This is a genomic window from Dehalococcoidia bacterium, from assembly GCA_035528575.1.
In the GTDB taxonomy this organism is placed as follows: Bacteria; Chloroflexota; Dehalococcoidia; order E44-bin15; family E44-bin15; genus DATKYK01.
The window spans coordinates 1-81,688 of sequence record DATKYK010000029.1; the positions used below are offsets into that span (position 1 = coordinate 1).

Sequence of the window (81,688 nt, forward strand, 5' to 3'; positions counted from 1 at the left end):
ATGACCTTGTTGCCCCAGGCTGCATTATCCCTGAGGAGCACCCCCACGGCTCGACCGTTCTTTACGATTATTTCATCCACCGGGCAGCATGTGCGAAAAACTGCGCCATGGGCTATAGCGCAGCGGATGAGGGCATGGTAGTAGCCGTGTATGCCGCCCATGGGGACGACCCCCGTAGTGTAGAGCACGGAGGCTACCACGCTCTCGAAGGCGGGTATGCCCATACCTTCGAAATGGCCGGCAGCCCCTGACATCCAGGCTATGTATGCCTGGAATACCTTGAAGGGCTCGGTCTCCATATACTCGTCCATGAGGTCGAACATGTCCCATTCCAGCAGTTCCGGTGTCCATACCTGTGGCAGCCGCTCTTTGTAGACCTGCATGAAGGGGACGGTCTCGGCGTTTACCTCGACATACGATGGATGTGGCGGGCACCAGAAGGTTGCGCGCAGCAGCTCCTGGCAGAAGCCGCCGAGGACGCCACTCAGCGTGAGCCAGCCTTCAAAGTCCTTTCCACCGGCGAAAGAGACTCCATCTTTGCAGAGCAGGCCCAGCAGTGTACCAGTGGCGAATCCCTCTCCGCTTAGCTTCTGGGCTGACCAGTCCATGCGAGCGCCGTGCTTCCACAGATCCAGCTGCTCCCAGCCTGGTGCCGCTCCCCCGTATAGTCCCACGGCGTGCGGGGCGATGTGCACCCCGGCAATGAGGTCGGTATTCTCCTGCGCTCCGCCGCACTCCGGCCTCTCCTCCAGAACGCAGACGCTCAGCCCGCTCTTGGCCAGGTATGCTGCTGCTGTAGTGCCGTTGTGGCCGGCACCGATGATGACGACGTCGTACCTTTCTGCATCACTCATTTTTACCTCCTAATAACTATGGCCAGCGATAAAAGGCTGTCTCACATCACTTTTATGACTTTAATCGTAACAAAGAATCCCTAATTCTATACTGGACATAAGGAGAGATTAATACCTAGACGAATAGCGGGGTTTTATACCCTGGCTAGAGGATTATATGGCGACGCAGTGACAGAGCTACTGCCTCTGTACGGCTGGTAACACCAAGCTTGTGAAATATGCTGCTAACGTGGAACCTCACTGTGGAAGGGCTTACCATCAGCTGCTCGGCTATTTGGGGGTTGCTCTGCCCCTCTGCCATTAGTGTGAGAACCCTTTGCTCCCTCTCCGTCAGGAGGTATTCCTCTGCCATCGCTAAAACCGCGCGTTCAGCCCATGCCCCTTCCTCTCCGCTACGCCCGCTAATGTCGCGGTAGTCAATAACAACGCCCTTTATAGCGGGAACGTGGATAAGGTTCTTGGCGACAGCTTCAACTATGTGCCATGTACCGTCTTTGTGCCTCGCACGCAACTGTGCATACGCAGTAACACCAGGAGTCCGTACCAGTTTGGTGAGCCCATGGGCTGTTTTAGACATATCATCTGGGTGAAGAAGCGAAAGTGTATCCTTGCTAGCGAATTCTCCTGATTCATAGCCAAGGATCCGAGCGGCAGATGGGCTTTCATATACGACGTCTAAGTTACTGTCAAGTATCACGATGCCGTCCAGAGAATTCTCGAAAAGCGCTCGAAATGTTTCATTACATTCGCCAAGGCCCTCCTCGGAGGATGGGCGCTGGATTGTAAATGTTCTTTGCTCCATAATCTGTTGCTGCACCGTGTCTACTTTTTGTATGCTTGTCCCTTTGCCATCTTTAAGTGACCGTAACATCCTTATCATTTCGGGATCTACTTGTTTCCGCAAATCGGACGGCATCTTCTTTGCAAGACCGAATAGCTCATCCATGTCGGCACCGTTCGCACCAAGTACCTTGGCCAGGGCCAAGATGTTATTTTCCCTCGGTGGAGGCATGGCGCCCGTTTCAAGTTTACTCACATATGCGAAGCTAATCCCTGTCTTTTCTGCGAGTTCCCTTTGGGTCATGCTCTTGGCTTGCCTCAGTTCCCTTAGCCGTTGCCCAAATGTCATCACAAGGTCCTTTGTTAATGTATGATAAGCTTATATAATGTTGAGCTGATAGTCAAGTGCGATATCAGATAGACGATATGACAGGTCAATAGTCACTTTTACAACTTACCCACTATTGGTTTTATGAGCTCTGCAATTTCAAGCGAACATGCATATCTCTTGTGGTGACACCATGATCAGAAGTTATAGAGTCAGCGTTTCACCTCATGTAGGGGACGAGAAACTGGATATGGAAACTCTAAATTATAAGGGGAAAACCGATGAGGTAGCGTTTGTCCCTGGATCTGGTTTTTCCACGTCTCTTCTATAGTGACGATCCATCAACCTTGATTAAATAACCCCTGGTGGAGCGCCTGGGGCAAATCCTTTATGGCGGAGAGCACCTTCAGGTTTGTCAGCTCATTGTAAAGCGGGGTTATGGTAATCTTATTATTGGTGAACGCCCATATATCGGTGCCCTCCTCCGGCTGCCAAACCGGCGTTCCGCGCACGATCCAGTAGTAGTCCCTCTTACCATCATTCCCCGGCTGAATCTCATCGCTGTAGCTTCGCCGTCCCAGACGGGTAACCTCTATACCCTTGATCTGTTCAAGAGGCAGGTTGGGCAGGTTTATATTCAGGAAGGTCCCCGCGGGTAAATCCGCTATGAGTGGTGCCAGGACAACTGCCAGCCGGGACGCAGCATCAAAATGGACATCCTTTAATGCCCCTACCGATATGGCTACCGAGGTAATGCCCTTAAGGTATCCGTGGAGGGCAGCACCCACTGTCCCAGAGAGGAGAACATCGTCGCCGAGATTTGACCCCTCGTTTATGCCGGAAAACACCATGTCAATCTTTTTATCGAGCAGGTGGCCCAGGGCCAGGATGACACAATCGCCGGGGGTACCCTCCACTAGGTAGCTCTTTACATCCTTTATTGGGGATCGTATCTCCTTTACCCGTAGCGGATTGTGAAGCGTTACCGAGCTGCCTACGGCGCTCTGTTCCCTATCGGGGGCCACAATGCAAACCTCGCCAACCTCACGAAGCGCCCTGGCCAGATCCCACAGCCCCCTGGCCAGAAATCCGTCGTCATTTGTAACCAGTATTCTCAGTTTTCTCAAAATAAATCGACCTCTATTGGCCTTTACATTGGAATTTTTCAGTTACGCTAATTTCCTAACTACAACCGTAAACTTCAAAAAAACTCGCCTGATTTTCCCTGCAGGCATTATGCTCGATATACACTTCGCGCTACGGCACCGATCTCCGCCGGGCTAGAGGCGATGGTGGCCCCGGCGGCACGAAGCGCCTCGAACTTCTCCACTGCGGTACCCGAGCTGCCGGTGATGATCGCCCCAGCGTGCCCCATCCTCCTCCCCGGCGGCGCGGTGCTCCCTGAGACGAAGGCGACGACCGGCTTGGTCATCTCCCTTATGAATTCCGCCGCTTCCTGCTCCGCCGTGCCGCCGATCTCCCCGATAAGCACCACCAGCCCTGTTTCGCTATCCTGTTCGAACAGCCCCAGCACATCGATAAAGGTTGTGCCGATTAGGGGATCGCCACCCACTCCAATACAGGTGGATTGACCGATCCCCTGCTCTGTTAGCTGGGCCACCGCCTCATAGGTCAGGGTGCCGCTCCGGGAGACCACGCCCACGCTCCCGGCCATGTGAATATCACCTGGCATGAGCCCCACCTTTGACTTCCCCGGCGAGATAACCCCGGGGCAATTGGGTCCGATGAGACGTGTATATTTCCCCTTCAGATAGCCAAGAACGGTAACCATGTCCAGGGTAGGGATGCCGTCGGTAATGCATACCACCAGGGTTATGCCGGCATCTGCCGCCTCCAGGATGGCATCGGCAGCGAAGGCGGGGGGGACGAAGATCATGCTCGCATTTGCCCCGGTCTCCTTAACCGCACGCCCCACCTCATTGAAAACCGGCACCCCATCGAACGATGTCCCTCCCTTTCCCGGTGTAACCCCGGCAACGACCTTGGTGCCGTATGCCATACACCTTCTGGTATGAAAGCTTCCCTCACTACCAGTGATACCCTGAACCAGAAGTCTGGTATCCTCATCGACAAGAATGCTCATTCTAACCCCCTATGCCATTTAGACGAGAAACTGTATAGCAAAAAACCCCGAAGCCAGCGCAACGACGACGCAAATCGCGGCGCCAAATTCCTTCATTAACCTAAAATTCCTTATTTCATGAAGCAAGATACCCACACCCACGCCTGCCACGAGAAATGCCAGGCTGAGTAATATTTGAAAGCGAATCGTCAGGACTCCGCTTATAATGAAGTCGAGACCTTCAGCGAGCCCCCCGCTTACCTCAATACCGGCCAATCTAGCCCAGACCACAATTAACGATCCAGTGCAGACCAGGAGCAGTGCTATCCCGATAATCATAATCTTATCCCCATAACCATAGGCCTCCTATTTCCATCGACAATGATGCTCATTATAATCCCCCTTTCTCGCTCTGCCACAATTCAACCCGCCCCACCCCTTGCCACCACCACCTTCTCCGCAGCATCCCTCAGGTCCTTAGCCATGACTATTGGGAGGCCAGATTCGGCGAGGAGCTTCATCCCCTCCTCGACATTCGTCCCCCTCATCCTGACCACTATCGGCACCTTGATCTCCTTCTGTTTTGAGGCCTCAATCATACCACGCGCTACGATGTCACACCTGAGTATTCCGCCGAAGATATTGACCAGCGCCGCCTTGACCTTAGGGTCGGATAGCAGTAGGGTGAAGGCACTGGTAACCATCTCCTCGCTGGCTCCACCGCCTACATCGAGGAAGTTTGCCGGCTCACCCCCCACCTGCTTGATAATGTCCATGGTGGCCATGGCAAGTCCAGCGCCATTGACCATACACCCCACATCGCCATCGAGCCGTATATAGGAGAGGTTATGCTTTGCCGCCTCCAGGTCCAGCTCGTCCTCCTGAGCAGGGTCCCGAAGCTCGGCGTAATCGCGATGGCGAAACAGGGCGTTGTCATCGAGGTTAAGCTTGGCATCCAGCGCCAGCAGCCTGCCATCCGAGGTAACCACCAGCGGGTTAATCTCCGCCAGAGAGGCGTCCTGCTCCTTGAACATACGGAACAGGTTGCCGATAAGCTGTCCCATAGGCCTTACCTGCTCCGCCTCCAAATTTAAGCCAAAGGCAAGCCTCCGACCTAAAAAGGGCTGAAACCCGATCATGGGGTCGATATATACCTTGAGTATCTTCTCCGGGCTCCTGGCAGCCACCTCCTCGATGTCCATACCCCCCGCCTCGCTGGCCATGATCACCGGCAGGCCTTTCCCCGAATCGATGACGATACCGAGGTATAACTCCCGCTCAATTGTCCCCTCCTCCTCGACCAGCACCTTGTCTACGGGCACCCCGTCAGGAGATGTCTGATGGGTAACCAGCCTCATCCCGATTATCTGGCCCGCCAGTTTTTCCGCCTCATCGGGGGACTGCGCCGTCTTGATCCCACCACCCTTTCCCCGGCCGCCGGCATAGACCTGTGCCTTTATTACAACCGTCCCGCCGAGCTGGGCAGCGACCTTTTTGGCCTCCTCGGGGGTCGACGCAACGCCCCCTTTGGGCACGGGGATACCGTATTTGGCGAATAACTCCTTGGCCTGATACTCATGGATTTTCACTCTTTCACTCCTTTCGACGTGCCTTCGCCCCTAGCACCAATCGATTGGCTTTTCTCACACTAGTAAAAGGTTATCCTGCCTCAAGAACCACTTGATATATTAATCGATTGGAGCCTGCTCCCACACCCTTTAAATAGCGACAAAGCGGAGGGGGTGGGATTCGAACCCACGGTCCCGAAAATCGAGACTGCGGTTTTCAAGACCGCCACCATAGGCCTCTCGGTCACCCCTCCCTCTTTTCATACTACTCGATATGACCTTGTCGTCCTATGCGCTAGGCTCTTCTATTTGGTAGTCGGCTTCATAAATCATGGACAAAAGTATCTGGTGTAGCGAAAAGTTTAAAAATTTGGAGACCGGCTTTATAGACTACGGCTAACGATCCATTCGGACGTAACTTAATTTTCGAAGTACTATACATCCGCTACTTTATAACCTCAAACCGGGTATATGGGCGTAGAACCTCAGGTATCACTATGCTACCATCGGGCTGCTGATAGTTCTCCAGGAGGGCGATCAGCACGCGGGGCAGGGCCAGACCCGAGCCATTCAGGGTGTGCACAAACTGCGGCCTGGCACTACTCTGGGGGCGAAAGCGAATATTGGCGCGCCTCGCTTGAAAATCGCTACAGCTGGAGCAGGAGCTTACCTCCAACCACTCTCCACACCCAGGGGCCCAAACCTCGATATCGTATGACTTGTTGGCGGCAAAACCAAGGTCGCCGCTGCAAAGCTGTAGTACCCGATAGGGGATGCCCAACCGGCGGCATACCTCCTCAGCATCACCTACCATTTTCTCCAGCTCCCCATCCGATGAATCGGGCACGACAAATTTGTAAAGCTCCACCTTATCGAATTGATGCCCCCTTTTAATTCCCCTGGTATCCTTGCCCGCCGACATCTTCTCTCGGCGAAAGCAAGCGGTATAGGCTACATAATATAGAGGAAGGGTGCCCGGGGGGAGAATCTCATCGCGGTGAAGGTTGGTCAGCGGCACCTCAGCGGTGGGCACAAACCATAAATCGTCCTCCTCATCGTGGTAGAGGTTATCGGCGAACTTGGGAAGATTTCCCGACCCAACCATGCACTCTCGCTTTACCATAAAGGGGGGATACATCTCGGTATAGCCATGTTCCTGCACGTGCAGGTCGAGCATGAAGGAGATCAGGGCGCGCTGGAGGTGTGCCCCCAACCCTTTGAGCACATAGAAGCGGGTGCCCGAGATCTTCGACCCCCGCTCAAAGTCGATGATTCCCAATGATTCGCCCAGCTCCCAGTGGGGCTTGGGTGTAAAATCGAGTTTTCGAGCTTCCCCCCAGCTTCGCACCTCTATATTACCGCTTTCATCCTTACCTGTTGGAACGCTGGGGTGAGGAATGTTGGGCACGCGAAGGAGGAGGTCGTTAAGCTGCTCTTCGATCTCCCCCACCTGCTCGTCGAGGGACTTGATTCGATCCCCCATCTGGCGCATCTCCTCGATCAGTTGTGGAGGCCTCTCGCCTGTTTTGCCTATCTCTCGACTCACCTCGTTTCGCCGTGCCCTCAGTGCCTCCACCTCGGTAAGCAGGCTGCGGCGACGCTCATCAAAAGCGAGGATATCATCGATATCCTCGCTGGACTGACGCTTCCCCAGTGCCTCGCGAACCAGGGCAGGGTTTTCACGGATGAATTGCAGGCTCAGCATAACTGTTACTTATTACTTAGTACGTAACTGCGGGAAGAGGATAACATCTCTTATCGAATGCTGGTCGGTGAGCAGCATCACCAGCCGGTCGATGCCCATGCCCAGGCCTCCCGTGGGCGGCATGCCATTCTCCAGTGCCACCAGGAAATCCTCATCCACCCTCTCCGCCTCCTCATCGCCCAAAAGGGCGCGTAGTCTCTCCTGCTCCAGGAAGCGCTCCCGCTGCTCCACGGGGTCGTTGAGCTCGGTGAAGGCATTGGCGAGCTCCATCCCCCCGGCAAAGGCCTCAAACCGCTCCACCAACCGCTCACTCCCAAGCTTTCGCTTCGCCAGGGGCGATAGCTCAATGGGGTAGTCCATTACGAAGGTGGGCTGAATTAGACCTGGCTCCACGAAGGTGGAGATGAGCTTGTCGATGAGCTTGGCCCAGCTTGGTCTATCATCCACCTCTAATCCTTGATCTCGAATTGCGTTGCGCAGTGAGTGCTCATCAGCATGTTCCATAAAATCGATGCCACACCCTTCCTTAATGGCATCTTGCAGGGTGATGCGCCGCCAAGGAGGCGCGAAATCTATGCGACTTCCGGCGAAGCTGACCCTGGTCTTGCGCAAAACCCTCCTGGCAACATGGGAAACCATCTCCTCTGCCATCGCCATCACATCGTTATAGTCAGTATAGGCCTCATAGCTCTCAAGCATGGTAAATTCCGGGTTGTGCTTTATGGATATGCCCTCGTTGCGGAAGATGCGCCCAATCTCATACACCCTATCGAGGCCGCCCACGATGAGCCGCTTCAGGTAAAGCTCGGGGGCGATGCGCAGGTATAGGTCCTGGTCTAAAGCATGATGATGTGTAGTGAAGGGACGAGCCAGAGCGCCGCCCGCCACGGGATGGAGTACCGGCGTCTCCACCTCGATAAAACCACGCTTGTCGAGGAAGCGCCTTATGGCAGAAATAGCCCGGCTGCGCAACACAAATATCCGACCTACCTCTTCATTGGAGATGAGGTCGAGGTAGCGTTGCCTGTAGCGCTTCTCTACATCGGTAAGCCCGTGCCACTTCTCAGGCAGGGGATGGAGGGACTTGGCGAGCAGGGTGCAATCGGAAACCTTTAATGTTACCTCTCCAGCATGCGTTTTAAATGCATTGCCGCTTACCCCGATGATGTCTCCAACATCACACTGCTTTATTAGTTCATACTTATCCCCCAGGAGGTCGCTGCGGAAGTAGGCCTGGATGTTACCCGATGAGTCTCGGATGTCAATGAATGTGGCCTTGCCCATATCCCGGCAAGCCATTATTCGACCGGCGAGGCTCACCACCGAGTCATCGCCCCGCTCGAAGAGGGCGATGGCCTCCTTTGTGTTGTGGCTGCGATGGTAACGGTGGGGATAAGTATCGATTCCCTGCTGGCAAATTCTCTCTAGCTTTTCGCGGCGCTGCCTGGTTATATCATCGATGCGAGCCACTACTTAATCTCCAGGATCCTCAGCTTGAGCGGCCCTGCAGGTGCCTCCACCTCCGCCTCATCTCCCACTCTCTTGCCCAGCAATGCCTTACCCATCGGTGATTCGTTGGAAATCCTCCACTCGCCAGGTTTAGCCTCGGCACTACCCACAATGGTATAGTGTTCCTCACTGCCGTCCTGAAGTTGCACCCTCACCTCGTTCCCCACCTCCACGAAGTCCACATTGATGTCCTCGTGATGGATGATTTTGGCATTCCTGATGATCCTCTCAATCTCGAGGATCTTCCCCTCGACGAAGCCCTGCTCGTTCTTAGCCTCCTCATACTCCGGCGAGATAACAGAGCTGCGCAATTCCTTGGACTGCTGGATTTTTTCCGCCACATCCTGGCGTCGCACCGTACGCAGATACTCCAGCTCCTCCTCCAGCCTTGCCAGACCCTCCGGGGTGAGGAAATTCTCTTTATTAGACATCCTAACCTTCCTTCTACCGCTACTAAAAAAGACTGAAGGTCGACGACCCTCAGCCGTATATCTCTTTATTTTTTATATATTATACAAGCTATTGAAATATTTGTAAAGCCCCTTGACGGGAGTAGTATTCTCCATAGTATAATATTCCTTGAATAGGGGAAAGAAATCGGCTTCTATTGGGAATGCGCATTATTGCAGGCAAAGCGAAGGGACAATATATTAAATCGCCAAAAGGTATTTATATCCGCCCTACATCTGACTTAATAAGAGGGGCGCTCTTTTCCATTTTAGAATCTATGGACACTGACTGGTCTTCTGTGCTTGACCTTTATGCAGGCACTGGCTCCATGGGTCTCGAGGCGCTGAGCCGAGGTGCGGGGTGGGCCGATTTCGTTGAGCAAAATCCCAGGTGCTACGCTGTTATTAAGCATAATCTGGATCATGCCGGACTGAGCGCGCAAGCCCATGTATACCGCTTGAGCGCAATTAAGTCCATTTCCCTGCTCAAGAAGAAGTATGGTATAGTATTAATGGGACCACCCTACCGAGAACACGCCGTTATTGAAACCCTTGAGCAACTAGTAATTTCCCGCTTGGTCGGGGTTGGTTCAACCATTGCGGTAGAACACTCTTACCGTCTACCGCTGAGTTCAGTCTATGGAAATTTCCAGCTCGCTAAGGAACGCCGGCATGGCGATACCTGTATCTCAGTATATCAATAGGAGGGTTTATCTTGGCCATTGCTATTTATCCAGGAAGTTTTGACCCAGCAACTATGGGACACGTTGATATTGCGGAGCGAGCAGCAGCCCTATTCGAGCAACTGGTGGTGGCGGTCTACGATGACCCGCCGAAGCCCTTGCTGTTCACTGCCGCTGAAAGGGCGTCGTTGATGAAAAAGGCGCTGGCTCACGTTCCCAACATTCGGGTGGAACGCTACAACGGGCTTACTGTGGAGTTCGCTAGAAAGAGGAAAGCCGTTGCTATAGTGCGTGGCCTGAGAATGAGCTCAGACTTCGAAAGGGAATTCGAGATGGCCCTTATGAACAAGAAGCTCGCTCCGGATGTGGAACTGGTCTGCTTTATGACCAAGCTAGAGTTCGAATTTGTTAGCTCAAGCCTGCTTAAGGAGGCGGCCAAACTGGGGGGCGACATCGATGATCTGGTTCCGCCGCACGTGGCCACAGCCTTAAGAGAGAAACTTCTTAGGAGGTGATTAACCAAGAAGGGGAAGCGATATAAAAAATATCGACAATGAGGTATGAAATATAAGGAGGTATGACCGGTGGCCTATAAGATTACCGATGAGTGCATCAGTTGCGGTGCATGCGAGGCGGAATGTAAAAATGAGGCGATTAGTGAGGGCGAGACGACTTATGTAATAGACCCGGAAAAGTGCACCGAGTGTGTAGGAATCGCCGAAGAGTCGCGCTGTGCCGAGGTATGCCCGATCGACGATTGCTGTACCCCTGACCCAGAGCATAAAGAAACGAAGGAGCAGCTCCTGGCGAAGTGGCGCACGCTTCACCCGGGGGAGGAACCCGTCACGGGCACCTTTTAATGCTAGGCTAGTATTACCGTCGACCTACAACCAAGGTCTGAAAGCCGACCAGAGAATTTAACCACGGATTCTCAAAGTGGTAGAGGCTTGTTTCCTTAAACAGGGAAAGTAGCCTTAAATTTATCCTTTTCAATATGGGGAAGGAGATCCGGTCGAGGAAAAAAGCCTGGAACATATAGAACTGGCAGCCGAAGGCAAAGCCATCCCTCACTACCAGGTTGAGACCTGAGAGAGCCATCAGTCGGAAAAGCTCGAAGGTGGAGAGACTCCTTTCAGGGTAGAAGAGAAACCTCTGGCCCAACAGAAGCTTTGTCAGAGAGTGCAGAAAGGCGAACTTGTTGGGCACGGATATGATTACCAGACCCCCCGTTCGGCAAACCCGAGCGTGCTCCCGAATCATCTGCGCAGCTCGATCGATGGGGAAGTGCTCGATCACTCCCTCCGAGTAAACTACATCGAAGCTCTCATCCCTGAAGGGGAGCGAGAAACCATCGCCCTTCATCGCCTCCACCGTTACCCCGTGTTGTTGGGAGAAAAAGGAGAGCGAGGGGAAGGCGTCATCCTCAACCTCAACGCCCACACATTTGCAGTTCAGCTCCCTGGCTATTCGAGTAAGGATTCTGCCGCTGCCAAAGCCAACCTCAAGGACAAGCGACTCCCGAGGGATGTATTTGCGGAAGGTTTTATAGGCATATGGAAAATGCCAGGTGTCAGCTAAGAGCCACTCCGGAACATAAAGCCAAGAGGGCTTTATTGACATTATCTCCATCTAGTAGAGCCTGTTACACACGGTAAAAGCTTGAATAATTCCACCACTAGGCTGCCAAAATCGCCGTCATAGTGGTATGAATGCTATACTATTGGGCTTAGGCCAGGCTTCCCAATGGGCCTAATTCCCCACTATTATAATGAGAAGGTCGTTTTTATGCAGTAACCTTAGTAGTGGGTGAATCGGCACTGCCACCCTCTACTTCCGACCTACAGAAGCCAAAAAAGTAGCTCTACTGGAAGAATTCCCGCACGTCATCGCCGAAATCACCGGGAAGCAGGACAAGCACCGCAGGAAGCCAGTCTAGAAGCAGTTTGGCGATGCCCGAATCCTGAATGAAATTTGAGCCTAAATCGAACTTTACACTTGCTGCCAGTGCCGCTGCACAGAATAGGCCCCCCAGTGCCAGGCCGAATACGGCCCCACCAAGGCGGTCGACCCACCCCAGCAGTACCAACCTGATGAATCTCCTCAGGAAAGCAGCCAATATAACCGACACTATGAGTGTGCCGACAATGATGATGGCATAGCCAGCCCATCCGGCGTATTCGGTGTTCTCAATAGGCAGCCACCCGCCGACTGTGCCGTAGTAGTGACCAGCCAGGACAACGCCAATTATGAGCCCGATAAAAGGGAAGACCATGCTTATGAGTCCTCGCCATAGACCCATGAGTGTCGATAGCGCCAAAACGACTATGAGGACAATGTCGAACCAGTTCATAGACTTGCTCCTGCTGAGTTTACTAAAGCCATCCTAGAGCCTCCTCCAAGTCTCGCCATTCATTCTACCATATCTAGAATATCAAGATAAAGGACTGTACCCGTCCAGTACACTAGATACACATTACCGTTCGCCTATTGTGTTTGTCATCTCGAGGGAAGGTAAATCCACTACACTATACCAGGTATCAACTATCTATCTAAACGAGATCAGAGATTTTGGGGCCTTTACAAGCGGTAAGAAGCCTAATATAATAGTTATTGCAAGTGCTTCCCATTTGCAGTTATATCTGGAGGAGAAGGATCATGGTAGAAGTTCGGGAGCTAAAGGGGCAGAGGGTTACCAGCCAGCGGAAGCTACTTCTCGACCTGTTGCGCCACTCGGAAGGTCATCTAGATGCCGAGGAGCTTTACCGCCTGGCCAAGGAACGGGAACCTCATATCAGCCTTTCTACGGTCTATCGCACCCTCAACCTGTTCAAGGAGCTGGATCTGGTAGAGGAGCGGCACTTTGCCGAGGAACACCACCACTACGAGGTCAAACGGAAAAAGGAGCACCACCATTTAATCTGCCTGGGCTGCGGCAGGGTGGTCGACTTTGTGTCCCCCTTAACCAAGCAGATGAAGGAGGATGTGAGCCGGCAAAGCGGCTTCGAGATCCTCAACGCTTCGGTTTCTCTGGAGGGATACTGTGAGCGCTGCCGCCAGGAACAGAATTAACTAAACAATTCACTTCCTTGAAAGGGACTTTATGAACCAACATAGTCAAATAACGGTAAGTCAGATGAGGGCGGGGCAATCGGGGAGGGTGGTCCAGATACTGGAGGGGCATGGTCACCATAGGGATCGTGGGCATGGCCATGGCTTTGTCGATCGCCTCCATTCCCTGGGCATCAGACCGGGTATGCGGATAACCAAGGTAAGCGCGATGTTTATGCGGGGCCCCGTTACCCTCCAGGTAGGCCAAGCCCAGGTTGCGATAGGCTATGGCATGGCGGGTAAGATACTGGTTGAGGTGGAGGGAGAAAAGCTTTGAGTTCGTCTTGTCACCAGAGTGGGGGAGAAGACGGTCGGCCTACTGGACTAAAGAGAATACTCCTGATTGGTAATCCCAATGTAGGCAAGAGTGTATTCTTTTCCCGCATCACCGGGGTAAAGGTGATCGCCTCTAACTACCCCGGCACCACTGTGGGGTTTACCAAGGGCTCCATGAAGCTGGGTGAGGAGGAGGTTGAGGTTATAGATGTCCCCGGCACCTACACCCTGGAGCCCACCTCCAAGGCAGAGGAGGTGGCTTCCCAGATGCTCCAGGATGGAGACCTGGTGATAAATGTCGCCGATGCCACCAATCTGGAGCGCAATCTCTACCTAACCCAGGAGCTACTGGAGAGACAAATCCCCGTTATCGTGGCGTTAAATATATGGGATGATACCAAGCACAAGGGGATAAGCATCGACGTCGCCAAACTGGAGGAGCGCCTGGGGGTGCCGGTTCTCCCCACGGTGGCGGTAACCGGGCAGGGGATAAAGGAGCTGGTGGATCGTATCCCCGAAGCCATCTCTCCCGCGCTGCCCCAGCGTACCCATGATGAGAGGTGGGCCGCCGTCGGCGATATTATCGAGCATGTCCAGACCATAACCCATCACCATCATACCTGGCTTGAGCGCCTGCAGGATGCTTCGGTAAAACCCCGGACCGGTCTTCCCATCGCCGCTTTTACGCTCGTCGCCTCCTTTTTTGTGATTCGCTTTATCGGCGAGGGCCTGATCGGCTATGTTATGGAGCCCCTCTTTGATAAGTTATGGGCCCCGCTTATGATGAAACTGAGCGGTCTTTTGGGCTCGGGTTTCTGGCACGATATGCTCATCGGCAAGTTGTTCGACGGGGAGATAGACTTCTTCCAGTCCATGGGAGTCCTGACCACCGGCCTCTTTATCCCGCTCGGTGCTGTATTACCATACATTCTTGCCTTTTACCTGATATTGGGACTGCTCGAGGATGTGGGCTATCTCCCCAGGCTGGCGGTGCTCCTCGACAACCTCATGCACCGTGTGGGCCTGCACGGCTACGCCATCATCCCCACCATGCTGGGACTGGGATGCGCTGTACCGGCAATACTGTCCACCCGCATCCTCGAGAGTAAGAGGGAGCGATTCATCGCCGCCACGCTGATCTCCATTGCCCTACCCTGTGCTGCCTCCCAGGCGATGATCATTGGTCTGGTAGGGGCCGAGGGATGGCAGTATGTAGCGATGATTTATGGCACTTTGTTTTTAGTCTGGCTTATCCTGGGCCTCATCATTAACCGGGTAGCTAGGGGATTCAGCCCCGAGCTCCTCATCGAGATTCCCCCTTACCGCCGACCCTCCTGGCGAGCTGTATTTACCAAACTCTGGATGCGGGTCTATGGCTTCCTCCGCGAGGCGCTGCCCATAATTCTGATAGCTATATTTGCTATCGGCATTCTCTATAACCTCGGGGTCTTCGATGCCATCGCCAACTTTGCCGCCCCGGTGGTGAGCGGGCTTTTCGGGCTTCCTGAAGATAGCGTTGTCGCTATCGTGGTTGGCTTTTTGCGCAAGGATGTGGCTATCGGGCTGCTGGCCCCGCTGTCACTGAGCGCCACGCAACTGGTGGTGGGCTGCGTCGTGCTGACCATGTTCCTCCCCTGCATCGCTGCCTTCGTTGTCCTGGCCAGGGAGCTTGGCGTTAAGGGCTTGCTGGCTGCCATCGGAATAATGCTCGCCGCCACCGCAATTGTAGGCGGGCTTTTGAACCTGGTTTTATAGCGTGCTGGCTTAGGACGCTTGACTTTTCCTCCTGATGGCGGTTTGATTTATCAGTGTTTTCGCAACAGCCCCCAAGCGATGCCCGTAAGCTTTTATTTATCCATATTCTTGTCACGTGATAAAATGTCCAATCCACTTATACCTACGCTATATAGTTTGACATACAAATAACCGCAGAGTATTATTCTCTCACACCATGAACTACCTCGGCATTCTGAAAAGAGATGAGGGAATACAATGACACAACAAAAGTGCACTGATGCTAGCGATGTCGAATTTGCCCTTAAGAATCATTTCGAGAGTAAATATGGAAAGAAACTACTAAATGTTAAATTTAGAAGTGTGTATTATCAAGGAGGCTCTGTTAGAGATGTCTGGGAAGCTGATGGTGATATTATTCTCAAAGGATTTCTTTGGAGAAAAAAGCGTCAATCATTCCGATATCAAGTTGACCCAAAATCAGGCAAAATAATCGGATACCAAGAAGTAGGGCGATAGTGCTGAAATAATACAAATTAAGCTCAGCTAGGCGGATTTGGCAAATCAAATAATATTCCGACCCACTTTTTCAGCGAACTGACATATAATCTTGACATATATAACCTGGGGGGTTATAATGTATTATGCATTTTATTGAGTATTATACTGATAAAAGGGGGCGGCAACCGGTAGTTGAATGGCAAAACCGGCTTGATATAAGGAACGACCATATAATCGATAACAAGATTAAAAAGCTTATGGAGAATGGTCTTAAGGTTCTAGATACCAATATGTTTGATGTAATACAAGGCGATGATTCAGATTTTTATGAGTTGAAAGGAGGTCTAAATAAACAATGTAGGATTGCCATTTATCATGATAAAAGGAGAAATACCTTTATTCTTCTACATGGGTGGTTGAAGAAGAAAGGGCGAGATGAGCAAAATATAGAACAGGCTCGCACTATTCTACATAGGTATTTATCAACACAAGGAGAATAATATGATGGTTAGGACACCAATACAAGAAATAAAGGAGAAGCTGCTAGATTTTGAGTACAGAAAACGCTTTGGGGCTGCCGACGCAAAGAATGAGTTTGCGATTACTCTAGCGACGGTCCGTAGGGACTTGAATATGACCCAACAGGAGCTAGCAGATAGATGTGGTGCAACACAACCATATATCGCTAAGTTGGAAGGAGGGGAGGCAAACCCAACGCTGGGTACTATAGGTAATATGCTAGCAGTAATAGGTTGTCGCCTTGCAATGGATGCAAAGCCACTGCTGCAAGATGTACCAGCACCGCCGTCTACAATTACGGTCAGTCAAAGCAGCACTGTTGCTGACACAGGAACACTCCCATTGGATTGGGAATGTATTTACGAGGCAAATGGTTCTGGTGGCTATACTGCGCCGCTGACATCAGGCAGGTATCCAATAACCGCCGCTAAATCAGATTCCCCTGCTTTAGTGGGAGGATATAGATAATGAACGTATCTAAAGAAATGCAGGAACTATTCACCAATGAGATCGATTTTGTTATTGAGCGAATGAAAGGGACAAATAGTGCACCCGAGAAAATGTATTTCTTTAGTGGTACATATGCATGCGCCCTAAGGATTATTAATATCGAGTTTGATGCAGAACTAGCCTTTATTCATCACGTTCTACAAAGTGCACATCAAATGATAGATGCACGGATAACAAGACCACAGCAGGGGCAAGATAGACCTATTGGAATACCTGAGAAGTTGTTTGACAGACTTGAAGATGCTTTGAAGGAAATGTTAGCAAGGATAAAGAAGGGTGATGAGACGTATCCCGTGCTTCAGACAATCTTTAATCTAGCCTATAGCACAACGGGCAATGGCTATTATCTATACTTGAAGGGTTTGTTGCCTGTATAGCAATCTACCCTATCTGAAAACCTGCTATTTGAACATTCTTATCTCAACGACTATATCTTATGCATTACGGTTACAACTCCCTGTGCGGGCGACATTTCATCATTATCCCAACGGAGTCTTGTAATACTTAAAGCTATCACCAACGCTGACAGAGCGAGTATATCGCTGCACCATTTCCAGGCTTTCCCACCTGCCTAAGTCCCCCTATACTGCATAGATTGACAAATATCCTATTGACAATATAATGCAAGGGTGTGGTTTTGCATGGTTTAATTTGGTTGTTCATGGCTTCGTTAGGTAAAACAAAAGGGGGTTGAATGAAAGGGGAGAAGCGACAGGCTACAGCGGTCAGTCCGAAGGGTTATGTACACCTAACTCTTGAATTCTGCAAAGAAGGCAAGAGATGGACTGCCTGTTGTGAAGAACTTGGCACCGCTACTTTTGGTCGCTCACTTCCTGAAGCAGAGGAAAAGCTTAAGGAAGCTGTTCTACTTCATCTGAACGCTATTGAGGCTGTCGGTGAGCGGGAACGATTTTTTAAAGAAAATGGCATAATTCTTCATCAGACCAAACCCAAATCACTCACAATACATATAACTCCCAACCCAAATGTATTTATTCAAGCCCTTGTCCAGCCTATCCCTCAAAGTCCTTCCAAGGAGCGTGTCCCTGCCTGAGTATACCCAGATTCCTGCTATTTAAGGCAAGCAATTAATTAGATTGCTTAAGAAAGACGGCTGGGAAGCTCTCAGAAAAGCCAAGCATGGTATTGCTTTATCAAAATCCTTCGGTGACCGCAAACGAGTCACAGTCATTCCAGATAGTCGAGCATCACTCCCTGATGGCACTTTATCGGCAATACTTGGTGTCAAGCAAACAGGACTTGGTAGGGCTGAATTACTCAACTTGATTATTAAACGTGGGCTTTAACCCAAAGGCGGCTTATAGAACCTCAGGCTATCTTCAAAGCTGACAGGATAGGTATATCGCTTGCACCATCTCCAGGCTTTTCCACCTGCCGAAAAAGCCAACTACCTTCATAAAAGCCCCTTTTCAGCCCCATACTGGCAAAGCCGCCCTTTATAACGCTGTAACTACTTCATGAACACCTACGTAGAGCCATAGACGCCGCCCACCTGGCTACATTTTATCGGTTGTGTTGCTGTCCTGCATGTACCGGACGAGTAGGTTCTCTTGCATTTAGGTGGTTATGTTCCCCTTGATTGTGGTTGACATATTATCCTCATTACTATATTATCCTATATCATCAAACAAAAGGAGGGCTTTATGACTAGTGATGTAATAACCCCTGATATTGCCATACTTTGGGCAGCCACTGAATTAACTAAAGCATGGGTAGGTACTGGGAAAATAGACCCTAGCACAATTGTTAATACCTTTAATACAATCTATACTGGTATATCAAATACTGCAACGTTTACTCCTTTTTCTCAGTAAGGACGCCCGAAAAACTCTCTTGACAGAGCCATTGAATCTCATCAAGTTCTAGCCCTTTGCCTTTCAGAAGTAGAAAGATGTCTAATCTCTCTTGTATCGCTTCAGGTATTCTCACATCAGAATTATTATCCATTATTATAACCTCCTCTTTACTACACTAATTAATCCTTATACAGGAACTTAATCTTTACTTAGATACTCCACTAATCCTATCCATGTATTAAATGGCAACTTTAACCCAGCATATACCGCTGGTGTTTTACCCTTCAATGTCATATGTGGTCTTAGGAAGTTATAGTGAATGATAAAACCTTCAGAGATAGCTATGGCTGAATCTAATGTCTTTAATCCCCTAAAAACCTTCGTGCGCTCTTTGACGGTTCCCTGGAATCTCTCGATTATGTTAGTATTTACTTCTGCCGTAAGTCCCTTAGCCCTTATATGCTCACTATCAGCACCAAATACTCTCTCAATAGCATCTGGATACGCTGGCATACCATCCGAGACTATTTGCTTCGGTAGACCTATAACACGGTTGTACGCTTCAGACAATACCGCTACGGCAGACCGCATATCACGGCTTTTAGTTATATGTGTAGCTAGTAAAAAGCGACTTCTCGAATCTATAACGTCCCATAGCCAGAGTTTTCCCCCTGCTACAGAAATCATCGTCTCGTCGATGACCCACTGCCACGATGTTTTTACCTCTAGTTTATTCAGGATACGCTCAGACTTCTTAGAATACTTAATAATCCAACGCCACACTGTAGCAGGGTCAACAATGATTCCCTCAGTAGCGACAAGGTGTCTACTAATATCTGCCAGCGATAACCCATCATAGAATAAGCCTAGCGATTCGCCGATTGTCTCAGTAGTGAACCGCATTCCTTCGGGTGCTAGAGTACCAGCGAATTTACGCCCGCAAGCTTTGCATTTGTAATACTGAGTACCTGCCTTAAAGCCGTATTTCATGGTGCTGGGTGATTGGCAGAATTTACATTTCATTTAATATTCATTCTCCAATATTTACCAAATAACCTTACCTCACGAATCTTAATATCACTTACAGACCAATGATAATTTGGGCGTGGTTCAATTATCTCAACAACAATTAAATAAACAGGTTCTGGAGTATCAATTGTAAAAGATATATTATGTCTTAACCCAGAGCATTCCTGCTCCCATTCCTTTAAAATACCTGATGCCCCATTAAGTATTACCCTCCACTTCTTTGGATAATCTGGTGAATCCTTACCATGCATAAAAACAACTTTATCTATTACACGAGCTTTGCCATAATCCCAATACCTTATCTTTTTAAATACCTTTGAGGTAGCCTTTAAAATGTAATATATAATTTTGTTAGGACTTTTACGTATATCTAAAACGAAAGTATCACCTGTTTCTTGTTGTCTATGGGTTCTCCATTTAGTAGCTTCTTTGCCTTCAAGATAATCTGTACTATTAAGTAAATCAGCCCTCCAATGTGTCCTATCAGGCCATAATAACCTAGAAATAAATATCCACAAACCTATAACAACTGCAAAAGAGCTAGAAACAATAATAGTTATCATTCTAGGCGTCCCCGCTAACCCTTCGATTAGTGCGCTTATAACAACACCAGCAACACACATCTTGAGTATTGTCATTAACATATTTATATAATCTTCCCTGCCCTATAGGTATGAGTATACCAATCTTAAATAAAGAGGCAATTACTCCCGTTAAGAGGAGTATACCACCACTATAAAATTGCCTCAACCCCCTACGCAAGAGAACCGACGAGTATAAAAGCTTGACTTTTCCTCCTGATAGCTGTTAGATTTGTCCGTGTCTCGGTTCAAGCTCCTACAAAAGATGGCTCTACGATTCGCAACATCTTTTATTCCTCTAACAATTATAGCATTGCTGACGGTAAGCACCCTTTCCGCTGGAGCCGTGGATAATCTTTTGCAGAACCCAGGCTTCGAGTATGGACCTTCGGGCTGGTTAAGCTATGGTGGTGGCGCTCTCTCCGTAGTTGGGTCACCAGTCCACAGCGGAGATTTTGCCGCTGCCTTCGAAAGCGACACCGCAACAACAAAGTGGATTTATCAGGTCGTATCTGTATTGGGGGGAGAAAGCTATACCTTTTCTGGCTACGCCATAAAAAATGATCCTAATATTGAGACAATTTTCCTACGGATCTCCTGGTACCAGAGCCTAGATGGCTTCGGAACCGAGATGGCTCACCACGACTCCCTCACTGTTCTGATAGATGACGAGCCCCAATACCGTCTTTTAACTACTGATGAGCTTACCGCTCCAATAGATGCACATTCGGCACGAGTTAAAGCGATACTGGAGCCGGTCTCCGACGTGGCAGCAATTGCCTATTTTGACGATCTACGCTTCGAAGGGCCTCCGCCAGCTACTCCTACTCCCACGCCGACACCGACTCCTACTCCAACACCAACACCAACACCAACACCAACACCAACTCCTACACCCACACCCACTTCTACTCCTACTCCTACCCCAACTCCTACACCTATCCCTTCGCCAACGCCTACGCCCACACCAACCCCTACTCCCACGCCTACTCCTACGCCTAATCCCACTCCTACTCCTACTCCTACTCCAACACCAACCCACAACGGCACGATCGCCGATATTGGCGATGTGCTGATTAATGAGATCCAATACGATTCTCTGCAACCGGGTGTTGATGCTTCCTTCGAGTGGGTGGAGCTCTTTAACTGCACACAAGAGCCTGTTGAGCTTGAAGGATGGAGAATCAGCGATAACTATGGCAGCGACCCGGTTCCCTCACTACACCTGCCCCCTCAGGAATTCGCGGTAATCGCCGCCTCTCAGGACTTTTACACCAGCTTCCCTGACTTCACGGGCACCATAGCCTTCATAGACGATAGCCGTGTTGGCAACGGATTGAGCAATGACGGGGACTGCCTCATCCTTGAGGACAGTGCGGAAACTGTTATTGATGCTATGTCCTACGGCGATGATAACAGTATATTGCTGCCGCCATGCCTGGATGTGGCCGAAGGCCACTCCCTGGAGCGCCAACCCGCCGGCTTTGATACCGACCAGGCCAGCGACTTTACGGATAATTCAGAGCCCACCCCAGGCTACGGCCTTTCTCCCTCCACATCCTCACCCACACCCACCATGACACCAACGCCAACAGCGGGTCCCACCGCTACGCCCACTACTACACCGACAGCGACACCTACAACCTCACCTCCCAGCAGTCCCACCCCTGAGGGCACAACGCCGCCGCCTCAAGAATCCCCGGCTCTCTCTGGAATGGCGTTGCGCGCTATTCTCATTACAGCAGCATTAGCCTTCTTTGCCGTTGTTTTCTGGTTTGGAATGAGAAAGAGGAGAAAATAATTGCCTTGCACCCCTCTCTGGGATATAATTACGCACTAGGCCAATGCCGAAGCCATCGATAATCACCATAGATGGTTGAGATTTTAGATATGATGGAGGAAAGCTGATGCCCTGGTTTTATTATCTGGGGACAATGCTCATGAAGCTCCTGCTCTTCCTTCTGGCCCGCTGGCAGGTCAAAGGGAAGGAAAATATACCCGCCCGGGGACCCCTTATCGTGGTGGCCAATCACCTAAGCATCGCCGACCCCCCGCTGCTCTCGGCAAGCATTCATCGAAGGATCATCTTTATGGGCAAGGAGGAGGCATTTCACAATCCAGTCTTTGGCCCGCTAGCGCGCGGCTGGCGAGCCTTTCCAGTGCGCCGCGGCGTATTCGATAGGGTAGCACTCCGCCGTGCCGAGGGGGTATTAGCGGAGGGTCAGGTATTAGGGATGTTCCCTGAGGCGATGAGGAGCCAAAGAGCGCAACTGCAGCAGGGCTTGACAGGTACCGCCCTCATCGCCCTACGAAGTGGTGCCACTATACTCCCCGTGGGCATCATCGGGACGGAAAAAATTGAGGGGATAAGCGTTATCTTCCGCCATCCCGCCATAATCGTAAACATCGGTGAGCCCTTTAAACCTCCCTCCATAGATGGCAGGTTAACCAAGGCTCACCTAGCCGTGGCCACTGATCTTATAATGGGGCGGATTGCTGAGCTTCTCCCACAAAGCTATCGAGGGTATTATAAAGATGGAAAAGGCTGCTGAAAAATATATCGGGGTTAACTCTTTACATTCCATCCCCGACGATGCCTAAATACTATCTAATGATAATAGAGCAGCATGCCTGAAAGGAATCGAATCGTGAAACAAAAAGTGACACAAAAATTTGGTATCTATCTGAACACCAAAGAACTGAAAGTGGCTAGGATCAATTCCCCCCACTGGATCCCCTCCGAGCCGGATTGGGTATTCCTTACGCCAGAGGTTAATATGACCCTGCTCAAGATCCGCCAACTGGCTGAAGAGCAGAAGCTTGTGAGCCAGCCCGATAAGCTGGTCTGGATCTAGCATTTGTATCCGGGGATACTTGCTTGGCTAACAGATCTAGGTGTTATCTGGGTGTTCAAAAAAACCTTTATATGTTATAATATCGACCTAGCTAGCTCGAAAAAGTTATGAGGGCGTTTGATGGATAAGGAACGCAGGGTCGTCTGGTTTGAGGAAGTAGGAAAAGAGGACCTTCCCCAGGTCGGCGGGAAGGGGGCAAACCTGGGGGAGATGATCAGGGCCGGCATTCCCGTCCCCCCCGGCTTCATCGTTACCGCCCAAAGCTACTTTTACTTCCTCGAGAAATCAAGCCTCACCGATACAATTCGCAAGCTACTCTCCGATTTGGATCCCAACGACAGTGAAAAACTACAAAAGACCGCCTCAAGAATTATGAGGTTTCTCAATGCGGCCGTCATGCCCAAAGAGGTCGCCCGGAAAATCGCCCAATCCTACGGCAAGCTAGGTAGCGGCGCGGTTGCGGTGCGCTCCTCAGCCACCGCAGAGGACCTGCCAGAGGCATCCTTCGCCGGCCAGCAGCGCACCTTCCTAAACGTAACAGGGGAAAGTGATGTAGTCACCGCAGTGCAGGGCTGCTGGGCATCCCTCTTCGAGCCGCGAGCCATCTTCTACCGGGCCAATCAGGGCTTCGATCACTTCTCCGTCGGAATCGCGGTGCCGATACAACGGATGGTGCAGTCGGAGGCCTCGGGCGTTATGTTTACCATCGACCCAATCACCAACGATCGCAGCAAGATAGTCATTGAAGCGGTCTACGGTCTGGGGGAAGCTATCGTTTCCGGCGAGGTAACACCTGACCTATATGTGGTGGATAAAAAAGAGCTGGAGATAATCGATAAGAAAATCGCCCGGCAGGAATGGCAACTGGTGCGCAATGCTAAAGGAGGCAAAGACTTCGAGAATGCTAACATCAAAGTGGACATCCTCGAAGCGGAGCAAGCGAAGCAGAAATTTTCCGACGAGGATATCGTTGCCCTGGCGAAGATCGGCAAACGAATCGAAGACCACTACGACTTCCCCCAGGATATCGAATGGGCTAAAGAGGGGGAGGACTTGTTCATTGTTCAAACCCGCCCGGTGACCACCATAAGGGAGACCACTGAGCAAAAAGGGGAGACAGGAACAGTGGAGACGCTCTTGCTTTCCGGCTCACCAGCAAGCCCGGGTATGGCCTCCGGGCCAAGCCGGATAATCTACCGACCCTCTGAGATCGATAGGGTCTTGGAGGGCAATGTGCTGGTCGCCGAGATGACCACACCTGACTATGTGCCCGCAATGAAGCGGGCAGCGGCCATAGTAACCGATCGCGGTGGTAGAACCTGCCACGCCGCAATCGTAAGCAGGGAGCTAGGCCTCCCCTGCGTGGTGGGAACGGAGAATGCTACCAAGGTACTAAAACAGGAGCAAATCATCACCGTCGATGGCTCCACAGGGAATGTCTTTGATGGCCGGCTGGTCACGGAGAAGACCACTACTCCCACTTTCGAACCCAGGATTCGCGTTAGGACGAACACAAAGGTTTACGTTAATCTCGCCGAGCCGGAACTGGCGGAAAAGGTTGCGAGTCGCCACGTCAATGGCGTGGGGCTGCTTCGCGCCGAGTTCATAATCGCCCAGATCGGAGAACACCCCCGCCATATGATCAGCCAAGGGCGGGGGGAGGAGTTCGTGGAGCGGCTCACGGAGGGCGTTACTACGTTCGCAAAGGCATTCAAGCCCCGACCGGTAGTCTATCGAACTACCGACTTTAAGACCAATGAATATCGCAATCTCAAGGGCGGGGAGCAATACGAGGATATCGAAGAGAATCCCATGCTTGGCTACCGGGGGTGCTCCCGCTATGTGCAGGAAGCCGATCTCTTCAAGATGGAGATAGAGATGGTCAAGCGGGTGAGGGAAGATTATAAGAATCTATGGATAATGATCCCCTTTGTAAGAACAGTTAAAGAGATGGCTCATTTGATGAGCACATTGAAGGACGAGGGTCTTAGCTCCTCCAAGGACTTCAAGATTTGGATGATGGTTGAGGTGCCCTCCAATATCTTCCTTATCGACGAGTTCATCGATGTGGGCATCGATGGCATCTCCATCGGCTCAAACGACCTGACTCAGCTCATACTCGGGATAGATCGCGACAGCCCAAAGCTAGCAGATATATTCGATGAGCGAAATGAGGCGGTAATGCTGGCACTGAAGAAGGCGATAAAAGCCGCAGCCAGAAGAGGGATTACCGTTTCCATCTGCGGGCAGGCGCCCTCGGTCTACCCGGAGCTTACCGAGAAGCTGGTAAAATGGGGGATTACCTCTATCTCGGTAAGCCCTGATGCCATCGAGAGTACCAGGGAGATAATCGCCAAGGCTGAGGGGAGAATGGTCAGCCCCTCCCTGTGGAGACGGAAGGCCCGCAACCCCCACAAGCTTTACCAGCCGGCAAATACTAAAAGCGCCCCAAGAGAAAGGTAATACGGCTCATAAGTTGAGCAAGATCGACCGTATCATAGAGAAATACCGAGCGGATAAAAGCGCCTTGATCCAGATGCTTCTTGAGATCCAGCGGGAAAAACGCTGGCTTCCCCCCAAGGCTCTGGCGAGGGTGAGCCAGAGGTTAGGGATCCCCATTAACCAGATCTACCACATAGCTACCTTTTATAAGGCCTTCAGCCTGATCCCCCAAGGTCGTCACTCCGTCTCAGTATGCCTGGGTACCGCCTGCCACGTGCGCGGCGCCCCTCGCCTTCTGGACAGGGTGACAGATACGCTACACATTGAGCCAGGGGAGACCAGCCCGGACATGAAATTTACCCTGAGCACGGTAAACTGCCTCGGCTGCTGTGCCCTGGGACCGGTGATGGTAGTTGACGGTGAATACCTCGGCAATCCCTCCGCGAAAGAAATTAAAAGGGTCATCGCTAGCTGCAACTAGAAGGAACTATGATAAAACTGAAATCGGCTGCTGATCTAGCAGGCGTAAGGCAGCAGTTATTGTCCCAGAGAGACCCCAGCAAACCTTGTATTACTATTTGCTCAGGCACAGCTTGCCACGCCTATGCCAGCGAAAAGACCGCTACAGCATTTGTCAGTGAGATCGAAAGGAATGGCCTCAAAGGTAAGGTGGATATACGGCGCACCGGGTGCCACGGCTTTTGTGAGCGGGGGCCCATAGTCGTTATCTTCCCCGAGGAGATCTGCTATCTAGGAGTTAAGCCCGAAGATGTTCCTGAGATCGTCTCCACTACCCTCATGGAAAACAGGCTGGTCAATCGATTGCTATACGATGATAGCAACGGTGGGAAAATAGTACGCGAGGGAGAGATTCCATTTTATAAGCATCAGAGCCGGATTGTCTTTGGCAACAATCGGCTCATCGACCCCAAGAGCATCGAGGACTACATTGCCATAGGCGGCTATTCTGCCCTGTCAAAGGCGCTCTTCAAGATGAGCCCTGATGAGGTAGTTGAAACGGTAAAGCGGGCCAACCTCAGGGGCCGAGGCGGCGGCGGTTTCCCCGCCGGACTAAAGTGGGAGACTACCCGCAACGGCCCAGGGAAAGTAAAGTACGTAATCGTAAACGCCGATGAAGGTGACCCCGGCGCCTACATGGACCGCAGCCTGCTTGAGGGCAACCCCCACAGCGTGCTGGAGGGCCTGATCATCGGTGCCTATGCTATTGGCTCCCATGAGGGTTATATCTATGTGCGCCAGGAGTACCCGCTCGCCGTAGAGAATCTTTCCATTGCCCTCAGTCAGGCACGGGACTACGGTCTTCTGGGGAAAAACATCCTCGGCTCCGGCTTCAATTTTGATGTTACCATCCACCGCGGTGCCGGGGCCTTCGTTTCAGGTGAATCGAGTGCCTTGATGACCGCCATCGAGGGAAAAGTAGGGGAGCCGCGGCCAAAGTATGTTCGCACCGCGGTGAGCGGGATCAGGGAAAAACCGAGCAACCTGAACAACGTGGAGACCTGGGCTAATATACCTCTTATAATCAGCAGGGGTGCTGATTGGTTTGCCAGCATTGGCACCGCGGGTAGCAAGGGGACCAAGATTTTCTCCCTGGTGGGCAAGGTGAACAATACCGGACTGGTGGAAGTGCCCATGGGGATGACGCTCCGCGAGATCATATACGACATCGGGGGCGGCATTCGCTATGGAAAGAAATTCAAGGCAGTCCAGACCGGGGGACCCTCAGGGGGGTGCCTTCCCCAAAGCCTCCTTGATATACCGGTGGACTTCGATGAGCTTACCCGGGTAGGTTCGATGATGGGCTCCGGCGGCATGATTGTAATGGATGAGGATGATTGTATGGTGGATGTGGCCAGGTATTTCCTGAACTTCCTCGCCGAGGAGTCGTGTGGAAAGTGCATCCCCTGCCGTGAGGGGATAAGGCAAATGCTCAATATACTGAACAGGATTTGTGACGGAGAGGGCCGGATAGGGGATATCGAGCTTCTGGAGGAGCTATCCGAGGTGGTCCGGGATGCCTCCCTCTGCGCCCTGGGGCAAACCGCTCCCAACCCGGTGCTCAGCACCATCAGATACTTTAAGGATGAGTATGAAGCTCATATCAAGGAGAGGCGTTGCCCTGCCCGGGCATGTAAAGCGCTTATATCCTACTATGTCCAGCCGGAAAAATGCCAGGCCTGCCAGATCTGCCTCAGAGAATGCCCGGTGGGGGCGATAACCGGGGGCAAGAACCTGGTGCATGTTATCGACCAGGACAAGTGCACCAAATGCGGGACCTGCCTCGAGGTCTGCCCACCACGCTTCGGCGCCGTGGTGAAACTCTCCGGCGAGCCGGTTCCGGAAGCACCTCCCCAGGGGACCAAGGTGGAGCGCACCAAAGGGGCACGTAAATGAAAAAGGTCCTAAAAGTCAGTTTAACCATCAACGATAGAGAGATCAAGGCAAAAGAGGGAATGACCATCCTCGACGCAGCCCGCGATGCCGGGATCTATATCCCTACTCTTTGCTACCATGAGAAGCTGGCTCCTTACGGCGCCTGCCGCATTTGTACCGTTGAGGTATCCAAGGGCAAAAAAAACAGGCTGGTGACCTCCTGTGTCTATCCGGTGGAAGAGGGACTGGTGGTAAACACAGATTCACCCAGGGTTATCAAGCTGCGTAAAATGCTCCTGGAGCTGATGCTAGCCTCCTCTGCGGCGAAGACCATACAGGATTTGGCCCGCCAGTATGCTGTTACCCAGCCACGCTTCGAGGCAGAAAAGACCAACTGCATCCTCTGCGGTCTTTGTGTACGTTACTGCAACGAGATCAAGAGAGCTAACGCTATTGGATTTGTGGGGAGAGGCACCGAGCGCCGGGTGGTGTTCTACCCACAGATCGCTTCTACAGTATGTGCGAGTTGTCGAGAGTGCTTTAGCCTCTGTCCCACAGGTAAACTCCCCTCGGAAACCGACGGTGTCTGCTTCGATGACCTTACGCTCGAGGACTTCCTCAGCGCAAGACAAGCCACCGTTTAGAGAAGCGGAAAGGCAACGGTGAATCGCCCCTCAGCAAGCTGAGGAGAATCTGAAAGTTCCTCGAATATACGCAGTTAGAAGGAGTACTCCCCGTGGTTTTAATGTTCAATATATTTCCGCCAGTACTTGGGTACCCAGACCACTTGGCACTTAATGTCAGAAACGGCATGCTTTGTCCTTCCAATCCCAATGCCAATGTTATACACGAAAAGGCTTTAATTAGGAAAGCGCCACAAAGCCGCCCTGCGGCGAGCCGCTTTCCTCCCTCGAGCTTGCTTGCGAGTATCCATCCGGAGGTTCTATAAAAGTGTCGCCCCCTATTGATATTCGCCATTGGCTCGAGGAAAGGGAAGAAGGCCTTTCTCCTTACGCCGCAAAGAGCAGGTTGTCTCGAGGCAGGAAGCTTGATGAAGAGCCCTGTCCCATGCGTACCGCATTTCAGCGCGATCGCGACCGGATCATACACTGCAAGGCATTCCGCCGCCTGAAGCATAAAACGCAGGTATTCATCGCACCACTGGGCGATCACTACGTAACCAGGCTCACCCATACCCTTGAGGTATCCCAGATCGGCCGTTCCATCTCTCGTGCCCTGAACCTGAACGAGGATCTCACCGAGGCCATCGCCCTTGGTCACGACCTGGGCCATACCCCCTTCGGACATGAGGGCGAAGAGGTGCTCAATAATCTCTACCCCGGGGGATTCAGGCATAACGAGCAAAGCCTCAGGGTAGTGGACATACTGGAAAAGGATGGTCGAGGGCTCAACCTGACATGGGAAGTAAGGGAAGGAATCCTTAAACACGCCAAGACCGGGGCAGATATTCTGGGCGAAGAATGGGGATCAGTAGATACGCTTGAGGGTCAGGTATGTAAGATTGCGGACATCATCGCCTACATCAATCATGACATCGGCGATGCGGTGCGGGCAGGCATTCTCAGCGAGGATGACCTTCCTCATCAGGCTGTAGCCATTCTGGGGCACTCCCATTCCGAGAGGATCAATACCCTAGTCTCAGATGTTGTCAATTTCTCCTGGGCTGCAACGGGTGCCGATGGTGGAACGCCCTCAATCGGCATGGGCCAGGTGACTCAGGAAGCGGCAAATACCCTGCGCCAGTTTTTGTTTAAAAAGGTGTATAATATAGCTAGGGAGGAGGCTGAGCGGGCCAGGGAGGTGGTTCGTCTTTTATACCAGTATTTCACCGCTCACGATGAAGCCCTGCCTCAGGAATACAAGCTCGGCGACGATAGCGTGGAACGGAGGGTGGTAGACTATATCTCGGGGATGACCGATAATTACGCCCTGAGTATAGCGGAGCAGATTATTCATCCGCAGCATGAATAAAAAGCCGTATTTAACCAAACAGTGTTGAATGGTTTAAATAACAGAGCCGGACGAAATAATGGGCGTTATCGATGAGATAAAAGGCAGACTCGACATCGTGGATATAGTCTCGGATTATGCTACCCTGCAGAAGTCGGGGCGCAATTTTAAGGCGATATGCCCCTTTCACACCGAGAAAACCCCCTCTTTCTTTGTCTTCCCGGAGCGGGGGACCTGGCACTGCTTCGGCAGTTGCGGCACAGGCGGCGATATATTTTCCTTTATTATGAAACAGGAAGGCATCGACTTCGGCGCAGCGCTTCGAATCCTTGCTGAGCGGGCCGGGGTAACCCTGGTCTCAAAGCAAAAAGAGAGGGACGTGGACAAGGAGACGGAAAGGCTATACCTGATAAACGCGGCTGCAGCACAGTACTTTCATCATCTGCTGCTCAATGCCAAAGCCGCTGAGACAGCTCGACGCCATCTAAGCGAGCGAGGTATCTCCAAAGAGATTATCGATATCTTCGAGCTCGGCTTCAGCCCTAATAGCTGGGATGCACTATACCAGCACCTCAAGAGCAGAGGCTATGAGAGCGATACGATGGTGAGCGCAGGTTTGTCTATCGCCAAGGAGGGAGGGGGATTCCGCGACCTGTTTCGAAATCGCCTGATGATTCCCATCAGAAATGAGGATGGGAAGGTAGTTGGTTTTGGTGCCCGCGCCCTCGATAACACTACCCCTAAATATCTTAACTCCCCCCAGACAGCCATCTTCAACAAGAGCAGCCTCCTTTACGGGATCGACCGCGCCAAGGAAGCGATCAGGGAGCAGGGCCTGGCCATCATCGTGGAAGGATACATGGATGTGCTCACCGCCCATCAGCATAGCATAGCCAACGTGGTAGCCCCCATGGGCACCTCCCTTACCCATAAGCAGTTGGAGATAATCAAACGGTTGACCAGAAACCTCGCCCTGGCTCTCGATGCCGATGCTGCCGGCGAGCAGGCCACGCTCCGCGGGCTGGAGGTGGCAAGGCAAGCGTTCAGCGAGCGGGTCGACCGCAGAGAGAAGAGATGGCTGGAGGGAGACTCCAAGATGGAGGGGAAGGTGAAAGTCATCTTCATGCCACAGGGAAAGGACCCCGACGAGGTGATTCGGGAAAGCACGGAGGAGTGGCAGAGGATGGTCAGCGAGGCCTCGACGGTGATGGACTACTTTTTCAACGCAGTTATCTCCAAACTGGATATGAGCAGCGCGAGCGGAAAACTGGAAGCTAAGAACCAGCTCCTTCTCTTTATCTTGGAAACCGCAGATGAAGCTGAGAAGGATATCTATTTGAAAAGGCTCAGTGAACTGACGGGTATAGACGAAAAGACCCTCGTCGGCGAGGCAGCCCGGCTCAAACCCACCAAGCGAGAGAGAGCCAAAGCAGCGGTACCGCTTCCCTCCACCCAGGCCCCCAGCCACCCGCTGGATGAATACTGCCTCGCTCTCCTTTTGCAGCATCCGGGGCTGCGAGATCAGGGTATTGCGATCCCCCCACACTATTTCGAAGGAACGGAAAATCGCGAGCTCTTCCTCGCCTGGCTGAATAACACAGATGCGGAGAATATCCGCCATAGCCTCGATGTTAGCCTCCATAAGCATCTCGACACATTGATGGCCAGGGCGCTGCCCCCAGCAAGCGAGCGGGAGATGAAGACTGCCCTAGCCGACTGTACCCGCCGCCTGGGGGAGCAACAACTGAGGAGGCTCAAGGTACTGGAGGAGATGCTCCTTTCAGAGGCGGAGTCAGAGGGGGATAAGAATGTGATAAAAGAGCATGTGGAAACTCTACTGCAAAAGGCTCTAGAGCCAACGACCCAGTTAAAGGGCCTGTTTGAAAAAGCTAGGAGAGAACGAAAAGGGGTGCGGCAATGACCTTGGGAAATCACGAAGAGCTGGATAACCTGTTTAAACGGAAGCGGGACACCGAGCCTTCCGAGGGAGTCTCCAACCTGTCTGCAGAGCACGCCCTGGAGTCACTGGCAGATCTCTACGCCGCTTTCTCGGGCAGCTCTATATTGAGCAAGGAGGCGAAACCCCACGCCGCCTGGTCAGAGCAAGAGGTCGCCGAACCGGCGGTGGAGGAGGATGAACCAGGGCATGAGACCGAACCTGAGGCGCCGCTGCAAGAGAACGTGCTGGAATTTGAAGAGCAGGATGTCATGGATGACCCGGTACGAATGTATCTCCGTGAGATTGGCAACGTAGCCCTCCTGAATGCTAACGAAGAGAAGGTCTTGGCAAGCAAGATGGAGCAGGATAGACATATCAAAAATATCAAGAATGATTGGCTCGCCAGAAATGGCACCACTCCCTCAGCAACCGACGTCATGCTCACCATACTGGAGCAGCTATGCCAGTCAGCAACGCTCATCGATTCCGTGGAGAAAGAGCTTGACCTGACTCCCGCCGCCAGTCTGGCAGAGAGGATCTCAGACCCAAGGTTTCGTGCTGCCGTTGACAATGCAATTGACCCACAATTAATCGGCACAATCGCAGATAGAGTGAATGAAGAGCGAGCCACTATAGGGCGGGATATTATAGAGCTGTCGATAAATAGCAAACTCCTCCCGCCGGGTATATTGGAGGCTATAGAGGGCAAAACCGCCGCCGAGGTAAGCGCCAGCTTATCTGAGCCTGATTTCATTATGCAACTACAGTTCAAAGAAAAAGAGTTCGCAGCACACCTGAAGATGATCGCCCATGAAGCGGCCAGGGCGTCAAGTCACCTTACCGAGGCTAACCTTCGCCTCGTGGTCAGTGTGGCTAAAAAGTACATTGGTAGGGGGATGTCGCTCCTCGACCTGACTCAGGAGGGCAATATTGGGCTGATCAGGGCAGTAGAGAAGTTCGATTACCGAAAGGGCTACAAGTTCAGCACATACGCTACCTGGTGGATCAGGCAGGCGATTACCAGGTCCATTGCAGACCAAGCGCGCACCATCCGCATTCCCGTACATATGGTGGAGACCATTAATAAGCTGCTGCGAATTAGCCGCCGGCTGGTTCAGGAGCATGGACGAGAGCCCACCAGTGATGAGATCGGTAAGGGTATGGAGGTCACCCCGGAGAAGGTGAGGGAAATTATCAAGGTGTCCCAGGAGCCAGTATCCCTAGAGACCCCTATTGGTGAGGAGGAGAATAGCCACCTAGGCGATTTCATCGAGGATAGCAGCGCCCTACCACCCCCGGATGCGGCCTCACACCAGCTCCTTAAGGAGCAGATCGACGATGTGCTCTTTACTCTCAATGACCGGGAGCGCCGGGTGCTGCAACTGAGATTCGGGCTCGAGGATGGGCGGAGCCGCACCCTGGAGGAGGTGGGTCGCGAATTTGGGGTCACCAGAGAGCGCATTCGTCAGATAGAGGCCAAGGCACTGAGAAAGCTGCGTCACCCGAGCCGCTCCAAGAAGCTCAAGGATTACCTGGAATAAATTGAATAGAAATATCATAAGAACCTTATTCCTAACCTTGGGCGCTATCTCCTCCCTACTACTACTTATTGCCGGCATAGGGGGCTATTTTATCACCGGTCAGGCACCCATAGATAATTGGGGGAAATGGGTGAAGCCGACCGATGAAGCGGTCAGTAGGCTGGATGAGGAGATCGAAGCATTCGAGGATGAGATGGATGAAGCAGTTGTGGGAGAATATATCGCACTGGAGCTAACCGAGGAGGAGGCCACCTCCAAACTGGACCAGCTCGCCAGGGCTGGAAATCTTTCCATAGATATAGAATATCCCCAGATCTACTTCAGGGATGGGATGGTGCGGGCTTTTGCCATAGTTGAAATGGGTATCGATGTGCAAGTAGCTATTCAGGCTAACATAGGGGTTAATGGTGAGATGCCTGACATAACGATTGAGAGCCTCAACCTGGGTAGAATTCCGATCCCCAAGGCACTCATCAACAGTATGATGACTGCCATAGAGCGAGCATTGGAGGAACGGTGGGAGGATCTTCACTTGCTGCTACAGGAGGTCACTATCGAGCAAGGCGAGATAATGATCGTGCTGGCAAAAAATTAGCCTTCAACGGAGCAACGACTTCAGGCTTCCTCCCCGCGCCATCTGTTTCATGAGCTTTTGTGTCTGGCGGAACTGGTTCAGGAGTTGATTGATCTCATGAGGCGTGGTGCCACTGCCCCGGGCGATGCGACGCCTCCTGCTCCCGTCGATAATCTCCGGGCTGCGCCGCTCCTGGGGGGTCATTGACAGGATGACCGCCTCAATAACCTTTAGTCTCCCCTCATCTACCGCGTCAGGGGCACGGCGGGCGATGGAGGAGAGCCCCGGTATCATCTCCACCAGTTGGCTCAGAGACCCCATCTTCTGCATCTCGCGGAGCTGCCCCAGAAAGTCTTCCAGATCGAGGGTTGCATGGCGCACCTTTTTCTCCAGTTTCCGCGCCCGCTCCTGGTCGAAGGTCTTCTCAGCCCTTTCGACCAGGGTGAGCATGTCACCCATCCCCAGGATACGCGATGCCAAACGGTCAGGGTGGAATGTTTCCAGGGCATCCAGTTTCTCACCGGTTCCGATAAACTTTACCGCCACCCCGGTGACCGCCTTAATTGAGAGGGCCGCCCCGCCTCTAGCATCGCCATCCATCTTGGTGAGGATGAGCCCGCTAAGCCCCAATTTTGTATGGAATTCCTCAGCGGCGCGAACCGCGTCCTGGCCGGTCATCGCATCCACCACCAGAAGCACCTCATCAGGCTTGAGCTCCCGTTTGATCTCCACCACTTCCTTCATCATAGCCCCATCTATATGGAGACGTCCGCCGGTGTCGGCTATTACCCAGGTAGCGGCCAGCTCCTTAGCACGCTTCAGTGCTTGGGCGCATACAGATACCGGGTTCGCATCCGCCCTATAAACGGGGATCTCCAGCCCCTTGCCCAGTGTAACGAGCTGCTCTACGGCAGCGGGTCGGCGGAGGTCAGCGGCAACGAGCAGCGGGCGCTGTCCCGAACTCCTTAGGTGAAGCGCCAGCTTTGCCGCTGTCGTTGTTTTCCCCGAGCCCTGAAGCCCAACGAGCATCATTACCGTCGGGGGACGAGGGGCCTGCGCCAGGTGACTGGGGGCTCCCCCTAAAATGATGGTAAGCTCCTCATTTACTACCTTGATCACCTGCTGCGACGGGGTGAGGCTCTCCAGCACCTCGCTACCCAGGGAGCGCTCCCGCAATCTAGCGATAAAATCCTTTACCACCTTAAAGTTAACATCAGCCTCCAGAAGCGCCAGCCTTACCTCCCGGAGCGCATCATCGACATCCTTTTCGGTGAGCCGACCCTTGCTCCCCAGCCGTTTAAAAACGCTCCCCAGCCTCTCCGATAATACCTCGAACATAAGCCACCTCAGACCAGCATCATTCTAATTGGCGTTGCGCCATTAATCAAGCTATAAGCTCTTGGCTCGGTTATGCTAGAATAAAGACTGTAACTGGAATGGGGTTATTATCACCTTGCTCACCTTTCATAGTGGCGTTGGGGAAATCAGCGGTAAAATTGCCTCTCCCAATATGGGACACCCGAATTTTTCTATATTTTTGGAGCGAGCTTTGCCCTGAAAGTAAGCTTCTGTTAGGAATTATTACCGCCATCAACAAATATTCAGCCTGGCGATTTAACTGATCTGGATATAATGCTCAAAGTCACGGGATTTTAAAAGGTAGAGGTTTTAACGATTCATACCGATAAGCCCGGAGCATTCCGACCTGTAATAAAGGTCTAGATAGGCAGATAGAAGTTATCGCCGATAATACAATTCTTGTGACCAATCCGACCTTAGAGGAGGTAAAAGATGATCCCCATTAGAATTGCGCTGCGAAACTTCATGTGCTATCTAGAAGGGGAGCTCTCCTTCGAAGGGCTTCATGTGGCCTGCCTTTGCGGCGACAACGGCAATGGAAAGTCGGCGCTCCTCGATGCGATAACCTGGGCACTGTGGGGGAAGGCAAGGGCAAAAAGCGACGACGAGCTCATTTATTTAGGAAGGACAGAGATGGGGGTGGAGTTCGAGTTCGCTGTTATGCAAGAAGGACGGGAGCGATACCGAGTTCTGCGCAAGCGGTCAAAACCAAAGCTTCGGGGAGCAGGGAAGACCCTGCTGGAGCTTCAGCAAGCCACGGATCAAGGCTACAGGTCAATCAGCGGAAACAGTGTTCGGGAAACGCAGCGAGAGATCGAGAAAATCTTGCGCATGAATTACGATACCTTTATCAATAGTACCTTCCTGCTCCAGGGTCACGCCGATGAATTCACCAAGAAGGAACCTTATAGACGCAAGGAAATCCTAGCTGACATCCTGGGTCTTTCCCGATACGATGAGCTGGAGGATCGGTCAAAGAATTACGCCAGGCAAAAGGATAGAGCCAAAAGGGACCTAGAGATTGCCATCGATAATATCAACGCCGAGTTGGCGAACAAAGCGGAGTACCAGACTCAGCTCCGAGAGGTGGGCGAGGCAATAGCCGAAGTGGAGAAGGAGCGGTGTGAATGGGAGAAGAAGGTCAATGCCCTTACAAATCAGAAGAGCGAGCTGGATTGGAGAAAAAAGCAACAGGAGGAGATAGAGGGACGCATTAAACAGGCGGGGGAAACGGTAAGCTCTTTCGAGTATCGGGTTCGAGATCATCACCAGAGGGCAGAAAAGTACGAGAAGGTGATTGCGGGCCACGAGGAGGAGCTTGCTAAAGTTCGTGTTCACCTCGATGCGGTGGCCAAGCAGGAAAGCGTGTTGGTGGGGAGGAGGGGAGAGTATGAAAAAACCTCCAATTTAATCCACCATGTCACCTCCGCCAATGCCAGCTTAAAGGAAGAGATGAAGCAGCTCAGAGAGAAGCTCGACATGCTATCCCAAGAGGAGGCAACGTGCCCCTTATGTGGCACCGAACTGGGAGTTGAGGGAAGGAGGAAGATTATGGCAAGCTACGAGGATGAGGGGCGGCAGAAGAAAGAGCTCTTTCGCACCAACGAGGATGAAAAAAGGCGCTTGGAAACGGGGTTAAATGCCTTGAAGCGAGAGATAGGCGAACTGGAGAGGATGACAAGGGAGGGGCGGGCACAATGGGATCGAGGCGCAGAGACCCTGGAGAAAGAACACACCGAGGCGGAAAGCTCCCTACCCAAGGAGAAGGAAGCCCTGGCCATGGCAGAGGAAAACCTGAGGCGCTGGCGCTCCACACTCGATGCCGATACCCAGAGACGGGATTCCATTAATGCAGATCTTGCCATCCTCCCTGAGCTCGAAGACAGCCTGAGCAGTGCACAGCAGACCCACAATGAGCTAACCAGAAGGGAGGCGCAAGGTCGCCAGAAGCTGGGGGAGATCCAGGCGAATCTGGGACGCTTCTCTTCCCTGGAGCTAAGCAGAGGAGAGAAGAAGGCCGAGCGCGATAATGTGACCAGGGAAGAAAAGATATACGAAGAGCTGGCCGCCGCCTTTGGCAAGAAGGGGATTCAGGCGCTCATCATCGATACGGCGCTCCCCGAGATCGAGGAGGAGGCTAACCGGCTGCTTGCCCGGATGACCGATAACCGGATGAGTGTGAAGATCGAAACGCAGCGGGCTTACAAGACCAAGAAAGAAGAGTCGGTGGAAACCCTCGATATAAATATATCGGACGAACTGGGCATGCGACGCTATGAGATGTACAGCGGCGGTGAGGCATTTCGGATCGACTTCGCGCTGCGCATCGCTCTTTCAAAACTGCTGGCACGGCGCGCGGGAGCACCCCTGCCCACGCTGATCATCGATGAGGGATTTGGCTCCCAGGACTCCAGCGGCAGGGAGCGGCTGGTGGAGGCTATAAACTCGATTCAGGACGACTTTGAGAAGATTTTGGTCATAACGCACATCGAGGATTTAAGGGATGCCTTCGATGAGCGCATTGAGGTGACCAAGGGCACTGAGGGCTCGCTGCTCAAGGTGAGCTGAGGATTGACAACGGGGCATTTTACGCTTAATCTTATTTTTATACTGCTCTAAGGAGGTTTATATGGCAATCGATGTAACGGTCAAAAAAACAGAGCCGATAACAGTGGCCTTCGTCTCAAAGAAGGGGCCCTACAGCCTGATTAGCGAGACATTTGGTACGCTCTATCGCTGGATCGGGGAGAAGAGCTTTGTGCCCGCCGGAGCGCCAATTGGGGTCTATTTCAACGCCCCCGGGCAGGTTCCCGACGAGGAACTGTTATGGGAACTCCGCAGCCCCATAGCGGGGGATGTAGCCCCGAGTGGTCCTGACGAGCAAGGCCTTGGTGTCAAGAAAGTGGAAGGTACACAGGTGGCTTCCACCATGCATAAGGGGCCTCATGATCAGGTGGGGGCTACTTATGGCGCGCTTGCAGGATGGATCGCGGAGAACGGATACGAGATCGTGGGCCCTTCGGAGGAAGTCTACCTCAGCGACCCGGATAAGACTCCTCCAGAGGAGCTGCTTACCGAGGTCCGCTTCCCGGTGCGCAAGCGATAGAGGGCTGGGGCTTTGCGAAGTGCGCAACATTTGGGCCAGCGAAGTATAAATTAAACACGCCTTTATATCCAGTTGTAAGCGAAAAAATCATGGATCATTTTCCCCAAGAGGAACACCCTCTATTGTAACGTATGTTCCGGTTCCAATAGCTATAAGCTCTCCACTGGAAGCCGACACTCGCATCTCAGCTACAGAAATGCGCTTACCTGACTTAATTACCCATCCCTCAGCGTGAAGTTCGCTTTCTTTCACCGGATTCAATAGGTGAATCTTAAATTCGCTTGTAGCAATCCAAATACCTTCATTGTGAGCTGCCACCGCAAACCAACCGGCGGTGTCTAACATAGTTGCTATTACTCCTCCGTGGATACCCTTGGCTGCATGATCAAGATTTGGATTATATGGGAGATTTATATATGCATGTCCTTGCTCATCAAACGAAAGAGCCATACCGAACAGTCTTGCTATCGGCGCTGCGCGAAATAGTTCAATTAAATTCTGTTGCCAAGCGGCATTCATTTTCCCTCCTCATTATCGTGGTTTATCGATACAATTGCACATGATAGCCACACATGCGAACCCATAGATAGCTCCATACCCTTTACCACCCAAGCTCTGCAGACTAGCTTCGTGCGAAGCATTTAGGAAAGCGAAGGGAGGCGTAATCTGGTGTTCGCCTCCCAGTCTATTGTTGTAATGCCAATACCCCGTGTTTAACCTTATCGCTTTGCCGAATATTTCTCTGCCAAGTCACCGGCAATGGGCAGCTTGAAGCGCTCCCCCTGGTAGGCCTTCACCATTAGTATGATCCACATCACAAAGGCAAAGAGTCCCCCGAGCGACGTGAGCACCATGAATAGAAGACCGATGAAGGGGATCAACTCCAAGATGCCAAAAACGATCATAACCGCGGTTACGGCACCGAAGAAAATGATGGACTGCACAGCGTGAAAGCGGACATACTCATCCTTCTCCTCAATCAGGTAGAATATCAGCCCGGTTATCCAGCCCAGCACATACGACAGCAGTGCGGCCACGTTGGGGTCAAGTCCAGTACTTTTCTTATCCTGGCTAATTTTTCACCTCCTCCATCGATGTCATTACATCAATTTTACAAGCCTATCTCATCGGCAATCGCTTTCATCGCCTCAAGACCCAGGGCGATGAACTCCTCAAGCTCAAGGCCGAGCTCGCTGCACGTGGTGATCTGCTCCCGATTTGCCCCGGCAGCAAATCTCTTCTCGCCGAAGCGCCTCATAAGCGACCTGGTGGTGAGTCCCTCAAGTTTCTCATCCGGGCGCACCAGAGAAGCGGCAACGATGAGCCCGGTGAGAGGGTCAGCGCAGAAAAGGGCCTTTCCCAGCAGGGTTTCAGGGGAGATACCGTGAGCTTCATTGTGGCAGAATATGGCTTGCGCCATCTCCTCCGATGCGCCAAGCTCCCGGGCTATGTCCGCCCCCAGCTCGCTATGAGCAAGCATATCACCCTCGGTGAGCTCTACATCGATGTCATGGAGCAGTCCGGTAAGCCCCCACACCCCCTCATCCTGGCCAAATTTTCTGGCCATCGCCCTCATGATAGACTCGGTGGCCAGCATGTGGTAGATGAGGTTCCGATTTTCCACATTGGCCTCGATGGAGTCCAGGGCATCGTCTCTGGTGAGTCTCTCTACCTCCACTTTTCGCTCTACGCCTCTCTCTCTGTCAACACCCAATAAGTCATACTGCCGAATTTATCCAGCCTATTTCCCCCACCTGCCGCGGGAAATCCTTGAGAGCAAGCGATCCCAGGTGTTGCCCGAAAGGTTGCCAACCCGGATCATACGCAGTATTAGATTTATCGCTTCCGCCTTTTCAGCGCCGTAGGCCTCATCCAGCCTTCCAACTGCTTCAGGGTCAGGCCTGGCATCGGAATCGGCCCAGTGCTGGGCATAGAGCAATGCTATGGCCTCATCTTCAGGGCAATTGTCCATGCTACCGGTGAGAAGCCCGGCGATTTCCTCTTGCTCAACCCCGCTCCGCAGGGCTTCTCTGGTGTGAAGCCAGCAACAGTAGCGGCAACCATAGACAGAGGTAACCGAGAGCATAAGCCTTTCTCTGAAGGCACTGGGTATCCGCTTTTCCCTCATTACCCGTCTGACATTCCTTACGTTCTTTGTTAGAAAGGATATATCCACAAAAAATTCCCCGATGCCATATGTCCTCTTACTGAACTTACGGTTCGCTATCCATGAGCTAGGTTGTCCTGTGTCTCTGGCCACATCAGGCTTCCTCATGCTTGAACCGCTTCCAACCTGTCGGAGTGCTTCGCCAGCATCCCCTTCAGGTATTGCCCGGTTAAGGAGCCATCCTCTTGAGCCACCTCCTCCGGCGTTCCTGTGGCGATGACATATCCCCCGCGATCGCCCGCACCCGGGCCGAGGTCGATCAGGTAGTCTGCGTTCTTAATCATATCGAGGTGGTGCTCGATGAGGAGCACGGTATTACCCCAATCGACGAGGCGATGGAGCACCCTGAGCAATGCGGCGGCATCCTCGAAGGAGAGCCCTGTAGTCGGCTCATCGAGGATATATAGCGTCTTTCCCGTAGAGCGCTTGGAAAGCTCGGTGGCAAGCTTCACCCGTTGCGCCTCACCTCCAGAGAGGGTGGTTGCCGGCTGCCCCAGCTTGACGTATCCCAATCCAACATCCTTCAGTGTTTCCAGCTTGCTTTTCACCTTGGGAAAATGCTCAAATAGCGATAGCGCCTCCGCAACGCTCATCTCCAGGATCTCGGTAATGTTCTTTCCCTTGAACCGGATCTCCAGCGCCTCGCGATTATAGCGCTTCCCCTCGCAAACTTCGCAGGGTACGGTTACATCGGGCAAAAACTGCATCTCGATTTGGATATAGCCTCCACCGCGACAGGCCTCACACCTGCCACCCTTAACATTAAACGAAAAACGCCCCGGGGGATAGCCGCGCATTCGAGCCTCAGGCACGGTGGAGAATAGCTCACGAATCAGGGTGAAGGCACCAGTATAGGTTGCCGGGTTTGAGCGAGGGGTTCGCCCGATGGGCGACTGGTCGATATTCACCACCTTATCGATGTGCTCCAGCCCCTCGATGCCATCACACTCGCCAGGGCGGTCCTTGGCTTTGTAGAATATCTGGGCCAGCTTCTTATAGAGGATCTCGTCGATAAGGGTGCTCTTGCCCGAACCCGATACGCCAGTGATGCAAACGAACCTCCCCAGAGGGATAGTGACATCGATATCCTTGAGGTTATTCTGACGCGCCCCCCTAATCACCATTTCCTTCCCGGAGCCGGGGCGGCGCCTTTTAGGGAGTGAAATCTCCTTTCGCCCACTCAGGTAATCGCCAGTGCTGGAACCGTGACAGTCCATGATCTCAGCGATGGTTCCCGTGACAACGATCTCCCCCCCACGCTCACCGGCACCGGGGCCCATATCTATAATGTGGTCGGCGGCTCGCATCATCGCCTCATCGTGCTCCACCACCAGGATAGTATTACCCAGATCCCTCAACTTCTTCAGGGTCTCGATGAGGCAATAGTCATCAGCAGGATGGAGTCCCACCGTAGGCTCATCGCAAATATATAGTACCCCCATGAGTCCGCTGCCGATCTGGGTGGCAAGGCGAATTCGCTGCGCCTCTCCGCCTGAGAGGGTACTTGATGGACGATCGAGGTTGAGATAGTCCAGCCCCACATCTCTCAAGAAGCCGAGGCGAGCGTTAATCTCCTTGAGGATCTGGCGGCCGATGAGCAGTTCGCGCTCGCTGAGCAGCGCCTTCCCACTCCCATCGCCACTGAGCTGTCCCAGCCATGCCATCTCCTGCTCAATGGACATCGCGTTAACCTGAGCGATGTTTTTATCCCAGATTGTTACTGACAGGGACTCTGGCTTTAATCTCTGCCCCTGACATACGGGACAGGGGTGGATTGTCATAGAGCGCTCTATCTCGGCACGTATGTACTCGGACTCGGTTTCCCTGAAACGCCGTTCCAAATTTGGGATCACACCCTCAAACGGTATATCATACTGATAAGTTCGCCCTAGCTGAGTCTCATGCCTCAGTGTCACTCGCTGGCTGCCGCTGCCGTAGAGGATAATGTCAATCTGCTGCGGGGTGAGGTTCTTAACCCGCTCGTTAATCGAGAAGCCATACCTTCGGGCTATAGACTCCAGCATGCTGGCATACCATGGACTCATTGAGCCTGCCCGGGTCCAGGGCCGGATTGCCCCTTCAGCAATGGATAGCTCTCGATTGGGAAGGACCAGGTCGGGGTCGATCTCCATCTTTACCCCCAGCCCGGTGCAGACGGGACAGGCACCGTGGGGGCTATTGAAGCTGAATGTTCGGGGTTCGATCTCGCCCAGGTTTATACCGCATCGCATGCAGGCAAAGTGCTCCGAGAAGAGAAGTTCCTCCCCATCGATGACCTTAACCAGCACCACCCCACTCCCCAGCTTGAGCGAGGTCTCCACTGAGTCGGCGAGGCGACCTCTCTGCTCCGCACTCTCAATGACCAGCCTGTCTACCACTGCCTCAATACTATGCTGCCTGTATCTATCCAGGTCGAAATCCTCGGCGAGGTCATGGATGCTGCCATCGACCCTCACCCGCACATATCCTGCCTTTCGCATGTCCTCAAAGACCCCCTCATGCTCTCCCTTTCGGTCCTTGATCAACGGGGCCATGACCATGATCGCAGTCCCAGGGGGGAGCTCCAGAAGCGCATCGACGATCTGCTGAATCGTTTGCTGGGAGATCTCTTGTCCGCAATTGGGGCAGTGGGGGTGACCCACCCGGGCAAAGAGCAACCTTAGATAGTCATAGACCTCGGTCACCGTGCCCACTGTGGAACGGGGATTTCTCCCCGGCCCCTTCTGGTCGATGGAGATGGCCGGGCTGAGCCCCTCAATATAGTCCACATCTGGCTTCTCCATCCGACCGAGGAACTGGCGGGCATAAGCGGATAGGGATTCCACATAGCGGCGTTGCCCTTCGGCATAAATAGTATCAAAGGCTAGCGAGCTCTTACCAGAGCCTGAAACACCCGTGATTACCACCAGCCTGTCCCTGGGGATGGCGACATCGATATTTTTCAGGTTATGCTCTCTGGCACCTTTAACGATTATTGCATCCAGCGGCATGGCAACTGCCTCATTAGTAATGTATTTGGTAACTCTCCATTTTAGCACGGTAGAGAAAGCCAAACAAGTTATATTGCATTTGTAGAGCCACTGGTATATACTCATTTCTAAGGTTGACCTAGATTGGCGTTTCGGCGTCACGGCCCCGCGCCGGTGGTCTGGTGGTTTATTCAGGTAAAAGTAAACACCGGCAAACCGGGTCTTGAAGCTGTATCGACAAGAGTTAACCAGACAGTAAAGGAGGGAGGGTCGATATGGCTTTCCAGGACAAGACTCTGGTATGTCGCGATTGCGGCAAAGAATTCGTATTCACTGCTGGCGAGCAGGAATTCTACATGTCGCGCGGACTAGAGAGCGAACCCACTCGTTGCAAGGAGTGTCGCTTGGAGAAGCGACGAACTCGCTTTGGTGGAGCCCGTGAGATGCACTCTGCAATCTGTGCTACTTGCGGTCAGGAGTGCGAGGTTCCCTTTGAGCCCAGGGGTGATCGACCAGTGTACTGTAATGAATGCTTTGCCAAGAGTAAGAAGTAGCCGCTGATACTCCAACCGCTTGAAAGCCGAGATGCCCCATAAGCATACCTCGGCTTTTTTATCCTGGAGGGTACGATGAATGTTGGCACCTGCAAGGTTAGGCTTCGCCTGCCAGAGAACGGCTCCCTCAAAGGGAAGCGACAGGTTTCAAAGTCCATCATTGAACGTGTGAAGAATAGATACAACGTTTCTATAGCCGAGGTCGATGACCAAGACCTCTGGCAACTCCTCACCCTGGGGATAACCTGTGTCAGCACCAGCGGGCCTCATGCCAATGAGATCCTATCGAAGGTGGTGTATTTCATACAGCAGAGCAAGTTTGATATGGAAATGCTCGATTACGAGATAGAGATCATCCACGCCCCCTAAAATGGACACCCTAGCCTTTCTTGACCAGCTTAAAGAGCACCCCTCCTACAGGAATCAGATTGCCCATGTTGAGCAGATAGCCAGCCGCCAGCAAAGCTATGGCGAGCTGGCCGAACCTCTCCACCCCACGCTCCATAGCTACCTGGAAGCGGCGCACCTGCTCCCCCTTTATAGCCACCAGGCGCAGGCGATAAACGCCGCCCGCTCGGCGAAGAATGTCTTTATAGTCACCCCCGCGGCCAGCGGCAAGACCCTCTGCTACAACGTGCCGGTGCTGGATGCGGCACTTAACGACACGAGGAGTTGTGCTCTCTATCTCTTCCCCACCAAGGCGCTCTCACAGGATCAGCTCCGGGGCTTACGAGAGCTTTTCGCTCTGCCCCAACCTTCATCCCCCATTCTTGCCCTCCCCGGACTGGATTGTGCCATCTTCGATGGCGATACCCCGCCAGAGGAGCGGGGTGAGATCAAGCGGTCATCTCGGCTGGTGCTCACCAACCCCGATATGCTTCACCTGGGCATTCTACCCAACCACCAGTCCTGGTCAAGGTTTCTGCACCATCTTCGCTATGTGGTAGTAGATGAGGCCCATGTCTATAGGGGCATCTTTGGCTCCCATGTAGCCAACGTGCTGCGCCGGCTGAGGCGGCTCTCGGCCCTCTATGGGGCAAATCCCCAGTTTATCTGTTGCTCGGCCACCATCGCCAACCCAGGAGAGCATATCGAGCGTCTGGTGGACCTCCCCTTCGAGGTAATCGATAAGGATGGCTCCCCCTACGGAGGGAAGGATTTCGTCTTCTGGAATCCCCCGGTCATTGACCGTGCCAGGGCAACCAGGCGCAGCGCCAATACCGAGGCCACCCTGCTACTCACCGAGCTGGTGAGCGGGGGGTGGCGAACCATCACCTTCGCCCGAACACGTAAGCTCACCGAGCTCATCTACATCTATGCCAGGGAACAACTGGCCAAGGATAGAGCTGAGCTGGCCCAGAGAATAAAACCCTACCGGGCTGGCTACCTCCCGGAGGAGCGACGTCAGATTGAGCGCCAGCTCTTCGAGGGTGATCTTCTGGGAGTGGTGGCGACCACCGCCCTGGAGCTTGGGATCGATATTGGAAGCCTCGATGCCACCGTGCTCACCGGCTACCCGGGGAGCATTGCCAGCACCTGGCAGCAGGCGGGAAGGAGTGGACGGGGTGGGGAAAGGTCACTCAGCTTTCTCATCGCTCTGGACAACCCCCTGGACCAGTATTTCATGCGACATCCTGAGGCATTCTTCGGTAAGGGTTTCGAGTATGTCCTCATCAATCAGGCTAACCCCTATATACTGAAGCACCATCTCCTTTGCGCCGCCTGGGAGCGCCCCCTGGATGACAGAGATGGAGATATTTTCGGTACCAGCTTCGCCCGGGCAAGGGATGAGCTCATGGATGAGGGGCTACTCAGGAATCGCCAGAGGAGGTATTATCCCTCGCCCCGCCTCACCTACCCCGCCGAAGGGGTGAACATCCGTTCCGCATCCTCGGATCGCTATACCGTGGTCGATGTCTCTCAAGGCAACCGGGAGATGGAGACGGTAGAGGCGGCGGTGGCTTTTTTTCAGATTCACCCCGGCGCCATCTACCTTCACCAGGGGGAATCCTTCCTGGTTAGTGAGCTGGATATCCCATCGCGCACCGCATATGCCCGGCCCATAGATGCCGATTACTACACCCAGACAAAAGACACCACCGACCTCTCGATCTCCAAGGTGAATTTGGAAAAGGAGGCACTAGGGGTTAAGGTCCACCTAGGCGAGGTGACGGTGACCACGACAGTAGTGAGCTTTAGAAAGCGCAGGCAGTTCACCGAGGAAATTATCGGGGAGGAGCCACTGGATCTGCCATCACAGACCTTTCCCACCATCGCCCTCTGGTTCGATATCCCGAGCCATGTTATCCCCCAGCTTGCCACAGGGGGGCTCGATCTCGCCGGCGGTCTTCATGCTACTGAGCACGCAGCCATCGCACTCCTCCCCCTTTTCGCTCTGTGCGATAGAAACGACATCGGGGGCCTTTCCACGCCGGCCCACCCCGACACCGGGAATGCCCAGGTATTTATCTATGATGCCTACCCCGGCGGAATCGGCATCGCCGAGAAGGGCTTCGAACTGATCGAGCAGCTCTGGCAGGCAACGCTTAAGGCGATCTCTGAGTGCCCCTGCGAGAGCGGCTGTCCCAGTTGCATTCAATCGCCCAAGTGCGGCAATAACAACGAGCCCCTGGATAAGAGGGCAGCACAGCTCATCCTGGAAGCGCTGGTGAGGCGTAACACTCCAGTGCCGTAAACGCCTAAACACGCTCGTAAAAGAAAAGACTCAGGTTTCCACCGCGTATTAGTATTGATGAGGGTACAGGCTTACCTAGCTATGTAGACGATTAGAAGTCATCTGGTCGCGTTTATATATATGGGCGACACTCTATAGCTAGTATTATCACCTCACCCATACTACCCCGGAGATTACTTTGTCCCCTACACGTCGGGGTCCTCGCAACAACGATTCAACTGCCTGCATGCACACCACCTCTATGATTGTTTTGTAAACCGAAGCAGAAAAGCCGTACCACTTTTCGCCCCAAATCGGCATCGCAACGATAGCGCCAACTGTTTAGCGGCAATAATAAATAGTATACTGGACGAGTTCATCCTGTTTGCCATTGGCCCAGATTGTGGTAAAATTGGCGGGTAAGGTGGCTACAGATGAGTACGGTCGGTAAAAAGGACGAGAAGCTAAATATCGAGACCATAAAGTGGGGCAAGATCACCTGGCTCAACATCGAAAAGCCTACCAGGTCGGACATGGATTACCTTGCTAAGAACTACCTGTTTAACCCTTTTGACCTGGAGGACTGCCTCTCAAGGATCGAGCGTCCCAAGATAGATGAATATCAAAATTACCTTTTTCTAGTGCTTCACTTCCCGGTATTTAAAATGGAGGCGCGGGTGACCGCGCCCAGCCAGGTCTCCATCTTTATCGGCGAGGGCTTCGTGGTTACGGTTCACACCGGCGATCTCAAGCCTCTGGAGAAACTTTTTAATGATTGCCAGCAGAATGAACGGGCGCGGGAGGAGCACATGGCGCGCAGCTCGGGCTATCTCCTTTACCGCATCCTCGACCGGCTGGTGGACTACTGCTTTCCTATCACGAATAGGATTATCGTTAATGTGGAGGAGGCAGAGGACCATCTTTTCAGCGAGCCAGCCCGTGATACGGTTCGAGAGATCTCGATTCTCAGACGGGACATCATGGCCTATCGCCGCATTATTCGCCCCCAGCCCTCTATCCTTAAATCTCTGGAGGTTAGGGACTACCCCTTCCTCAGGGAGGACCTCGATGTTTACTTCGGTGACATCGGCGACCACATTGGCAAGATCTCCGAGACCTTGGATGAGTATAAGGAGGTGGTGGAGGGGCTAAGTGCCACCAGCGACTCCCTTTTCTCTCACCGCACCAATGAGGTAATGAAGATGCTCACTGTTCTAGGGACCATTCTCCTCCCCCTGCTAGTGATCTCAGGTCTCTATGGCATGAACGTCCCTTTACCCTTCGAGGATAGCTCCTTCGCATTTCTGTTCATAATTCTGGTAACGCTGTGTGTCTCCGGGAGTATGCTGGGCTATTTCCGCTACAGAAGATGGTTCTGATAAACGTTGCGACACCCCTATATGATGGTGAGTTTCGGTGGAAACTAGGTTCTCAGGGCGCTTCGTAGTTGTCGTCGCCATCTTCATTACCTGCCTCATCACTGCGAACATTATAGCCGTCAAGTTGATCCCCACCGGCATCGGCGGTGGTGCCCTACCCGCCGCCATCATAATCTTCCCCCTGAGCTATATCTTCGGCGACATCCTCACCGAGGTCTATGGCTACCGCACCGCCAGAAGGGTTATATGGCTAGGCTTTACCTGCAACCTGATTGCAGTCATCGCCATCTGGCTCGGAGGGTTACTACCACCAGCTTCAGAGTGGGAACACCAGACAGCTTATGAGACAATCCTGGGCTATGCGCCAAGGTTGCTTCTTGCCTCCTTCGCCGCCTACCTCATAGGGGAGTTCGCCAATTCTTTCATTCTGGCCAAGATGAAGATCGCAACCAGGGGGCGATGGCTATGGACCAGGACCATCGGCTCCACCATCGTCGGGCAGGGTCTGGATTCCGCAGTTTTCATCTCCATTGCCTTTGCCGGGACACTATCCTGGTGGCTTATTGGCACCACCATATTGACCCACTGGCTGGTGAAGACAGGATATGAAACGGTAGCCACTCCATTCACCTACGCGATAGTAAATTACCTGAAAAAGAAAGAGGGTATCGATACCTACGATTACGACACCAAGTTCAATCCTTTACGAGTTTCGGATTGAGCCCGTTCACCCGCGAGAAGCTACACAGATAACACATGGGGGATACTAATATGGAACTGGAGATACTTGGCGCTCACAACTGCGAGTCTAAGGAGGCGAGGCTCACCTCTCTACTTATCGATGGTACTATTGCCATCGACGTCGGCAGCCTCACTGCAAGCCTCTCAATCGAAGAGCAGAGAAGGGTAAGAGCGATCCTCATCACCCACCGCCACTTCGATCATATCAGGGACATGGCCACCTTCGGCATGAATGTCTACATGGCGGGTCCAATAAATATCTATGCCCTGGATAGCGTGCTCGCTGCGATTTCCACTCACATCTTAAACGACGTGCTCTATCCAGACTTCCAAAACAAACCATCCCCCCAGAAACCAGCCTTCAAATTCTGCCCCCTGGAGCCAAACAAGGAGGTGATTATCGAGGGATATGCTGTTTTGCCCCTCCCGGTGAACCATCCTGTCCCCACAATAGGCTATCAGGTCACTGCCCCAGATAAAAAGAGCATCTTTTACACAGCGGATACGGGAAGGAATCCCTCGTCCCTCTGGGAGGCGGTCTCGCCAGGGCTCCTTGTCACTGAGGTGAGCTTACCTAATAAGTACGAGCCTTTCGCACAGGAGACCGGGCATCTTACCCCGCGACTTTTGAAGCAGGAGCTTCTTGATTTCAAGAGGGTCAGGGGATACCTGCCTCCCGTCGTCACGATCCACCTGAGCCCCCACGTTGAGGCTGAGATCGAGGAAGAGGTGGCACAGGTTGCCAAAGAACTGGCAGCGGATATAACCCTGGGCAATGAGGGAATGAAGGTCTTTATCTAGCGAACCGGGCAAGAAGGACAAAAAGCCTCCGCAATATTTTAAAGGAGCGATATAGCTCAATTAGTTATATTTGGTGATAAAAAATAAAATGAGCGCGAGCTTTATTGTGGATACCAATGTAGGCAAACTGGCACGCTGGCTCAGGATGCTGGGCTATGACACCCTTTTCATCAACGAAATCGATGACGATGAGCTTATAGCCATCGGCCTAAAGGAGAAGAGGGTGCTACTCACCAGGGATACCCAGATCATGCTGCGGCGGGTGGTCACCAGCGGTCGGCTGAAGGCTATTCTCATCCAGAGCGATGACGTCAAGGAGCAATTGCGCCAGGTGGTGCGGATGATGAGGTTAGACCAGAAACGAAAATTCAGCCGCTGCGTGGAGTGCAACGAGCCGCTTGTCCCTAAAAGAAAGGATGAGGTACAACAACTGGTGCCCCCCTATGTCTTCAAGACACAGTCCAACTATTACCAGTGCCCCAGTTGCCAGAGGGTCTACTGGCGGGCCACTCACTGGCAGCGGATGAACCAGGAGCTGGAGGTGATCATGGGAGCGGAGTAATGAGGGAGCCGGCGCGCCAGTTCGCCGAGCGAGGGGTGGCAGAGATTAAGCGAACCGTCTTTCTGCTTCACCGCCCTTAGGAGCGTAACAATTGCTGGAAATGCTCTACCAAACGTTTCTACCGCCTTGCTAACACCTTAGGGTCTTCCGTATGTAGAGACTCCAGCTTTCTAGCCAGACGAACTCCTATTGGTCGAGAAGCCTCATCATTCTTGAACAAATAGTATTGCTTTTGCATTGACATATTGATTCCTTCTTCTTCCGTGAATAACACACCGCTTAGTTTCTGATAGCGCTTTGGGTCCGCCTCAATCTCTTGTCGGATATAGGTGAAGGCATCTCTCACGTCAATATGTCGTACTTGTATAGTGCTACTCCAATAAACTACTATATTTATTTCTCCATACGAAAAATGACTCAATTCGCCCCCAATTTTCGATATTATATCCTGTGCGCTATTAGATGCAACAAAACCTGCCTCCGATTTCTCCCAATTATCGTCTTCTTCATTCGGGCGTCTTCTTGTTACTTCAAAATAGACAGTCTGATGGTTGTAATCCGCTTTTACGTCTGGCCCCTTAGAGGAATATTCAATGTGGATTTGTGAAAATCCATTCCTGCTGAGAATGCGAGCGAATCGCCCCTCCTTCGTAATATCCAGGTACTCTTGTCGGGTAGCAACTCTTTCTGATAATATACGAACAAATGCATCTATGCCTTGGACACCACAGCTTTGAAGTTCCGTAACCAGTTCCTTTATACGTCTTATATCAAAATCTTCGTAGTCAGCTTGGACCATTTTAATAAACAACTTATTCATCATATGCCCCACGCCCTACGTAACTTGTAAGCGCTTTGGCAATGTTTAACCACACAAGGCCTCAGGCTTTGCCTTGCTTGAATTAGTACACCCTTTAGTGCTAACACGGTCAATTCGTGGAAGTAATCATGGCAGCGACAAAGCAGAAGATTTCAGCCACCGACAGCTGCAAGCAGGATCAAGAGTTCATCACCATCCTTCAACTCTGCATCAACGGAAGCCTGTCGTCTGTTGATGAAGAGACGAACGTGAGCGGCTACCTCGCCCTGCTTGGTGAACAGCCATCGCCTGAGTCCGGGAAATTGAGCCGTCAGGTTATTCAGGCAGTCAATGTTGTTATCTGCGGTAATCTCCACCACCTCTTGACCATCTGCGAATTGGCTCAGCAGCAACTGAAGCCTCACCGTGACGCTCATTTTTACCATTCCTTCAGAATCCGCACACGCTGCACTCAGGATTTCTGACCAGATCGACAACGGTAAACTCTATCGTCTCCCCGTTGAAATACAACATCTTGCCGGCAAGTAAGTCACCGAAGCCAGCAAGCAGTTTAAGCGCTTCCGTAACCTGTAAAGCGGCCATTAGAGCGGGCGCGACGCCGAAGGCCGGAACCGCCCCATCTTCTGCGGGAGCCTGCGGGAAGATGCAGGCAAAACACGGGGTCTTTCCGGGGATTATCGTGGTAATCTCGCCGAGCAGCCCGTTAATCCCGGCATGGATAAAGGGTATGCCAGCACCAACACACGCTGAGTTCAGAATAAACCTGGTCTCAAAATTGTCCATCCCATCTATCACCGCATGCGCTCCTTCGATGATGCCCCCCACATTGGAATGAGTGATCTTTTCAAAGATAGGGGTGACCTCCACCGAGGGGTTCAACTTGGCGAGCTTTCGCGCCGCTGAGAGCGTCTTCCTCTCACCTATATCCCCCTCCCAATGAAGAATTTGCCGGTTTAGATTGGAAAGCTCCACAAAGTCGCCGTCTACTATGGTTATGTGACCGATCCCGCCACAGGCCAAATACACGGAGGATGCGGTTCCCAGCCCACCAAGTCCCGCCACCACCACATGAGACCGCTTGAGTTTCCTCTGCCCCCTTTCGCCGAAGCCGGGGTATGAAATCTGGCGCCCGTATCTGATGAGATCGCTTTCAGTCAACATGAATCTTTTTCTCCGTTTCGTCATCGAGCCACCGGAGGTAATCTATATTTCCACCCACTATGGGTAAGGCTATGACCTCGGGTATCTCATAGCTATGATTCTCCTTTATCAACCCGATCAGCTCATCCAACAGCGCCTCCCTTGTCTTAACGATCAGCAGCACTTCATCGGCGGAATCCATCTTGCCATGCCACCAAAATATCGAATGCACCTCTGGCACGATGTTAACGCAGGCAGCCTTCCTCCCCTTAGCCAGGACATTGGCTATCTTCCACGCCTCCTCCGTGGTAGCTGCCATTATGAAAACGACCACGTAACCAGATTTTTCGCTTTGCACTTTCACTCCTACACATCAGTGGGGCTGGAGAGCTTCACCTGGCCCCATACTCCTATCCTGTCATCCTTAATGATCACCACCCCCCTCAGCCCCACAATGCCCCGGGCAAACGCTATACCATTGGGTATGTCACTCGCCTTTTTAACCGTATTGGCAGTAGCGGTAGCGGCAGCATCAGCCAGGGCAGTGGACGGTGAGAGCACGATAACCGCATCGGCCCGGCCTAAGCTGATAGAATGCCCCACTGTCCCCGAAGAGGTGCAAATCCCCAGAGGCGTCCCCTCAGGCTCAATCTCCAGGGCGAGCCCTCCCGAAAACGGTGAATCACCGGCATAAACCCCCACCGTCCTCCTCCTCTGTATGTGGAGGAAAATATCCCCCCCGTTCTCCACGATCACCTCCGGGGAGAGTTTCATTAACTCCCGGCCCACCCCCTCAGCAATGGCCCCGGCCACCGCCGCCATTGGACCTACCCCCGCCCTCTGTGCCGCCTCCGCCATCTCACGCACCATCTGAGGGGCATCCTCCGCCACAGGAATAGGCTCCATGGCAGTGAGGAAGTGGGGGTGAAGCTCGATGTATTGCTCCAGTGAGGTGCGGTATTCCACAATCGCCCTTAGCGCCTCCTCCCGGAGGTTTCTTTTCGCCCTGAGATAGAGGTCTGTTTCCTTCACCGCTACATGGAAGGAAGTTAGATCACCATCCCTGATCCAATTCCGGTAGGTCCTGGGCTGATCCACTAAAAATGAACCTCCATCGCCCTGGGTGGACAAGCCAGCACGCAAAGCTCGCAGGCGGTGCACTTTTCCTCATCGAAATTCACCATCCTGGTTTTAGGATCGATTGCCAGCGCCCCGGTGGGGCAAATAACCACACAGGCCCCACAATGAGTGCACCTGGCATCGTTGCGCATGATGTCCTGACCCAATGACTGAATCCCCACCCCCGCCTCCTGTAGATAGCGGATGCCCTTATCATAGTCGCCACGGTTCCCGGATAGCTCCAGCACCATAATCCCCTCCTCCTTTGGGGTCACCGACGCCTTCAGTATGTTGAGCACCAGGTCGTAGTCCCTGACCAACCGGTGGATTATCGGCTGGTCCACCATTCGAGACGGAAAGTGCAACACCACCCTTTTAGAAATAGTCATTTTTCAACCTCTCTTTACAGTCAAGTATCGCCTATAAAATATATCATCAACCTACTCGTGCTACTTCTTTTTTACACGGTTTGCGCTCAAGCTCCCTCTCATCCCGACAAAAAACTATTTGTGATAGCTCGGGCATAGAGAAAGTGTTAAGCCACCGCCTTCAATTGTATTTGCCACTTGTGGATGTCATCTTTGGCAAGCCTGAGGTATCGGGCGATGGTCCTGCAAGATGCTATAGTTATCCGCTTTTCCATATAGTTGACACCTATACAATACATCTCCACGGGTAACACTTTGTATCTAACTACTCCCCTATGGGCCGCTCCTTTAGAGGCTTGACGGTGATCCCCTCCTCAACACCGGGAAGCGGTGCTACCGGCTCGGTTAGCAGGAATTCCCCCCTCATCATCCAATCCTTGAGTATATTGGCGATCTCCACCGCCCTGGGGTAGCTCGAGAGCGATGCTGTGGGTACCTCCTTGCCCTGAAGCGATATCCTGCCGCTCCTGAGCTCGCCATAGCTAACCTCCCCGAGAATGTCAGGGCTCCGCTGCGGATAGGCGTCGCTGTAATCCACAATGGGGGCGAATATATCTTCTTCCTTTACCGCAGTGTAGCGCAGTATCTCCTCGGACAGGATGGGTATGGGGACGCCGATGCCCACGGTCAGGGTAGCACCGTAGCCAAGCATGCTAGTTCCCACCAGCCACCTGTGGTTCATTCGCTTCAGATCGCCGATCACCGCCAGCGTTCCCGCTCCTCTCCGGGGCACCCCGTCAGTGGAGCGCAGCGCATCAGGGCTATGCTGGGTACCATGCCAGGCGACATACCCCATGCCACCCCCCAGGAAAAGCCTCGTCCCGATACCAATAGTCTTATAGAACGGGTCGTTAAGCAGCGGGGAGAGTTGACCCGCTGAGCAGTAGTTGGCACTACCCAGTTTCGGCTTGAGCACCCCCATATATGTATAGATGGTCTTTTCTGAGAGATTCACCGCCACATTGTAGTTCTGGTAGGAGTTTCTCATGTTAAACAGAACCGCCTCATTGAGGTCTTTAATATTAATCCAGGTCTCCAGCCTTTTTCTGGGGTAGCAATCCGTGCCGTAGGCTGAGACCACCAGCCTCACATCCCTCCCAGCTACCAGTTCCTCAATGACATGCCCGCCGCCGTAATTAAAGGGGCCGGGGCGAACCCTGTTTCTGGGATCATCATCGGGGATGGCGGTCGCGCCCAGAAAAACGTCTACTGCGGCAACCCCGGTATAAACGGGAACATCATTGACGTAGGCTCTTCCGCCACCTACCTTTATCCTTGGCTTGGAGTGCCCCAGGTTGAAGTAGGCACTCGAGCCGCACATGGGACTGAAGGTGCCCGTGGTCACCACATCCACCTCCCTGGCAGCCTTCTCCACGCCTTTCTTCGCCACCAGACCGATGACCTCCTCGGCGGTTACCACTACCGCCTGGCCCTTGCCAATCTTTTCATTTATCTCCGCGATGGTCTTTGTCAATTCCCCCTCCTCTTTTGGTACTAACTAAAGCTGGAACCCATAACAGCCTCTTTAATCATCCGCGCGCCATCCCACGTTCGCCACCCCGCTTCTCAGGTTTCTCCTCATCCTTCTGAAGGCTGAGGGACTCCTCAATACGCCGCAGGCGCTCAGCCAGCCCGGACTGCTCAGCAATGATAAGCTTGAGTGCATCATTAACCGGGTCTGGCAATCTACCATGTTCCAGAGCCTCCGCTGGCCCCTCATCCCCCGTCACTGCACGCCCGGGAATCCCCACCACGGTTGCCCCAGGGGGCACGGACTGCACCACCACCGAGCCGGCGCCGACCCTCGCCCCATCCCCAATGGTAATTGCACCCAGTAATGTGGCCCCCGCTCCAACAACCACGTTGTTACCGAGGGTGGGGTGGCGTTTCCGCTTCTCATGGGTAGTTCCCCCCAGGACCACACCCTGATATAGCAGCACATCGTTGCCGATCTCCGAGGTCTCCCCGATGACCACGCCCATGCCATGGTCGATGAAGAACCTCCTGCCGATGGCGGCTCCGGGGTGAATCTCGATCCCGGTCCAGAAGCGACTTAATTGGGAGAGCAAGCGACCGGCGAGGCGGAGTCTATGCCGCCATAGGAAATGGGCGACCCGATGAAGCCATAAGGCATGTAGCCCTGGATAGCAGCAGATGACCTCCAGATAGCTTCTCGCCGCCGGGTCTTTATCAAGAACCGTCTTCAGGTCCTCCCCTAGTATACCTAAGGGATTAGGCAACTTCATTACCTCCAAAAAGTCCGGTGCTCAGATAGCGCTCCCCGCTATCGGGCAGGATCACTACGATAAGCCTGTCCTTGTTTTCCCTTCTTTTCGCCACCTCTATTGCAGCCCAGGTTGCCGCCCCCGACGAGATGCCCGCCAGTATCCCCTCCTCCCTGGCCAACCGCTCCGCCATCACCGCCGCATCTTCATCAGTGACCGCAATGATTTCATCAATGAGTGCCAAGTTAAGAACCTCAGGGACAAATCCTGCGCCGATGCCCTGAATCCGATGGGAGCCAGCCTTCCCCCCGGAGAGGACTGGCGAGCCCGCCGGCTCTACAGCAATGGCCCGAAAGCCCGGTTTTTTCTGCTTGATCACCTCGGCGGTCCCGGTGATCGTCCCGCCGGTACCCACGCCGGCAACAAGAATGTCCACCCGCCCCTCAGTATCCTTCCAGATCTCCTCGGCAGTGGTCTCGCGATGAACCCATGGGTTGGCGGGATTTCGGAACTGTTGGGGCATATAGGAATCGGGGATACTTTTCACCAGTCGCTCCGCTTCCCTGATCGCCCCGCTCATTCCCGCTGCTCCCGGCGTCAAGACCAACTCAGCCCCTAAGGCCTTGAGCAGCCTGCGGCGCTCCCGGGACATCGTGTCAGGCATGGTGAGGATCAATCGATAGCCCCTGGCGGCGCAGACAAAGGCCAGGGCGATCCCGGTATTGCCACTGGTGGGCTCGATGATAACAGTGCCCTCTTTGATCGCGCCTTCCCCTTCAGCGGCATTAATCATGGAGACACCGATCCTGTCCTTGATACTGCCGCAGGGGTTGAAAGCCTCCAGCTTGGCCACCACCTCTGCACCCAGCCCCTGGCTCACCCTGTTCAGCCTTACCAGAGGGGTATTCCCCACCAGCCCGGTAATACTGTTGGCAATCCCCGGCATTTATACTCCCACCGAATATGGATTATCATTTTAGCCCATATATCGTGTAGTAGCAACCCTACAAACAATAAAAAGAAAGGATACAATTCCAGCCCTGAGAATAACTATTGAATAATGGTTTAGTGGGTATTAATACAGGTTCAGTTTACGATACCTATACCACCATTTCCCCTGAGGAAGGACTTAAGATAGTCCACCATTAAGCCTTGGCCCGAATCCATAAGACCAGGTTTTAGCATTGCGCCCGAGCGAGACAGTGTCTTTCTCGCTGAGAATCGACCCACACGATAAATGCCTATAAAACCATCATAGTGCTGGCCAGGGTTAAAAAGACGTCGATTACAGTTACTATTCCAAAGTTCAGCAGGCTAATGAAATCCGTAGCTATCAGTCGAGCAGGAAAACCTCCGCATAGGTTGTAACTAACCTAGTCTGAAAGCGGTACTTTCCCTTTGCATTCAGGATAGCGGCTGCATACGTGGAATCTGCTACCGGCATTCGGGCCCTTTTTTGCTGTCATTACGACTGTGGCAGAGCCGCATTTTGGACACCTGATATCACCTGTCGTTACCGCAACTCGTTTGCGGTTGCGCAGACCATCGGCCAGGCTGTAAATCACCGGAATAACCACGAGGGTCAATAGTGTTGAAGTGAACAGACCACCGATCACTACCACGGCCAGCTCAGCAGCGATAATAGTGCCCTCTCCGACTCCAACAGCCAGTGGTACCATAGCTATCATTGTGGTTAACGCCGTCATCAGGATCGGTCGCAGCCTTGTTTGTCCGCCTTCAATCAGGGCATCGTAGGCGCTCATACCACTCTTCTGCAATTGTACCACCAAGGCAATGAGGACGATTGCGTTGGTGAGCACTATGCCCACGAGCATCAGTATACCCATCATTCCCGACATACCTAGGGTATAACCAGAAATCAGTAGACCCAAAATGGCGCCAATAGATGCCAGTGGCAGGCTGACCATGATAATAAGGGGATTCAGTATTGATCTCATTGAGATGACAAGTATCAGCAAGGCGATGAATATTGCGGCGATTATGGCGATGGCCATGCTGGAGAAGCCACTCGCCATCTCCTCAAATATCCCACCTATCTTTACATCTACGCCCTCAAGTCCGGGGGTAGCCAGTACCTCATCGATTGCCTCATTAACCTGGCTGTTAACTGCGCCCATATCCTTTTCATCAACGGTACCCGATATAGCGGCTGAGAACTGCAGATCATAGTGGCTGATATGGGTGGGACTCAGTGGCAGATCTACATCCGAGATATTACCCAAGGTTCCAAATACCGGAAAGCCCATCGGCAGCGCTTCTGTCAACGTTGTGGGATCATCGGCAAAATACAGCTCTCCGGAAATCCCCTTCAGCGTAATGCCATAGCTATCACTGTCTATGCTTACCATAACATCGTCAGAGCTAGTCCCCGATGTCAAGAGATACTTCTCTTTGTACGTTTCATTAATCTGCTCATCGCTCAGCCCCATGCCAATCATTTTGGATATATCTAGATCAATGACTAGTGTAGGCACAACCAAAGTGAGCTGGGTCTCGAGGTTCGATATACCCTCAATATCCAACAGCCTTTCATAAAGCAATTCAGCAGCCCGGTTTACCTCATCAGAGCTTTCTCCTACAACCGATAGATCGACACCAGCTGCGCCCATCATACCGGCGTCCGATTCCTCGCCAGTGAGAACCTTGACGAAATCGAATCCCACCCCCTCCCTTAAATCATCGAGGCCCTCATCTAGCGCAAGACGTTCCCTTTTCTCATCCGTATTCGGTTCTAGCATGATTGTGATCTCAGCGGTGTTGTCACCACCACCCTGCATTGTGCTTATGATGCCCATCAGCGATGATGACGTCCCTATAGTTGACCAGTAGTACTGCATGCCTTGAACCTGGTTATCGATTACTGACTCAACCTGTGCGACAACATCACTGGTGTCTTGGAGCTCAGTCCCGGGTAAAAGTTCAATCTCTACCATTAGCATAGGCATACCCATACTGGGTAAAAACGAAGTCCCGATCACAGGGATAAGCATAATACTGCCAATAAATAGAATGAAGGCGATTACCAGGGTGATGGCCCGGTGGCCCAGAGCCCACTTAAGCACAGAAACGTACCCTCTCTGATACCAGCTTTGACGTGGTTTGGTCTTCTCTTCGCCGACCCTATTTCTTTGTTTGCCAACGAACCACTTCGAGAAGGCGGGTACTACTATCAGCGCTACCAACAGTGAGGCTATCAATGCAAACGTTATTGTGAGAGCAAACGGAACGAAGAGCTCCCCCACGATGCCGCCAACAAAGGCCAGCGGCAGGAAAATGGCTACGGTAGCTAGAGTAGCGGATGTGATCGGGGCTGCTACCTCTCTCGAGCCGCCAATTGCAGCTGCTCGAAAGTCCTCCCCGGCCTTCATACGGCGATATATAACCTCCGTGACCACTATGCTGTTATCAATCAGACGACCAACAGCAATCGCCATAGCACTCAGGGTCAGGAGATTAATGGTAATGCCGGCAAAGTACATGACCAGAAAACCGATCAATACACTCACTGGAATAGACATTGCTGTCACAAGCGAAGCGCGGAAAGCCATCAAGAAGAGAAAGACAATAAATATTGCCAAAATGAAGCCAATAATCGCCATCAGTAGCAACTGGCTTACGCTATCCTCAATGAACTCCGATTGGTCTAAAAGTGGAACGACTGTGATATCCCCTTGCAGATCCGCCTCGATCTCACGTGACTTTTCCATTACCGCATTTGCTGTGTCGACGGTATTTGCATCACTCTCTTTCATCACGAAGATCGCCACACTCGGCTCTCCGTTCGTTTGCGTGATAGCCTTGTTCGGAGATGGCCCGGTTTCCACACTGGCTATGTCGTCTAGGACTACACCGTCCACACCCATAGGTGCATTCCTGATAGCATCCAGGGAATCAAATTGCCCATTCATTCTGAGCAACGCTACCATCTGATACAAAGAGACATTTGATGCCACTAGCTGTTGAGGATCGGGTGAGATGATAACCCTTTCCTTATCACCACCCTCAACTTCCACACTGAAGACTCCCTCAACTTGTGCAAAAAACGGAATAAATTGATCCTCTGCAATATTTTTCAGCTCGTACTGGGAATAGTTACCACTGAGGCTCAGGATCACCAGGGGCATCTGGCTGAGGTCGATAGGTATAATCTGGGGATTACCTTCTAACTGCCGGACTTCATCAGGAAGATCGAGACCATCAATGGCTTCCGCTATGGCACTGTTCGTGTCATCCATATTGGTGCCGTATTCAAAAGTCATAAATAGAACAGAAATTCCACTTGCCGACGTAGAGGATATGTGCTTTAGACCCCGCCCTTCAAATCGCTCCCAGATGACATCTTCAATGGGCACCGTCACTTCGCTCACAACCGCTTCTGGTAAAGCATCCGGATAAACTGTTATTGCACTGATAAAGGGGAATTCGATGTTGGGTATCAGCTCCGTCTTAAGCTGAAAAGTGCCCCAGATTGCGGCACCCGTTAATAGGACTGCTAATAAGATCGTTAACAGGCGGCTGCGTATACCTAGCTTAGTTAGATACCACATACTCTCTCCCTTCAGGTCTTGGACTAGAACCACCCTTGGTAGCTTTGGTCATTACTGTAGACCTTCTTAAGTGCATATATTTCCCCATCCGGCGATAGTAGTAGTAAACATAAATGCGCACATTATGTAGTTATCCTCTATCACGCGGAAACACTTCGCATGTGGGTGCATGCTGTTGAAACCTAGCGTTCCGTCTCTTGCAAGCCCCTAACCACTTTCTCCATGAGCATTAAAAACATAGTCTGTTCCTCGGCCGTCAGCTGGGAAAGCATTTGCCGGAAACGCTGTACCATATATCTCTCAGTAGTCTGGTAAAGCTCCCGTCCACCATCTGTGAGAGCTACCCGAACAACCCTCCTATCTTCCGGGTCGGGTAACCTCTGTGCGTACCCGTTATCCACAAACCAGTCGACCATCCGCGTTGCACTGCTGAACGGCACCGATAGTGCATGGCTTAATTCACTCATTGTCATGTTAGTTACCCGATAGAGATTGAAGCTTATACGACAGAAAAGGTTGTAGTTTATGAAGCGATGAGGTTTATCTCCGATATGTATCCCATCAAGCAGATATTGCAGTTTCTCAAGATCTTTGGGCAACATAGCATTGAACTTTATCTCTATCTGTAGCAAGTCCTGTACAAGACTAGCTATCCGGCCATCGTAAACCTGTTGCTGATAATCATCTGTCATTAAATTCCCCGTGAAATATTTCCATAATGGAATAATATTACGGTCCTGTTGAATTGTCAATCCCTGTTACCAGGAGTCTTATATTACCCTTTCTTGCGAAAAAGCCGAAAACAACATAAACTAATGATATCCAGTGGAGGTGGTCATATGCTAGAGGTGGAAGATTTAACCGTAGAGGTTGAGGGCAGGGAGGTAATTCATGACATTAGCCTCAATGTCGATGTTGGCGAGACCCTGGCTCTTTTCGGCCCTAATGGCAGCGGCAAGACCACATTGCTGATGGCGATTATGGGCTTCCCCCGCTACAAGGTAACCAGGGGACGCATCCTCTTCAATGGGGAGGATATTACCCATTTGCCGGTGGATGAGCGTTCCCGGATGGGTATCGGCATCCTCTTCCAGCGCCCTCCGGTGGTGCGCGGCGTGAAGATGAGGGATATGGTGCGGGCGTGCCTGGGCAGCAGGGAAGACGGTGCCGTTATCGAGCAGCTTGCCGAGCAGGCAAATATGGTAGAGCTCCTCGATCGAGATGTGAACTATGGGTTTTCCGGTGGCGAGATCAAGCGCTCGGAGCTACTACAGCTAATCGCCCAGAGCCCGGAATTCGTCCTGCTCGATGAGCCCGATTCCGGGGTCGACCTGGTGAACATCTCACTGGTCGGCGAGATGATCAACGAGCTTTTACAGAAGAACCGTATGCGCAGCAGAACCAGCTCCGGCCTGATCATTACCCACACCGGACACATCCTGGATTATGTCAATGCAGACCGGGCCTGTGTCCTGCTTAATGGCGGCATCTGGTGTCGCGGAAATCCGCAGGAGATTCTGACCAGCATAAAGAGTCATGGCTACGAAGGCTGTGCCGTATGTCAGAAATAAAACGCCCTCGAGAAACGGAGGAAAGAAAACACTCTCCCCCCGGGGATAGCATCGATCTAGATGCCTACTCCCAGGTAGCGGAGGAACATCCCTATCAAGAAGACCCCTCTCTCCTTCCGTCTCAAGACAAGGAGCGTATCCTGGGTTCGGGGGTGATGCTGGATGACCCGGCACAGCGCTCTGGTACCTTCCTCCAGATCGACCACTCGGTGGTTCACAGCAAAGCGGAGCAGGAAGGGCTGGAGCTCATGAGCACCGTTGCGGCGCTGGAGAAATACCCCTGGCTCCCGGATTACTGGTGGCAGGCAGTATCTCCCGGTGCCGATAAATTCACCGCCGAGGCGGAGCGCAACCAGCATCATGGCTATTTCATCCGCACGCTCCCCGGGGTAAAGGCCATACAGCCAGTCCAGGCCTGTCTTTATATCTCTCAGCATGGTCTGGCCCAGAACGTGCACAATGTCATTATCGCCGAGGAGGGCTCGGAGCTTCATATAATTACCGGCTGTGCCACCGCGAAGATGGAAAGGGAGGGCCTTCACATCGGGATTTCCGAGTTCTATGTGAAGAAAGGGGCCAAAATTACCTTCACCATGATCCACAACTGGGCGCCCAGGATGGCGGTGCGCCCCCGCAGCGGGATAATCGTTGAAGAGGGCGGCACATTCTTAAGCAACTACGTCTGTCTCAAGCCGGTACGCACCCTGCAGATGTACCCCAAGGCGCGATTAGTCGGGGAAAACGCCCTGATACGTTTCAACAGCGTTCTTGTTGCCGCTACGGGATCAACAATGGATGTCGGCTCCCGTGTCATCCTGGAGGCCAGGGGAAGCAGGGCGGAGATTGTATCGCGGGCGATCACCACCGGGGGGAGTATCATCGCCCGGGGTCACCTGGTAGGGCAGGTTCCCGATGTCAAGGGGCACCTGGAGTGCCGCGGCCTGATCCTATCGGAGGAGGGGGTAATTCACGCCATTCCCGAGCTTGAGGGATGGGTAGAAGGGGTAGACCTCTCTCACGAGGCAGCGGTGGGCAAGATTGCGGAGGAAGAGATAGAGTACCTCATGGCGCGGGGCCTCTCCCGGGACGAAGCTGTCGCGGTCATTATAAGGGGTTTCTTAAGCGTTGACATCGAGGGCTTACCGCCGGAGCTCAGCGCTCAAATGCAGCGCGCCATCGAGCTAAGCGAGCAGGAACTGCTATAACCTCAAGTAGTCATCAGTGTATTATTTCCGCGCATACGACTAAGCTAAAGATGGTATCTTAACTTGGACTTTGATTAATCATAGGCTATGACCATCAGATGGGCTTTCGCTGAAGATGCACACGCATTGGCTCGGGTCCATGTAGCCTCATGGCAAACGGCTTATCGTGGCATGATTCAAGAATTGGTGCTCAAGGATTTCACAATCGACAAATGGGAAGACCATTTTCAGAAGGCGATTACGGAAAAAACGGAAGAGATTGTGGTAACCGAAGAGCATGGTAATGTGCTCGGTTATACGATCATCGGGCCCAGTCGGGATGAAGACATAGGCAAAGAGAATTGTGGGGAGGTCTGGGGACTTTATATTTCACCAGATCATTGGAGGAAGGGTCTTGGCTCGCGACTTACGGAATGGGCTTTTAGTGAACTCCGATCCAGAGGTTACGACATAGTCACTTTGTGGGTCTTTCAAAGAAACGTAGCCGCAGTGAAGTTCTATGAGGCTATGGGTTTTGTCCTCGACGGCACCACCAAACATATAAGAGCCGATGCTCCATTGGCAGTTCGTTATCGCAAACGACTGAGTACCCGCTAAGAACTCGAGAGACCCCTTTCTCCTGTGGTAACTGCCCGTTATATAGCAGGGAGAGAAGTTTAAATAACACCGCCGTAAGATAAATCCCATTTGACCTGCCACCGTTTATGCTATATCCTAGTAATGACATGCCCAAGAAGCTCGAAAAAATGATTGTCGGTGTCGATCTAGGGGGCAGCAAGATAAATGCGATCCTGACGGACTACCGCGGCAACATTTTAAGAAAGGAGCTGAAGGACACCCTGGCCCAAGAGGGACCGGATGAGGTCATAACGCGGGTCATCGCGTGTATCAAGCAAGTAGCTTCCGGGGCGGACATAGCGAGCATAGGTATTGGTGCTGCCGGGGCCTGCGATGTAGCAACCGGCGTAATCACCCTCTCCCCGAACCTGCCAGGGTGGCATAACATCCCCTTAAAAGACATCCTCCAGCGAGAATTCGACCTTCCCGTCTACCTGGAAAATGATGCTACTGTCGCCGCATTAGGGGAGCACTACTTTGGCGGCGCAGTGGGCATCGCCAATCTGGTCTACTTGTGTGTAGGCACCGGGATCGGTGGTGGCATAATGATAGATGGTCAGCTATACCACGGCGCATCGGGCAGCGCCGGCGAGATCGGGCACATGACCATCGATATCAACGGCCCCCGTTGCAGCTGTGGCAACATAGGCTGCTGGGAGACCTTCGCATCCGGGACAGCCCTGGCCAGGGAGGCGGTGAAGCAGATCAAGGCCGGCGCCCAGACCAGTATATTGAATTTCGCCGATGGAGAGCTACAAAAGGTTAGCGCGCAACGCGTTTTTCTTGCGGCGCAGGAGGGCGACCCCCTGGCGAATGAATTGATATCGCAGACCGCCTATTATCTGGGGGTAGGGCTGGTTAATATCGTCAACATCTTCAACCCCCAGCTCATCCTCATCGGGGGTGGCCTATCTAGAATGGGTCGGCTGCTTCTCGAACCGGCCATAAAAGTGGTCAGGGATCGCGCCTATGAGCTGCCGGCTGCAGCAGTTCGTATTGAATTGGCCCGACTGGGGGCCGATGCCGAGGCCTTGGGGGGAGTGGCCCTGGTGCTACAATCAAGCTGAATCTAGGCTATGGCCCCCGATCCTAGCAATTCAGCGATATTTTCCCTGGTATAGCCCAGCCCCAGCATAATCTCATCGGTATGCTGGCCCGGCTTGGGGGCAACGCTTCTTACCTCTCCGGGGGTATCCGAAAGCTTGATGCCGATACCCACCTGCTTAACCCTACCCAGCGTTGGGTGTTCGATCTCCACCGCCATTTCGCGCTGAACCACCTGGGGGTCTTCGAAGACCTCATTAACGGATTTTACCGGGGCCACGCAGACGTCCTTTTGCCGCAGTAGCTCTACCCACTCATCCCTTGTCTTGGTGCGGAAGATCTTACGGAACTCGGCGCTAAGGTCATCCCACTTCGCCGTATCCCACTCGTAAGGAAGGAGGTCCTCACGACCAAGCAATTCACAGAGGTTAGCGTAGAACCATGGCTCCAGGGCAGCGATACTGACATACTTACCATCTTTGGTCTCGTAGACCCCATAAAATGGAGCGCCACCGATACTGAGTAGATCGCCACGTGTAGGTACCCTGCCGGTATCAAAATAGCCTGCAGCCTCTCCGTGCATAAGCGAAATGATGCCGTCTGTCATTGAGATGTCCACGTGCTGCCCCCTCCCGGTGCGCTCCCGGGCTATAAGTGCCAGCGTTATCCCCAGGGCTGCCTGCATGCTACCCCCCGAATAATCGCCGATCAGATTGAACATCATCACAGGAGGACCGCCACGGGGGCCGATCATGCTCTGGGCACCGGCCGTTGACATGTAGTTTATGTCATGCCCGGGAACCTGCGCATAGGGTCCATCCTGACCATAGCCGGTAATGGAACAGAGTATTATCCCTGGATTTATCTTGCTGATAGTATCGTAATCCGCACCCAGACGTTTCAACACCCCGGGTCGGAACTCCTCGACTACCACATCGGAATCCCTAACCAGTTTATAAAATACCTCGCGTGCCCCACCCATCTTCAGGTTCAAAACGATGCTGCGCTTGTTTCGCCCCTCGGCGTTAAATGCCCGCCTCCTTTCCTCCACCTCGGCTTCCATGGTTTCGATCACCTGGGAGGCGCGCCCGCCGCCGGCCTCGACCTTTATCACATCGGCCCCCATATCGGCAAGCAGCATGGTACAGTAGGGCCCCGGCCCCAGCCGGGTGAGGTCGATTATCTTAATCCCTTCCAGCGCCATTGTCATATTCATCCCTCCTAATTTTTAACCTAAATTTTCGAAAAGGAAGCTAGACTCATTAGCAGCGAGGCTAGCCCAGTATCTCACGCACCGCTGCCACTATCCGGGGCAGGGCATCCCCCGTCTTTTCCACGATGGCAAAATCGTCAATACTGGAGAAGTAGCTACCGGTGGCATTGACCTCTATCACCCTGGCGCCAGCCCTCTTGGCATAGCCGGGGAGAAGGGCGGCCGGGGTAACAACACCCGATGTACCCAGCGCTAGCATCACGTCGCAGGAACTGGCCGCTTGCTCCGCCCGTGGGAAATCCTGGACCGGCTCGCCGAAATGCACCACGTCGAAACGGGTAAGCCCGCCACACTGGCACCTAGGCATGAGCTGGGTAATATCTAAGCTCTCCTGCTTTTTAACCTCGTCAAGCTGTTTTACCATTGCGGGGAGATCCTCCCCCTTCTTCAGCTTGAAGGTCCGACCGCAGGTCAGGCATTTCAGCCGGTACATATTTCCGTGTACCTCTATGACTCTCGTGTTTCCCGCCTCACAGTGCAGATCGTCGATGTTCTGTGTGATGACAGTGCTGAGTATTCCCATCCGCTCCAGCTCGGCCAGGGCCAGATGGCCAGGATTGGGTCTGGCCCTCTCTAAAGTGTCGACCATCTCCTGAAGGAAAGCTCGACCCGCCTCGGTTATCTTTCCCAGTGTGGCGACACCATCGGTACCAAACGTGTCCGGGTCGTATCGGTCCCACAGCCCGCCGGGGTCTCTAAAGGTGGGAATCCCGCTCTCGGCGGAGATACCCGAACCGGTGAATGCCACCAGGTTACGCGCACTGGCGACAATGGATGTCACCTGGTGAAGCTGCTCTGTCATTTCAGCCCTCCTCAAATAAGCCTAACAGTTCCCGCTTGAGTGCCTCCATCCTCTGGCTGAACTGGGATTCAAGCTCCGTAGAAAGCATTGCCCAGGCTTCGCTGGACTTCAGGTTAATCGCCCCCACCGCAGTTCCCGCGATCCTCAATCGATGAAGCAGCTCCCTTTCGTCCTTCTCGATGCCTTCCTTTTCAATTTCGTATTTCTGCTGCTTAACATCCCGAAACTCCTGGAGAAGCCCCTTTATGTTCTCCGTTACCTCCATCACTTCACCCTTCCCCTTCAAGGTAACTAAACCCTCCAGCGCCCTTTCAATCAGATCGCCGCTTTCCAGGTCGACGGCCTCAACCAGCCTGGAAAGCGCCGCCCCCATCACGATGCCCCTTTCATCGCCGCTATACCGCCCCACCTCCTCCTTGAGCAGTTGCTTATGGCCATGGCCCATGTATCGCGCCGCGATTGCCCGCCCCAGGGTGGTGCATTCTGCCTCCTTACGCTCCCTCATCTCTTCAGGTGAGAGACTACCCAGCTTCTCAGCCTTTTCCATCGCCTTCTCAAAGGCGCTCTTCATCTCACCCACTTCTTTTCTAACTCCCTTTTTCTAATCCCACTACGCCACATAAAAAGCTAGATTAGTTGACGCCATTCAATTATACTATTCTTTGGCTCTACCAGCAAAATAGATACTAGCTATTCCAGGCTAAAGCAAAGAGTAGTATATAGCGAAAAGGGCGAAGATGAGACTGCTGGAAAATCTACACTGCTATATCTGGCCGGGGAAGGGCAATAACTGTAATAGCTATCTATTTACCCATGTGCTGCGCGGCGACCGTCCCCACGTCCTCATCGACCCGGGACATGTGCAAAATGAGCTTAACGAGCGCTGTCTGGACCAATTGCTCAGCACCATGGAGAGAGACGGCCTGAAGCCCGAGGACATCGGCCTGATCATCAATACCCACGCCCATCCCGACCACTACGAGGGGAATCAGCCTCTGGTGGACCGTAGCAGGGAGAAGGGTGGCAAGCCAGGCCATGCTCTCGTCACCCTTCACCAGGATGAGGATGGGTATCGCCGGGAAATGGGTGAAATCATGGCTAAGCTACTGGGACGTGGGATGGCATTCGAACCGGATTTCTACCTCAAAGAGGGTGACCTGAATCTAGGCAAGGAGAGTAAGCTAAATCTCCAGATTCTACATACCCCGGGTCACTCTCCAGGCTCCATAAGCCTTTACTGGCCCGATAACCGGGTGCTCATCACCGGAGACGTCCTTTTCTATGGCGGGGTGGGAAGGACAGACCTCCCCGGTGGGGATAGCAAGCTCTTAAAGCAGAGCATCGAGCGGCTATCGGAGCTGGATATCGAGTACGTGCTTCCCGGGCACAGCACACAGTTCGGCGCAATGATAAAGGGCGTTAACAACGTTAAGCAGAACTTCGCCTCCGTTAGATTAAGTTACTTCCCCATGCTATAATTGGGCAACGGTTGCGCAGATAAAATGGAAGCGATCAGACTTTATAGTGAGCCAAAGCTCAGGAATCCCTACATGGTAGCGGCATGGCCCGGTATGGGGGGCGTGGCGATCATCGCTGCACGGTATTTAACCGAGAAATGGGATGCCAAGGAAATCGGCAGCATCGCACCCGAAGGCTTCTTCGACCTGAGCGGCGTGCTTATCGAGGAAAGCATAGTACAGGATGTAGAATTCCCGGAGAACACATTCTATCTGTCAAGGGGTCACGGCAGGAGGGACTGGATAATCTTAATTGGCGAGGCACAGCCCCAGATGAATGGTTACCAGCTGGCAAATCTGGTTTTAGACGTGGCCCAGAGATTTGAGGTCAAAAGGCTCTATACCTTTGCTGCTGCACCCACACATATCTACCACACCAAGAAGCCGAGGGTGTTAGCAGTAGTCAACAAGCCCAGATTGATCCCCCGGCTGGAGAAATACGACGTGGCCCCTCTTAAGCAGGGTAGCATCAGTGGCATGAACGGGCTGCTGCTAGGGGCGGCGAAAAAAAGAAACATGGCTGGCATTTGCCTGCTGGGCGAGATACCCATTTACACCACCCACATCGCAAATCCCATGTCGTCCAGAGCGGTACTCCAGGTGCTGGCTCAAATGTCGAATTTGAAAATTGACCTGACGGACATCGATCGCTGGGCCAGAGAAACGGGTGAGCAAATAGAGGAAAAGATAAGTAATCTCAAGGAGTCTTTCGGGGAAGAGGCCAAAGAGCTCATCGACTATTTTGCGCGGTTAGCCGAGCAGACCAGCGAGGAGGAGCTTGGGCCGGAATACAAGACTGAGGAGCTTCTTAAGGAGATAGAGCGATTTCTCAAGGACAAAGGGGAGCAAAAAGAGGGCAATTAAACCAAGGGGATGGGTAGAGTAACGATCGAAATGGCGCTAAGGTGCCAGCATCTTGGCCAAACGTTTAGCCAAGGCAGCGATTGTCAGAATTTGCGGCATTCCAGATGCTGTGGGAAAAACACTGGCATCACAAACGAAAAGGTTATCTATCTTGGTATGCAGATTTTCGTCGACCACCTTTCCGATGGCGGCGGTTCCACCGGGATGACCGCCCTGCACCTTCGAAACCACGATGGACTTGCTATCCGCACCGGCTTTGACCAGTATCTCTTTCGATATCGCCGATCCCGCCCGCAGCCTTGTCCAGTCCCTTTCGGTCACCGGCTTTGAGACCGTTCCATCGGGGTAGACACGCCCCGCAGGCTCATCCGCAATCTTGGTCTGAATGCCGAGCAACCGGTTGGTGGGCAGGGCAAATCCCCTAACTCCAAGCTCCAAGAACCTGGTCAGCCTTGTCTGATTCATATATGAGGATATAATGAATCCCTTGCTCTTGTGAAATTCATAATCAACGAGCGCCATCAGCGGCTCATCGACCTGGTTGAGACCCTTCGTTACCCCATAGGTTTCCACCAGGAGATCAATGAAAAGGCCTTGGCCTGCGTCTTTGACTCCCGATTGCTGCAGGATCACAGGGGTTCCCAATCCCCCAGCGGCAAGGATGACCACATCCGATAGGATTTCAATCCGACCATGTGGCCCTGTTCCCCTGACACCTCTTGCTTTCCCATTTTCCACCAGAACCCGTTGAATCCTGGTATTATAGGCGATGTCGGCTCCATTTTGCCTCGCCTCTTCCAGGTAATCCAGGGCCGTCCACTTGGCACCATTCACACAGCCCATCGCGCAACCCCCGCACCTCTTGCATCTCTTAGGATTGATAAATTTGGGCATCGGCTCCATATGGTAACCCAGCTCCCGAGATACCTCAAGCATCCTTTTGGAGCCTTTCGACAATCGTCTCTCGTCGAAGGGAGCGACTCCCATTTCCTCCTCGCATTCTGCGAATTCTTCATCCAAGTTGATCCCAAAACCTGCCAGTTCTTCTTCCAGGCATCGAGTCGCGCAACCATTGGAAACGACCGTAGAGCCTCCCGCCATGAGGGCCCTCCACAGGATCACGCCCTCCCTCGACTTTCGGGGCGTCAAGGTCAACTTAGTTCCGTCGAAGTATCGCATAGATGTCCAGACGGTTCCGATCTTCTCCTCATACTTTCCCCTTTCTACTACTAGCACCTCCTTGCCCCTTTTGCTTAACTCCCTTGCCAGCGTAGCTCCGCCTGCTCCTGAACCTACGATGAGGAACTCATACCTTTTGTTATCCATATTGCTTTACCCCCACTCTTGAAATAAAGCATATCAGCACTAGGGCCGCCGCGTCAACTTCGGCTAACAGCGATTTATTCGATCTCCCGCCCCCACTTTCCCTGACGTTTATATCAGCTATCCACCCTCTCCAGTACCTCTTGCGTCCTGCGCAGCCAGTAGTCCATTCCCATTTCTTGCATCATCCCTTCGGCTTTTTTTAGGATTTCCAGTGCCTTTTCTTTCTGGCTCGTGTCACCGTAGAGCTCTCCGATGACAGAGTACGCTATGGCGCACCACGGTTTCATTTCCAGTTCACCCAGAACCTCTATAGAATGCAGCAAACTTGCTTCGGCCTGGGATGACTCTAAGACCTCAGCCCAGTTGTATGTCCTTGCCAGCCAGCCTAACCACCACGCTTCCCAAAACCTTGAACCTCTATCCTGTGACGCCTTCAAGGACTTCTCTAGGTAACTCTTGGCAGCCTCCAGGTTACCTTCATCGGTATAAACCACGCCCAACCAACCATAGGTCATCTGTGACATTAAATCAGGCATTGCTATGTCTTGGTAAACCTTCAGGCCTTTCTCCATATATTTGCGGGCAGTATCCAGCTCACCAAGCAGGTAATATGCAACTCCAAGCAAGACCCAAGATACTCCCAAGAGATAATAGCTTTGTACCTCCTCAGCGTATTTGATGGCGCTCTCGAGATGCTCAGCAGCCTTTCGGCTTTCACCTTTAGTAAGAAACAATATACCAATAAGTAATTGCACATTAGACAGAGTGAATGGATCATTGAGTTGCAGGGCAAAGCGGAGTCCCTTTTCGCAGTGCGCTGACCCTTGCTCGAAATCCCCCTGCATTCCAAGAGCAACCCCATAGTATGCCAGGAGCATAGAGTATGCATTGCTTCTGCCCAATGTCTCAATTTCGCCTTCTCTTCCGCTGCTCTCAAGCCGGGTTATGACCGTGGGTGCGACTTTAGCAATCTCTAAATACAGCCCATCAACGCTATAGGAAGAGCAGAGCGCAAACCCTATTTGTACTACTAGCTCGATGTCGTCAGTACCTTCTGCCGCATGAAAGGCAGTCTCGTGGTACTTTCGTGCCTGTACAGTGTTTCCCTCAAATGAATAGGCCACGCCCATGAAACCTGCAAGCCTGGCACGGCTCATGTCGTCCCCTAGTTCTCGGCACAGTTTCTCACCCTCCTGAAGGATTGCCAGTGAATCTTCGGGATGATAGCCCAGGCGAGACATGGAGGGCAGCATCGATAAGCGCACCTCTATACTTCTCCTCTTTCTCTGCTCGTTGTCAGGCAGTACGTTGAGAGCATCTATCGCTGCTTTGTAGGAATGGAAAGCCTCCCAGGGGGAGTTACTTCGCGTTGCCTTGTCACCTGATAACTTCAGATAACGGTAGGCCTTCTCGTGGTTCTCGCTCCTGGAGTAGTGCTGGGCCAGCACCTCGTATAATTCTTCCAGCCTGTCTGAGTACAGTTCCTCTATAGCCTGCCCTATCCTCTCATGTATCTCCTGCTTTTTCTTCTGGAGCAGGCTGTCGTATGCTACCTCCTGGGTTAGTGAGTGCCTGAAGATATAGGTCGCCCTCGGGAATATCCCTCGCTCATACAATAGCTCCGAGTCACGCAGCACAGAAAGATGGGGGGTCATCTCTGGCGTGGGTATGCCCGTCACCCGCTTTATCAACTCACAGCTAAACTCCCTCCCGATGGCAGAGCCCGTCTGAAGCACACTCTTTGCTCCATCGGGAAGAGAGTCAACCCTGGCCATGATTACTTCCTGGATAGTACTGGGGATAGCTACATCCTGTATATCCTTTGCCAGATAATACCCGCTGTCCTTCCACTCAATCATCCCTAAGTCTTTAAGTGATTTTATAAACTCCTCGACAAAGAAGGGGATGCCTTCTGTCTTATTCAGGATAAGCTCCTGGAGGTCTTCGCCCATAATGTCAGTTCCTAAGATGTATGATGCCATCGCCAGTGTCTCACGGTTAGAGAGGCGATTCAGATTCACCTGGTTGTGATATGACTTGCTGCCCCAGGTATGCACGAACTCAGGGCGGTAGGTGAATATCAGGAGCAACTGGGCCCCCGATATGGCATCCAACATGTCCTTGAAGGTTTCCTCTGAGCTCCTGTCAACCCAGTGGAGGTCTTCAACTGCCATGACTAAGGGGCGCATCTCAGAAGCTTTGAGCACGATTTTCTTGAGTGCCTCCAGGGTTTTATCCTTCCTCGCTTCAGGGCTCAAGTTCAGGGCATCTATACCACTAGCTTTGACCGACAGCATCTCCGATATAAAAGGGAGTGTCGATGCTTCATCAACTCCAATTCCCTTGAGACCTGTTTTCACCTTATCCCTGATTTGGTCATCGTAGTCAGCATCCCGAATGTCGAAGGTGGCCTTCAGCAGGTCTATAACAGGGTGATAGGCTACATTGGTGCTGTAGGAAAGGCATCTGCCCTCAATGAAGGTGACATCCTCATTAGCTATTGCCTTCCTGAACTCATAGAGCAGCCTGGATTTGCCCACCCCTGCCTCACCCATGATGGAAAACGCCTGTCCCCTGCCCGACCTGGCCCTGTCAAGGCCATCCAGCAACAGCTCAAGCTCACGCTCTCTGCCACGGAACGGTGTCAGGCCACGCTCTGCGCTTACATCGAACCTGGTTCTCCTGGTGCTGGGAGCTATAACACGATATGCCTTGACGGGCGCTTCCTTTCCTTTGACCTGCCTCTCCCCCAGCGCCTCAAATCTGAACAGGCCCTCGGTGAGCTTGAAGGTCTCCTCGGTGACATATACCGTCCCAGGCTCTGCAAGACCCTCCATCCTTGAGGCGAGATTCACTGTATCACCTACAGCGGTGAACTCTACACGCAAATCATTGCCCAGGCTTCCGACTACGACAGGGCCTATGTGTATGCCGATACGCATCCTCAAAGGTGAGCCAGTCTCTGCTTTCGTTCTATCACTGAATCTAGCTATCTCCCGCTGTATTGCCAGCGCTGAACGAATTGCCCTCTGGGGAGCGTCCTCAAGAGCTATGGGCGCTCCAAACAGAGCCATGACACCGTCACCCGTCATCTTATTCACAGTGCCCCCGAACTCGTTGACCTTATGTATCAGCATCTCGAAGACCTCGTCCATGAGGGAGTAGACCTTCTCAGGGCCGAGCTTCTCGGAGAGGATGCTGAACCCCTCTGCATCGCAGAACATGACTGTGACCTTCTTGCGCTCACCCTCTATCTTGCCCCTTTGTGCAAGTATCTTCTCGGTGAGACCACCAGGCAAGTAGCGCTGGATGTTCTCTAGCTTCTCTTCAAAGGAGAGCTCTACGGGGGGTGCCAGAGATGTAACGGCAAGGTCATGGCCGCACTCACCGCAGAATTTAAACTCAACTGGATTTGAAAAATTGCATTCTGGGCAAATGGTTTCTAGTCTGGCACCACATTGACCACAGAATTTCATGCCCACTGGGTTTTCAAGCTGGCACTTTGTGCATTTCATTTTCATTCAGGCTGTGCGAATTATATGCTGATTACTGGTGGGGCCATCGTAGACGATAGGGGAACTGTTGTCAATGGTTGCCTACAATTGCCGATGACAGGCATGGGTAACAAGGGGTAAGGGGCGAAACGACGAGGTATCGCTGGGCAAAAGGCCCTAATCATCTAGACCCGCTTTTTCTTGCGCCTTCAGCAAGTTGCTGGGCTAGGCATTCGTTTATCAATCGTCAGGACGTGATCGCTTTTTAGTTCTTCTCTATGCTGTCAGCAACAGATGAAATTCTCCGCGCCCTTCTCTTTCGCCCGGAGCTGAGAGAATACCGTAGCTTTCCATAGGCTCCTATTAACAGCAATGAATTCCTCAACCAATGGCCTTCCCAAGCCCACCGGCCGTAGCATTGCGGTGGCTCGTGGATTTTTCGGGGATGGGTCAAGTCTAACATCCCCGACTATGATTGCTTCCTCATCCCCCAGTTGCGCTATAACGGTCCCATCCGAATCGACTATAGTCGATAGGCCCGGAAACCTTGAATCCTGCTTCCAAAATGGTATCCCAGGCATTGGCCTCTGCCATCGGCCGCATTTGTTTCCCATGACCACAGGTACCCCGATAAGGCGCGCCATGCGACGAGCTCCTTCTCTTATTACATTGTTGTAGTATTCGATCTGCCTATGACGGAAAAAGAAGCTCTGCATTGGGGTTGGGGCTGAGAGGGGCATAAGCAGAAGGTCTGCCGATTGCTGGTGCATCATCTGCGGAATGTAGGAAGGGTAGTTTTCATAGCAGATACCCACTCCTAGCTTACCCAATTCGGTGTTTATCACGTGTGGGCCGGTGCCTCCCCTGAAAAAGTACGCCTCATAAGCAGCCGGCGTTTGTTTCCTCACCCGACCAGCTTCCTCCCCACTAGGGGTCGCTAGAACGAACGTATTAAAGAAATCTTCTCCTTCGGCTTCGAGGAAGCTGGTTCCCAACCAGACGACCAGCCTAGTGGAGTTCTCCCTGAGCCACTTGACGGTCGGCCCTTCTTTTGGTTCCGCCCCGTCCCATATTTCCGTGGTTAATATATAGACGGTGGGCATGAACTCGGGAAGTACGATGAGCTTGGCTCCCTCTTGCGCAGTCCGGTTAACTAATGACGTGGCGTGTTTGAGGTTACCATCAATTAGGCCGTTCTTCGACTCCATCTGCACCGCCGCCACCCGAACGGTTCTACCTTTTTCGTTTGACATATTTAACGTTCTACCCTTTGGTGACAATCACTCGGCAGCCTTTACAACAGCAACACCTTCTGCAGTTTGACTTGCTTATCCCTCTTTAATGATTGCCTCCCTATCTCAATTAAATTAACGGCTGCCGCTGCTTTAGCTCACTTTCGCGTACCCATTCTCCCTGAACCAGTTGACCGCCTTCTCGATAGTCGTCTTGACGGGTGTTTGCGGAAAACCCAGTTCATCGATAGCTTTAGAGCTGTCAAAATATGCATATCTGCTGCCAAGGCGCACCATTGGTGCGTTCATGACTGGCGGTCTCCTGATAATATTGGAAAGAAATTGGAACACATATCCCATGGTAATGGCAACTGAGTAGGGCACTTTAAATTTTGGCGGTTTAACCCCTGCAACTTCCCCAATCAACCTAAAATAATCTCTTATTGACATGTTCTCGTTACCCAGAATATACCTTTCGCCAATTCTACCTTTCTGGGCAGCCAAGATGTGGCCACGAGCCACGTCCTCAACATCGACGAGATTCACGCCTCCATTGATGTATGCAGGCATTTTCTTGTTGATAACATCCAATATTACCTTTCCTGAGGGAGTTGGCTTTATGTCTCGCACCCCAATAATCGTGGCCGGATTTACGATTACCAAGGGAAGCCCCTTCTCACAAATCTTCCTGGCTTCAACTTCCCCCAGATACTTTGATATAGCATAATGGTCTCCGGTATCCCAGAGATTGAACTCAGCATCCTCATTAGCCGGACTTTTGGCTCCGTGAAAACCTAATGCTACCATGCTGCTGGTATAAACCACCTTTTCTATCCCCTGCTCCAGGGCTGCGTTCAAGGCAATCTTTGTGCCCTCTACGTTGACATCGTAGAGCACTTTCATGTCTGGTACCCAGAAAACATATAAGGCTGCCGTTTGATAGAAGGTATCACACCCCTTCAATGCCGATTTCACGGATTCGCCATCCCGAATATCCCCGTACGCTTTCTCGACATCCAGACCGTCAATGTTTCTGGTATCGCTGTTCTCTCTCACCAGAACCCTTACCTCCGCGCCGTCTTTCAGCAGCTCTCTTACAATACTTGAGCCCATAAAGCCAGTAGCTCCCGTGACTAGTGTCTTCATACTTTACCTCCCCTAGGTGCTTATCGAGAGCTGGCGTGATTATAACCCTATCGGACCGCGCAGCTCTCTGGGGCATCGGCCTCCAGCCCCAGAAGCTACAAAGCTTTTCTACACGCCACCAACTCTGATTTATTGACTGGTAAAATAAGCAGGGGCTGGTCATCCCTTACTTCTGATGCCGTAGCAACTCTTCCAAATCTAAGGGATCGCCCTTAGATGATTCCCTCTGAAGTGTTATCGCTCCATCAGGACATTTATCTTCGCAAATGCCGCAGCCCATACACTTATTAAAATCTACGACAGCCTTATTACTATCCTCATCCATTCGTATTGCATTGAAATTACAGATGTCTAAACAAATACCGCAACCACTACAGTTATCACCTATTCGAGATACATAGCCTGAAGGGGCAATGAATGGAACTTGCCCCTCCAGTATGTTCCACATCTGCACTCCGACGCAACAGCAACTGCAGCAGTTGCAGATAGCAATAAGCCGCCTGCCCAGTTCTTTCTTGAATTCCGCAGTGTGGAGAAAGCCTTTCTCATGCGACGTCTGAAGGATGTGGACCGCTTCCTCCTGAGATATCTTACGGAACTTAGGATTCTCCTCCGCAATAAAAGAGGTATATGGATCACCAACAAATAGACAAACCTCCATGGGGGGAGGAAGACAGGGATTTTTGGAAATGGCACGGCAGGCACATTCCCCAACGGCAATTGAATGCGGGTTGTTGATAATAATATCTCTAGCCTGTTTGTAATGCATTACCCTATCGGGTGTTTTTATTCTTACATCTGCCTTCTGGGTAACCAACTGAATCGCATCCCTCAATTTAACTACTTTAAGATGATAAGTGCTGGTATCGTGAGTCGCCGCAGTCTCACTGATTCGCCATACAGCGGCTTGGATCATCGCATCGACATCATCATCCAGCTTTGTCTGAGGTCTCTCTGCGGGAAGTCCTCCTGCTTGAGATAAATGATAAACAAAGTGGTCCGGATATTTGAGGAATATGTATGCGTGATAAAAGTCATTCTTCTCATCCTCAGGGAACATCTCATAGAGTGCCTTGGTTATCTCGTTATGCATAAGCTTCTCCATTCGCGTTTAAAAAAAGTTCTGATGTGTACAATTCAAACTCCTCTTTTACTGGGATATTAAGCTTTGAATCCCCGCCATCTGCGCATTTATCAACTCACCGGCGGCCAAGATTTTACCGTAGGCTCTATCATTGTATTCACTCTCACCACTTCTTACAATTGACATATCCCCCAGAAATCGGTCTAGGTAGCATGTGAGACTTAGGAGCTGTGAGGTGCTATTCTTTGGGCTTGACTGTTGCATTAACATATCCGTAAAGCGCTGGACTTTACTGCTCTGATGTGCACCTATGAAATAGGCGCTCTTTAACAAATCACCAGTGACATTCTCTAATTGAGAAAACCCTCTCATGGAAAGAAATCCCTAAAGGGTTCGCTCATCTATCCTAAAAATATACTGCTCACCTTTGGTTTGACCTATCGTCTAATCTTCGCCTCTTACAGCCCCGCTATCAGAGTGCCTCACTTGAGATTCCGTCCCCACTCCGCGGTGACATCGTAGGTCATATCCCGGAACTCCTCCTCGTCGGGAAGCGGCCTGCCCAGCCACTCCCGGTAGAAACTGTCCAGGTCAGGCAGGGCATCGAAGATGAGCGGACAGCCTACGGGTACAGCCTCCACCATGAGCAGACTGCCGCACCCCGGGCAGTAGAACTCTCGCACTTCGCACAGGTCGGGGTCGGGGCACTTCAGTCCGGGGTAAACCTCCTCCAGCTTCGCAGTGTCGTCTCTGGCGAAGATGAGAGCGTTCAGCTTCCAGTTCTTCCGCCAGTCCCCGAACTCGTGCCCGCAGTCGCACTTCACCACCCTCTCCGCGCCCTTCCGCACCACGTTGAGGTGGTCGCCCAAGGGCATTAGTATCCTCTCAGGGTAGGAGACGCGCTCCTGAAGGATCTCAACATACTTGTCGAATCTATCATCGTCCTTGGGCTTGCTCATGATTTCGAACGTCTTGTGCCAGGGTAGCCTGCCATCATAAAGGTCTCTTAAGTCCTCTTTGCTATATGACATCTCTTCACCTCACAGATTAAAGTCATCGGGCAGCGCCCAGAAGTCCTTGAACTCCCGGGTAAAGGCATCGCTGAGCCTCATACTGCTCTGGTACATCTCCAGAATCTTGTCATCGACATTGCGCTCCATAAGCTGCTGACGCGACCTCTGCCACCATTCCTTCGCCGGCACACCCCTTACCAGCCTCTCTTTGCGCTTTGCCTCGCGCAGTTCCCTGGTGGCAGCATCATCCACCCTCCACTGCTTCGCTTCCTCATCGTAGCTAGTCTTAACACAGTAGATGTTAGTGGCCTGCCACTCGGTGGTCAGTCCGTTGTCCATGTCAGCGGTTATCAGCGCCGGGTCCCTTTCGATTGGATCGCCAAGCCCACCAGCGGCACCACTATTTGAAATGAGGAGGTCACCCTCGTAGATCTCCGTCGGCACCGGTATAAGGCCAAGGTCGAAGACCTCCCCGGGAAAGCGGTCCTCTAAGTCTGCCGGGTGGCCCACTTCGTGGAGCAGCGGCTGCCTTTTCTCCATTAACTCGGGGAGGTTTTTATAGCGTAGCAACAGGGTGTTCCGCCTGCCGCCGGGGTATCCGCCGAACTGGCCAAGGTTGGGGATGATACCGTCCGAAGCGGTACCAAGCGCCCCGCTGCCGACTAACTGCTTACTTATATGAATCATCACCACCTGGGGAATTGCCAGGCCGGAGCGGAACCTTCCGTAGCCTACCGAATAGGGTTCGATTCGGTGCGACATCTCCATATGGGGTACGAAGAGCTCCCAGACCTCTGCGCTTCCCAGGTCGACCTCCGGTGTAGCCAGCCACCCTCCACAATCGACCCCGTCGCAGACCCCGCAGGCACCCGGGCCGAAGTAACCGGTTCCAGCGGCCAGTAGAGGGCGCTTGTTACCCATTTGATCATAGCCGGCCATCTGCCAGCCAGCCGAAGATCGGTAGTTAAAGGTCTCCTCCCTGAAGCCGCGCAGATAGAAGGCAATACCCAAGAGATGCGTCCACATACCGAACACGTCCAGTAAGGGGGCCCACGGAGTGGAGGTTGCCAGCTTCTTGATCTGGCTTGGATTGAGCAGGGAGTCGACAGGCGGCTCCTTTACCTCAATGGGAAGAAGCGACCCCAGATTGCCGCGCCCGTCGTATGACAGGGTCTGCACGGTGACTATGGAGACGCCACCCCAGACTGCCTGGGGTGTACCATTGAAGGGGTGCCAGCCCCACTCACCAGCTCCCTCGAAGTCCAGTACCAGACCTCCCGCGGGCAGGACATCCATCTGTATAGGAATGAGACGTATGGTGTCCCGCTTAGCCGGGAGCCACGCTACCGGTTGATCCGCCATGGGAAACTCCGCAGGCACCACGCCGCGGTATCGGCCGGGAACCATCCGCTGCCGGATGCGGACAATCTGGTTGCGCCGCTCTTCCTCTATAAGCTCCCTGGTCGCCCTTTTATAGTATTCGATCCCGAACTCATCGATAATACGCTTGATCTCTTCCCGCACACGGATGTTGGACGCAATAGCACCCTTGCGATCCAGCAAAAAGATGTCCGACATATCCAGGCAGATCTCGATCTTATGCTCGAAGTCCCGGTTCAACCTGTCGTTTGACCCTATTCGCTCGCAGCAGAACTTCAGCCCGTCCGTGCCCCGCTCCACGTTAGGTGTGGGCATCAAGCCGGGGCTTACCGCGCCGATGTCCATCTCCATGATCACCGTGGACACCCAGCCGATCAGTTCGCCTTCCCAGAAAATGGGCAGCATATCGTAGACATCAGCAGCGTGCATGCCGGATATGACCGGGTCGTTGGATATGAAGAAGTCACCGTCATTAATCCCCACCTCCTCCTCGTAGTTCTTATTGATCATCCACTGTATGTTGTCACCCATGAGCTTGATGTGGATCTGAATGCCGGTGGACTGGGCGATATTGTCCCCTTCGGGAGTGTAGAGGCCGAGGCATAGTTCGGCCACCTCCCGGACAAAGGGAGAACCCGAAACCATACGGGTGGTCTCCCTGCCAGCTATCAGCGACGCCATTATCCGGGAATGAAAAAGCTCGCCCTTGATCGGGTTCTCCTTGAGTAGATGGGGCTCGGTGATGCCGGCATAGCAACCGGTCTCCCGGTACAGCCTCTCATTTTCCTCCATCATCTGCCTGATGGTCTTGCCGCCCTCTCCTATTCCTTTGCTCTCGCTCATCATAACCTCCTCTGATCGCCGTTTCCCAGTTGGGATATCCTCAGGTGAGCCACAGCATCGACCACTCATCCATCCTGGCCCGTCTCCCCGGCGGGAGGAAGAAGGTGGTAGCCGGAGCCTCAACTACAGCTATCCCCTCGATCTCGTTCCCCGGCCTGATCTGGTCCATGTCGTAGATAACGGCCCTGTGCCACTCGCCGTCAAAGTACACCTCCCTCTCCCCCTTGATGGCTTCTTGTGGTGGATCCTTTCCCTCCAGAGATCTCTTAACTATTTTAGGCTTGACCTTGGGAATGGTGGCGGTGAGCCCCAGCTCGAAGATCTGATACCCCGCCTGCGGGTGCTTGGCCACGCCGGCATATACCCTCTCATAGAGATCCTCAAACGCGGCGATGAGCTTGTCCATATCCTCGGCGCTATTTATGCGGGGTACCGGCGATGGCACCTCGATGTCGTCCATCTGGCTCCCGTAGCGCACGTAGGCTATCTGACGCACCCTGGCCTGCTCCCATGGCAGACCCTCGGCAGCGAAGTCAGCCTGTGCCAGCCTCTCCAGCTCTTCCCACCCAGGATTGAGCATAAGCTGACCCATCATCAACTTAAAGGCATCATCGGCTCCAAAGTGAATCATAACCGTGGTGGACTTCTGGTATCGGTGGCTGATGTCCACCGCAGCAGAACCGAATGAAGAGAAGGCCGCTGCGTAGGGCAGGGTGGCTACTCCCTTGAAGGGCAGGCCTTCGGTGTAGCCAGCGAGGTGCATCGGGCCGGCTCCGCCATAGCCCAGAAGGTGATAATCTGCCGGGGAGAATCCCCGAGCATAGAGCACTGCCCTGATGTGCTCCTTCATAGTGCTGTTGATGAGCTTATACACCCCCTCTGCGAGGTAATAGGGGTCGACGCCCAGGACATCG

General features: G+C 52.6%; 79 protein-coding genes, 1 tRNA gene and 2 pseudogenes. 40 read left to right on the forward strand and 42 right to left on the reverse strand.

Features of this window, described 5'->3' with window-relative positions:
- From VMX96_06625 to greA, 10 genes and pseudogenes are all read right to left on the reverse strand, one after another.
- Positions 1 to 854, reverse strand: an 854-nt coding sequence (locus VMX96_06625; protein HUU63574.1) for an FAD-dependent oxidoreductase, incomplete at its 3' end; no start/stop codon positions are given.
- Positions 855 to 999: 145 nt separating this feature from the next.
- Complete coding sequence (locus VMX96_06630; protein ID HUU63575.1) at positions 1,000 to 1,983, reverse strand: LuxR C-terminal-related transcriptional regulator; 984 nt, start codon at positions 1,981 to 1,983, stop codon at positions 1,000 to 1,002.
- 320 nt (positions 1,984 to 2,303) lie between these two features.
- The gene (surE, locus tag VMX96_06635; GenBank protein ID HUU63576.1) at positions 2,304 to 3,089 is read right to left on the reverse strand and encodes a 5'/3'-nucleotidase SurE; all 786 of its coding nucleotides are present in this window, start codon (positions 3,087 to 3,089) and stop codon (positions 2,304 to 2,306) included.
- A gap of 107 nt (positions 3,090 to 3,196) precedes the next feature.
- Complete coding sequence (sucD, locus tag VMX96_06640; GenBank protein HUU63577.1) at positions 3,197 to 4,066, reverse strand: succinate--CoA ligase subunit alpha; 870 nt, start codon at positions 4,064 to 4,066, stop codon at positions 3,197 to 3,199.
- Between the two features lie 18 nt (positions 4,067 to 4,084).
- Positions 4,085 to 4,384: a hypothetical protein gene (locus tag VMX96_06645; GenBank protein ID HUU63578.1), complete on the reverse strand. Its 300-nt coding sequence runs from the start codon at positions 4,382 to 4,384 to the stop codon at positions 4,085 to 4,087.
- An 83-nt stretch (positions 4,385 to 4,467) separates the two neighbouring features.
- Positions 4,468 to 5,637: pseudogene (gene sucC / locus VMX96_06650) on the reverse strand (ADP-forming succinate--CoA ligase subunit beta).
- A 142-nt stretch (positions 5,638 to 5,779) separates the two neighbouring features.
- Positions 5,780 to 5,867, reverse strand: a tRNA-Ser gene (locus tag VMX96_06655).
- A gap of 191 nt (positions 5,868 to 6,058) precedes the next feature.
- Complete coding sequence (serS, locus tag VMX96_06660) at positions 6,059 to 7,318, reverse strand: serine--tRNA ligase (protein ID HUU63579.1); 1,260 nt, start codon at positions 7,316 to 7,318, stop codon at positions 6,059 to 6,061.
- Positions 7,319 to 7,330: 12 nt separating this feature from the next.
- The gene (gene lysS, locus VMX96_06665) at positions 7,331 to 8,788 is read right to left on the reverse strand and encodes a lysine--tRNA ligase (GenBank protein HUU63580.1); all 1,458 of its coding nucleotides are present in this window, start codon (positions 8,786 to 8,788) and stop codon (positions 7,331 to 7,333) included.
- Positions 8,788 to 9,258 carry a transcription elongation factor GreA gene (greA, locus tag VMX96_06670; GenBank protein HUU63581.1) on the reverse strand — a complete coding sequence of 157 codons (471 nt, stop codon included), beginning with the start codon at positions 9,256 to 9,258 and terminating at the stop codon, positions 8,788 to 8,790. The genes lysS and greA overlap by 1 nt, the downstream gene beginning before the upstream one ends.
- A 182-nt stretch (positions 9,259 to 9,440) precedes the next feature.
- Here greA and rsmD point away from each other — a divergent pair, with 182 nt between their 5' ends.
- The 3 genes from rsmD to VMX96_06685 all read left to right on the forward strand — a co-directional run bounded on the left by rsmD (position 9,441) and on the right by VMX96_06685 (position 10,819).
- Positions 9,441 to 9,980 (forward strand): 16S rRNA (guanine(966)-N(2))-methyltransferase RsmD, encoded by a 540-nt coding sequence (gene rsmD, locus VMX96_06675; protein ID HUU63582.1) that lies wholly within the window; start codon positions 9,441 to 9,443, stop codon positions 9,978 to 9,980.
- 11 nt (positions 9,981 to 9,991) lie between these two features.
- Entirely contained in the window at positions 9,992 to 10,474 is a 483-nt protein-coding gene (coaD, locus tag VMX96_06680; protein ID HUU63583.1) for a pantetheine-phosphate adenylyltransferase, read from the forward strand.
- Positions 10,475 to 10,543: 69 nt separating this feature from the next.
- The gene (locus tag VMX96_06685; protein ID HUU63584.1) at positions 10,544 to 10,819 is read left to right on the forward strand and encodes a YfhL family 4Fe-4S dicluster ferredoxin; all 276 of its coding nucleotides are present in this window, start codon (positions 10,544 to 10,546) and stop codon (positions 10,817 to 10,819) included.
- 13 nt (positions 10,820 to 10,832) lie between these two features.
- Here VMX96_06685 and VMX96_06690 read toward each other — a convergent pair whose 3' ends face one another.
- Positions 10,833 to 11,579: a class I SAM-dependent methyltransferase gene (locus tag VMX96_06690; GenBank protein HUU63585.1), complete on the reverse strand. Its 747-nt coding sequence runs from the start codon at positions 11,577 to 11,579 to the stop codon at positions 10,833 to 10,835.
- Positions 11,580 to 11,820: 241 nt separating this feature from the next.
- A complete protein-coding gene (locus VMX96_06695; protein HUU63586.1) occupies positions 11,821 to 12,309 on the reverse strand; it encodes a CvpA family protein in 489 nt (162 codons plus the stop codon).
- A 305-nt stretch (positions 12,310 to 12,614) separates the two neighbouring features.
- On the opposite strand from VMX96_06695, the gene VMX96_06700 reads away from it, so the two are divergent.
- From VMX96_06700 to VMX96_06745, 10 genes are all read left to right on the forward strand, one after another.
- Positions 12,615 to 13,028, forward strand: coding sequence for a transcriptional repressor (locus VMX96_06700; GenBank protein HUU63587.1), 414 nt, complete (start codon positions 12,615 to 12,617; stop codon positions 13,026 to 13,028).
- Between the two features lie 31 nt (positions 13,029 to 13,059).
- On the forward strand, positions 13,060 to 13,344 hold the full coding sequence (locus VMX96_06705) for a FeoA family protein (GenBank protein ID HUU63588.1): 285 nt from the start codon (positions 13,060 to 13,062) through the stop codon (positions 13,342 to 13,344).
- A complete protein-coding gene (locus tag VMX96_06710) occupies positions 13,341 to 15,098 on the forward strand; it encodes a ferrous iron transporter B (GenBank protein ID HUU63589.1) in 1,758 nt (585 codons plus the stop codon). The genes VMX96_06705 and VMX96_06710 overlap by 4 nt, the downstream gene beginning before the upstream one ends.
- Before the next feature lie 237 nt (positions 15,099 to 15,335).
- Positions 15,336 to 15,596, forward strand: coding sequence for a hypothetical protein (locus VMX96_06715; GenBank protein ID HUU63590.1), 261 nt, complete (start codon positions 15,336 to 15,338; stop codon positions 15,594 to 15,596).
- A gap of 125 nt (positions 15,597 to 15,721) precedes the next feature.
- A complete protein-coding gene (locus VMX96_06720) occupies positions 15,722 to 16,078 on the forward strand; it encodes a hypothetical protein (protein HUU63591.1) in 357 nt (118 codons plus the stop codon).
- A gap of 1 nt (position 16,079) precedes the next feature.
- Positions 16,080 to 16,565 (forward strand): helix-turn-helix domain-containing protein, encoded by a 486-nt coding sequence (locus VMX96_06725; protein HUU63592.1) that lies wholly within the window; start codon positions 16,080 to 16,082, stop codon positions 16,563 to 16,565.
- Positions 16,565 to 16,984, forward strand: a complete 420-nt coding sequence (locus VMX96_06730; GenBank protein HUU63593.1) for a hypothetical protein — start codon at positions 16,565 to 16,567, stop codon at positions 16,982 to 16,984. The genes VMX96_06725 and VMX96_06730 overlap by 1 nt, the downstream gene beginning before the upstream one ends.
- 317 nt (positions 16,985 to 17,301) lie before the next feature.
- Positions 17,302 to 17,661 carry a hypothetical protein gene (locus VMX96_06735; protein ID HUU63594.1) on the forward strand — a complete coding sequence of 120 codons (360 nt, stop codon included), beginning with the start codon at positions 17,302 to 17,304 and terminating at the stop codon, positions 17,659 to 17,661.
- A gap of 37 nt (positions 17,662 to 17,698) precedes the next feature.
- Positions 17,699 to 17,914 carry a hypothetical protein gene (locus tag VMX96_06740; protein ID HUU63595.1) on the forward strand — a complete coding sequence of 72 codons (216 nt, stop codon included), beginning with the start codon at positions 17,699 to 17,701 and terminating at the stop codon, positions 17,912 to 17,914.
- Between the two features lie 357 nt (positions 17,915 to 18,271).
- On the forward strand, positions 18,272 to 18,442 hold the full coding sequence (locus tag VMX96_06745; protein HUU63596.1) for a hypothetical protein: 171 nt from the start codon (positions 18,272 to 18,274) through the stop codon (positions 18,440 to 18,442).
- A gap of 180 nt (positions 18,443 to 18,622) precedes the next feature.
- Here VMX96_06745 and VMX96_06750 read toward each other — a convergent pair whose 3' ends face one another.
- Both VMX96_06750 and VMX96_06755 read right to left on the reverse strand, forming a co-directional pair.
- Positions 18,623 to 19,447: an IS6 family transposase gene (locus tag VMX96_06750; GenBank protein HUU63597.1), complete on the reverse strand. Its 825-nt coding sequence runs from the start codon at positions 19,445 to 19,447 to the stop codon at positions 18,623 to 18,625.
- Entirely contained in the window at positions 19,444 to 20,016 is a 573-nt protein-coding gene (locus VMX96_06755; protein HUU63598.1) for a hypothetical protein, read from the reverse strand. Before VMX96_06755 ends, VMX96_06750 begins: the two co-directional genes overlap by 4 nt.
- Positions 20,017 to 20,392: 376 nt before the next feature.
- Here VMX96_06755 and VMX96_06760 point away from each other — a divergent pair, with 376 nt between their 5' ends.
- The 12 genes and pseudogenes from VMX96_06760 (at position 20,393) to VMX96_06815 (ending at position 33,771) form a co-directional block, all read left to right on the forward strand.
- Entirely contained in the window at positions 20,393 to 21,835 is a 1,443-nt protein-coding gene (locus tag VMX96_06760; protein HUU63599.1) for a lamin tail domain-containing protein, read from the forward strand.
- A gap of 106 nt (positions 21,836 to 21,941) precedes the next feature.
- Positions 21,942 to 22,586: a lysophospholipid acyltransferase family protein gene (locus VMX96_06765; protein HUU63600.1), complete on the forward strand. Its 645-nt coding sequence runs from the start codon at positions 21,942 to 21,944 to the stop codon at positions 22,584 to 22,586.
- 96 nt (positions 22,587 to 22,682) lie between these two features.
- Complete coding sequence (locus tag VMX96_06770; protein HUU63601.1) at positions 22,683 to 22,889, forward strand: hypothetical protein; 207 nt, start codon at positions 22,683 to 22,685, stop codon at positions 22,887 to 22,889.
- Positions 22,890 to 23,009: 120 nt separating this feature from the next.
- On the forward strand, positions 23,010 to 25,352 hold the full coding sequence (gene ppsA / locus VMX96_06775) for a phosphoenolpyruvate synthase (GenBank protein ID HUU63602.1): 2,343 nt from the start codon (positions 23,010 to 23,012) through the stop codon (positions 25,350 to 25,352).
- A gap of 13 nt (positions 25,353 to 25,365) precedes the next feature.
- On the forward strand, positions 25,366 to 25,812 hold the full coding sequence (locus VMX96_06780) for an NAD(P)H-dependent oxidoreductase subunit E (protein ID HUU63603.1): 447 nt from the start codon (positions 25,366 to 25,368) through the stop codon (positions 25,810 to 25,812).
- A gap of 8 nt (positions 25,813 to 25,820) precedes the next feature.
- Complete coding sequence (locus VMX96_06785) at positions 25,821 to 27,746, forward strand: NADH-quinone oxidoreductase subunit NuoF (GenBank protein ID HUU63604.1); 1,926 nt, start codon at positions 25,821 to 25,823, stop codon at positions 27,744 to 27,746.
- The gene (locus VMX96_06790) at positions 27,743 to 28,369 is read left to right on the forward strand and encodes a 2Fe-2S iron-sulfur cluster-binding protein (protein ID HUU63605.1); all 627 of its coding nucleotides are present in this window, start codon (positions 27,743 to 27,745) and stop codon (positions 28,367 to 28,369) included. The genes VMX96_06785 and VMX96_06790 overlap by 4 nt, the downstream gene beginning before the upstream one ends.
- A gap of 307 nt (positions 28,370 to 28,676) precedes the next feature.
- Positions 28,677 to 29,717, forward strand: coding sequence for a deoxyguanosinetriphosphate triphosphohydrolase (locus VMX96_06795; protein ID HUU63606.1), 1,041 nt, complete (start codon positions 28,677 to 28,679; stop codon positions 29,715 to 29,717).
- 58 nt (positions 29,718 to 29,775) lie between these two features.
- Positions 29,776 to 31,617 carry a DNA primase gene (gene dnaG, locus VMX96_06800; GenBank protein ID HUU63607.1) on the forward strand — a complete coding sequence of 614 codons (1,842 nt, stop codon included), beginning with the start codon at positions 29,776 to 29,778 and terminating at the stop codon, positions 31,615 to 31,617.
- A 305-nt stretch (positions 31,618 to 31,922) separates the two neighbouring features.
- Positions 31,923 to 31,988: pseudogene (locus tag VMX96_06805) on the forward strand (sigma-70 factor domain-containing protein).
- Positions 31,989 to 32,072: 84 nt separating this feature from the next.
- On the forward strand, positions 32,073 to 33,176 hold the full coding sequence (gene rpoD, locus VMX96_06810) for an RNA polymerase sigma factor RpoD (protein ID HUU63608.1): 1,104 nt from the start codon (positions 32,073 to 32,075) through the stop codon (positions 33,174 to 33,176).
- A 130-nt stretch (positions 33,177 to 33,306) separates the two neighbouring features.
- On the forward strand, positions 33,307 to 33,771 hold the full coding sequence (locus VMX96_06815) for a hypothetical protein (protein ID HUU63609.1): 465 nt from the start codon (positions 33,307 to 33,309) through the stop codon (positions 33,769 to 33,771).
- A gap of 3 nt (positions 33,772 to 33,774) precedes the next feature.
- Here the strand turns inward: VMX96_06815 and ffh are convergent, their stop codons facing one another.
- A complete protein-coding gene (ffh, locus tag VMX96_06820; GenBank protein HUU63610.1) occupies positions 33,775 to 35,088 on the reverse strand; it encodes a signal recognition particle protein in 1,314 nt (437 codons plus the stop codon).
- A gap of 453 nt (positions 35,089 to 35,541) precedes the next feature.
- On the opposite strand from ffh, the gene VMX96_06825 reads away from it, so the two are divergent.
- A complete protein-coding gene (locus tag VMX96_06825) occupies positions 35,542 to 37,677 on the forward strand; it encodes an SMC family ATPase (protein ID HUU63611.1) in 2,136 nt (711 codons plus the stop codon).
- 61 nt (positions 37,678 to 37,738) lie between these two features.
- Positions 37,739 to 38,215, forward strand: coding sequence for a GyrI-like domain-containing protein (locus VMX96_06830; GenBank protein ID HUU63612.1), 477 nt, complete (start codon positions 37,739 to 37,741; stop codon positions 38,213 to 38,215).
- A gap of 87 nt (positions 38,216 to 38,302) precedes the next feature.
- Here the strand turns inward: VMX96_06830 and VMX96_06835 are convergent, their stop codons facing one another.
- The 5 genes from VMX96_06835 to uvrA form a co-directional block, all read right to left on the reverse strand.
- Positions 38,303 to 38,734, reverse strand: a complete 432-nt coding sequence (locus VMX96_06835) for a PaaI family thioesterase (GenBank protein ID HUU63613.1) — start codon at positions 38,732 to 38,734, stop codon at positions 38,303 to 38,305.
- Between the two features lie 200 nt (positions 38,735 to 38,934).
- Positions 38,935 to 39,252, reverse strand: coding sequence for a DUF4870 domain-containing protein (locus tag VMX96_06840; GenBank protein ID HUU63614.1), 318 nt, complete (start codon positions 39,250 to 39,252; stop codon positions 38,935 to 38,937).
- A gap of 74 nt (positions 39,253 to 39,326) precedes the next feature.
- Positions 39,327 to 39,893: an HD domain-containing protein gene (locus VMX96_06845; GenBank protein ID HUU63615.1), complete on the reverse strand. Its 567-nt coding sequence runs from the start codon at positions 39,891 to 39,893 to the stop codon at positions 39,327 to 39,329.
- A 63-nt stretch (positions 39,894 to 39,956) separates the two neighbouring features.
- Complete coding sequence (locus tag VMX96_06850) at positions 39,957 to 40,490, reverse strand: carboxymuconolactone decarboxylase family protein (protein ID HUU63616.1); 534 nt, start codon at positions 40,488 to 40,490, stop codon at positions 39,957 to 39,959.
- Positions 40,487 to 43,372: an excinuclease ABC subunit UvrA gene (uvrA, locus tag VMX96_06855; protein ID HUU63617.1), complete on the reverse strand. Its 2,886-nt coding sequence runs from the start codon at positions 43,370 to 43,372 to the stop codon at positions 40,487 to 40,489. Before uvrA ends, VMX96_06850 begins: the two co-directional genes overlap by 4 nt.
- A gap of 254 nt (positions 43,373 to 43,626) precedes the next feature.
- Here uvrA and VMX96_06860 point away from each other — a divergent pair, with 254 nt between their 5' ends.
- From VMX96_06860 to VMX96_06890, 7 genes are all read left to right on the forward strand, one after another.
- Positions 43,627 to 43,905, forward strand: coding sequence for a zinc-ribbon domain containing protein (locus tag VMX96_06860; GenBank protein ID HUU63618.1), 279 nt, complete (start codon positions 43,627 to 43,629; stop codon positions 43,903 to 43,905).
- Between the two features lie 75 nt (positions 43,906 to 43,980).
- The gene (locus VMX96_06865; protein HUU63619.1) at positions 43,981 to 44,274 is read left to right on the forward strand and encodes a DUF503 domain-containing protein; all 294 of its coding nucleotides are present in this window, start codon (positions 43,981 to 43,983) and stop codon (positions 44,272 to 44,274) included.
- Position 44,275: 1 nt separating this feature from the next.
- On the forward strand, positions 44,276 to 46,600 hold the full coding sequence (locus tag VMX96_06870) for a DEAD/DEAH box helicase (GenBank protein ID HUU63620.1): 2,325 nt from the start codon (positions 44,276 to 44,278) through the stop codon (positions 46,598 to 46,600).
- A gap of 413 nt (positions 46,601 to 47,013) precedes the next feature.
- Positions 47,014 to 47,958, forward strand: a complete 945-nt coding sequence (locus VMX96_06875) for a magnesium transporter CorA family protein (protein ID HUU63621.1) — start codon at positions 47,014 to 47,016, stop codon at positions 47,956 to 47,958.
- A gap of 37 nt (positions 47,959 to 47,995) precedes the next feature.
- Positions 47,996 to 48,679 (forward strand): queuosine precursor transporter, encoded by a 684-nt coding sequence (locus VMX96_06880; protein HUU63622.1) that lies wholly within the window; start codon positions 47,996 to 47,998, stop codon positions 48,677 to 48,679.
- Between the two features lie 50 nt (positions 48,680 to 48,729).
- Positions 48,730 to 49,500: a 3',5'-cyclic-nucleotide phosphodiesterase gene (locus tag VMX96_06885; protein ID HUU63623.1), complete on the forward strand. Its 771-nt coding sequence runs from the start codon at positions 48,730 to 48,732 to the stop codon at positions 49,498 to 49,500.
- A gap of 88 nt (positions 49,501 to 49,588) precedes the next feature.
- Positions 49,589 to 50,062, forward strand: a complete 474-nt coding sequence (locus VMX96_06890) for a Mut7-C RNAse domain-containing protein (GenBank protein HUU63624.1) — start codon at positions 49,589 to 49,591, stop codon at positions 50,060 to 50,062.
- A gap of 118 nt (positions 50,063 to 50,180) precedes the next feature.
- Here the strand turns inward: VMX96_06890 and VMX96_06895 are convergent, their stop codons facing one another.
- The 11 genes from VMX96_06895 to VMX96_06945 form a co-directional block, all read right to left on the reverse strand.
- The gene (locus VMX96_06895) at positions 50,181 to 50,885 is read right to left on the reverse strand and encodes a hypothetical protein (protein ID HUU63625.1); all 705 of its coding nucleotides are present in this window, start codon (positions 50,883 to 50,885) and stop codon (positions 50,181 to 50,183) included.
- A gap of 149 nt (positions 50,886 to 51,034) precedes the next feature.
- A complete protein-coding gene (locus tag VMX96_06900; protein ID HUU63626.1) occupies positions 51,035 to 51,307 on the reverse strand; it encodes a hypothetical protein in 273 nt (90 codons plus the stop codon).
- Positions 51,308 to 51,311: 4 nt separating this feature from the next.
- Positions 51,312 to 52,043, reverse strand: a complete 732-nt coding sequence (locus VMX96_06905) for a HesA/MoeB/ThiF family protein (GenBank protein ID HUU63627.1) — start codon at positions 52,041 to 52,043, stop codon at positions 51,312 to 51,314.
- On the reverse strand, positions 52,033 to 52,380 hold the full coding sequence (gene cutA, locus VMX96_06910) for a divalent-cation tolerance protein CutA (protein HUU63628.1): 348 nt from the start codon (positions 52,378 to 52,380) through the stop codon (positions 52,033 to 52,035). The genes VMX96_06905 and cutA overlap by 11 nt, the downstream gene beginning before the upstream one ends.
- A gap of 8 nt (positions 52,381 to 52,388) precedes the next feature.
- Positions 52,389 to 53,120: a UPF0280 family protein gene (locus VMX96_06915; GenBank protein HUU63629.1), complete on the reverse strand. Its 732-nt coding sequence runs from the start codon at positions 53,118 to 53,120 to the stop codon at positions 52,389 to 52,391.
- On the reverse strand, positions 53,120 to 53,530 hold the full coding sequence (locus tag VMX96_06920) for an NIL domain-containing protein (GenBank protein ID HUU63630.1): 411 nt from the start codon (positions 53,528 to 53,530) through the stop codon (positions 53,120 to 53,122). The genes VMX96_06915 and VMX96_06920 overlap by 1 nt, the downstream gene beginning before the upstream one ends.
- Positions 53,531 to 53,834: 304 nt before the next feature.
- On the reverse strand, positions 53,835 to 55,043 hold the full coding sequence (locus VMX96_06925) for a homocysteine biosynthesis protein (protein ID HUU63631.1): 1,209 nt from the start codon (positions 55,041 to 55,043) through the stop codon (positions 53,835 to 53,837).
- Positions 55,044 to 55,098: 55 nt separating this feature from the next.
- Positions 55,099 to 55,809 (reverse strand): serine O-acetyltransferase, encoded by a 711-nt coding sequence (gene cysE / locus VMX96_06930; GenBank protein ID HUU63632.1) that lies wholly within the window; start codon positions 55,807 to 55,809, stop codon positions 55,099 to 55,101.
- Positions 55,802 to 56,740, reverse strand: a complete 939-nt coding sequence (gene cysK / locus VMX96_06935; protein ID HUU63633.1) for a cysteine synthase A — start codon at positions 56,738 to 56,740, stop codon at positions 55,802 to 55,804. Before cysK ends, cysE begins: the two co-directional genes overlap by 8 nt.
- A 427-nt stretch (positions 56,741 to 57,167) precedes the next feature.
- Positions 57,168 to 60,362, reverse strand: coding sequence for an efflux RND transporter permease subunit (locus VMX96_06940; GenBank protein ID HUU63634.1), 3,195 nt, complete (start codon positions 60,360 to 60,362; stop codon positions 57,168 to 57,170).
- A 182-nt stretch (positions 60,363 to 60,544) separates the two neighbouring features.
- Positions 60,545 to 61,054, reverse strand: coding sequence for a MarR family transcriptional regulator (locus VMX96_06945; protein HUU63635.1), 510 nt, complete (start codon positions 61,052 to 61,054; stop codon positions 60,545 to 60,547).
- A gap of 147 nt (positions 61,055 to 61,201) precedes the next feature.
- On the opposite strand from VMX96_06945, the gene VMX96_06950 reads away from it, so the two are divergent.
- From VMX96_06950 to VMX96_06965, 4 genes are all read left to right on the forward strand, one after another.
- Positions 61,202 to 61,933 (forward strand): ABC transporter ATP-binding protein, encoded by a 732-nt coding sequence (locus VMX96_06950; protein HUU63636.1) that lies wholly within the window; start codon positions 61,202 to 61,204, stop codon positions 61,931 to 61,933.
- Positions 61,921 to 63,138, forward strand: coding sequence for a SufD family Fe-S cluster assembly protein (locus VMX96_06955; GenBank protein ID HUU63637.1), 1,218 nt, complete (start codon positions 61,921 to 61,923; stop codon positions 63,136 to 63,138). The genes VMX96_06950 and VMX96_06955 overlap by 13 nt, the downstream gene beginning before the upstream one ends.
- 126 nt (positions 63,139 to 63,264) lie before the next feature.
- Positions 63,265 to 63,735, forward strand: coding sequence for a GNAT family N-acetyltransferase (locus VMX96_06960; protein ID HUU63638.1), 471 nt, complete (start codon positions 63,265 to 63,267; stop codon positions 63,733 to 63,735).
- Between the two features lie 149 nt (positions 63,736 to 63,884).
- Positions 63,885 to 64,823, forward strand: coding sequence for an ROK family protein (locus VMX96_06965; GenBank protein HUU63639.1), 939 nt, complete (start codon positions 63,885 to 63,887; stop codon positions 64,821 to 64,823).
- Between the two features lie 2 nt (positions 64,824 to 64,825).
- On the opposite strand, the gene VMX96_06970 is transcribed toward VMX96_06965, so the two are convergent.
- From VMX96_06970 to VMX96_06980, 3 genes are all read right to left on the reverse strand, one after another.
- Positions 64,826 to 66,010, reverse strand: coding sequence for a CaiB/BaiF CoA-transferase family protein (locus VMX96_06970; GenBank protein ID HUU63640.1), 1,185 nt, complete (start codon positions 66,008 to 66,010; stop codon positions 64,826 to 64,828).
- 64 nt (positions 66,011 to 66,074) lie between these two features.
- Entirely contained in the window at positions 66,075 to 66,875 is an 801-nt protein-coding gene (locus VMX96_06975; protein ID HUU63641.1) for a Sir2 family NAD-dependent protein deacetylase, read from the reverse strand.
- 1 nt (position 66,876) lies between these two features.
- Positions 66,877 to 67,446 (reverse strand): hypothetical protein, encoded by a 570-nt coding sequence (locus VMX96_06980; GenBank protein HUU63642.1) that lies wholly within the window; start codon positions 67,444 to 67,446, stop codon positions 66,877 to 66,879.
- Between the two features lie 166 nt (positions 67,447 to 67,612).
- Here VMX96_06980 and VMX96_06985 point away from each other — a divergent pair, with 166 nt between their 5' ends.
- Positions 67,613 to 68,353 (forward strand): MBL fold metallo-hydrolase, encoded by a 741-nt coding sequence (locus VMX96_06985; protein HUU63643.1) that lies wholly within the window; start codon positions 67,613 to 67,615, stop codon positions 68,351 to 68,353.
- Between the two features lie 24 nt (positions 68,354 to 68,377).
- Positions 68,378 to 69,256 carry a PAC2 family protein gene (locus VMX96_06990; protein ID HUU63644.1) on the forward strand — a complete coding sequence of 293 codons (879 nt, stop codon included), beginning with the start codon at positions 68,378 to 68,380 and terminating at the stop codon, positions 69,254 to 69,256.
- 36 nt (positions 69,257 to 69,292) lie between these two features.
- On the opposite strand, the gene VMX96_06995 is transcribed toward VMX96_06990, so the two are convergent.
- The 8 genes from VMX96_06995 to VMX96_07030 all read right to left on the reverse strand — a co-directional run.
- Positions 69,293 to 70,582 (reverse strand): GMC family oxidoreductase, encoded by a 1,290-nt coding sequence (locus tag VMX96_06995; GenBank protein HUU63645.1) that lies wholly within the window; start codon positions 70,580 to 70,582, stop codon positions 69,293 to 69,295.
- 113 nt (positions 70,583 to 70,695) lie between these two features.
- Entirely contained in the window at positions 70,696 to 74,097 is a 3,402-nt protein-coding gene (locus VMX96_07000) for an adenylate/guanylate cyclase domain-containing protein (GenBank protein ID HUU63646.1), read from the reverse strand.
- A gap of 263 nt (positions 74,098 to 74,360) precedes the next feature.
- Positions 74,361 to 75,329, reverse strand: a complete 969-nt coding sequence (locus VMX96_07005; GenBank protein ID HUU63647.1) for a carbon-nitrogen hydrolase family protein — start codon at positions 75,327 to 75,329, stop codon at positions 74,361 to 74,363.
- Positions 75,330 to 75,461: 132 nt separating this feature from the next.
- On the reverse strand, positions 75,462 to 76,454 hold the full coding sequence (gene hpnA / locus VMX96_07010) for a hopanoid-associated sugar epimerase (protein HUU63648.1): 993 nt from the start codon (positions 76,452 to 76,454) through the stop codon (positions 75,462 to 75,464).
- A 166-nt stretch (positions 76,455 to 76,620) separates the two neighbouring features.
- A complete protein-coding gene (locus tag VMX96_07015) occupies positions 76,621 to 77,547 on the reverse strand; it encodes a 4Fe-4S binding protein (GenBank protein HUU63649.1) in 927 nt (308 codons plus the stop codon).
- A 473-nt stretch (positions 77,548 to 78,020) separates the two neighbouring features.
- Positions 78,021 to 78,569: an acetone carboxylase subunit gamma gene (locus VMX96_07020; GenBank protein HUU63650.1), complete on the reverse strand. Its 549-nt coding sequence runs from the start codon at positions 78,567 to 78,569 to the stop codon at positions 78,021 to 78,023.
- A gap of 9 nt (positions 78,570 to 78,578) precedes the next feature.
- Positions 78,579 to 80,777, reverse strand: a complete 2,199-nt coding sequence (locus VMX96_07025; GenBank protein ID HUU63651.1) for a hydantoinase B/oxoprolinase family protein — start codon at positions 80,775 to 80,777, stop codon at positions 78,579 to 78,581.
- Between the two features lie 37 nt (positions 80,778 to 80,814).
- Positions 80,815 to 81,688: hydantoinase/oxoprolinase family protein (locus VMX96_07030; protein ID HUU63652.1), on the reverse strand; the 874-nt coding region annotated here is incomplete at its 5' end.

What these genes read in the sequence shown, in the direction of transcription:
- VMX96_06630 (HUU63575.1), bottom strand. Translation starts at nt 1,983, where the DNA reads ATGACATTTGGGCAACGGCTAAGGGAACTGAGGCAAGCCAAGAGCATG.
- sucD (HUU63577.1), bottom strand. Translation starts at nt 4,066, where the DNA reads ATGAGCATTCTTGTCGATGAGGATACCAGACTTCTGGTTCAGGGTATC.
- VMX96_06645 (HUU63578.1), bottom strand. Translation starts at nt 4,384, where the DNA reads ATGATTATCGGGATAGCACTGCTCCTGGTCTGCACTGGATCGTTAATT.
- serS (HUU63579.1), bottom strand. Translation starts at nt 7,318, where the DNA reads ATGCTGAGCCTGCAATTCATCCGTGAAAACCCTGCCCTGGTTCGCGAG.
- greA (HUU63581.1), bottom strand. Translation starts at nt 9,258, where the DNA reads ATGTCTAATAAAGAGAATTTCCTCACCCCGGAGGGTCTGGCAAGGCTG.
- rsmD (HUU63582.1), top strand. Translation starts at nt 9,441, where the DNA reads ATGCGCATTATTGCAGGCAAAGCGAAGGGACAATATATTAAATCGCCA.
- VMX96_06690 (HUU63585.1), bottom strand. Translation starts at nt 11,579, where the DNA reads ATGTCAATAAAGCCCTCTTGGCTTTATGTTCCGGAGTGGCTCTTAGCT.
- VMX96_06695 (HUU63586.1), bottom strand. Translation starts at nt 12,309, where the DNA reads ATGAACTGGTTCGACATTGTCCTCATAGTCGTTTTGGCGCTATCGACA.
- VMX96_06700 (HUU63587.1), top strand. Translation starts at nt 12,615, where the DNA reads ATGGTAGAAGTTCGGGAGCTAAAGGGGCAGAGGGTTACCAGCCAGCGG.
- VMX96_06705 (HUU63588.1), top strand. Translation starts at nt 13,060, where the DNA reads ATGAACCAACATAGTCAAATAACGGTAAGTCAGATGAGGGCGGGGCAA.
- VMX96_06715 (HUU63590.1), top strand. Translation starts at nt 15,336, where the DNA reads ATGACACAACAAAAGTGCACTGATGCTAGCGATGTCGAATTTGCCCTT.
- VMX96_06720 (HUU63591.1), top strand. Translation starts at nt 15,722, where the DNA reads ATGCATTTTATTGAGTATTATACTGATAAAAGGGGGCGGCAACCGGTA.
- VMX96_06725 (HUU63592.1), top strand. Translation starts at nt 16,080, where the DNA reads ATGATGGTTAGGACACCAATACAAGAAATAAAGGAGAAGCTGCTAGAT.
- VMX96_06730 (HUU63593.1), top strand. Translation starts at nt 16,565, where the DNA reads ATGAACGTATCTAAAGAAATGCAGGAACTATTCACCAATGAGATCGAT.
- VMX96_06735 (HUU63594.1), top strand. Translation starts at nt 17,302, where the DNA reads ATGAAAGGGGAGAAGCGACAGGCTACAGCGGTCAGTCCGAAGGGTTAT.
- VMX96_06745 (HUU63596.1), top strand. Translation starts at nt 18,272, where the DNA reads ATGACTAGTGATGTAATAACCCCTGATATTGCCATACTTTGGGCAGCC.
- VMX96_06750 (HUU63597.1), bottom strand. Translation starts at nt 19,447, where the DNA reads ATGAAATGTAAATTCTGCCAATCACCCAGCACCATGAAATACGGCTTT.
- VMX96_06755 (HUU63598.1), bottom strand. Translation starts at nt 20,016, where the DNA reads ATGATAACTATTATTGTTTCTAGCTCTTTTGCAGTTGTTATAGGTTTG.
- VMX96_06765 (HUU63600.1), top strand. Translation starts at nt 21,942, where the DNA reads ATGCCCTGGTTTTATTATCTGGGGACAATGCTCATGAAGCTCCTGCTC.
- ppsA (HUU63602.1), top strand. Translation starts at nt 23,010, where the DNA reads ATGGATAAGGAACGCAGGGTCGTCTGGTTTGAGGAAGTAGGAAAAGAG.
- VMX96_06785 (HUU63604.1), top strand. Translation starts at nt 25,821, where the DNA reads ATGATAAAACTGAAATCGGCTGCTGATCTAGCAGGCGTAAGGCAGCAG.
- VMX96_06790 (HUU63605.1), top strand. Translation starts at nt 27,743, where the DNA reads ATGAAAAAGGTCCTAAAAGTCAGTTTAACCATCAACGATAGAGAGATC.
- dnaG (HUU63607.1), top strand. Translation starts at nt 29,776, where the DNA reads ATGGGCGTTATCGATGAGATAAAAGGCAGACTCGACATCGTGGATATA.
- rpoD (HUU63608.1), top strand. Translation starts at nt 32,073, where the DNA reads ATGCTCACCATACTGGAGCAGCTATGCCAGTCAGCAACGCTCATCGAT.
- ffh (HUU63610.1), bottom strand. Translation starts at nt 35,088, where the DNA reads ATGTTCGAGGTATTATCGGAGAGGCTGGGGAGCGTTTTTAAACGGCTG.
- VMX96_06825 (HUU63611.1), top strand. Translation starts at nt 35,542, where the DNA reads ATGATCCCCATTAGAATTGCGCTGCGAAACTTCATGTGCTATCTAGAA.
- VMX96_06830 (HUU63612.1), top strand. Translation starts at nt 37,739, where the DNA reads ATGGCAATCGATGTAACGGTCAAAAAAACAGAGCCGATAACAGTGGCC.
- VMX96_06835 (HUU63613.1), bottom strand. Translation starts at nt 38,734, where the DNA reads ATGAATGCCGCTTGGCAACAGAATTTAATTGAACTATTTCGCGCAGCG.
- VMX96_06850 (HUU63616.1), bottom strand. Translation starts at nt 40,490, where the DNA reads ATGAGGAAGCCTGATGTGGCCAGAGACACAGGACAACCTAGCTCATGG.
- uvrA (HUU63617.1), bottom strand. Translation starts at nt 43,372, where the DNA reads ATGCCGCTGGATGCAATAATCGTTAAAGGTGCCAGAGAGCATAACCTG.
- VMX96_06860 (HUU63618.1), top strand. Translation starts at nt 43,627, where the DNA reads ATGGCTTTCCAGGACAAGACTCTGGTATGTCGCGATTGCGGCAAAGAA.
- VMX96_06865 (HUU63619.1), top strand. Translation starts at nt 43,981, where the DNA reads ATGAATGTTGGCACCTGCAAGGTTAGGCTTCGCCTGCCAGAGAACGGC.
- VMX96_06870 (HUU63620.1), top strand. Translation starts at nt 44,276, where the DNA reads ATGGACACCCTAGCCTTTCTTGACCAGCTTAAAGAGCACCCCTCCTAC.
- VMX96_06875 (HUU63621.1), top strand. Translation starts at nt 47,014, where the DNA reads ATGAGTACGGTCGGTAAAAAGGACGAGAAGCTAAATATCGAGACCATA.
- VMX96_06885 (HUU63623.1), top strand. Translation starts at nt 48,730, where the DNA reads ATGGAACTGGAGATACTTGGCGCTCACAACTGCGAGTCTAAGGAGGCG.
- VMX96_06890 (HUU63624.1), top strand. Translation starts at nt 49,589, where the DNA reads ATGAGCGCGAGCTTTATTGTGGATACCAATGTAGGCAAACTGGCACGC.
- VMX96_06895 (HUU63625.1), bottom strand. Translation starts at nt 50,885, where the DNA reads ATGATGAATAAGTTGTTTATTAAAATGGTCCAAGCTGACTACGAAGAT.
- VMX96_06900 (HUU63626.1), bottom strand. Translation starts at nt 51,307, where the DNA reads ATGGTAAAAATGAGCGTCACGGTGAGGCTTCAGTTGCTGCTGAGCCAA.
- VMX96_06905 (HUU63627.1), bottom strand. Translation starts at nt 52,043, where the DNA reads ATGTTGACTGAAAGCGATCTCATCAGATACGGGCGCCAGATTTCATAC.
- VMX96_06920 (HUU63630.1), bottom strand. Translation starts at nt 53,530, where the DNA reads ATGACTATTTCTAAAAGGGTGGTGTTGCACTTTCCGTCTCGAATGGTG.
- cysK (HUU63633.1), bottom strand. Translation starts at nt 56,740, where the DNA reads ATGCCGGGGATTGCCAACAGTATTACCGGGCTGGTGGGGAATACCCCT.
- VMX96_06940 (HUU63634.1), bottom strand. Translation starts at nt 60,362, where the DNA reads ATGTGGTATCTAACTAAGCTAGGTATACGCAGCCGCCTGTTAACGATC.
- VMX96_06945 (HUU63635.1), bottom strand. Translation starts at nt 61,054, where the DNA reads ATGACAGATGATTATCAGCAACAGGTTTACGATGGCCGGATAGCTAGT.
- VMX96_06950 (HUU63636.1), top strand. Translation starts at nt 61,202, where the DNA reads ATGCTAGAGGTGGAAGATTTAACCGTAGAGGTTGAGGGCAGGGAGGTA.
- VMX96_06955 (HUU63637.1), top strand. Translation starts at nt 61,921, where the DNA reads ATGTCAGAAATAAAACGCCCTCGAGAAACGGAGGAAAGAAAACACTCT.
- VMX96_06965 (HUU63639.1), top strand. Translation starts at nt 63,885, where the DNA reads ATGATTGTCGGTGTCGATCTAGGGGGCAGCAAGATAAATGCGATCCTG.
- VMX96_06970 (HUU63640.1), bottom strand. Translation starts at nt 66,010, where the DNA reads ATGACAATGGCGCTGGAAGGGATTAAGATAATCGACCTCACCCGGCTG.
- VMX96_06975 (HUU63641.1), bottom strand. Translation starts at nt 66,875, where the DNA reads ATGACAGAGCAGCTTCACCAGGTGACATCCATTGTCGCCAGTGCGCGT.
- VMX96_06980 (HUU63642.1), bottom strand. Translation starts at nt 67,446, where the DNA reads ATGAAGAGCGCCTTTGAGAAGGCGATGGAAAAGGCTGAGAAGCTGGGT.
- VMX96_06985 (HUU63643.1), top strand. Translation starts at nt 67,613, where the DNA reads ATGAGACTGCTGGAAAATCTACACTGCTATATCTGGCCGGGGAAGGGC.
- VMX96_06990 (HUU63644.1), top strand. Translation starts at nt 68,378, where the DNA reads ATGGAAGCGATCAGACTTTATAGTGAGCCAAAGCTCAGGAATCCCTAC.
- VMX96_06995 (HUU63645.1), bottom strand. Translation starts at nt 70,582, where the DNA reads ATGGATAACAAAAGGTATGAGTTCCTCATCGTAGGTTCAGGAGCAGGC.
- VMX96_07000 (HUU63646.1), bottom strand. Translation starts at nt 74,097, where the DNA reads ATGAAATGCACAAAGTGCCAGCTTGAAAACCCAGTGGGCATGAAATTC.
- VMX96_07005 (HUU63647.1), bottom strand. Translation starts at nt 75,329, where the DNA reads ATGTCAAACGAAAAAGGTAGAACCGTTCGGGTGGCGGCGGTGCAGATG.
- hpnA (HUU63648.1), bottom strand. Translation starts at nt 76,454, where the DNA reads ATGAAGACACTAGTCACGGGAGCTACTGGCTTTATGGGCTCAAGTATT.
- VMX96_07015 (HUU63649.1), bottom strand. Translation starts at nt 77,547, where the DNA reads ATGCATAACGAGATAACCAAGGCACTCTATGAGATGTTCCCTGAGGAT.
- VMX96_07020 (HUU63650.1), bottom strand. Translation starts at nt 78,569, where the DNA reads ATGTCATATAGCAAAGAGGACTTAAGAGACCTTTATGATGGCAGGCTA.
- VMX96_07025 (HUU63651.1), bottom strand. Translation starts at nt 80,777, where the DNA reads ATGATGAGCGAGAGCAAAGGAATAGGAGAGGGCGGCAAGACCATCAGG.